We start from the raw sequence: 113,293 nt of genomic DNA, 5'->3' as shown, positions 1-113,293 counted from the left end.
GGTGACCCGTCCGCGCGGGTCCAGGCTGTCGATCACCCGCGCCAGGGCCTCCGGCAGCGGCAACCGGTCGCGCCAGGCGGCCAGGGCACCAAGGTCGAACTCGCTGGTGTTGAGCCACCAGCCATCGTCGCGGCTGCGGGCATGCCAGTAATGTGGCACGGCCGGTCCCGTGGCCACCTCACCATTCCCTTCCGGACGGGCCCAGTCGGCACTGCGCGCATCGCCCTCGAGCCAGGCCTGCCAGCCCGATGCCTCGCGCAGCCACTGGCCGCGGGCCGTCACCCGGTTGAGCACGATGGCCGGGGATGACGCCTCGTCGGCGGCCGACTCGGGCTCGGCAAGGGCCAGCAGAGGCGCGTCGAGGTCGAGGCGCAGGTCGGCGAGGCGGCCAGCATGCCAGCGGCCCCAGAGGCGCGCCTCGCCACTGGCGGCCTCCAGGCGCAGGGCGTCGCCATAGCCCAGCACCTCGGAGAGTCCCAGCAGGCTGTCGAGCTGCATCTCGGCCTGCAGGGCCGCACTGAAGTCGCTCAGCCCGGAGGGCCCGGGGACCAGCTCCATCACCGCCCGGATGGCCTGCTCCCGCTGCCCCTCCACCAGCACCTCGCCCTCCAGGTGGGTGCGGCGCGCATCCCCCGTCATCACCAGGCGGGGCGCCTTGAGCACGGCGCGTGTCTTCTGGCCATGCAGCACCAGGCTGACCTCCTCGACCCAGGCGCTCTGGCGCAGCAGCATGCCGACCCAGAAGTCGAGGCGGTCGAGGTCGAAGGCGGTCTCGGGAACCAACTCGGGGGGAAGCTCCGCAGGGGCCGGCCAGTGCCAGCGCCCGGCATCGTCCTGGTAAAGGTGCACGGTCACGCCCGTCACCCGGGCGTCGGCCACCAGGGGTACGCCGGCGGCCAGGCTGGCGAGGCTGTCCAGGCGTAGCTGCGCCTGCTCCACCTCGAGCAGCAGAATATGCCCCAGCCCCTCTCGCGAACGGATCTGCAGGCCGTCGATCGCCAGGTGGGGGTCATAGCGCTGCAGGCCGGCCGTCAGGTCGTCCAGCTCCACCACCGCATTGAAGCGCGCCGAGAGCAGGCGCTCGAGTCGCGGGCCCTGCTCCTCGAGCAGCACCGGCAGCAGGCGTAGCACCAGGGTCAGCACTGCCAGCAGCGCCAGCAGCAGCGCCACCAGGGTCAACAGCCAGCGAGAGACCAGGCGGGTCGGGGACATGGGCTCACATCAGCACGATATCGTACTGCTCCTGGGAGTAGTGGGTCTCCACCTGGAAGCGGATCGGCTTGCCGATGAACTCCTCCAGGTCGGCCACCGCGGCGGACTCTTCGTCGAGCAGGCGATCCACCACCGCCTGGGAGGCCAGCACAGCATAAGTCTCAGCGCTGTAGGCCCGGTCCTCGCGCAGGATCTCGCGGAAGATCTCGTAGCAGACCGACTCCGGGGTCTTGAGGGTACCGCGACCCGTGCAGGTCGGACAGGGCTCGCACAGCGTCTGCTCCAGGCTCTCCCGGGTGCGCTTGCGGGTCAGCTGGACGAGGCCCAGTTCGGTGACACCGGTGCACTTGGTCTTGGCGTGGTCGCGCTCCAGCGACTTCTCGAGCATGCGCAGCACCTGGCGCTGGTGCTCCGGGTCGTCCATGTCGATGAAGTCGATGATGATGATGCCGCCGAGGTTACGCAGCCGCAGCTGGCGGGCGATGGCGGTGGCGGCCTCGAGGTTGGTCTTGAAGATCGTCTCCTCGAGGTTGCGATGGCCCACGTAGCCGCCGGTGTTAACATCGATGGTGGTCATCGCCTCGGTGGGGTCGATGACCAGATACCCCCCCGACTTGAGCTGCACCTTGCGCCCCAGCGCCTTGTGGATCTCGTCCTCGACGCTGAACAGGTCGAAGATCGGCCGCTCGCCGGCATAGTGCTCGATGCGCTCCACCGCCGCGGGCATGAACTCCTGGGCGAACTCGATCAGCTTGACGTAGTTCTCCCGGGAGTCGATGCGCACCTTCTCGATGTCGTCGCGCATCACGTCGCGCAGGGTACGCATGAACAGCGGGAGGTCGTCATAGACCACGCTGGGGGCCGGCGCGGTCACCTTGCGCTCGCTGACCCGTCGCCACAGGCGCAGCAGGAAGTGCATGTCGGCGGCGAGCTCCTCGACGCCGACGCCCTCGGCGGCGGTACGCACGATGAAGCCGCCGCTCACTTCCAGCTGCTGCTCGGAGCCGGCCGCCTCAACCAGGCCGCGCAGGCGCTCGCGCTCCATCTCGTCCTCGATGCGCTGGGAGACCCCGTGGTGAGGCGAATCGGGCATGTAGACCAGGTAGCGCGAGGGCACCGAGAGGTGGGTGGTCAGCCGCGCGCCCTTGGAACCGATCGGGTCCTTGGTCACCTGCACCACCAGGGCCTGGCCCTCATGGAGCAGCTGCGAGATGGAGACCTGTTCGTCGGCCGGCGTGCCGGGGGCCATCACCTCGTGGGCGTGAATGAAGGCGGCACGGTCCAGGCCGATGTCGACGAAGGCGGCCTGCATGCCCGGCAGTACGCGCACCACCTTGCCCTTGTAGATGTTGCCGACGATGCCGCGGCGCCGGGCCCGCTCGATGAAGGCCTCCTGCAGCACGCCGTTCTCCACCACGGCGACACGGGTTTCCATAGGCGTCAGGTTGATGAGTACTTCACCGCTCATGCGGAAATCCTTGTCCAGAAAAGTCTGCGGCCATTATGACATAGGCCCGCTCTGGAGCGCCCCGTTCCAGAGCGGCACGCCCTGCCGGGCCAGCAGCTCGGCGGTCTCGAAGAGCGGCAGCCCCACCACGGCCGAGTAGCTGCCCTCGATATGCTCGACAAACACCGCCGCCAGGCCCTGGATGGCATAGCCCCCGGCCTTGTCCGCCGGCTCCCCGGTGGCCCAGTAGGCGGCGAGCTCCGCGTTGCTGATCTCGCGCAAGAAGACGCGGGTGGTCACGCAGGCCGTCAGCAGCCCGGCGGGGCCGGTGACCGCCACCCCGGTGAGCACCTCGTGGGCACGGCCGGCAAGCCGGCGCAGCATGGCCGCGGCCTGCTCTCGCCCCGCCGGCTTGCCGAGGATCGCGCCGTCGCTGACCACGGCGGTATCCGACCCCAGGGCGGGGAGCGCGGAGAGACGGGCACCGGCCAGCGCCTTCTCCCGGGCCAGGCGAACCACATAGTCGGGTGCGGCCTCGCCGGCTCTCGGCGTCTCGTCGATGTCCACGGGGCGCACCTCCGCCGCCACGCCGATGGCGGCGAGCAGGTCGCGGCGGCGCGGCGAAGCCGAGGCCAGGCACAGCACGGGATCGGGGGTCATGGCAGCTCCGGGGCAGGGGGCATGCGGGTCAGTCGCGGGCGAGGCGGCGTCTCAGCGCCTCGAACAGCGTGGTCAGCCAGGGCCAGAGCACCGCCCCGATCAGCGCGGAGAGCAAGAAGGAGAGGTGCATCGAGACGGGCCCGAACAGGGCCCTGAGCCACTGTTCGGCGAGCTGGACCATGCCCAGCAGCACGAAGATCAGCACCGCCTGCTGGACCAGCGAATAGGCCCGGAAGCGCGCATAGACCAGGGCGCAGAGGAAGGCCAGCAGCGACAGCAGCAGGGCATTCTGTCCCAGCGGCGCGCCCTCGATGAGATCCAACAGAAGACCCAGCACGAAGCCGTGGAAGACGCCGACCCGCAGCGGCTCGCGCATGCACCAGTAGATCAGCATCAGGCCCAGCCAGTCGGGGCGCCAGACCTGCCAGCCATCCGCCAGCGGCATCACCTGCAGGCACAGGGAAAGCAGCAGGGTCACCCAGATCCACAGCAGGTTGGCAGGCGGGGATGTGGCCATCAGGGCGTCTCCTCGTCGGCTGCGGCCGAGCCGACCCGGCGGGCCGCCTCGAGGGCCGGGGCCGCCAGTTGCCCCTCGGGCGGCGCGGCGGGCGGCGCGGCGGGCGGCGCGGGCGGAAAGAGCAGCAGGAAGTGCCGCGAACGCTGCAGCTGGGCCACGGGCGCGGCGGTGACCCGAGCGAAGGGCTGGCCCGGGTCATGGACCACCGCCGAGACCCTGGCCACCGGGTAGCCCGGCGGGAAGCGCCCGCCCAGCCCCGAGGTGGTCAGCAGGTCGCCCTCGCGGATGTCGGCCGTGTCGGGGACATGCATGACGTCGAGGGCGTCGTAGCTGCCCGCCCCCTGGAGGACGAAGCGCAGCCCGTTGCGATTGACCTGGACCGGCAGGGCATGGCTCGCATCCGCCAGCAGCAGCACCCGGCTGGAATAGGCGGAGGTGGCGGTGATCTGGCCGACCAGCCCCGAGGCGTCCAGCACCGGCTGGCCGACGTAGACGCCATCCCGGCGACCGCGGTCGATGACCATCTGATGGGTGAAGGGGTCGGGGTCCAGCGACAGCAGCTCGGCGGTGATGTAGGGCATGTCGCGCTGGCGGGTGGCCGCAAGCAGCTCTCGCAGCCGCACGTTCTCGGCGGTCAGGCTCGCCATGCGCTGCACACGGTGGGACAGCGTCAGGATCTGCTCGCGCAGGCGGCGGTTCTCGTCCACCAGGGCCCGCTGGTCGGAGAGCGCCAGCGAGCCCCAGTTGAGGACGTCGCTGGGCAGGCTGACCAGCCACTGAATGGGCGCCACCAAGGTGGAGAGCTGGGCCCGCACGGGCTCCATACGGGTAAAGCGCGTATCGGCGAACATCAGCGCCGACGCCAGGATCACGCACAGCAGGATGCGATAGCCCGGCAGCGGTCCATGCGAGAACAGCGGCTTGATAGGGCACCCCCCGAGTCAGTCGCTGGACAGCAGCTCGAAGGTGTGCTGGTCGATCATCTCCAGGGCCTTGCCGCCACCGCGGGCCACGCAGGTCAGCGGGTCCTCGGCGACGATCACCGGCAGCCCGGTCTCCTCGGCGATCAACTTGTCGAGGTCGCGCAGCAGCGCCCCGCCACCGGTCAGCACCAGACCACGCTCGGCGATATCCGAGGCGAGCTCCGGCGGCGACTGCTCCAGCGCGCTCTTCACCGCGGCGACGATGGAGCCGAGGGTCTCCTGGAGGGCATCGAGGATCTCGTGGGAGTTGAGGGTAAAGCTGCGCGGGATGCCCTCGGCCAGGTTGCGGCCGCGCACGTCGATCTCGCGCAGCTCGCCCCCCGGATAGGCGCAACCGATCTCCTCCTTGATGCGCTCTGCGGTGGCCTCGCCGATCAGGCTGCCATAGTGGCGGCGCACGTAGGCGGTGATCGCCTCGTCGAAGCGGTCGCCGCCGACGCGGATGGACTCCGAATAGACCACGCCGTTGAGCGAGATGATGGCGATCTCGCTGGTGCCGCCGCCGATGTCGACGACCATCGACCCCTGGGCCTCCTCCACTGGCAGGCCGGCGCCGATGGCGGCCGCCATGGGCTCCTCGATCAGGAACACCTCGCGGGCCCCGGCACCCTCGGCAGACTCCTTGATGGCGCGGCGCTCGACCTGGGTCGACATGCAGGGCACGCAGACCAGCACGCGAGGGCTCGGCGTCAGGAAGGTGCTCTGGTGCACCTTGCGGATGAAGTACTGCAGCATCTGCTCGGTGACGGTGAAGTCGGCGATCACGCCGTCCTTCATCGGGCGGATGGCGGTGATGTTGCCGGGAGTCCGACCCAGCATGCGCTTGGCATCGGCCCCCACCGCGGCCACGCTGCGCATGTTGCCGGACTGGCGAATCGCCACGACCGACGGCTCGTTAAGCACGATGCCGCGACCGCGGACATAGATCAGCGTATTGGCCGTCCCCAGATCGATCGATAGATCGCTGGAAAACAGCCCCCTCAAGCGTTTGAACATGGAGTCGTTACCTAGTGCAGTCCGGGAACCCTGTGCGGACGCAAACGGTATCACCGCGGCCCCCCAGCAGCAAGCAGAGTCCCGCGGCGTGCGGCATTCCCGGACCTGCCAGCGAGGCGATGGATGTGGTACCTTCTGCGGTCATTTCCATGACCCCACTGCCTGTCGAGGACATCCGATCATGGCGCTTGAACACGCAGACGTTCTCAGGGCCGCCCACCTGGCCCGGCTCGGCCTGGACGACGACGAGGCCGCCCACTACCTGGACGACCTGGGCCGCATCCTGGCAATGGTCGACCAGCTCCAGACCCTGGACACCGAAGGGGTCGCGCCGTTGGCCCACCCCCTGGAGACCACCCAGCGGCTGCGCGCCGACGAGGTCACCGAGACCGACCAGCGCAGCCGCTTCCAGCGCTGCGCCCCGGCGGTGGAACAGGGCCTCTACCTGGTCCCGCGGGTCGTCGAATGAGCCGAATGCCCCATGCCACTCCCATCCGTTTCCGGCAAGCCATCACGGAGCCCAGGGCCCATGCATGACAAGACTCTGACGGAACTCGCCGCCGGCCTCGCCGCCGGCGAGTTCTCCAGCCGCGAGCTCACCCAGGCGCTGCTCGCGCGTGTCGAGCGCCTCGACGGTGACCTCAACAGCTTTATCACCGTGACCGCCGAACAGGCCCTCGATGCCGCCGACCGGGCCGATGCCGCCCGCGCCGCCGGCAACGCCGGCCCGCTGACCGGCGTGCCCCTGGCGCTGAAGGACATCTTCTGCACCGAGGGCGTCAAGACCAGTGCCGGCTCGAAGATGCTCGACACCTTCGTCGCCCCCTATGACGCCACCGTGGTCGAGAAGCTCAGGGCCGCCGGCACCGTGAGCCTGGGCAAGACCAACATGGACGAGTTCGCCATGGGCTCCTCCAACGAGAACAGCTTCTTCGGGCCGGTACAGAACCCCTGGGACCCGAATGCCGTACCGGGCGGCAGCTCCGGCGGCAGTGCCGCCGCCGTGGCCGCCGGCCTGGTGCCCGCCGCCATGGGCACCGACACCGGCGGCTCGATCCGCCAGCCGGCCGCCTTCTGCGGCATCACCGGCCTCAAGCCCACCTACGGGCGGGTCTCGCGCTACGGCATCATCGCCTACGCCTCGAGCCTCGACCAGGCCGGCCCCCTGGCCCGCACCGCCGAGGACTGCGCCCGCCTGCTCACCGCCATCGCCGGCCATGACCCGCGCGACTCCACCAGCGTGGCCCGCGGGGTGCCCGACTACACCGAAGAACTCGATGCGCCCCTGGCCGGGCTCAAGATCGGCCTGCCCCGGGAGTACTTCGGCGAGGGCCTCGATCCCGCGGTGGAGGGCGCCGTGCGCGAGGCGATCGGCGTCTACGAGTCGCTGGGGGCCACGGTGCGCGAGGTGAGCCTGCCGCATACCCACTACGCCATCCCGGCCTACTACGTCATCGCCCCGGCGGAGGCCTCGTCCAACCTGGCGCGCTACGACGGGGTGCGCTTCGGCCACCGCTGCGAGAATCCCGCCGACCTGACCGACCTCTACAAGCGCTCACGGGCCGAGGGCTTCGGCGAGGAGGTCAAGCGGCGCATCCTGATGGGCACCCACACCCTCTCCGAGGGCTTCTTCGATGCCTACTACAAGAAGGCCCAGCGGGTCCGCCGGCTGATCCGCCAGGACTTCCTGGATGCCTTCGACGAGGTCGACGTGCTGATGGGCCCCGCCTCGCCGACCCCGGCCTTCGACCTGGGCGCCAGGAAGGACCCGGTCTCGATGTACCTGCAGGACATCTACACCATCGCCATCAACCTGGCGGGCATCCCCGGCATCAGCGTGCCGGCCGGCTTCGTGGGCAACCGCCCCGTGGGGCTCCAGATACTGGGCACCCACTTCGCCGAGGCGCGGCTGCTCAACGTCGCCCACCAGTTCCAGCAGGCCACCGATTGGCACCTGCGTCGTCCCGCGCTTGCCGAGGAGACCCTCTGATGCAATGGGAAACCGTGATCGGGCTGGAGGTCCACGTCCAGCTCGACACCCGATCGAAGATCTTCTCCGGCGCCTCCACCGCCTTCGGCGCCGAACCCAACAGCCAGGCCTGCGCCGTGGACCTCGGCCTCCCCGGCGTGCTGCCGGTGCTCAACGAGGCCGCGGTGGCCATGGCCGTGCAGTTCGGGCTGGGGATCCACGCCGAGATCCCCGAGGTCTCGGTCTTCGACCGCAAGAACTACTTCTACCCGGACCTGCCCAAGGGCTACCAGACCAGCCAGATGTATCACCCCATCGTCGGTCCCGGCGAGGTGGAGATCACCCTGGAGGATGGCGCGACCAAGCGCATCCGCGTGCATCACGCCCACCTAGAGGAGGATGCCGGCAAGTCGCTCCACGAGGACTTCCACGGCATGACCGGGATCGACCTCAACCGCGCCGGCACCCCGCTGCTGGAGATCGTCTCCGAGCCGGACATGCGCTCGGCGAAGGAGGCCGCGGCCTACCTCAAGGCGATCCACTCCATCGTCACCTACCTGGGCATCTCGGACGGCAACATGGCCGAAGGCTCGATGCGCTGCGACGTCAACGTCTCGGTCCGCCCCCGGGGCCAGGCAAGCTTCGGTACCCGCGCCGAGATCAAGAACGTCAACTCCTTCCGCTTCGTCGAGCGCGCCATCGCCTTCGAGGTGGAGCGCCAGGTCGAGCTGCTCGAGGATGGCGGCGAGGTAGTCCAGGAGACACGCCTGTTCGACCCGGAGCGCAACGAGACGCGCAGCATGCGCACCAAGGAGCAGGCCAACGACTACCGCTACTTCCCCTGCCCCGACCTGCTGCCGGTGGTGCTCGACCGGGCCTATGTCGACCACCTGCGCGACAACCTGCCGGAGCTGCCCGCCGACAAGCGTGCCCGCTTCCAGGATGCGCTGGGGCTCTCCGCGTACGACGCCGGCGTGCTCTCGGCGAGCCGCGAGATGGCCGAGTACTTCGAGGCGGTCAAGGAGGTCTGTGGCGATGCCAAGCTGGCCGCCAACTGGGTCCAGGGCGAGCTCTCCGGGGCCCTGAACCGCGAGGGCCTGCCGATCCAGGACAGCCCGGTCTCGGCGACCCAGCTCGGCGAGCTGGTCAGTCGGGTGATGGATGACACCATCAACGGCAAGGCTGCCAAGCAGGTCTTCCAGGCGCTGTGGAACGGCGAGGGCCAGTCCGCCGACGAGGTGATCGAGGCCAAGGGGCTCAAGCAGGTCACCGACACCGGCGCCATCGAGGCGATGATCGACCGGGTCATCGCCGACAGCCCCGCCCAGGTGGCGCAATATCGGGATGCCGAGGCCGACAAGCGCGGCAAGATGATCGGCTACTTCGTCGGCCAGGTGATGAAGGCCTCGCGGGGCACCGCCAACCCCCAGCAGGTGAATGCGCTGCTGAAAGAGAAGCTCGACGCGCTGTGCTGAACCCGCGCTGAGGGAAGGAGAACCGGATGTCGGATGATGTCGGCGCACGACTGCGCGCCCTGCGCACCCTGAAGGGCATCTCCCAGCGCGAGCTGGCCAAGCGCTGCGGGGTCACCCACTCCAGCCTGTCGCTGATCGAGCAGGGCAAGGTAAGCCCCTCGGTCAGCTCGCTGAAGAAGATCCTCGATGCCATTCCCATGAGCGTCGGGGACTTCTTCACCATGGACCTGGAGAACGGCCGGCGGGTGTTCTACTCGGCCGAGGAACTGGCCGACGTGGGCTCGGGCGACGTCATCTACAAGCTGGTGGGCGCCGATCGCCGCGATCGCGCCCTGGGCTTCATGATCGAGACCTATCCGCCCGGGGCCGACACCGGCCGCGAGATGATTGCCCACCAGGGCGAGGAGGCCGGCGTGGTGCTGGAGGGCGAGATCGAGATCACCATCGGCGCCGACGCCCGCGTGCTTGGCCCTGGCGAAGCCTACTACTTCGAGACCAACGTCCCCCACCGCTTCCGCAACCCCGGCAGCGAGCCCTGCCGCCTGGTCAGCTGCGCGACCCCGGCGCGGACCTTCTGACCCGTCCCTCAGGACGACTTCAGCTTCTCGATCTCCTCGCGCAGCGCCTCCGCCTCCTCGGTCAGGGAGGCGTTGGCGCGCATGTCGCCATTGCGGGCGGCCAGCATGGCTTGCTCGAGCTTCTGCTCGTAGGTCTTCTGCAGCTTCTTCGACGGGTCGCTCTTGAGGAAATCGAACATGGCGGTGGCTCCTGCGGGGAATGTCCCTTCAGGCTACTCCTCCGGACGGCAAAAAGCTATGCAATAGCTTTACAACTAGATATATCAGTACATGAAAGCGGCGAGGCCGGCACCCCGGGGGGCCGGCCTCGCCGCTTTCATGCAGAGGAGCGCGGGTCAGGTACTGAGCGACATCCAGACGCTCTTGAGGTCGGAGTACTCCTCCAGGGAGTGATGGGACTTGTCGCGTCCGTTGCCGGACTGCTTGACCCCGCCGAAGGGCATGGTCTGGTCGCCGCCGGCCCAGTTGTTGACGAACACCTGGCCGGAGGCCAGCCGACGCGTCACGCGCATGATGCGGTCGATATCCTGGCTCCACAGGCCGGCGGCCAGACCGAAGTCGCTGTCGTTGGCCATGGCGATGGCCTCCTCCTCGCTGTCGAAGCCGAACACCGCGAGCACCGGGCCGAAGACCTCCTCGCGGCCGATGGCCATCGCCGGGGTCACGCCGTCGAACACCGTGGGCGGGATGAAAAGCCCCTTGCCCTCCAGCGCCTCGCCACCGCAACGCAACCTGGCCCCCTCCTCGACGCCCTGGCGGACATAATCGAGGATGCGGCGGTACTGGGCGTCATCGACGATCGCTCCCATGAAGCTCTCGGGGTCGAGCGGGTCGCCGGGCTGCATCGCCTCGGCGGCAGCCAGCACCTTCTCGACGAAGGTCTCGCGGATGGCGTTCTCCACCAGCAGGCGGGAACCGGCGATACACACCTCGCCCTGGTTGTGGAAGATCGCCTCGGCGGCATGGCAGGCGACCCTGTCCAGGTCCTTGCAGTCGGCGAAGACCAGATTGGGGCTCTTGCCGCCGCACTCCAGGTAGAGCCGCTTGAGGTTGGACTGGCCGGCATACTGCATCAGCTGCTTGCCCACCCCGGTGGAGCCGGTGAAGGCCAGGCAGTCGACCTGCATGGAGAGCGCCAGCGCCTTGCCCACGGTGTGGCCGAAGCCCGGCAGCACCTGGAAGACGCCACGCGGCAGGCCCGCCTCTCGGGCCAGCTGGGCCAGGCGCAGCGCGGAGAGCGGCGACTTCTCCGAGGGCTTGAGGATGACGCTGTTGCCGGCGGCCAGCGCCGGGGCGATCTTCCAGGCGGTCATCATCAGCGGGAAGTTCCAGGGCACGATGGAGGCCACCACGCCCAGCGGCTCACGCAGCACCAGCGCCAGGGTCTCCTCGCCGGTGGGGGCCACCTCGCCATAGAGCTTGTCGATGCACTCCGCCTGGTAGCGGATGCAGCCGATGGCCCCGGCCATGTCGCCCAGCGAGCTATTCACCGGTTTGCCCATGTCCAGGGTATCGAGCAGCGCCAGCTCGTACTTGTTGGCCTCCATCAGGTCGGCCAGGCGCAGCAGCACCTTCTTGCGCCGCCCCGGCGCCAGGCGCGACCAGTCGCCCCGGTCGAAGGCTGCCCGGGCGTGCCCCACCGCCAGCTCGGCGTCGGGGCCGTCGCAGCTGGCAACCCGAGCCAGCAACTCGCCGGTGGCCGGGTTCGTTGTCTCGAAGGTCTCGCCGCTGGCGGCCTCGACGAAGGCGTCGTCGATGAAGGCGCGCGACTCGAGGGTCAGGCCGGCGGCCAGGGCCTGCCAGTCGGCCAGCGTCTTGGGGGGTGCGGGGTGGCTCATGCGGGTCTCTCCTCGGTATGCGGTTCGTCGGCAACCCTCGGCGACAGGCGCCGGGCGGTCTCGTCCAGCGCCTCTCGGGCCAGGGTCACCAGTTCATCGATCTGCTCGCGGGTGATCACCAGGGGCGGGGCGATGATCATCGTATCACCCACCGAGCGCATCACCAGGCCACGGCGGAAGCTGATGTCGCGGCACAGGTTGCCGGCGGCGAGGGCCTTGTCGAAGCGCTCGCCGCTGGCCGGGTCGATGAGCTCCAGGGCGCCCATCAGTCCCAGCGAGCGGGCCTCGCCGACCAGCGGATGGTCGGCGAGCGTGGCCCAGCGCTGGGCCAGGTAGGGGCCCAGTTCGTCGCGCACCCGCTCGACCACCCCCTCGGCCTCCAGGATCTCCAGGTTCTTCAGCGCCACCGCGGCACACACCGGGTGGCCCGAGTAGGTGAAGCCGTGGAAGAACTCGCCGCCCGCCTCGATCAGGGTGTCGGCGACCCGGTCGCCGACCAGCACCCCGCCGATCGGCAGGTAGCCGGAGGAAAGCCCCTTGGCGATGGGCATCAGGTCGGGGGCGAGATCAAAGTGGACGCTGCCGAACCATTCGCCCAGGCGACCGAAGCCGCAGATCACCTCGTCCACCACCAGCAGGATGTCGTACTTCGCCAGCACCGCCTTGACCGCCGGCCAGTAGCTTTCCGGTGGCATGATGGCGCCACCGGCGCCCTGCACCGGCTCGGCGATAAAGGCCGCGACGTTCTCCTCGCCCAGTTCCAAGATCTTCTCCTCGATGGCCGCCGCGCATTCCCGCCCGAAGGCCTCGGGATCCTGGCCCTCGGGACGCCCCTCTCCAAACCGCCCTTCGCCAAACCAGTAGGGCTGACGCACATGGGTGATACCCGGTACGCAGGGCCCGCCCTGGTCGTGCATCGGCGCCATGCCGCCCAGGCTCATGCCGGCCACGGTGGAGCCGTGGTAGCCGTTCTCGCGGCCGATGATCCACTGCTTCTCCGGCCTGCCCTCGAGCGCCCAGTAGCGGCGCACCATGCGCAGCACGGTGTCGTTGGCCTCGGAACCGGAGCCGGTGAAGAAGACGTGGTTGAGGTGCGCCGGCGCCAGCGCGCAGAGCCTCTCGGCGAGCTTCACCGCCGGCGGGTGCGTGGTCTTGAAGAAGTTGTTGTAGTAGGGCAGCCGGCGCATCTGCTCGGCGGCGGCCGCGACCAACTCCTCGCGCCCGTAGCCCAGGTTGACGCACCACAGGCCCGCCATGCCGTCGAGGATACGCTGGCCCTCGGCGTCGTAGATGTAGATCCCCTCGGCGCGCTCGATGATGCGGCTGCCCTCCTCGCCCAGCGCCTTGAAGTCGGTGAAGGGGTGCAGGTGGTGGGCACGGTCCAGTGCCTGAAGCGAATGCGACATGATGGCTCTCCGGGATCGGGGTGACGGCCTCAGGCGTCGACGGCGGGTACCGGCATGCGGGCGCTGCGATGGGCCTGGCAAGCCGCGGCGAAGGCCCCGAACAGGGCGTCGTAGAGCGGGTGCTCACGGGGCTTCCATTCGGGGTGCCACTGCACCGCCAGGGCGAAGCCAGGCGCACCGGCGACCGAGATCGCCTCGATCTGGCCGTCCGGGGCCAAGGCCTCGGCGACGAGCCCCGGACCCAGCTCGGCGATGCCCTGCTGGTGCAGCGAGTTGACCCGGGACGCCGACTCGGGATGGAGCGCGGCGAGCCGTCCCCCGGGCAGGATGGACAGGTCGTGGGAGGGCGCATACTTGGCGTCGCGATCGCCCTCGGGCTCGCGGTGGTCGAGGCGCCCGGGGACCTGCTGCAGGGCCTGGTGAAGGGTGCCGCCGAAGGCCACGTTGAGCTCCTGGAAGCCGCGACAGATGCCCAGCAGCGGCAGCCCCAGGTCCAGGGCGGCGGGAATCCAGCCGAGCGCCGCGGCATCGCGGTGGGTATCGTCCCGGGTGTTCTCCGGCGCACGTTCGGCACCGTAACGCTGCGGCTCGACGTTGGTGTAGCTGCCGGTGAGCAGCAGGCCATCCAGCGATGCCAGCAGCTCGCCCTCGACCGCGTCCTCCCACACCGGCAGGATCACCGGCGCCAGGCCATAGTCGCGCAGGGCAGAGAGGTACTTGTCGGTGACCATGTGCGCGGGGTGGCCTTCCACCTCGCGCCGGCAGGCAATCACGCCTACCAGGGGTCGAGTGCGCATGGCGGTCTCCTCGAAACACGCGTAGTGATTGTTATGCTTTGCTCAACATATCGCCGTTGATTAACCTTGCCAACCCCTGTCGACACCCTGTCGCTACCTATACGGCTTAAATAGCTGTAATAATTAGATATAATTGAAACCACAATGTCCGAAAGGCCGCCAGATCCTGGTGAGATACGTAAAAGATTTGACAACATGGGTGTGTGCTTTAAAGATGACAGCCATCGAACAATGAACCTAAGCCGATAGGTGGCCCCATGTCCTCCCCAGCCGATGAAGCCCGCGACTTCCTCGACCGCCATCCCGACGTGGACAGCGTCGACCTGCTGATCAGCGACCTGAACGGCGTGCTGCGCGGCAAGCGCATCCCCCGCGACAACCTCGAGAAGGCCTTCCGTGACGGGGTCAACCTGCCGGCCTCGGTGTTCGCCCTGGATATCCTGGGCAACACCATCGAGGCCACGGGCCTTGGCCTCTCGATCGGCGACAGTGACCGGGTCTGCCGCCCGGTGGCGGGCAGCCTGATGCCGAGCCCCTGGCTGCGTGACGCCCGCCAGGCGCAGCTGCTGATGACCATGACCGAGGCCGACGGGGCGCCCTTCTTCGCGGACCCCCGCCAGGTGCTCGCCCGGGTGCTGGAACGCTTGCGTCGCGCCGGGCTGACGCCGGTGGTGGCCGTGGAGATGGAGTTCAGTCTCGTCGACCGCCGCCGGGACGCCCTGGGCATGGTCCAGCCGCCCTGCTCGCCGGCGACCGGCGAGCGCGCCGCGCAGAGCCAGCTCTACTCGATCAACGAGCTCGACGAGTATGCCGAGTTGCTCGAGGAGATCCATGCCGCCGCCCGGACCCAGCAGCTGCCGCTGGACACCGCCCTCAAGGAGTGCGCACCGGGACAGTTCGAGATCAACCTGATCCACTGCGATGATGCCCTCGCGGCCTGCGACAGCGCGGTGCTGCTCAAGCGCCTGATCAAGGGCGTGGCCCTGCACCATGGCTTCGAGGCCACCTTCATGGCCAAGCCCTATGGCCAGGAGGCCGGCAATGGCACCCACGTCCATATCAGCCTGCTCGACGAGGCCGGGAACAACGTCTTCGCGGCCGAGGACGGCGCCCCGCTCGGCACGCCGCAGATGCAGCACGCCGTGGCCGGGCTGCTCGAGCTGATGCCGGCCTCGATGGCGCTCTTCGCCCCCAACCTCAACTCCTTCCGCCGCTTCCAGCCCGGGCTCTATGTGCCCATGGCCCCGACCTGGGGCTACGATAACCGTTCGGTGGCGCTGCGCATCCCCTCGGGGCCCAACGCGGCGCGGCGCATCGAGCACCGGGTGGCCGGCGCCGACGTCAATCCCTACCTGCTGCTGGCCACCCTGCTCGGCGCCATCGACCACGGGCTTAAGCAGCGCCTGACGCCACCGCCGGCCATCACCGGCAACGCCTATGACCAGGTTGCGCCCAGCCTGACCAACAGCTGGCGACAGGCCCTGGACCTGCTGGAGCAGAGCGAGCCCCTGGCCGAGGCGCTGGGCGCGGACTTCCTCGCGGTCTTCCTGGCCAACCGCCGTGCCGAGCGGGACCTGGCCATGCAGGCGGTCAGCAAGCTCGAGTACGACTGGTACCTGCGCCATGTGTGACCTGCGGTATCGCTCGCCATGACCGCCGAGGGACCCTCCTCGAGCCGTCGAATGACCGCTACGCCGGCCTGGCAAGCCTACTCGTCGAGGAGGCGCATTCCCTGTTCGATATCGGCGGCAATGGCGTTGCAGAAGCCCTCCCTGTCTCCACGGGACAGGGCCTGGGTCACGTCACGATGATGGTCATCGGCGATGCTTGATGCGCCCCAGCGAGTCCCGATCTGTCGCATGCTGGGCCCGTACTGCAGCCAGAGGAGCTCGACCAGGGGCAGCAGCACACAGGAGTGGCTGCGTCGATAGATCAGGAAGTGGAAGCGATGATTGCCCCGCATGTACGCCTGCATATCGCCGGCCTCGATGGCCGCATTGATCCGAGCATCGATGCCCTCGAGCTCAGCCAGATCCTCGGCGGCCAGCCGGGGGAAGGCCTGGCGGGAGACTTCGGTCTCGAGGCTCTTGCGCGCAAACAGCACCTCGTGAAAGCGCTCGCGGCTCAGTTCGGGGACCCGGATCTTGCGGCTGTCGGAGAAGACCAGTGCCCCCTCCGTCACCAGCCAGCGCACGGCCTCACGGGCGGGCATCGCGCTGGTACCGTACTCGGTGGCGATACGGCGTATCGAGATCACGTCTCCCGGCGCAAAATCCCCCTCGCAGAGCCTCGTCCGCAGTTCCCGATGCAGTCGGGTGGCGGCGGTATCCGGCGAGAACCCTTCGCCCTGTATCTGTTGCTCCATCGGCCTGCCATGTCGTCGTCATACACCCCGCCAGCATACCCCAAACAGGCGCCACTGCGGCTCCGTCCCGCACCGGGTTGCCACTATCATGAGCCCCTGCTAGTGTGATCACACATATGTGATCACACCTTACAGCGAGCATCGTCATGGCCCAATCGCGCCCCCCGTCCTACTACTCCGCGTCCATCTTCAGCGAATCCGATTACCCTGTCCTCGAGGGCAATCACCGGGTCGACGTCGCCATCGTGGGTGGCGGCTTCACGGGCATGGCCACGGCCGTCGAGCTGAGCGAACGGGGCTATCGGGTGGCGGTGGTCGAGGCGAACAAGATCGGCTGGGGAGCCAGTGGACGCAACGGCGGCCAGGTCACCGGCAGCCTGTCCGGCGAAGATGCCATGCGCCGCCAGATGCGTCGCACCCTGGGCAATGAAGCTGCCGATTTCGTCTGGGATCTCCGCTGGCGCGGCCAGCGCATTATTCGCGAACGTGTCGAGAAATACGCCATTCCCTGCGACCTCAAGCACGGCCATCTCCAGGCGGCCTACCAGCCGAGCCATCTGAAGGCACTGCAACGGGACTACGAGGCCTCTCAGTCCCACTGGATCGGCGAACATGTCCATTGGCTGGACAAGGCAGGGGTCGAAGACGTGCTCGGCACGCGGCTCTACCATGGCGCCCTGCGCAACGACTACAACATGCATCTCCACCCGCTGAACCTCTGCCTGGGCGAGGCCCGGGCAGCGGCAAGCCTGGGGGCCAGGATCTTCGAAGCGTCACCCGTGGTGGAGGTTGTGCACGGTGAATCCCCGGCCGTCATCGGCGAGCATGGCCGCGTTCAGGCCGATAGCGTGATCCTTGCCGGCAACGCCTACCACCACCTCGAGCGCCGGCGGCTCGGTGGCAAGCTCTTCCCCGCCTCACTCGGCATCGTCACGACCGCCCCGCTGGACGAGGCCACCGCCAACGCGATCAACCCCCAGGACCTGGCCGTCTACGATACCCGCTTCGTGCTGGACTATTACCGCCTAACCGCCGACCGGCGGCTGCTCTTCGGGGGCGGCGCCAACTACTCGGGAAGGACGTCAGACGACATCGCCGCCGAGCTGCGCCCGCGGCTGGAGCATACCTTCCCACAGCTCGAGGGCGTGGCGCTCGACTTCCAGTGGCAAGGACTCGCCGGGATCGTGATCAACCGCGTGCCGATGCTCGGCAAGCTCTCCCCCCACGTCTACTACGCCCAGGGCTACTCCGGGCACGGCATCGCCACCTCGCACCTCGTCGGCGAGATCCTCGCCGAGGCGGTCGACGGCAACATGCGGGAGTTCGATGCCTTCGCCAATGTCCGTCACTGGCGTGTCCCGTTCAGCGACCGTCTCGGCAACACCCTGCTGGCCGCCGGCATGTGGTACTACCAGCTGCTGGAACGCCTGCGCTGACCCACCCCACCACCCTCACACAATGACAAGATCGAGGAGGTCTCCATGGAAGCCAACGACAAGGTGATCAAGCAGGGTGCCCGCCCGTGGCACCGCTGGATGGTCATGATATTGCTCGCTGTCGCATTGGCCGCCGTCGTCAGTGCCGTGGTCGGCACCAGCGGTGCCGAATCCATCGACGGGCCGTTGATCCTGGTCCCGACGGGGCTCGTTCTGCTGCTTGCACTGTTGTCCAGGCGCGCGCTTGAACCACTGGTTTTCGGTGCCTTCGCCGGCACCCTGATGATGGATCCCACGAATGCGCTGAGCAGCCTCTCCGAGAGCCTGATGAGCGTGATGACCGACGAGGATGTCGCCTGGGTCATCATGGTCTGCGGCCTGATGGGCAGCATCATCGCCCTCCTGCTGAAATCGGGCTCGTCCCAGGCCTTCGCCCGGGCCATGATGCGCTATACGACCGACAAGCCCCGTGCCTTGATGGGCTGCTGGTGCATGGGGATCGTGCTGTTCGTCGACGACTACCTCAACTCGCTGGCCGTAGGAACCTCGATGCGCAGGATCACGGACCACTTCAAGACATCGCGCGAGATGCTGGCCTACGTCATCGACTCCACCGCAGCACCGATCAGCGTCCTTATCCCCATTTCCACCTGGGCGGTATTCTTCGGCGCCCTGATCGAGAAGAACGGCGTCGCCGCGGACGGCCAAGGCGTGATTACCTATATCCAGGCCATCCCCTTCATGTTCTACCCGTGGATTGCCGTGGCCATGGTGCCGCTGGTCATCTACGGCAAGATCCCGCTGATCGGGCCGATGAAGATCGCGGAACGCCGCGCCGAGCGACAGGGTCAATGCGTGCCCCCGGGGGCCGAGCACATCGACGAGGACATTGCCCACCTCGAGGCGGATGCCAGGCACAAAGGCAGCGTCTGGTCCTTCCTGCTGCCCATGGCTTCCCTGGCCTTCTTCACCTGGTGGTTCGACCTGGATTTCCTGATGGGCATCTTCATCACCCTGGCCGGGATGATCGTGACCTTCATCGCCCTGAAGAAGCTGTCCGCCAGCGAGACCTTCGACAATATCGTCGAGGGCTTCAAGTCGATGATCGATGCCCTGGCCGTGCTGGTGGCGGCCTTCCTGTTCAATGAGGTCAATACGGCGCTGGGGCTCAACGAGTACATCATCACCACCGTAGAACCGCTGATCTCCGCCGAGCTGTTGCCCTTCATCATCTTCAGCATCATGGGCTTCGTGTCCTTCGCCACCGGCTCGAACTGGGGCGTGTTCGTGATCATCCTGCCCATCGTCGCTACCCTGGGACACAACCTGGGCGCCGACATGACGCTGGTGATCGGGGCCACCCTGTCGGCCAGCACCTTCGGTAGCCATGCCTGTTTCTATTCGGATGCCACGGTGCTGACCTCCCAGGCCAGCGGCTGCACCCCCTTCCAGCACGCCTTCACCCAGCTGCCCTACGCGGCACTGGCGGGGATCCTGGCCGCCGGCGCCTACCTGGTGCTCGGCTACCTGTGAACGAGGAGGTCTCGCCTTGAACGATGCCCTCCTGAGCAACTTCTGGGCCGACAGCGCTCCCGGCGACGCCGGCCCACGCCCCGGATGCCTGAGGCGCCTTGCCCCCGACAACGACAGCGCCCCGGCTATCACTGGCCGGGGCGCTCTCATTCGCGATGCATCAAGGTTCGTTCAGCCCTCCTGCGAGGCAACGGCATCCCACTGCGGACGCCCCTTCTCGAGCAGTACCCGGTCGCCCTGGGGCGGGCTGTCCAGACGGCTGGTCTCGACCGACTCGCCGTGGCGCCAGGTGACCTCGTAGCCCTCGGTCTCCTGACGGGTGTCGACCACGGTGCGGCACTCCTGACGGGTGGTGGTGCGCGGCTGGGACTGCGCCGCCTGGGCATGCTGGCGCGCCTCCACCCGCTCCTGGACCTCGCGTCCGGCCAGGCCGCCGCCGATGGCGCCGGCCACCGTGGCGATCTTCTTGCCGCTGCCGCCGCCGATCTGGTTGCCGAGCAGGCCGCCGACGATGGCCCCGGCCGCGGTGCCCACCACGCGATGGGGATCACGACTGGCGCCCTGCCCCGTCGGGGCGTCCGGCGGCAGCTGCACGACCACCTCCTCGCACACCTCGCGAGGGGTCTCCACGGTGCGCGTCAGGGTCTCCACATTGGTAATCTCGGCGTACTCGGGGCCACGCTGCTGCTCCTGGATCTGCCAGGCCCCGAAGGCCAACCCGCCCAGCCCCAGTACGGCCAGGGTGGAACCTATCACGATCGACTTGCTCATCTTTCACCTCCTGGAGGACGCTGCCGCGCCTCTTCATGATCACGAGGCTCCGGGAGATGCGTGACGGAAAAGGGGGCGATGGTGGGGCGCGTCCTGCGCCCCTCGAGAATCGCCCTCAGTATAAGCCCCGCGATGCAGGACTTCAGTGGGGTGCCATGGGTTTCACATTTCCTGACCTGCCGTCACCGAATGGCGACAACTGCGGCGATCAGGCCGGCGGCTCACCGGCTGGGGTGGCGGCCTGCGCATCGGCCTCCTGCATGCCGACGATGGGCAGCAGTTCAAAGCGGGTCGCCACCATCTTCCTCACCCCTTGGGAATCGCCTTGGCGGGGTCATGGAAGGGCTTCTCCACCACCCGGGCCTCCTGCAGGCCGGTATTGGCCTCGATGCGCAGCGCCGTGCCAAGCTCGGCATGCTCGACCGGCAGCATGGCATAGCCGATATTGCGCTCCTGGCGTGGCGAGCGGGTGGCCGAAGTCACCTTGCCGATGCGCGCGCCCCCCTCGTCGAACACCGGGAAGACATCGATCATCGCGCCATCGGTGAAGTAGCCGACGCTGGGGCCGTCGATCTCCACCCCCACCAGCTTGCGCGTCACGCCCTCGGCCTTGATGCGCTCCAGGGCGGCGCGGCCGATGAAGTCGTCGTCGCCGCGCAGGTCGACCATCCAGTCGTAACCCATGCCCACCTCGAAGGGGTTGGTGTCGTACCAGATGTCGCAGCCGAAGGCGAGGATGCCCCCCTCGATGCGGCGGATGTGGCAGGGGCCGATCACCTGCATGTCGTGGGGCCGGCCGGCCTCGAAGACCCGCTGCCACAGCGCCTCGCCGAAGCGGCTGGCCTCGCGCAGGTAGATCTCGTAGCCGATCTCCCCGGAGTAGCCGGTGCGCGAGATCACCACCGACATGCCGTCGAGCTCGGCTTCCATCAGGTGGTAGTAGGGCATGCTCAGCACCGCCTCGCCGAACAGGTCGACCATCACCGCCTTGGCCCTGGGGCCCTGGACCTGCACCGGCGCCACGTCGACCTCCTGGAGGGTGACGTCGAGGCCCGAGTTGACCGCCAGCCCCTGGCACCACAGCAGGATGTCGCTGTCGGCCAGCGACAACCAGAAGCGGTTCTCCTCGATGCGCAGCAGCACCGGGTCGTTGAGGATACCGCCGTCGGGGGCGGTGACGAAGACGTACTTGCACTGCCCCACCTGGCAGTGGCGCATGTCGCGGGGGACCAGCCGCTGGGTAAAGGCGAAGGCGTCGGGGCCGCTGATCTCGATCTGACGCTCGACGCCGACATCCCACAGGGTCACGCCCTCTACCAAGGCCCAGTACTCGTCCACCGGGTCGGTGTAGAGGCGCGGATGGTAGTGGTGGTTGTAGACGCTGTACTTGCGCACCCCGTGCCGGCGCGAGGCGTAGAAGAAGGGTGACTTGCGGATGCGCGGGTAGAGCAGGATCTCCGGCGCCGATGGGGTGTTCTGAGTGCTCTGGATGCTCTCGATGGCCTGGGTCATGACCGCCTCCTCGAGTGTCGCTGTGGCGGGGGCCGACGCCCGCCGGCCGCCCTTGCCTTCGACACTAGTCCCGGTGCCGATCGCCCATCTCGCTGTGGGCGTCGAGCTCTTAGGCGTGGGCGACAGGGCCGCCCGCGGCCTGTCGCCGCCAGGCAAGGGGGCGTCGCCGCGGGACAGCGTGACTCCCGGGGCCTGCCTTATCCTGCGGGAAAACCCTCGCAGTGAGGAGAACGCTCATGGCGGCACTACCCTCGCAGGCAGACGCGGTGATCATCGGCCTGGGCGGCATCGTCGGCGCCTCGGTGGCCCATCACCTGATCGAGCTGGGCTGGACGAACCTGGTGGGCCTCGAGACATCCGCCCTCCCCTCGGACATCGGCTCCACCGCCCACGCCTCCGACTTCTGCTTCATGACCTCCCACGACCGGCTCTCCTGCTACACGACCACCTACAGCCAGCGCTTCTATGAGGCCCTGGGGCACTACCACAAGATCGGCGGGCTGGAGATCGCCCGGGTCGGGGACGAGCCGCGCCTGGCCGAGCTGCAGCGCAAGGTTGCCTCGGGCAAGGCCTTCGGTACCCGGGTGCGCATGGTCGATGCCGACGAGGTGGTGGCGCGCTTCCCGCTGCTGGATCGCGCCCAGGTATTGGGCGGCATGTGGGACCCCGACGCCGGCCTGGTGATCCCGCGCTCCCAGCGGGTAGCCGGCGAGCTGATCGAGCGCGCCGTGGCGGGCGGCCAGCTGCACGCCTTCGCCGAGACCCCGGCACTGGACATCGACGTCCGAGACGGCCGGGTGTGCGGCGTCGAGACGCCCAGGGGCTATGTCGCCACCCCGCGGGTGATCGTCACCTCGGGCATCTGGGGCCCGATCCCCGCGGCCATGGGCGGTGCGGCCCTGCCGCTGATGCCGGTGGAGCATCCGCTGCTGTTCTTCGGCCCCTTCGAGACCTTCGCCGGCAGCGGCAAGGAGATCGGTTACCCACTGCTGCGCGACCAGGGCAACTCCGCCTACATGCGCGATACCGGCGACCCGACCAGCACCGAGGGCGGCCAGCTGGAGTGGGGCTACTACGAGTCCCGCGAGCCGCGGCTGGTGGATCCTCGCGCCATCCTTGAACGCGACCGGGCGCGCCTCTCGCCCTCCATGCGCGACCTGGAGCTGGAGCAGGTGGCCGAGGCCTTCGAACGGGCCATCGAACTCGCCCCCGTGCTCGGCGAGCTGGGCTGGGACGAGAAGCACTCCTTCAACGGCCTGCTCTCGGTCACCTCGGACGGCGGCCCCCTGGTGGGCGAGTCGCCGGAGACCCGCGGCCTGTGGTTCTGCGAGGCCGTCTGGGTCAAGGACGGCCCCGGCATGGGCAAGCTGCTCGCCGACTGGCTGACCCAGGGCCGCCCCGAGCTCGACCCCTGCGGCATCGACATCGCGCGCTTCTACCCGGTGCAGAAGACCCCTCACCACGTCGAGGGCCGCTGCCGGGAGATCGCGCGCAAGATCTACGACCCGCCGGTGCACCCCCGCGAGCCCTTCGAGAGCGGCCGCGACCTGCGCCGCGGCCCCTTCTGGCACCGCGAGCGCGAGCTCGGCGGCATCTTCATGGAGGCCGCCGGCTGGGAGCGCGCCCATGGCTACGCCGCCAACGAGAGGCTGCTGGAGCGCTATGCCGAGCGGGTACCCGAGCGTCCGGCCGAGTGGGACGCCCGCCACTTCTGGCGGGTCTCCAACGCCGAGCACCTGGCGCTTTCCGACGACGTGGGCATGATCAACCTCTCCCACTTCGCCATCTACGATATTTCGGGCCGCGATGCCGAGGCGCTGCTGGAGTGGCTCTCGGTGGCCCGGGTGGGCGGCGACACCCCCATCGGCAAGGGGGTCTATACCCACTTCCTGGACGCCGCCGGCGGCGTCCACTCGGACCTCACCATCGTGCGCCTGGGCCTGGATAGCTGGCGGGTGATCTGCGGCGGCGACACCGGCCACCGCGACCTGGTGTGGATCACCCGCCGCGCCGAGGCGGCCGGCCTGACCCGCTGGCAGCTGGAGGATCGCAGCGACGGCCTGGCCACCCTGGGCCTGTGGGGCCCCAACGCCCGTCGCACGCTGCAGGCCCTGGCGGACGAGCCCGAGGGGCTCGACGACGCCCGCTTCCCCTTCGCCACCGCCCGCGAGATCCGCCTCCAGGGGCTGCCGGTATGGGCCTTTCGCATCTCCTATGTGGGCGAGCAGGGCTGGGAGCTCTATGTACCCTTCAGCTACGGCCTGGCGCTCTGGGACCGGCTGTTCGACGCCGGGGTGACGCCGGTGGGCATCGAGACCTATGCCAGCAGTCGCCGCCTGGAGAAGAGCCTGCGGCTGCAGAACGTCGACCTGCTCACCGACTACAACCTCGTCGAGGCGGGCCTGGCACGGCCCAAGGTGAAGGCCGCGGACTTCCACGGCAAGGCCGCCTACCTGGAACAGCGCAGCCGCGAGCGGCAGCCCGCCACGCTCTGCACCCTGGTGATGGAGGCCCACCATGACGCCAGCGGTGCCCCGCGCTTCCCGGTCGGCCAGTCACCGCTGCTCGACCCGGAGAGCGGCGAGGTGCCGGTGGACGCCCTGGGCCGGCGCTCCTACGTGACCAGCATCGCTTATGGCCCCTCGCTTGGGCGCAACATCGCCCTGGCCTATCTGCCCGCTGACTACGCCGAGGAGGGGAAGGCCCTGCTGCTGGAGTACTTCGCCGAACACTACCCGATGCGGGTGGCGGCGGTAGGCTACCGGGCCCTCTATGATCCGGAGAACGCCCGGCCACGAGGCTGAGGCCTCAGTCGCCCGGCAGCGAGTCGACCGGCACCGGGTCGTCTGGAAGAGCCAGTTCGGCCTGGCGCTGCTGACGGCGCTTGCGCTCGCCGCTCGGCGAGTGGCCGAAGTGGTCGTGGTAGCACTTGGTGAAGTGGGGCGGCGAGACGAAGCCGCAGGCCAGCGCCACCTCGGTGATCGGCATGTGGGTCTGCTGCAGCAGCAGCCGCGACCGGGCCAGGCGCAGCTCCAGGTAGTACTTGAGTGGCGAGCAACCCACGTAGCGCTGGAAGAGACGCTCCAGCTGGCGACGCGACAGCCCGGCATAGCGGGCCAGCTCGTCCAGCGCCAGTGGCTCCTGGAGGTTGGCCTCCATCAGGGTGGCCACTTCCTCCAGCTTGGGATGGCTGTGCCCCAGGCGCACCCGCAGCGGGCTGCGCTGGCGGTCACCCACGCCGCGGATGCGCTCGTGGATGAACTCCTCGGCGATCGCCTCGGCCAGCGCCAGCCCCTGCTGGCGGCCGATCAGGTTGAGCATCATGTCCAGGGGCGCGATGCCGCCCGAGCAGGTATAGCGGTCGCGATCCATGACGAACAGCTGCGAGGTGAAGGTCACCTCGGGGAAGCGCCGCGCCTCGTGGAGGCTGCCGATATGCTCCCAGTGCAGGGTGCAGCGATAGCCGTCGAGCAGTCCCGCCCGGGCCAGCACATAGCCCCCGGTGCACACGGCGCCCAGGGGGATGCGTCGCTCGGCCAGGCGCCTGAGCCAGGCAAGCGTCGCGCGATCGCAGTGCGCCTGCACCTCCACCCCACCGCACACCAGCAGCAGGTCCAGTTGCGGCATGGGCTCCAAGGCCTGGTCTACCGCCGTGGGCAGGCCGCTGCTGGCCGTCACCGCGGTGCCATCGCGGCTCACCAGGTGCCAGGTGTAGAGGGTACGGTCGGCCAGGTGGTTGGCCATGCGCAGCGGCTCAAGCGCCGCAGAGAAGGCGAGCTGCGAGAACCCGGACAGCAGCAGGAAGCCGATGTCATGGTGGTCCTTGGCCGGGACTGGAGCCTCCATCACCCCTCCTTCCCCTCGCCGGCGCAGGGTCGCGCGACGTTGTCATCAGGGATAGTCCATTCTTTCGACTCTCGACAAGGACCGACGCTCCCCGCGGCGTGTCGCTGCGCCCAAGGCCGCGGACGTCGACAGGCAAAAACGCCGCGCCAGGCGCACGATACTGAACGGAACGCGACGCATGACCCGCCGACCTCCAGGAGGAGAGACCGATGGCACCTCAAGCGACCGAACAGGCCACGTCCCGGCCCGCCGACAACCTGAGCATCGCCCGCGCGGTGCGCCTCTGGCCCATCGAGGAGATCGCCCATCGCCTGGGCCTGTCCGGCGAGGCAGTTGAACCCTACGGCCGAGGCATCGCCAAGCTCGACCTCTCGGCCATGGCGGCCCTGGCCGAACGGCCGCGAGGGCGCTACGTGGTGGTGACCTCGATGACCCCCACCCCGCCCGGCGAGGGCAAGACCACCACCGCCATCGGCCTGGTGCAGGGCCTGCAGCGCCTCGGCCATACCGCCAGCGTGGCCCTGCGCCAGCCCTCCATGGGACCCACCCTGGGGCTCAAGGGCGGCGCCACCGGCGGCGGCTACAGCCAGGTGCTGCCCATGGAGCGCATCAACCTGCACCTGACCGGCGACCTCCATGCGGTGGGAGCTGCGCACAACCTGCTGGCGGCCATGGTCGACAACCACCTGCACCACCGCCTGGCGCCCGAACTGGATCCCCGCGAGGTGCGCTGGCAGCGCGTCATCGACCTCAACGACCGCGCCCTGCGCCACCTGGTAATGGGCCTCGGCGGGCGCGGCGACGGGATCCCCCGTCAGGGCGGCTTCGAGATCACCGCCGCCTCGGAGGTGATGGCGGTGCTGGCGCTGGCCGACTCCCTGGTCGACCTGCGCCGACGCCTGGGACGGCTGATCGTGGGGCTGGACCGCGACGGCGAGCCGGTCACCGCCGAGCAGGTCGGCGCCGCCGGCGCCATGACGGTGCTGCTCAAGGAGGCGCTCAAGCCCAACCTGCTGCAGACCCTGGAGCACGCCCCGGCGCTGATCCACGCCGGCCCCTTCGGCAACATCGCCCATGGCAACTCCTCGATCGTCGCCGACCGCATCGGCCTGCACGCCGCCGACTTCCTGGTCACCGAGGCGGGCTTCGGGGCCGACATGGGCGCCGAGCGCTTCTTCAACATCAAGTGCCGCGCCTCGGGCCTCGTCCCCGACGCCGCGGTGCTGGTGGTCACGGTACGCGCCCTCAAGTACCACAGCGGCCGCCACCGGGTGGTGCCCGGCCAGCCGCTGCCCGCCTCGCTGCTGCTGGAATCCCCCGACGAGGTGCGGGAGGGCGGCGCCAACCTGCTCAAGCAGATCGACAACGTGCGTGCCCACGGCCTCGACCCGGTGGTGGCGATCAATGCCTTCCCCGGCGACCACGAGAGCGAGGTTGCCGCCATCCGCGAACTGTGTGCCTCGGCGGGGGTGCGTGCCGAGGTCTCCAGCCATGTGCGCGACGGCGGCGAGGGGGCCCTGGCCCTGGCGGAGGCCGTCGCCGAAGCAGCCGAGGCCGGCGGCGACTTTCAGTACCTCTACCCCGCCGACCTGCCGCTGGCGGAGAAGATCGAGCGCATTGCCACCCGCCTCTACGGCGCCGAGGGGGTCGACTTCGCCCCCGGCACGCGCGAGCGGCTCGAGGCCTGGCAGCGCCAGGGCTACGGGGCGTTTCCGGTGTGCATCGCCAAGACGCACATGTCGCTGTCCTCCGACCCGGGACGGCTCGGCGCCCCCACGGGCTGGCGACTGCCGGTGCGCGAGGTGCGCCTCTCCGCCGGTGCCGGCTTCGTCTACGCCCTGGCCGGCGATATCCGCACAATGCCCGGATTCAGCGCCTCACCGGCCGCCACGCGGCTGGATATTGACGAGAAGGGCAATACCGTCGGGCTCTACTGAGCTCAGATCCCGAGGCGGTCGCGGGTGGAGTAGTACCAGGCGCCGATGGCCGAGAGCGGCACCCGCAGCAGGCGCCCGCCGGGAAACGGCAGGTGGGGCAGGCCGGCGAAGGCGTCGAAGCGCTCCTCGCGGCCCGTCATCACCTCGGCGATGAGCCGCCCGGCCAGGTGGGTACAGGTGACGCCATGCCCCGAGTAGCCCTGGGCATAGTAGACGTTGTCGTTGATCACCCCGAACTGGGGCAGGCGGTTGAGGGTCATCAGGAAGGTGCCGCTCCAGGCATAGTCCACCCTGACGTCGGCGAGCGACGGGAAGGTCGTGAGCATCTTGGGGCGAATGACCCCCGCGATGTCCGCCGGATCGCTGCCGCCGTAGTTGACGCCGCCGCCATAGAGCAGCCGGTTGTCACGGGTCAGCCGGAAGTAGTCCAGCAGGTAGTTGCAGTCCTCCACCGCCAGGCCATTGGGAATCAGTGAGCGCGCGCGCGCCTCGCCCAGCGGCTCGGTGGTGATGATCTGGGTGCCGCAGGGCATCGACTTGCCCTCGATCTCGGGCAGCACGCCCTTGAGGTAGGCGTTGCCGGCCATCACGACCCGCTCGGCCCGCACGCGGCCGCCAGCGGTGCGCACCACCACCGGCGCGCCGTGCTCCAGGCCGGTGACCGGTGAATATTCGAAGATGCGCCCGCCCAGCGACTCGAGGGCGGCGGCCTGGCCCAGCACCAGGTTGAGCGGGTGCAGGTGGCCGCCGCCGTGGTCCACCAGGGCACCGGTGTAGCGTTCGGTCTCGACCTCGCGCTTCACCGCCTCCCCTTCCAGCAGTTCGAGCTCCCGGTAGCCATAGCGCTCCCACAGCGCCTGGTGCTCGCGCAGCCCCTGCATCTGCCTGGCGTTGCAGGCGGCGAAGAGGTTGCCATCCCGCAGGTCGCAGTCGATGGCGTAGCGCTCGACCCGCTCGCGGATGATGCGATTGCCCTCGAAGGCCATGTCGCCCAGGGCGCGAGCGGTATCGGCGCCGTACTTCGACTCGATGACGTCCATATCACGGCTGTAGCTGTTGACGATCTGGCCACCGTTGCGACCCGAGGCGCCATAGCCGACCCTCACCGCCTCCAGCACCACCACCGAGAGACCGTGCTCGGCCAGGTGCAGGGCGGCGGAGATGCCGGTAAAGCCCGCCCCCACCACGCAGACGTCACAGCTCACCTCGCCCTCGAGGGCGGCACGCTCGGGGGCGTCGTTGGCGGTGGCGGCGTACCAGGACGCGGCGTGGTCGCGCTCGAATGAGACAGACATGGGACCCCCTTGATGGCAATTTTATTCAACATTAATTCCCCATGGTAGGCGCAATATCCTGGAAATGGCAATGAACCGCCATGGGATAATCACCAAAAAAAGACCGCCGGAGGGGAACCCCTCCGGCGGCGCCGGGGCACGGGGTGCCGGGATCAGCGGCTGCGCGCCTCGCTCCACAGCTCCTGGAGCAGCTCGAGCTCCTCACCGCTCACCGAGGGGGTGAAGTGCAGCCGCTGGCGGGCGGCGGCATCCGGCATCACCGGCGGTTCGCGCAGGGCATCATCCACCAGCGGCAGGGCCGCCTCGTTGGGGGTGGTGTAGAAGTTGTAGTTCGCCAGCCGCGCGGCCACCTCGGGACGCAGCAGGTACTCGATGAAGGCGCGCGCGGCCTCCGGGTTGGGCGCGCGCGCCGGGATCGCCAGCACGTCGACCCAGCGCTGGGAGCCTTCCTCGGGGATGAAGAAGCCCAGCTTGCCATAGGTCTCGGGGTCCTCGGCGCGCTTGCCGGCCAGGTCGCCGTTGTAGGCGATGCCGGCGTGGATCACCCCGTTGGCCACCTGCTCGATGGCCGCCGTAGCATCCACGAAGCCGACGAAGTTGTCGCGCTGGCGGGTCTCGATCACGCCCCGGGCCGCCTCGACCCAGGGAGCCTCGCCCACGCAGTCAAAGCCCTGGCCCTGGAAGGCACAGAGGGTGCCGAAGGTGAACTGAGCATCGCCCTTGAGCAGCGCGAAGGGGTAGTCGGCATTGACCTCGGGATCGTAGAGCAGCCCCCAGCTGGGCTCGGGCTCCGGCCAGGTCTCGCGGTTGTAGACCACGCCGGTCACCCCCCACAGGTAGGGCACCGTGTAGGCCCCCTCGGGGTCATAGCTCGGCGCGCGGAACTCGTCGAGGATAGCGTCATGGCCCTCGAGCCCCTCGCCCTCTTCTGCGAGCGGCCGGATCAGGCCGGCGTCGATCAGTCGCGGCACGAAGTAGTCCGAGGGCACGATCAGGTCGTACTGGGCATCGCCCCCGGCGGTGAGCTTGGAGAAGAGCTCGGCGTTCGAGTTGTAGTAGTTCTGCACCACCTCGATGCCCGTCTCCGCTTCGAAGGCGTCGATGATCGCCGGGTCCATGTAGTCCGACCAGTTGAACAGCCTCAGCTTGCCCTCCTCGGCCGTCGCCGCCAGGCTCACGGCCAGCAGGCCCAGGCCCGCCAACCGGGCACAGTGTCGCAGCAGCATCTCGTCCCCTCCCTGATGATGGTTAACCTCGATACGGGGCCGGACCCCGTCCCCGCACTATACCCGCAACAGCAGGTGCTCGCGTTCCCAGGAGCTGATCACCTGGAAGTAGGCGCGATGCTCGGCACGCTTGACCGCCAGGTAGCTGTGGGTGAAGCGCTCGCCGAGGATGTCGGCCAAGGGCTGGCAGTCGTGCAGCATGTCCAGCGCCGGGCCGATGTCGTCGGGCAGCTTGTTGCCGCCGGACCAGGCGGAGCCGACCATCGGCGGGCGCGGCTCGAGGCGGCCCAGCAAACCCAGGTAGCCGCAGGCCAGCGACGCCGCCATCACCAGGTAGGGGTTGGCATCGGCGCCCGCCAGGCGGTTCTCGACCCGGGTCGCCTCGGGGGGGGAGACCGGCACGCGCAGTCCCACGGTGCGGTTGTCCATGCCCCACTCCACGTTGATCGGTGCCGAGCCGCTGGTCTCGGTGCGCATCAGCCGGCGATAGGAGTTGACGTTGGGCGCCAGCAGCGGCATCACCGAGGGCAGGTAGCGCTGCAGGCCGCCGATGAAGTGGTGGAACAGCTTGCTGGGCTGGCCGTCCGCGTCGGCGAAGACGTTGTGCCCGTCCTTGGTGTCGAGCAGGCTCTGGTGGATGTGCATGGAGCTGCCCGGCTCATTGGCCATGGGCTTGGCCATGAAGGTGGCATAGATGCCGTGGCGCAGCGCGGTCTCGCGCAGGGTGCGCTTGAACATCACCACCTGGTCGGCGAGGGTCAAGGGGTCGCCATGCTGGAAGTTGACCTCCATCTGGCCGGCCCCCTCCTCGTGGATCAGGGTGTCCAGGTCCAGGTTCATGGCCTCGCAGTAGTCGTACATCTCCTCGAACAGCGGGTCGAACTCGTTGACCGCGTCGATGGAGAAGGACTGGCGGCTGCTCTCCTGGCGGCCAGTACGGCCGATCGGCGGCTCCAGGGGGTAGTCGGAATCGGTATTGGTCTTGACCAGGTAGAACTCCACCTCCGGGGCGATCACCGGGGTCCAGCCGCGGGCGGCGTAGAGCTCCAGCACCCGCTTTAGCACGTAGCGTGGCGCCAGCTCCACCGGCTCGCCGGTGAGGTAGAAACAGTCATGGATGATCTGCGCCGTGGGGTCCTCGGCCCAGGGCACCAGGTAGATGGCATTCGCGTCCGGCACCAGTTCCATGTCCCGCTCGGCGGGATTCCAGAAGCGGATGTCCTCGTCGTCGGGATAGCCGCCGGTGACGGTCTGGATGAAGATCGAGTCGGGCAGCCGCGGGCGACCGCCGTTGAGGTACTTGCCGGCGGGCATGATCTTGCCCTTGAGGATGCCGGTCAGGTCGCTGACCAGGCACTCGACCTCGGTGATGCCGTGATTCTGGAACCAGTCGTTGAGGAGCGGCTGTTCCTGTCGGTTACTCATGGGGAATTTCCTTGCTCGGAATGGCGAGCCCCCGGCCCGATGCCGGGGGCTCTGCGCTCAGCGAGACTGGACCTCGGACCAGAGCTGCTGGAAGGTCTGCAGGGCATCGCCTTCGAGGCTCGGGGTGAAGCGCAGTCGCTCCATGTCCGCCTCGCTGGGCTGGACGGGCGGCTCGGTCAGCACCGCGTCCAGGTGGGGCTCGGCGGCCGCATTGGGGCTGGCGTAGTAGTTGTAGTTGGAGAGCTGGGCGCCGACCTCGGCATCGAGGATGAAGTCGATGAACTTGTGGGCCATGTCCGGGTTGGGGGCCTCGGAGGGGATCAGCATCGCATCCACCCACATCTCGGCGCCCTCGTCGGGGATCATGAAGTCCAGGGTCGCGAAGGTCTCCGGGTCCTCGTCCTTGAAGAAGAGGTAGTCGCCGTTGTAGGAGAGTCCCACGTGGGTGACGCCGCGGGCCAGCTGCTGCAGCGCCGGCGTGCCATCGGTGAAGCCACTGAAGGTATCGCGATTCTTGGTCTCGATCAGCAGCCGGGCGGCTTCCTTCCAGGCGTTCATGTCGGTGCAGTCATAGCCGTGGCCCAGGAAGGCGCAGGCGCCCCCCATGCTGACCTGGCCGTCGCCCATCAGGGCGAAGGGATGGTCGGGATTGACCTCGGGATCGAACAGCAGCGACCAGCTCTTGGGCGCCTCCGGAAAGGTCTCGGTGTTGTAGACGATGCCGGTGGTGCCCCACTGGTAGGGCGCGCTGTACTCGGCCCCCGGGTCGTAGGCCGGATCCTGGAACTGCGCCATGACGTTGTCGAGGTTCTCGAGCTTCGACTTGTCGAGCTTCTGCACCAGGCCGGTCTTGATCAGCCGCGGCACATAATAGTTGGACGGCACGATGATGTCGTACTGCGAGACCCCGCCGGCATTGAGCTTGGCGAACATCTCGGGCAGCGAGTTGAAGTAGTTCTGCACGACGTCGACGTCGTACTTCTCCTCGAAGGCCTCGATGATCTCGGGGTCCATGTACTCGGTCCAGTTGAACAGGTAGAGCTTGTTCTCCTGGGCCTGGACGCTGCCGGCCAGCAGCGCGGCGCCGACGGACAGGGCAAGTGCGGTCTTGTTGATTGTCATCTCGGACTCTCCTCGTTTCCCCTAGGGAAGGCTTGGCCGGCTCATGCCTGCCGGCGACGGCTGAACACCAGGCTGATGATGGCGGCGAGGGCCACCGCGCCGATCATCAGCGTGGCGATGGCATTGATCTCGGGCGACACCCCCTTCTTGATGGCCCCCCAGATGTAGATCGGCAGGGTCGCGCTCTCCGGCCCCGCGGTGAAGAAGCTGATCACGAAGTCATCCACCGAGAGTGTAAAGGAGAGGAAGAAGGCCGAGATCAACGCCGGCTTGATGGTCGGCAGCATGAAGTGCACCACCCGCTTGGTCGGCGTGGCATAGAGGTCCTTGGCGGCCTCGAAGAGCGTCGGGTCCAGGCCCACGAAGCGCGAGTAGACGATCAGAGCCACGAAGGGGATCTGGAAGGTGACATGGGCGATGATCATGGTCACCAGGCCCGGCTGCAGCAGCCCGGTGAGGCGATGGATCTGCACGAAGAAGGCCATCTCCGAGATGCCGAAGACGATGTCCGGCAGCACGATGGGCAGGTAGATCAGCACGATCAGCCAGCCCAGCTTGCGGTGGCGATGGCGGTACATGCCGTAGCCGATCAAACAGCCGATCCCCAGCGCGATCACCGAGGAGGTGATGGCCAGTATCATGCTGTTGGCGAAGGCCGAGAGGATCTCCTCGTTGCCCATCAGGCGGCCATACCAGCGCAGCGAGATGCCGGTGAAGGTGGCCGCACTATTGGAGGCATTGAAGGAGAACAGCACCACCACGGCCAGCGGCAGGTAGAGGAAGGCCAGGGTGAACCACCAGAAGCCGGTCAGGCTGCGCTTGAGCGTGCGCTTTCTCATATCACCACCTCCTCGCCGCCACCCAGGCGCTTGCCGATGCGACGCATGGCGAACAGCCCGATGAAGGTGGCGATCAGCATCAGGATCGCGCCGGCGGCACCCAGCGGCCAGTTGGACCCGCCGGCGAACTGGTTGGCCACCAGGTTGCCGAGCATCATGCCCTTGCCGCCGCCGAGCAGCTCGGGGATCACGTACATGCCGAAGGCGGGAATGGCCACCAGCACGATGCCGGCCAGCAGCCCCGGCAGGGTCTGGGGGAAGACCGCGTGCCAGAAGGCGCGCACCGGCGAGGCGAAGAGGTCCTGGGCGGCCTCCACCTGGGCGGTATCGAGCTTCTCGAAGGCGGCATAGAGCGGCAGCACCATGAACGGCAGGAAGTTGTAGACCAGGCCCAGGGTAACCGCGAAGTTCGAGGGATAGAGCCCCATGTTGGCGCTGATCAGGCCCAGCGCCTCGGCGAGCTCGGAGAGCGGAGTGCCCGGCGCCAGCAGGTTCATCCAGCCGAAGGTGCGGATCACCTGGTTGGTCCAGCTCGGCACCACCACCAGCAGCAGCATGATCGGCCGCCATCTGGCGCGGCAGGTGCTGATGTAATAGGCGATGGGATAGGCCACGATCACCACCAGGCCGGTGGAGACCAGCGTCTGCCACAGCGAGCGCAGTAGGGTGTAGAGGTTGCCGGGGCTCCAGCCCAGGAAGCCGAAGCCGGCCAGGCGCCGGAACGACTCCAGCGACAGCGGCATCTCCGGCAGACCATAGGGGCCGTTGGTCATGAAGGCCACGCCCATCAGGTAGGCGCTGGGCAGCACCAGGAAGATCACGATCCAGGTGGCCCCGGGGGCCACGGTGGCCAGCAGGTGCCGTGCTTCGCGCACCATGCCGCGGCTGCGGGCGGAGGGCGTTACGCCGGTGTATGCCATGTGCGTCTCCTCACTCGCTCAGGGTGACCAGGTCTTCGGGCGCCACCGTCACGGTGACTCGGTCCCCCACCTCGGGCAGGCGCCGGCCGCGGTTGTTGAGGGTCGCCTGCAGGGTGCTCGACCCGACCTCGAGGCGATACTCGGCATGGCTGCCGCGGTAGAGTCGCTCGCTCACCACGGCCGGCAGGTGGTTGTCGCCCGCCACCTCGCCGGGCAACAGGTCCAGGGTCTCGGGGCGGATCAGCAACAGCTCGCCCTCCCCGGCCCCCTCGGCGGTGAGCTCGCCAAGCGGCGTGGTCAGGCGATCGCCATCGCGGACGGTGACCGGATAGAGGTTGTCATGGCCCATGAAGCGGGCGACGAAGGCGTTGACCGGGTGCTCGTAGACCTCGCGGGGCGGTCCCACCTGCTGGATGACCCCGCCATTGAGCACGGCGATGCGGTCGGACATCACCATGGCCTCCTGCTGGTCATGGGTGACGAAGACGAAGGTCATGCCCAGGCGCTTCTGGACCCGCAGCAGCTCCACCTGCAGCTGGCTGCGCAGGCCGGCGTCCAGCGCAGAGAGCGGCTCGTCGAGCAGCAGCACGTCGGGCTCGTTGACCAGCGCGCGGGCCAGGGCGATGCGCTGGCGCTGGCCACCGGAGAGCTGGTCGACGCGGCGGTCCACCAGGTCGCCGAGCTTGATGAACTCGGCGATCTTCGCCACCCGGGCCTCGCGCTCCTCGGGGGGCAGGCCGCGCATCTTGAGCCCGAAGGCCAGGTTCTCGCGCACCGAGAGGTGCGGGAAGAGCGCATAGGACTGGAAGACGGTATTGACGCTGCGCTTGTGGGGCGGCACCTCGGTGATGTCCTTGCCGCCGATGGCCAGGCGGCCGGCGTCGGCCTCCTCGAGGCCGGCGAGGATGCGCAGCAGGGTGGTCTTGCCGCAGCCCGAGGGGCCGAGCAGGGTGAAGAACTCGCCGGCCTCGATGGTCAGATCGACCCCGTCCAGCGCCACGGTGTCGCGGCCGAAGCGCTTGTGCAGGCCCTGCAGCTCGATGGCGGAAGCCTCGCGGGCCACCTCGCCCTGTGCCGCCTCCCCGTCCGGTCGCGCGCCCGGTGATTCGATGGCTTCCGCCGTGATGGTGTCGCTCATGGGGGTGCCCTCTCGGTTCTCGATGGCCCGGTTCACAGCCGGTCCCGCAGTTTGTAGAAGTTGGTGGCCAGCACCAGCAGCGGCTTGCGCAGCAGGGCGCCGCCCGGGAAGTGGCGATGGGGCATGGCGGCGAAGACGTCGAAGCGTTCGCTCTGGCCGGCGATGGCCTCGGCCAGCAGCTTGCCGGCCAGGCCCGACAGGGCCATGCCATGCCCGGAGTAGCCCTGGGCGTAGTAGACGTTGCGGCCCAGCCGGCCGAAGTCCGGGGCCCGGTCGAGGGTGATGGCCACGTCCCCGCCCCAGCGGTAGTCGATGCGTACCCCCTCGAGCACCGGGAAGATCCGCGCGATCTTGGCATCCATGCGCGCCTCGAGGCCCCGCGGCTCCCGGCCATCGTAGCTGACCTCGCCGCCATAGATCAGGCGACGGTCGGCGGAGAGCCGATAGTAGTCGAGCACGAAGTTGGCATCGGACAGGGCATCGTTGCGCGGCAGCACCCGGGCCGCCCGCTCGGCCGAGAGCGGCTCGGTGGCGATCATGTAGTTGGCGGCACGCATGATGCGACCGGAGAGTTCGGGCACCAGGCCCGCCTGGTAGGCGTTGGTGCCCAGCACCACGAAGTCGGCGGTGACCCGGCCAGCGGCGGTGAGCACGCTGGCCGGCTGGCCGTGGCGGACCTCCACGGCGGCGCTCTGCTCGTGGATCGCCACCCCGGCGTGGCGCGCCGCCCGGGCCAGGCCCAGGGTATAGTTGAGGGGGTGCAGGTGACCGCCCTCGGCATCATGCAGGGCCGCCGGATAGGCATCGGTCACCACGTGCTCGCGCAGGGCCTCCCCCTGAAGCATGGTGAGCGCCGGGTAGCCGTAGTCGCGCGCCATGCGCTCGCGGAAGGCCTCGAGCTCGCGTACGTGGCGCCGCTTGACCGCGGCATGCAGGTAGCCCCAGGCCAGCTCGCAGGGGATCGCGTGGCGCTCGACCAGCTCGGCGGTCAGGCGCACCGCCTCGCGGCTCATCTCCCAGATGTCCCGGGCCCGCTCCCGGCCCAGGGCCTTCTCCACGGTGCCGATATCGGTGCCCAGTCCCGGAAGGATCTGCCCCCCGCTGCGCCCGGAGGCGCCATGCCCGATCTGCCCGGCCTCCAGCAGCACCACCGAGTAGCCCCGCTCGGCCAGGTGCAGTGCCGCCGAGCAACCGGTGATGCCACCGCCGACCACGCAGACATCGGCCCGCACCTCGCCCTCGAGCGGGGGACAGTCGCCGAGCTCGACGGCGATGGAGTCGCGATACCAGGAGGCGGGCGGGGCCAGCGGCGGCGGGGTCGTCATGCGAGACACCTGTTGTGTGATGCGCGGTGCGCTGATTGTTGTTGGTTCGCTCGCCCGGTGAAACCGCCCGGGCAGGCCACCTCAGTTTGACACCAGCACCGCAACGCCTGTCAAGTATTTAATACCTTGATGGTAGCAGGGACTCATCAAGCCCCAGAGAACCTCCCTCCTGACCTTATCCAACAAACTGTTTTTTAAAGAATGATGCGAAAGATCCGGCAAGGAGGCGGTCGGGCTTAGCCCCGGAAGACCGGGCTGGCGTCGTCAAGTAATCACCATCACCCAGCCGGACGCCCAAGCGATAGAAGGTGACGGCGGCCCCGCCGTCACGTCAGGGTTCACTCACGCAAGGGTCAGCAGGAGAGCCTTTTATCGACCCGAGACACCCCCCATGCTCCAGGAAGGACCACACCCCGACCGAGGAGACCCCCATGACGGCGTCGACTGCCCCTGCCCCCCATGCCGTCGAGAACGGCAGCGGCCCCACCCCGCTCAACCACCACTACTGGATGCCGTTCAGCGCCAATCGCGACTTTCATGCCCACCCGCGGGTGATCACGGCTGCCGAGGGACGCTACTTCATCGACGACCGCGGTCGGCGACTGTTCGACTCCCTCTCCGGCCTCTGGACGTGCGGCGCCGGCCACAACCGCGCCGAGATCCAGCAGGCGGTGGCGGCCCAGTTGGGCCGGCTGGACTATGCCCCGGGCTTCCAGGTCGCCCACCCGCTGGCCTTCGAGCTGGCCGAAAGGGTGGCGGCGCTCACTCCGCCCGGGCTGGACCACGTCTTCTTCACCGACTCCGGCTCCGAATCCGCCGACACCGCGGTGAAGATGGCGCGTGCCTACTGGCGCCTCCAGGGGCGTCCCGAGAAGACCCGGCTGATCGGCCGCGCAAAGGGCTATCACGGGGTCAATGTGGGCGGCACCAGCCTCGGCGGGATCGGCGGCAACCGCAAGCACTACGGCCAGCTGATGGACGTCACCCACCTGCCCCACACCCTCCAGCCGGCACTGGCCTTCACCCGCGGCCAGGCCGACAGCGGGGCGGAACTCGCCGACGCCCTGCTCGACCAGATCGCCCTGCACGACGCCTCCAGCATCGCCGCGGTGATCGTCGAACCGATGTCCGGTTCGGCCGGGGTCATCGTCCCGCCGCGGGGCTACCTGGAGCGGCTGCACGAGGTCTGCTCCGCCCACGACATCCTGCTGATCTTCGACGAGGTGATCACCGCCTTCGGCCGCGCCGGGGCACGCACCGGTGCCGAGGCCTTCGGGGTCACCCCGGACATCATGAACGTGGCCAAGCAGCTCACCAACGGCGCGGTGCCCATGGGAGCCGTGATCGCCTCCCGGGAGATCTTCGACACCTTCATGGCGGGGGGCGGGCCGACGCATGCCATCGAGTTTCCCCACGGCTATACCTACAGCGCCCATCCCGTGGCCTGCGCAGCGGGGCTGGCGACGCTGGACCTCTTCGAGCGCGAGGACTTCCCCGGCCAGGTGCGGGCCATCGCCCCGGCGTTCGAGGCGAAGCTCCACGCGCTCAGGGGTCACCCGCACGTGGTGGATATCCGCAACCACGGCCTGGCCGGGGCCCTGCAGCTCGCCCCCCGCGACGGCGACCCGACCATCCGCCCCCGGGATGCCCACCTCGCGCTCTGGGAAGCGGGCTTCTACGTGCGCTACGGCGGCGACACCCTGCAGTTCGGTCCTCCGTTCGGCAGCACGGAAATGGAGCTCGAGCGGCTCTTCGATGCCGTGGCCACGACCCTGGACCGACTGGCGTGACGGGCTCGGCGCCTAACCGAGCGCGGCCAGGAAGGCCTCCAGCACGCGATGGGGGCGCCGGTCGCGCTGGGTGATCGCCACCAGCGGGATGCGGTAGCAACAGGTCTCGGGACACAGCGCCCGCAACCGGCCGGCCGCCACCCAGGGGGCGGCCAGGTGGTCGGGCAGGTAGCCGATGTAGCAGCCGGTAAGGATCAGGAAGGCCGCGCCCTCGCGATCCGATGCCGTGGCGGCCCCATGCAACCGCGCATGGGCCGCCCGGGCGGCCTCCGGCAGGGGGTAAGCGGGCACCACCGCCTCGTGGGCAGCGAGAAGCGCCGGATTCGTCACCGCCTCGGCGTGCAGGGGATGAGTGTCGGCACAGTAGAGCAGGGAGCGCTCGTCGTAGAGCGCCTCGCTCGCCAGGCTCGACGGCAGGTTGACCTCGGGCACGACCCCCACGTGCAGCCGGCCGTCCACCACACCGCGGGCGATGCTGTCGGGCGCCTCCATGGCGATGTTGACTCGCACCTCCGGGCCCCGCGCCTTGAGCTCAGCCAGGGCGTGGGTGATGTGCATCTCGGGCATGCTCACCAGGTTGTCGGTGATGCCGATATTGAGCTCGCCACGCAGGCTCTCGTGCAGCCCGTTCACCTCGGTACGGAAGGTCTCCAGGGAGGCCAGCAGGGTGAGCCCCGCCTCGTACACCTGGCGCCCCTCCTCGGTGAGCGAGAAGCCGCCGCGGCCTCGCTGGCAGAGGCGCAGCCCCAGGCGGCGTTCCAGGTCGTTCATGTGCAGGCTGATGGCCGAGCGGCCGACGCCGAGCACCCCCTCGGCGGCGGAGAAGCCGCCGCACTCCACCACCGCCTTGAAGACGCGGATCAGGCGGATGTCGAAGTCGCTGACCTGGCCCAGGGGGGCCACCGGGTGGTCGCTCATGGGCGCCTCCTCAGGCCGGCCCGCAGACCGGACAGGCAGGGTCGCGCGGCACCCGGAAGTGGCGCCACTGGCCACTGAGGCCGTCGAAGGTGGAGAGTCCGCGATGGGGCGTGCCGGCGCCACTGACCAGCTTGATCGCCTCCAGGGCCTGGAAGCTGCCGATCAGCCCCACCAGGGGTGCCACCACGCCGCTCTCGGCGCAGCTGAGCGCCTCGTCGCCGCTGCCGTCCGGCGGGTAGAGGCAGGCATAGCAAGGAGCGTCGGGGTCGCGGGCATCGAAGACGGCGAGCTGGCCGGAGAAGCGGATCGCCGCCCCGGAGACCAGCGGCACCCGGGCCGTGCGGCAGGCGGCGTTGATGGCATAGCGGCTGGAGAAGCGGTCGGTGCAGTCGAGCACCACGTCCGCCGCGGCGACCGCCCGCGCCAGCACCTCGCCGTCGAGATGCTCGCTGATCGCGCGGATCGTGCAGCCGGGGTTGAGGGCGAGCGCCGCCTCCCGGGCCGACTCGGCCTTGTTGCGGCCGAGATCGGCGGTGGCATGGGCGATCTGGCGCTGCAGGTTGGAGAGCTCGACCCGGTCGGCATCGGCCAGGGTCAGCCGGCCGAGGCCCGCGGCCGCCAGGTAGAGAGCCACCGGCGAGCCCAGCCCGCCGGCGCCGACCACCAGGACGTGGCCGGCCAGCAGCCGCTCCTGGCCGTCGATGTCGACCTGGTCGAGCATGATCTGGCGGCTGTAGCGCAGCAGGGCCTGGTCATCCATCGGCGGGCTCACTTCTCATCGAACTCCTCGATGTCGGGCACGTGGAGGCTGAAGTCCTCCTTGACCTCCTCCATCACCACGTAGCTCTTGGACTCCTTCACCCCGGGCAGGGTCAGCACCACGTCGCCGAGCAGCTGGCGGTAGGCCGACATCTCGGGAATCCGGCACTTGAGGATGTAGTCGAACTGCCCCGAGACCAGATGGCACTCCTGGATCTGCGGCAGCTTGGCCACGGCGCGACGGAACTCGTCGAACACCGCCGGCGACTGGGTCTCCAGGCTGATCTCGACGAACACCAGCAGGTTGGCCTTGAGCGCCCGGGGGTCGAGCAGCGCCTTGTAGCCGCGGATGATGCCGGAACGCTCCAGGCGCTTGACGCGCTCCAGGCATGGCGTGGTGGAGAGCCCGACCCGGGAGGCCAGGTCGACATAGGAGATGCGGGCGTTCTCCTGCAGGCAGCGCAGAATCTTGAGGTCGATGCGGTCGAGCGAGCGGGTCTTGGCTTTCATGGTCGTGGGCGTGCCGGTAGTTATGGGCAGTTCACGTCGTCGCGACAGCACGATCACCTGAAAATCACCCCACCGATGGCACCCCGGTGGGTTTCACGAATGCAAAGGCGACGAGACGTGGCGTTTTTTGCTGACCAAGATGTACCACATCACGACCGCCCCCCTCCAGTCCCGCCCTCAGCGTGACGTCCCAGGCTGACCCTGTCGTGGCCGCCGAGGTCGCGAAGGGTCGCGACCTCCCCATAGCCGGCCGCGGCGAGGGCGTCGCGCACCGCCTCCCCCTGGCCATGGCCATGCTCGAGCAGCAGCCAGCCGCCGGGCACCAGGTAGGCACGGGCCTCGACCACCAGGTGGCGCAGCTCGGCCAGCCCCTGCTCGGCGGCCACCAGGGCGCCGTGCGGCTCGAAGCGCAGATCCCCCCGCGCCAGGTGCGGGTCGTCCGCGGCGATATAGGGCGGATTCGAGACGATGAGCGCAAAGCGCTCGGCGCCATCCTCCAGGGCGGCGAACCAGTCCCCCGCGCGGAACTCGACGTTGCCGATGGCGAGCCGCTCGGCATTGTGCCGAGCCAGGGCCACCGCTTCCGGGCTAAGGTCGATGCCGACTACCCGCCAGCCGGGCCGCTCGCTGGCGAAGGCCAGGGCGATGGCCCCGGTGCCGGTGCCGAGGTCCAGCAGCCGGCCCCGCGGGGACGCGCCAAGCGCCAGGGCCGCCTCCACCAGCCGCTCGGTATCGGGGCGCGGAATCAGGGTATGCGGCGAGGTGGAAAGCCGCAGCCCCCAGAACTCCCGCTCGCCGGTCAGGTAGGCCACCGGCTGGCCGGCGGCGCGCGCCGCCAGGAGCGCCTCGAAGCGGGCCCGCTCGAGGAGCGGCGCCTCGCGGTCGCCCCAGGTGTAGAGCCAGGTGCGATCGACGCCCAGCGCGTGGCAGAGCAGCACCTCGGCATCGAGGCGCGCGCTCGGCGAGCCGGCCTCGAGGAGGCGCCGGGCGGCCCGGGCCAGCAGGGCGTCGAGGGTCATCCGGCGTCCTGCTGGAGGGCCGCCAGCTGTTCGGCCTGGTACTCGTGGATCAGCGGCTCGATCACGTCGTCGAGCTGCTCGCCGCTGACCACCTCGGGGAGCTTGTAGAGCGTCAGATTAATGCGGTGGTCGGTGACCCGGCCCTGGGGGAAGTTGTAGGTGCGGATGCGCTCGCTGCGATCGCCCGAGCCCACCAGGGAGCGCCGGGCATCGGCCTGCTGCTGCCGCTGGCTGGCCACGGCCGACTGCTTGAGCCTTGCGGCGAGCAGCGACATCGCCTTGGCGCGATTCTTGTGCTGACTGCGCTCCTCCTGGCACTCCACCACCACGCCGCTTGGCAGGTGGGTGATGCGGATCGCGGAGTCGGTGGTATTGACGTGCTGGCCGCCGGCCCCGCTGGAGCGGAAGGTGTCCACCCGCAGGTCGTTGGGGTCGATGTCGATGTCGCCCACCTCGTCGGCCTCGGGCATCACCGCCACCGTGCAGGCGGAAGTATGGATGCGCCCCTGGGACTCGGTGGCCGGCACGCGCTGCACCCGGTGGGCGCCGGACTCGAACTTGAGCCGCGCGTAGACCCCCTCGCCCTTGACCCGCGAGATGATCTCCTTGTAGCCGCCCTGCTCGCCATGGCTGGCACTCACCACCTCCACCTTCCAGCCGTGCTGCTCGGCGTAGCGGGCGTACATGCGAAAGAGGTCCCCGGCGAACAGCGCCGCCTCGTCGCCGCCGGTGCCGGCGCGGATCTCGAGGAAGACGTTGCGCCGGTCGTCGGGGTCCCGGGGCACCAGCAGCTGCTTGAGCCGGACCTCGAGGGCCTCGAGCCTCTCGCGCCCCTCATCCCGCTCCAGTTCGGCCAGCTCGCGCATCTCGGCGTCGGCATCGCCGAGGAGCTGCTCGGCGGAGGCGATGTCGGCCTCCACGGCGCGGTATCCGCGCCAGGCCTCCACCAGGGGCTCGAGCTCGGCATACTCCCGCGAGTAGTCGCGGAAGCGGGTCTGGTCGCTGATCACCTCGGGCTCCGCCAGCAGGGCGGAAAGCTCCTCGAAGCGCTCGACGAAGGCATCGAGGCGCTGGCGCAGGGTGGCTTTCATCGGCGCATCCTATCGGGAGTGGTCGGTGGATTCATCCAGCAGCAGTGCGGTGGCGGCCTCCAGCAGGTCGCGGCGCTCCCGGGAGGCCGCCTCGCGCATCGCCACGGTGGGACGGTGCATCAGCCGGTTGGTCAGCTGGTGGGCCAGGCGGCGGATCACCAGCTCGGGGTCCTCGCCACGGGCCAGGCGCGCCAGGGCCTGCTGCTCGGAGAGGTCGCGCATGGCCTCGCCGCGGGCACGCACGTCGCGGATCAGCTCGCCGCCGCTGCGGATACGCCGCTCATGCTGCCAGTTGCCTACGCCGTGCTCGATCAGCGACTCGGCCTGGTCGGCGGCCACCTGGCGATGCCGGCGATTCTCCTCGATGACCTCCTGGAGGTCATCGACGGTATAGAGGAAGACATCACTGAGCTCGCCCACCTCGGGCTCGATATCCCGGGGCACGGCGATGTCGACCATGAAGACGGGGCGGTGGCGACGCTTCTTCAGCGCCCGCTCGACCATGCCCTTGCCGAGGATCGGCAGCGGTGCGGCGGTGGAGGAGATCACGATATCGGCCTCGACCAGGGCCTCGGGGATCGCATCGAGGGTGATCGCCTCGCCGCCCAGCGGCCCGGACAGTGCCTCGGCCCGCTCGCGGGTGCGGTTGGCCACGGTGAGCCGGCGCACCCCCGCCTCGTGGAGGTGACGCGCCACCAGCTCGATGGTCTCGCCGGCGCCGATCAGCAGCGCCCGCGAGCGGGTGAAGTCGTCGAAGATGCGGCTGGCCAGGCTCACCGCCGCATAGGCCACCGACACCGGGTTGCGACCGATGCCCGTCTCGGTGCGTACCTGCTTGGCCACGGCGAAGGTATTCTGGAACAGGCACTCCAGCTCACCGCCCAGGCCCCGGGCCCGGCGGGCCGCCTGGTAGGCATCCTTGAGCTGGCCAAGGATCTGCGGCTCGCCGAGCACCATGGAGTCCAGCCCCACCGCCACCCGCATCAGATGCCGGGCCGCGTCGTTCTCGAGAAAGTGGTAGGCACAGCGCGAGAGATCCTCCACCCGCAGCCCGTGGAAACGACCCAGCCAGTCGAGGATCTCGCGCTCGCCTACGGCCTCGGTGACGCAGTAGAGCTCGGTGCGGTTGCAGGTGGAGAGGACCGCCGCCTCGTGCACCTCGGGGAGGGCACGCAACTCGGCCAGCGCCGCCTCGAGCTGCGTCGGCGAAAAGGCGACCTGCTCGCGCACCTCGATGGTGGCGGTCCGGTGGTTGATTCCCAGGGCAAGAAGCGTCATGCGTTCGGCGTCTTCACGAGTCGTGGTTCCGGCAGGGGCGCTGTGGTGATATCCGTCGACGCGGACCGCCCATCCTCGAAGCGCAGCATTCTACCACAGGCCGCCCGCCCGAGGCGCCATGACATGCCGTGACCGGGATCATGCTTTGCCCGGGGGAGTCGAGCCGTTATGCTGACGCCTCGTCCTTTGGCACGAGACGCGCATGCCCCGCGGAACCCTCCCCCGATTCACTCGCTCCCCCCTGGCGCCGCTGGTGCTGGCGACCCTGCTCGCCGGCTGCCAGGGCCTGCCGGGGGCCTCCTCGGCCGCCGCACCCGCCGAGGACCCGATGGCGGGTGCGCCGCCGGTCACCCGCGGCCTGGATGCGGAGAGCCTCTCCGGCCTGCTGGTGGCCGAACTGGCCGGGCAGCGTGGCGACTATCCGCGGGCCACCCGCGGCTTTCTCGACATCGCCGAACGCTATGGCTCCGCGCCCCTCGCCGAGCGCGCCACCCTGGCTGCCCGCTTCAGCGAGGATCCGCGGCTGCTCGAGGAGGCCGCACGGCGCTGGCAGTCCCTCGCTCCCCAGAGCGACTCCCCGGCACGCCTGCTTTCCAGCCTCGCCATCCAGCGCGGCGACTGGGACGCCGCCCTGGAGCAGCGCCTGGCCGCCATCTCGCGCGGCGCCCAGGAGGAGCTGAGCGGCTTCGTGGAGAGCGCTCTCGAGGCCGGTGCCGACCCGGCGCCGCTGCTGGCCAGGATGCGCGAGCACCTGGACGAGCAGCTGGAGGCGTCCGGCGAGACAGGCCACGACAGCGAGCTGGCCACCGCCCTGCTGGAGGCCGCCGCCGGTGAGCGCGCGACCGCCGAGCAGCGCCTGTCGCGACTGGCCCGGGCGGCCCCGGAGCTTCCCGAACTGTGGCAGGTCCGCGCCCGCCTGGCCCTCGAGGCCGACGACCCGGCGAGCGCTCGCTCGGCGGCGCGACGCGGCCTGGAGGTGGCGCCGGGCGACCCGCGCCTGATGCTGCTGCTGGCCCGCGCCGAGATCCGGCTGGGCGGCATCGAGGCCGCCGAGGCCACCACCAATGCCCTGCTCGACGACCACGGCGACGACCCCGAGCTGCGCCTCGGCCTGGCGCGGCTGTTCCTGGAGGAGGAGCACCTGCCCCCGGCGCGAAGGCTGCTGCTGCCCCTGGTCGGCGACGACCAGGCCCCGCCGCTGGCCTTCCTGCTGCTGGGGGCCATCGCCGAGGAGGAGGGCGAGGTAGACAACGCCCTGCTTTATTACCGCCAGGTGCCGAAAGGCGAGCAGTTCCTGGCCGCCCGCCTGAGTGCGGCCCGGATGCTGATCGAGGATGACCGGCTGCTCGACGCACGGGCCTTCCTGCGCCTCGAGCGGCTGCGCCATGAGGCCTACCACAGTGAACTGGTCTCCCTGGAGGTCGAGCTGCTCGACGAGGCCGGCCTCGTCGAGCAGGCCGATGCCCTGCTCGACAGCGAGCTCTCTCGCCGTCCCGACGACGAGCGGCTGCGCTACCAGCGGGCCATGCGCGCCTTCGCCGATGACGACCTCGCCGCCATGGAGGCGGACCTCCGCCACATCATCGAGAACGACCCGGACAATGCCAATGCCCTCAACGCCCTGGGCTATACCCTCGCCGATGCCGACCTCGAGGGCCGCCTGGAGGAGGCACGCGCGCTGATCGAGCGGGCCCACTCACTGGAGCCCGGCAATCCGGCGATCCTCGACAGCCTCGGCTGGGTCCGCTATCGCCAAGGCGACCCCGAGGGCGCCCTGCCCTGGCTGGAGCGCGCCTGGTCGGCGATGCCCGACCAGGAGATCGCCGCCCACCTCATCGAGGTGCTCTGGGCGCTGGGCGAGGAGCAGCGTGCCCGCGAGCTGCTCGAGGAGGCCCGGCATCGCTTCGAGGAACGCCCGCTGATCGACGACCTGCTGCAACGCTACCCCGAGCTCGACGCGCCCGGGCGTGACGACTGACCCCTGACGAACGGACCTCGCCATGATGACACTGCCGCGACTGCTGATTCCCCTGCTCGCCCTGGCCCTGCTGGCCGGCTGCGCCGGCCGGGCGCCCGCCCCCGAGGGCGAGCGCGCCGCTGGCCAGTGGCAGGCCCAGGCCGAGCGCCTCGCCGAGCTCGACACCTGGGTACTGGCCGGCAAGGCCGGCCTGCGCACCCCCGAGGACTCCACCAGCGCCAACCTGGACTGGAGCCAGCACCCGCACTACTACCGGCTGCTGATCAGCGGGCCCTTCGGCAGCGGACGCAGCACCCTGGAGGGACGCGAGGGGCGCTTCTCGCTGACCACCGCCGAGGGCCGCTTCGAGGCCGAGACCCCGGAGGCGCTAATGGAAGAGCAGCTGGGCTGGTCGCTGCCGGTCAGCGCGCTCTCCGACTGGATCCGCGGCCTGCCGGCGGACGACAGTGCCCATCGCCTGGAAGAGGACGAGCTGGGCTTCCCCCAGCGCCTCGAGCAGGATGGCTGGGAGATCGCCTACCGCGACTGGACGCACGTCGCCGAGCTCTGGCTGCCCCGGCGCCTGGTGATGACCTATGACGAGCTGCGGGTCACCCTGGTGGTCACCGACTGGCGCCCGGCCCTCGACGACTGACATGCCAAGGACCAGCCCCCCTTCCGACACGCTGGTGCTGCCGGCACCGGCCAAGCTCAACCGCCTGCTGCACATCACCGGCCGCCGGCCGGATGGCTACCACGAGCTGCAGACACTGTTCCAGTTCCTCGACTTTGGCGACACCCTCACCCTGCGCGGCCGAAAGGACGGCGAGATCCACCTCGCGCCCCGCCTGCCCGGGGTGGCGGCCGAGGACAACCTGGTCGTGCGTGCCGCCCGCCTGCTCCAGGCCGAGAGCGGCTGCCGCCTGGGGGCGGATATTCACCTCGAGAAGCGCCTGCCCCTGGGCGGAGGGCTCGGTGGCGGCAGCTCGGATGCCGCCACCGCCCTGCTCGGCCTTGATGCCCTATGGGAAGTGGGCCTGTCGCTGGAACGCCTGGCCGAACTGGGCCTGCGCCTCGGCGCCGACGTCCCGGTGTTCGTGCACGGCCATGCCGCCTGGGCCGAGGGGGTCGGCGAACGCCTCACCCCGGTCAAGCTCGACACCCCCTGGTTCGTGGTGCTCCACCCCGGCGTGACGGTTTCCACCCCGGCGGTGTTCGGGGCACCGCAATTGACACGCCACACCCCCCCGATTACCATGGCGCGCGCACTGCAGGGGGGAGCGGAGAGCTGGCGCAACGACTGCGAGCCCACCGTCCGGGCACTGTATCCCAAAGTGGCGCATGCTCTCGACTGGCTGGCGAGCCGAGCGCCGAGCATGCTGACCGGCACCGGCGCCTGCGTCTTTGCCCGGCTCGACAGCGAGGCCCGGGCCGACCGACTCCTGGCCGAGGTTCCCGAGGGCTGGCAGGCCTTCAAGGCGCGCGGCCTGAACCGCTCACCTCTCCATGCTGCGCTGGGTCGATGATCCTCCCCGCCCAAGGGCACCGAGGCATCCCTGATCGCCCTGGAACAACCATCGACCCGAATCCCTGAAGACCCAACACAGCAAAGGTGGCTGCGCGTGTCAAAATTGATGGTTTTCGCCGGGAATGCCAATCCCGAACTCGCCCGAAAGGTCGCCGAGAGTCTGGACACCCACCTGGGCAATGCCACGGTCGGCCAGTTCAGCGACGGCGAGGTCGCGGTCGAGATCAACGAGAACGTGCGCGGCAAGGATGTGTTCATCCTGCAGTCCACCTGTGCACCGACCAATGACAACCTGATGGAGCTGATCCTGATGGTGGACGCCCTGCGCAGGGCCTCCGCCACCCGGATCACGGCCGTAGTCCCCTACTTCGGCTACGCCCGTCAGGACCGCCGCGTGCGTTCCGCGCGCGTGCCGATCTCGGCCAAGATCGTCGCCGACATGATGGTTAAGGCCGGCGTCGACCGGGTCATGACCATGGACCTGCACGCCGACCAGATCCAGGGCTTCTTCGACGTGCCGGTGGACAACGTCTATGGTTCGCCAATCCTGCTCGACGACATCGAGCGCCAGAACTACGACGACCTGGTGGTGGTATCGCCGGACGTCGGCGGCGTGGTGCGGGCCCGCGCCATCGCCAAGCAGCTCAACGCCGACCTCGCCATCATCGACAAGCGTCGCCCCTCGGCCAACCAGGCCCAGGTGATGCATATCATCGGCGAGATCGAGAACCGCACCTGCGTGGTGGTGGACGACATGATCGATACCGCCGGCACCCTGTGCAAGGCCGGCGAGGCCCTCAAGGCCCATGGCGCTCGTCGTGTCGTCGCCTACGCCACCCACCCGATCCTGTCGGGGCCGGCGGTGGACAACATCACCGGCTCGGTGCTCGACGAGGTGGTGGTGACCGACACCATCCCTCTCTCCGAGACCGCACGGCGCAGCGGCAAGATCCGCCAGCTCAGCGTCGCCGGGCTGATCGCCGAGGCGATCCGCCGGGTCAGCAACGAGGAATCCGTCAGCGCCATGTTCCACTGAACGCGGGTCCACCGGGACTCGCTCGGCGGGACGAGGCGCGGGACACAGGCCCTGCGGGGCTCCCGGAAACGCCGTGGTCTGGTCGCGGGCCACGACGCTTTCCTTACTTCCAGAAAGAGGCAACTCCATGTCCGATTACACACTCAATGCCAGCGTTCGCAACGACCTGGGGAAAGGTGCGAGCCGCCGCCTGCGTCGTGCGAACGAACAGGTGCCAGCCATCATCTATGGTGGCGAGCAGGCGCCGCAGCCCATCGCCGTCGACAAGACCAGCTTCTACAAGGCGCTGGAAGACGAGGCCTTCTTCTCCTCGGTGATCAACCTGCAGGTGGATGGCAAGGCCCAGCAGGTGGTGGTGCGTGACCTGCAGCGCCACCCCTTCAAGCCGCTGATCACCCATGCCGACTTCCTGCGGGTGGATGCCACCCACGAGATCACCCTGCGCGTGCCGCTGCACGTGGTGGGCGAGGAGAAGTGCAAGGGCATCAAGGACGAGGGTGGCGAGCTCCACGTGCTCTCCAACGAGGTGGAAGTCAGCTGCCTGCCGAAGGACCTGCCCGACTACCTGGAGATCGACATCGCCGAAGTCGAACTGGGCACCACCCTGCACCTCTCCGACCTGGCCGTACCGGCCGGCGTGACCCTGGTCGCGCTCACCCATGGTGAGGATCACGACAACGCCGTGCTGAGCATTACCAAGCCCAAGGTCCGCGGCACGGACGAGGACGAGGACGAGGAAGGCGGTGAAGCCGCCGAGGGCGAAGAAGGCGAAGGCAGCGCCGAGTAATCGTGCCTGCCAGGGCCATGCGCGGCATGGCCCTCCCTTCACCGATCAAGCGCCCCGGCGCTTGATTTTTTTTGTGGCCGTCCATCCCTGGCGGCCATCCTACGGACCGCCGCTAACGCGACGTCAAAAATCATTCCAGATGATTTTTTGGAGAGACGACATGAGCCAGGTCAAGGCGATCATTGGACTGGGCAATCCCGGCGCCGACTACGCGGCCACCCGCCACAATGCCGGCGCCTGGCTGGTGCAGGCCGTGGCCCGCGAGGCGGGTGTCGAGCTGCGTCCGGACAGGAAGTTCCTGGGCCTGCACGCCAGGGTCCACCTGGACGGCCAGGACGTGCACCTGCTTGAGCCCACCACCTTCATGAACCGCAGCGGCGGCGCCGTGGCGGCCCTCTGCCAGTTCTTCAAGCTGGCACCGGGCGAGCTGCTGGTGGCCCACGACGAGCTGGACATGCCGCCGGGCACTGCACGCTACAAGACGGGCGGCGGTCACGGCGGGCACAACGGCCTGCGCGACATCAGCCGCGCGCTGGGCAACGACAAGGGGTTCCACCGCCTGCGCATAGGTATCGGCCACCCCGGCGACAGCCGCCAGGTGACGAACTACGTGCTGGGCCGCCCCGGCAAGGCCGAGCGCAGCGCCATCGACGCTGCTATCGACGAATGCCTGGCCACCCTGCCCCAGGCCGTGGCCGGTGACTGGGCGAAGGCCATGAATCGGCTGCACAGCTTTTCAGCGCCGAGCTGAAAGCGCCGAGCTGAAAGCGCCGAGCGACAAGAGGGGGCGGACGATGGGCAGCCATGCCCGGAACGACGCTGCCCTGGGCCGAATCCAGTCGACATCATCGAAGGCCCGTCGCTTCACGGCTTGGCCGCTCGGCGCTTGTAGCTTGGCGCTCCGCGCTTCCGTAGAATACTCGCCACTTTCCACTCGCGAACACGCTTTCCAGGACACTCCCATGGGTTTCAACTGCGGTATCGTCGGCCTGCCCAACGTCGGCAAGTCCACGCTGTTCAATGCGCTGACCAAGTCTGGCATCGACGCCGAGAACTTCCCCTTCTGCACCATCGAGCCCAACGTGGGCATCGTGCCGATGCCCGACCCGCGCCTCGACCGGCTGGCGGCGATCGTGGGTCCGCAGAAGGTGATCCCCACCACCATGGAGTTCGTCGACATCGCCGGCCTGGTGGCCGGCGCCTCCAAGGGCGAGGGGCTGGGCAACAAGTTCCTGGCCAATATCCGCGAGACCCAGGCCATCGCCCATGTGGTGCGCTGCTTCGACAACGACAACGTGATCCACGTCGCCAACCAGGTCGACCCGCGGGCCGATATCGAGATCATCAACATGGAACTGGCGCTTGCCGACCTCGACACCGTCGAGCGCGCCATCCAGCGCCTGGTGCGCGTGGCCAAGGGCGGCGACAAGGAGGCCATCGCCACCAAGGGGATCCTAGAGCGCATTCAGCCCCACCTGGCCGAGGGCCTGCCGCTGCGAAGCTTCGGCCTCGGCGACGAGGAGCAGCACCAGCTCAAGGGCTTCGGCTTCCTGACCCTCAAGCCCACCATGTACATCGCCAACGTCAACGAGGATGGCTTCGAGGACAATCCCTACCTCGAGGTGGTCAACGAGATCGCCGCCGAGGAGGGCGCCGTGGTGGTGCCGGTATGCAACCAGATCGAGGCCGAGATCGCCGAGCTGGATGACGAGGAGCGCGCCATGTTCCTCGACGAGATGGGCATGCAGGAGCCGGGGCTCGACCGGGTGATCCGCGCCGGCTATGCCCTGCTCGGGCTGCAGACCTACTTCACTGCCGGGGTCAAGGAGGTGCGCGCCTGGACGGTGAAGGTGGGCGCCACTGCCCCCGAGGCCGCCGGGGTGATCCACACCGACTTCCAGAAGGGCTTCATCCGTGCCGAGGTCATCGCCTACGACGACTTCGTCTCGCTGGGTGGCGAGCAGGGCGCCAAGGATGCCGGCAAGTGGCGCCTGGAGGGCAAGGAGTACATCGTCCAGGACGGCGACGTGATCCACTTCCGCTTCAATGTGTGAGGCACGCAGGCCTTGACCCGAGGGGGCAAACTCCGTAGACTTCGCCCCCGTTGTTCGGCTACGTAGCTCAGCTGGTTAGAGCACATCACTCATAATGATGGGGTCCCCTGTTCAAATCAGGGCGTAGCCACCAGACATGGAAAACCCGGCGCCCCTGGCGCCGGGTTTTTTCGTCTTCTGCCCCCTGTCCTAGGCCAGTTCGGGGCGATCGAAGAAGGCGGTGAGCACCCGCGTCAGGTACTCCACATCCCGGGCGCCGGCGGTCTCGCGGATCGAGTGCATGGCCCACTGGGGCACGCCGACGTCCAGGGTCGGCACGCCGAGCTCGCTGGCGGTGATCGGGCCGATGGTGCTGCCGCAGCCCATGTCGGCCCGGGTCACGAAGCTCTGCACCGGCACCTCGGCCGCGCGGCAGAGGTCACGGAACAGCGCCGCCGTGGCGCTGCTGGTGGCATAGCGCTGGCTGGCATTGACCTTGATCACCGGCCCGCCGTTGAGCACCGGACCGTGGGCGGCATCGTGCTTGTCCGGGAAGTTGGGGTGCAGGGCATGGGCATTGTCGCAGGAGATCAGCCGGGAGGCCTGGATCAGGCGGATGAAGCCCTCCTCCCCCGCCTCTCCGAGCTGATCACTGACCCGCCGCAGCACGTCACCGAGGAAGGGCCCCTGGGCGCCGCAGGCGCTGGCACTGCCCACCTCCTCGTGGTCGTTGGCCACCAGCACCGCTCCCTGACGACCGTCGCTCTCCAGCAGCGCCTCCAGGCCGATGAAGCAGGAGAGCAGGTTGTCGAGCCGGGCGCTGGCGATCAGCTCACCGTCGACACCGACCCGTGACGGCGGCTGCATGTCGCGGAAGGCCAGCTCGAAGTCGAGGAGTTCGAAGCCCTCGAGATCGTGCTGCTCGGCGACCCAGCGCTCGAGCAGGCGCTCGAGGTCGGGCCGCCCCCCGCCCTGCAGGAAGACCGGGGCCATCTCGGTCTGGGCATTGATGGCACGGCCGTTGTTGGCCTCGCGGTCGAGATGGATGGCCAGGCTCGGGATGATCGCCAGCGGCTGCTCCACATCGAGCAGCACGCCCTCGATGCGGCCGTCGGCATGACGCAGATGCACCCGTCCGGCCAGTCCCAGGTCGCGATCGAACCAGGGCGCCAGCAGGGCCCCGCCGTAGACCTCGACGCCGAGCTGGAGCCAGCCCGCCGCACTCTGCGCGGGGTTGGGCTTGAGGCGCAAACCGGGGCTGTCGGTATGGGCACCGACCAGGCGCAGCGCCGCGAGTCGCTCGCTGGGCAGCTGCAGGGCGACCAGCGAGGAGTCGTTGCGGGTGACGAAGACACGCTCACCCGGCGACAGTCGCCAGGCCTCGGTCTCCTCGAGACGCCGGTAGCCGGCCTCCTCCAGGCGCCTGGCGATGTTGGCCGTGGCATGCCAGGGCGTGGGGGATCGACGCAGGAAGTCGAGCAGGCGCTCGAGTCGGGCATCCTGGGACATGGAATTCCTCTATCGCGGGGCATTTCAGGGGTCTTGGCGGCACGACCAAGCTGGTACAATGAACGTTCGGTCCATGCAACTCGTCGGCCGGGTCGGAGTCTGGATAGAGAGTCAGTGTACACGAATCGGGGAGTGCTTCATCGATGAGCCTGTTTGTCACCCTTGGGCGTTCAGCGGCCCTGGCCCTGCTGCTGGCCACCACGCCGTTACTGGCCGCCGTCGAGCCGAACGACGCTCAGCGCCAGGTGGCCGCGGAAGTGGCCGAGTCGCTGCGCTACGGCCACTACGCGGATGTCAGTCTCGACGACGACTGGTCACGGCGCGCCTACTCGCGCTACCTGGACATCCTCGATGGCCAGCGCGCCTACCTGCTCGACCGCGACGTGGCCGCCTTCGGCGACCTGGCAACGGGCATGGACGAGGCGCTGCTCGACGGCGACCTGACGCGCCCCTTCGCCCTCTATCAGCGCTATCACGAGCGCGCCGAGGCACGCTTCGAGTGGCTGCTCGACCGCCTCGACGAGGGCGTCGACTTCGCCTTCGACAGCGACAAGCGCCTGGAGCTGGAGCGTGAAGATGCGCCCTGGGCCGGCCGGGAGGCGGCCCTGGACGAGCTGTGGATGAAACGGCTCAAGAACGCCGCCCTGACCCTGGCCATCAGCGACCAGGACGCCGAGCAGGTGGAAGCCAACCTGCGTCAGCGCTACGAGGGGCAGCTGTCGCGCCTGCGCCAGACCAACGAGGAGGACGTCTTCGGCCTCTTCATGGCGGCGGTGACCGGCAGCATCGACCCGCACAGCGAGTACCTCTCGCCGCGTCAGGGCGAGTCCTTCGACATTCAGATGCGCCTGTCGCTTGAGGGCATCGGCGCCCTGCTCCAGGCCGACGGGGAGTACGTGAAGGTCTCGAGCCTGGTACCGGGCGGCCCCGCCGAGCGGGCCGGTGCCCTGCAGCCGGCCGACCGCATCGTCGGCGTGGGCCAGGAGGGCGAGGAGATCGTCAACGTGGTGGGCATGCGCCTTGACGACGTGGTCGACATGATTCGCGGCCCCAAGGGCTCGGTGGTGCGCCTCGACGTGGTGCCCGCCCAGGCCGTCGACATGACGCGCTCCAAGGTCATCGAGATCACCCGCGACACCGTGGACCTGGAGGACCAGGCCGCCCAGGGCGAAGTGATCGAGATCGAGCGTGACGATGGCACCCACCGCCTCGGCGTGATCAAGATCCCCACCTTCTACGTGGACTTCGATGCCTGGCAGGCCGGCGAGGAGGACTACCGCAGCACCACCCGTGACGTGGCCAAGGAGGTGGAGCGGCTCCAGGCCGAGGGCGTCGAGGGCATCGTGCTCGACCTGCGCAACAACGGCGGCGGAGCCCTGCAGGAAGCCAACTCGCTGATCGGCCTGTTCATCGACCGCGGCCCCACCGTGCAGGTCCGCGATGCCCGCGGCCGCATCAGCCTCTACGGCGACACCGAGAGCGGCACCCTCTACGACGGCCCCCTGGCCGTGCTGGTCAACCGCCTCTCCGCCTCGGCCTCCGAGATCTTCGCCGGCGCCATCCAGGACTACGGCCGCGGCCTGGTGGTAGGCACCGACACCTTCGGCAAGGGCACGGTCCAGACCCTCAACGAGCTCAGCCATGGCGAGATCAAGCTGACCCGCGCCAAGTTCTATCGCATCTCCGGGGAAAGCACCCAGCACCGCGGCGTGGAGCCGGACATCCGCTTCCCGAGCCTGATCGACCCCGAGCTGATCGGCGAGAGCAGCCTCGACAACGCCCTGGAGTGGGACACGGTGCGCGAGGTGCAGTACCGCACCTACGGCGAGCCCCGCCAGTACCTGGAGACGCTGCGCAGCCGCCATCGCGAGCGGGCCGACCAGCACCCCAACTTCCACTACCTCGAGCAGCAGTCCGCGCTGGCGAGCCGTCTTCGCGAGCAGCATACCAGCGTCAGCCTCAATCGCGAGCAGCGCCAGCGCGAGGTGGAAGCCCAGGAGGCCGAACAGCTCGCCCTGGAGAACGAGCGCCGCCGCGCCCTTGGCCTGGAGCCGCTGGAGGAGTGGGTCGATGCCCGCGACGAGGAGGAGGGCGACGAGGAGCCGGTCGATCGCGCCCAGATCCTGGAGGCGGCCCAGATCCTGCTCGACTACACCCAACTCGAGAGCACCTGGCACTACGCGAAAGGCAGCTGAACGCGGGACGCCACCGACCCGCCTTCTCGGTCAGCAGGAGCAGCATGCAGCGCCGGGCCTTCGGGCCCGGCGCCTTGCGTCGGGTGATCGCCTCGCCATCGGGAGGCGTTACGACCGGCCATGGCGAACGACCGTCGTGCGCAGGGGGGACCCGAATACCAGGGGCGCTCCGGCCGACGAGCGACGAAGAGGCACAGGAATGGAAGACGCTACCCGGCGAGGCGAGGGGCGACAGCTCAGACGAAAAAGGATGACGGCCAGACAGGACTGGCTCCCCGAACAGGACTCGAACCTGTGACCCAGTGATTAACAGTCACTTGCTCTACCAACTGAGCTATCGGGGAACAACAAGATGATGCGAGGGGATGCGGCTGGCAGCTAGGAGCGGTTGGCTCCCCGAGCAGGACTCGAACCTGCGACCCAATGATTAACAGTCATTTGCTCTACCAACTGAGCTATCGGGGAATGACCGCATGCCGCACTGTGCCTTTCATATTGACGAGATCCATCGCTGCATGAGCGACGCTGGCTCCCCGAGCAGGACTCGAACCTGCGACCCAATGATTAACAGTCATTTGCTCTACCAACTGAGCTATCGGGGAATGACCTCGAGCACGGGGCGTAGTATACGGATCGGGCCCGCAAGGTCAAGCGGGGATTGGTACACCTCCCCCTCGCGTGGCACAGCGGAGCCCAATCGAAAACGCCCGCCAGGGCGAGGCCTGGCGGGCGTTTTCGTGCATCCTGGTGGCTACGCCCTGATTCGAACAGGGGACCCCATCATTATGAGTGATGTGCTCTAACCAGCTGAGCTACGTAGCCTTATCAACGGCTTGCCCGGCCGCAGCCGGGCAACGGAGAGGGATTATGCACGCGGGCTCACCGCATGGCAAGCCCGCGCGGCCCTCACGCCTCGATGTCGAGGGCGCGCTTGACCGCCGGCAGCGCCGGCTCGCCCTCGCGGGTCTCGACGCCCTCGAGCCACTCCTCCAGGAGCTCGGGATTTGCCTGCAGGTAGGCCCGGGCGGCATCACGGGGATCCTCGCCATCGTCCATGATCTCGCCCATCAGCTGGTTCTCCATCTCGAGGGTGAACTCGAGGTTTTCCAGCAGCGCACCGACGTTGGCGCACTCCTCGACGTAGCCGCTACGGGTGTTGGTGTAGACGGTGGCGCCGCCGAGGTCGGGGCCGAAGTAGTCATCGGCACCCTCCAGGTAGGCCATGTCGAAGTTGGTGTTCATCGGATGCGGCTCCCAGCCAAGGAACACCATCCACTCCTCCTCCGGCACCCGAGCGCTCAGCTCGGCGAGCATGCCGGCCTCGCTGGAATCGACCAGCTGCCAGTCACCCAGGCCGAAGGCGTCATCATCGATCATCTGCTGGATCAGCTGGTTGCCGTCGTTGCCTGCCTCGATGCCGTGGATATCGCTGTCGAACTGATCGGCATGCTCGGCGAGGTCGGCCACCGAGGTGACGCCCGCATCGTGGACATACTGCGGCACGGCGAGGGTGTACTTGGCACCCTCGAGGTTGGCCCCCAGGCGATCGATATCGCCATCCTCGACGTAGGGGTCGCTGATCGATGCCATGGAGGGCATCCAGTTGCCCAGGAAGACGTCGAAGTCGCCGTTCTTCATGCCCTGGTAGGCGATGGGCACGGAGACGGTGTCGATGCGAGTGTCATAGCCCAGTGCCTCGAGCACCTCGGTGGTGAGCGCGGTGGTGGCGGTGATGTCGGTCCAGCCGACCTCGGCGAAGCGTACGGTCTCGCAGCTCTCGGGCTCGGCGGCCTGCAGCGGAGAGACGGAGAAACCGAGGGCGGCGGCGCCGAGCCCCAGGGTCAGGCGACGGTTCAGGTTGCGGGTGTGCATGGAGACATTCCTCTTGTGGGACGTGAAGTATAGCCGCGGTGACAGCACCACGAGCCAGCGGTATCCTGTGCCAGGCTCTTTATTGATTGAACGTTCAATAAAGAAATGGCAAGCTGTGCACATGGTAACCATGCTTCACGTGGTGGTTGCAAGATCAATTCCCCGGGAAAGGAGCCAGCAACGGTGCCCAAGGTTGGAATGGAACCCATCCGCCGCCAGCAGCTGATCAAGGCCACCATGGCGGCGATCGACAAGGTCGGCCTGGCCGATGCCACGGTGATGCGCATCGCTCGTCATGCTGGCGTCTCCGCCGGCATCATCAGCCACTACTTCGGCGGCAAGGACGGCCTGCTGGAGGCCACCATGCGCCAGATCCTCAGCGACCTGGGCGAGGCAGTAGCGGCACGACGCAGAGAGCTCACCACCTCGAGCCCCAGGGACCACATCGCTGCCATCATCGACGGCAACTTCGACCGCAGCCAGGTCACCGGGCCGGTAGCCAAGACCTGGCTGGCCTTCTGGGCCAGCAGCATGCACAAGCCCGAGCTGGCGCGCCTGCAGCAGGTCAATGACCGGCGCCTCTACGCCAACCTCTGCCACCAGTTCCGCCGCCTGATGCCCCGTGACGAGGCCCGCGCCTGCGCCCGCGCACTGGCCGCGCTGATCGACGGCCTGTGGCTGCGCGGCGCCCTGACACTCGAGGGCCTGGACAGCGACGAGGCGCGTCGCCTGGCCCGGGACTACCTCGATCGCCTGCTCGACACCCGAGATACCCTTTCCCCTTCCTGAATGGAGGTCACCATGCCATCCCTCGAGACCCAGACCCTCTACATCGACGGCCGTCACACGGCCGCCACCTCCGGCGAGACCTTTGCCGTGGTCAATCCCTTCGACGGCTCGCGGCTCGCCGAGGTGCAGCAGGCCGCCGAGGCCGACGTGGACGCCGCCGTGGCCGCGGCCCGCAAGGGCCAGCGGGCCTGGGCGGCCATGACCGGCATGGAGCGCGGCAGGATCCTCAACCGCGCGGTGGCGCTGCTGAGGGAGCGCAATGACGAGCTCGCCGAGCTGGAGACCCGCAACACCGGCAAGCCGATCAGCGAGACGGCCGCGGTGGACATCGTCACCGGCGCCGACGTCCTCGAATACTACGCCGGCCTGGCACCGGCCATCGAGGGCAGCCAGATCCCGCTGCGCGAGGACTCCTTCGTCTACACCCGTCGCGAGCCGCTAGGGGTGATCGGCGCCATCGGTGCCTGGAACTACCCCATCCAGATCGCCTGCTGGAAGAGTGCCCCGGCGCTGGCTGCCGGCAACGCCGTGGTCTTCAAGCCCAGCGAGGTCACCCCGCTGACCACCATGCGGCTGGCCGAGATCTTCACCGAGGCCGGGCTGCCCGATGGCGTCTTCAACGTGATCCATGGCGACGGCAGCGTCGGCGCCCTGATGACCGGGCACCCCGGCATCGACAAGGTCTCCTTCACCGGAGAGGTGGGAACCGGCAAGAAGGTGATGGCCGCCGCCGGGGGCTCCACCCTCAAGGACGTGACCATGGAGCTGGGTGGCAAGTCACCGCTGATCGTGTTCAGCGATGCCGACCTCGACCGCGCCGCCGACGCCGCCATGATGGCCAACTTCTACTCCAGCGGGCAGATCTGCACCAACGGCACCCGGGTCTTCGTCGAGCGCTCAGTGAAGGAGGCCTTCGAGGCAAGGCTCAAGGAGCGCGTGGCGCGCATCCGTGCCGGCGACCCGCTGGACCCGAACGTCAACTTCGGCCCCCTGGTGAGCTTCGAGCACCAGGAGAAGGTGCTCTCCTACATCGCCCTGGGTCAGCAGGAGGGCGCCACGCTCCTGACCGGTGGCGAGGCCTGGAACTCGGATTTTCAGGGCGGGGGCGAGCAGGGCGATATCGACTGGATTCAGGGCGCCTGGGCGGCCCCCACGGTGTTCACCGACTGCACCGACGGGATGCGCATCGTGCGCGAGGAGATCTTCGGCCCGGTGATGGCGATACTCGCCTTCGATGACGAGGAGGAGGTGATCCGCCGCGCCAACGATACCCACTACGGGCTGGCCGCCGGCGTCTTCACCGAGCACCTCAACCGTGCCCACCGGGTGATCCATCGCCTGGAGGCGGGCATCTGCTGGATCAACACCTGGGGCGAGTCCCCCGCCGAGATGCCGGTGGGTGGCTACAAGCAGTCCGGCGTGGGCCGCGAGAACGGCCTCGAGACCCTGGCCCACTACACCCAGACCAAGTCGGTACAGATCGAGATGGGCCCCTTCGAGTCGGTGTTTTAAGGAGATCCCATGTCACAGATCCGTGAATTCGACTACATCATCATCGGTGCGGGGTCGGCCGGCAACGTGCTGGCCACCCGCCTCACCGAGGATCCTGACGTCTCGGTGCTGCTGCTCGAGGCCGGCGGCCCCGACCATCGCCTTGACTTCCGCACCCAGATGCCCGCGGCCCTGGCCTATCCGCTGCAGGGCAAGCGCTACAACTGGGCCTTCGAGACCGACCCCGAGCCGCACATGGACAGCCGACGCATGGAGTGCGGGCGCGGCAAGGGGCTGGGGGGCTCCTCGCTGATCAACGGCATGTGCTACATCCGCGGCAACGCCCTTGACTACGACCACTGGGCCAAGGCGCCGGGCCTTGCGGACTGGAGCTACGCCGACTGCCTGCCCTACTTCAGGAAGTCCGAGAGCCGCGATATCGGCGAAAATGCCTACCATGGCGGCGACGGGCCGGTGAGTGTCACGACGCCGAAAGAGGGCAACAACCCGCTTTACCGGACCTTCATCGAGGCGGGCAAGCAGGCCGGCTACCCGGAGACCGAGGACGTCAACGGCTACCAGCAGGAGGGCTTCGGCCCCATGGATCGTTTCGTCACCCCCAACGGCCGTCGCGCCTCCACGGCCCGCGGCTACCTCGACCAGGCCAGGGGGCGGGCGAACCTGACCATCGAGACCCACGCCCTCACCGACGTCATCGAGTTCGAGGGCAAGCGCGCCGTGGGCGTGCGCTACGCGCGCAAGGGCGAGGCGCGCCAGGCCCGTGCCCGCCGCGAGGTGCTGCTGTGCGGCGGGGCCATCGCCTCGCCGCAGATCCTACAGCGCTCCGGCGTGGGGCCGAAGGAGCTCCTGGACGAGTTCGGCATCGAACCGGTGCAGGTCAACGACAACGTCGGTGCCCACCTCCAGGACCATCTGGAGATGTATATCCAGTACGAGTGCACCCAGCCGATCTCGCTCTACCCGGCGCTGAAGTGGTACAACCAGCCGAAGATCGGTGCCGAGTGGCTCTTCCTGGGCAAGGGCGTGGGGGCCAGCAACCAGTTCGAGGCGGCGGGCTTCATCCGCTCCAATGACCAGGAAGCGTGGCCCAACCTGCAGTACCACTTCCTGCCCATCGCCATCAGCTACAACGGCAAGAGCGCGGTCCAGGCCCACGGCTTCCAGGCCCACGTGGGCTCCATGCGCTCCGAGAGCCGCGGGCGCATCCGCCTGACCTCCCGGGCCCCCGAGGCGGCACCGTCGATCCTGTTCAACTACATGTCCAGGGAGAAGGACTGGCAGGAGTTCCGCGATGCCATCCGGCTGACCCGCGAGATCATAAACCAGCCCGCCTTCGACCCCTACCGCGGTCGGGAGATCTCCCCGGGGCCGGACGTGCAATCCGACGCCGAGCTGGATGCCTTCGTCAAGGCCCATGCCGAGACCGCCTACCACCCCTGCGGCAGTTGCCGGATGGGCGAAGGCGACGATGCCGTGGTGGACGGCCAGGGCAGAGTGCACGGCCTCGAAGGGCTGCGGGTAGTGGACGCCTCGCTGTTCCCGGTGATTCCCACCGGGAATCTCAACGCGCCGACCATCATGCTCGCCGAGAAGATCGCCGACCGCATCCGCGGCCGCGAGCCGCTGCCGAGAAGCGACGCCCCCTACTACGTGGCGAACGGCGCTCCGGCCCGGGACGAGCCCCAGCGCCGCCTCGAGGCATAGCGCCGCCCCTGCGGCACCACTGCGCCCCGCCTGCCCTGCAGCGCGGGGCGTTTTTTGGATGCCAGACAGTCGCAGATGACTACCACGCTCGAGGCTTTTCCGGCGACAGGCCTACGAGGGGGGCCGGCCCTCCGGGGGCGCTGTGAACCCCTCCCTGGGCGCTACCGACGCCCTGCTTCGCTCTCGCGTCCCGCTCCGCTTGCAGGTCCGGTGCTGGCCATCCATGGTCAGCCCGTTCGGAGCAGTGCTCCTCACCCCTGGCGTAGGACCCCCTCTACGGCCTGTCCCCGGCGCCTCTCGCTCTTGCTGAAACCTTGACTACGAATCATGCCGCTGGCCGGTTGCAACAAAGTGGGCTAGTCTGCAAGAATTCAAACATCTGTTCGAATTCTTGCAGTCGACAACAACCGGAGTCACTCCATGCTCACCCTGATCCTGCTGATCGTGGCCATCGTCGGCCTGCTGGCGGTGATGCGCCGCGAGGCGGGTGCCCTGCCCGCCCTGACCGTGCTCGCCGTCACCGGCCTGGCCAGCCTGCTCTTCGCCTCCTCCCTGCTGGGCGTGCTGCTGCTGGCCGGCGCCGCCGGGGTGGCGGTAGCCGGCCTGCCATCAATGCGCGTCCGTTGGCTTTCGCCACGCCTCTTCGCCCTGTTCAAGAAGGTCGCGCCCCGGGTCTCGGAGACCGAGCGCACCGCGCTGGAAGCCGGCACCGTGGCCTGGGACGGCGAGCTCTTCACCGGGCGTCCCGACTGGAAGCGACTGCTCGACTACCGCGACGAGGGGCTCACGGCGCAGGAGCAGGCCTTCCTCGACCACCAGTGCAGCGTGGCCGCCGGCATGTGCAACGCCTGGGAGATCGCCCGGGAGCGCGCCGACCTGCCCCAGGAACTCTGGGACTACCTCAAGCGGGAAGGCTTCTTCGGCATGATCATCCCCCAAGCGTACGGCGGCCTCGGCTTCTCCGCCAAGGCGCAGTCGCTGGTGCTGCAGAAGCTCTCGGTCAGCGAGACACTGATGGTCACGGTGGGCGTGCCCAACTCCCTGGGCCCAGGCGAGTTGCTGCTCAAGTACGGCACCGAGACCCAGAAGGACCATTACCTGCCGCGGCTGGCCGACGGGCGCGAGATCCCCTGCTTCGGCCTTACCGGCCCCCGCGCGGGCAGTGACGCCACGGCCATCCCCGATACCGGCGTGGTCTGCCGGCAGGAAATCGACGGCGAGGAGGTGCTGGGCCTGCGCCTGAACTTCGAGAAGCGCTGGATCACCCTGGCGCCCATCGCCAGCGTGGTGGGCCTCGCCTTCCGGCTCTTCGACCCCGACCACCTGCTGGGTGACGAGAGCGATCGCGGCATCACCCTGGCGCTGATCCCGCGCGACACCGCTGGCATGGAGATCGGTCGCCGCCACCACCCCATCGGCAGCCCCTTCCTCAACGGGCCGATCCGGGGCAAGGACGTCTTCGTGCCGCTCGACACCATCATCGGCGGGCCCGAGATGATCGGCCAGGGCTGGCGGATGCTGGTGGAGTGCCTCTCCATCGGCCGCTGCATCACCCTGCCCTCCGGCGCCACCGGGACCGCCCGCTATGCCCTGGGCTGGAGCGGCGGCTTCGCCCGCATACGTCGCCAGTTCAACGTGCCGGTGGCCGAGATGGAGGGGGTCCAGGAGCCCCTGGCGCGCATGGCCGCGCTGGCCTACATCTCCCGGGCCGCGGTCTACCAGACGGCCAACACCATCGACCACGGCGAGAAGCCGGCGGTGCCCTCGGCGATCCTCAAGAGCCAGCTCACCGAGTTCCAGCGCCAGATCCTCGGCGACGCCATGGACATCCACGGCGGCAAGGCGGTGACCCTGGGGCCGCGCAACTACCTCGGCATCGGCTACAGCGCCAACCCGGTGGCAATCACCGTGGAAGGCGCCAACATCATGACCCGCAACCTGATGATCTTCGGCCAGGGGGCAATCCGCTGCCATCCCTACGTGCTCGAGGAGCTGGCCGCCAAGGATGCCGATGACCTGGGGGCCTTCGACAAGGCGTTCTTCGGCCACGCCGGGCTGATCTTCGGCAACGCCGCCCGTGCCCTCACCCAGGGCCTGGGAGTCGGCCGGGCGGAGGTGCCCTTCGACGAGGTCGCCGCCCCCTATGCCAAGGACGTCGCTCGCCTCTCCGCCGGCTTCGGGCTGTGCGCCGATGCCGCCATGGCGAGCCTCGGCTCGACCCTCAAGCAGCGCGAGATGCTCTCGGCGCGCCTGGGCGACGTGCTCTCCAACCTCTATCTCGCCTCGATGACGCTCAAGCAGTGGCACGAAGGCGACAAGGTCGAGGGCGAGGCCGCCCTGCTGCACTATGGCTGCCGCTTCCTGCTGGGTCGCGCCGAGCAGGCCCTGGACGAGCTCTTCGACAACCTGCCGAGCCGTGCCCTGGGCCGGCTGTTGCGCATCGTAGTGATGCCCGCCGGCCGCCACTGGAAGCGCCCCCAGGATGCCCTGACCCGCGAGATCGCCCAGGCCGTCTCTCGCGACACGGCGCTGCGCCACTACCTGCTGGAAACCACTTGGCAGGAGAACGACGGCAGCCGGGACAATCCCCTCGCCCACTACAACGCCCTGCTGGCCAGCCAGGAGCGCGCCGAAGAGCTCTACCGCCGGGTCCAGAAGGCCCATGCCAAGGGCGAGCTGCCGGCGGACGCCCTGCACCCCGAGCAGAAGGTGGAGGCCGCCCTCGAGGCGGGCCTCATCGCGGCAGAGGATGCCACCTTCATGCGCGAGCGCGAGGCAGAGGTGCTGGAGCTACTGACCGTTGACGACTTTGCCTATGACGCCTTCGTCACCGACAAGTCGAAGGTGCTGCGCCACCAGGCCGCCTGAGCCCAGGCCAACCACGCAGTCCCTCAATGCCCCGGCCATGTGCCGGGGCGTTCAATTCTTATGTAGACACCTTGCTCGAGGCTATTCCGGCAAAAGGGCTACGAGGGGGCGCTGTGAATACCTCCCTGTACGCTACCGATGCCCTGCTTCGCTCTCGCGTCCCGCTCCGCTCGCAGGTCCGGTGCAAGCCATCCATGGCCAGCCCGTTCGGAGCAGTGCTCCTCACCCCTGGCATAGCCCCCCTCTACACCCTTTCCCCGGCGCCTCTCGCAATCTGGCTCCGCTCTAAAGCGGCCACACCAGCAGGATCATGGGAATGGCCACCGCCAGCACCACCATCTCCAGCGGCAGGCCCATGCGCCAGTAGTCCCCGAAGCGATAGCCCCCGGGGCCCATTACCAGGGTGTTGGACTGGTGGCCGATGGGCGTGAGGAAGGCACAGGAGGCACTGACGGCCACCGCCATCAGGAAGGGGTCCAACGACACCTCGAAGCCACGCGCCAGGCTCGCGGCGATGGGGGCCATCAGCACCGCTGCCGCGGCGTTGTTGATGATGTCGGAGAGCATCATGGTGATCACGAAGAGGCCCACCAGGGTGACCACCACGGGCCACTGCCCGCCCCAGCCGAGCATGGCGTCGGCGATCAGCGCCGCCCCGCCGCTGGTCTCCAGCGCCTCGCCCACCGGAATCATTGCCGCAAGAAGTACGATCACCGGCCCGTCGATCGCCTGGTAGCCCTCACGCAGCGGTAGCACCCCCACCAGCAGCGAGACCAGGGCGGCCGTGGCGAGCGCCACCGCCGCGGGCAGCACACCCAGCAGGATAGCCAGGATGGCCGCGGCGAAAATGGCCAGGGAGACCAGCAGCAGGCGCGGCTGACCCAGGGCAAGGTTGCGGCTGGCCAGCGGCAGGCAGCCCAGGGTCGCCAGGCTCTCGGAGAGCTCGCTCTCACCGCCCTGCAGCAGCAGGACATCGCCGGCCCTGAATCGGATATCACGCAGGCGCTGCTTGAGGCGTCCCCCGTCGCGGGCCACGGCCACCAGGTGCAGGCCGAACTGGTTGTGCAGGCGCAACTGGCCGACGGTGCGATTGACCATCATGGAGTCGTTGCGCACCACCGCCTCCACCAGCTGCAGCCCCTCGGTATCCACGCCCTTCTTTTCCTTCTCCTTTTTGCTCTCCTTTTCGTTCTCCTCATCACGCGCCATTTCCTGCGCCGCGTTTTCCGCTTCCCGCGCGTTGTCGTCGGCCTCATCCTGATGCGCCGTCTCGTCCTCCTCCTCGGGTTCCTTGCCTACGCGAAGCCCTGCCTTGTCCTCCAGCAGCTTCATCTCCTCGGGGCCCGCCTCCAGCAGCAGGATATCGCCGGCCCGCAGCTCACCGTGGAAGGCATGGCCGGCGCGGCGCCTGTCGTCACGCACCACGGCCAGCACCGGGACGGTCTCCTCCAGGGCCTCGTGCAGGTCACGCAGCGTCCAGCCGTTGGCCTTGGCCTCCTCGTCCACCTCGAGCTCGACCAGGTAGTTGGCGGTGTCGAACATCTCCTCGGTAGAGGCCTTGCCGGCCCGCTGGGGTACCAGCCGCCAGCCGATCAACAGGATGAAGGCGAGCCCGGCCAGGGCCACCGCCACGCCCACGGGAGAGAAGGAGAAGAGCCCGAAGGACTCGCCGGTGACCGAGCCCCGGTAGCTGGCGATGATGATGTTGGGCGGTGTGCCGATCAGGGTGGTCAACCCGCCCAGCAGCGAGCCGAAGGCCAGCGGCATCAGCAGCAGTGACGGCGAGGTGTCATGCTCGCGGGCCAGGCGCATGGCCACCGGCAGCAGCAGCGCCAGGGCCCCGACGTTGTTCATGAAGCCGGAGAGCACCACCACGGTACCGGTCAGCGCGGCCAGCTGGAAGAAGAGCCGTTCTCCCGCCCTGAGCACCTGCTGGGCGATCACGTCCACCACGCCGGAGCGCTCGAAGCCACGGCTGAGCACCAGCACCGCCGCCACGGTGATCACCGCCGGGTGGCCGAAGCCGAGGAAGGCCTCGCCGGCCGGGACCAGGCCCAGCAGCACCGACCCCAGCAGCGCCGAAAGGGCCACTAGGTCGTAACGGAAGCGCCCCCAGACGAAGGCGGCAAGCGTCAGCCCCAGGACAATGAAGACCAGCGTGCTGTCGGCCATGACACCTCCCTGTGCAGTCGTGGAGACTCAAGCACACCAGCCACAGGAGAGAAAAGCCAGACCTTTCGCCTCACCCGGAGGCGCAGAACCCGGCCTCGGCCGGGTTCCATGGGTTGCGCTGTCGCAACGCCTACTTCCTGGCCATCTTCTCCAGCATGGCATTGACGGCATCGAGGTGTTCGGGCTCGTTATGGCACATGCCCTGGAAGGTCGCACAGAGGTCGAGGAAGTCGGGCAGCTCCATGCGGCTGCCCATCTTCATCAGCCGCTTGGTCAGGCGCGTCGCCTTAGGCGGCTGGGCCGCCATCTGTGCGGCCATCTCGCCGACCCGTTCCATCAGTGCCTCGGGCTCGGTGACCTCCAGCACGATGCCATAGGCCTTCGCCTCCTCGGCATCGATCACCCGGCCTGAGAGCGTGAGCTCGAAGGCGCGCTGGTAGCCGATCAGGCGCTGCATGAACCAGGCGCCGCCATCCCCGGGAATGATGCCCAGGTTGAGGAAGGTCTCGCCGAACTTCGCCTTGCGGGAGGCAATGCGAACATCGGCCATGTTGGCCAGGTCGAAGCCGGCGCCGATGGCCGGGCCGTTGACCGCGGCGATGATCGGCACCTCCACGCCCTGCAGGGCCAGCGGGATACGCTGGATGCCCCGCCGGTAGCGGCTGGCGACCTCGGCCACATCACCGGCAAAGTCGCCGCCGCGCTCTGCCATGTCCTTGACGTTGCCGCCCGCGGAAAAGGCCGAGCCCTCTCCGGTGATGACCAGCACGGAGACCTCGTCGCAGGCATTGACCCAGTCGGCCACGGCCACGATGTCATCCACCAGGGCGGTGCCGGTCAGGGCGTTGCGTACGTCATGGCGATCCAGGGTCAGGGTGGCCACCCGACCCTCCAGGCGCAGGCGGGCGTCGGTCAGTTGCGGTTGGGTCAGGCTCATGCGTGAGTGTCCTTGTCGGTGGCAGCGCTGTCACGGTCGACGATAACCCGGGCATCCACCACCGCATAGCCGTCGGCGTTGACGATGACCGGGTTTAGATCGAGTTCCTTGAGGTCCGGGTAGGCGGCGACGATGCTCGACACCTTGAGCAGCAGGTCGACCAGCGCCTCCTTGTCGACGGCGGACTCGCCGCGCACCCCCTCGAGGATCCGCTTCGCCTTGATCTGCTCCACCATGGAGCGGGCATCATGGCGCGACAACGGGATAGCGCGGAAGGCCACATCCTCGAGGATCTCGACGAAGATCCCGCCGAGGCCGAACATCAGCACCGGGCCGAAGATCGGGTCGCGGATCACCCCGACGATCACCTCCACGCCCTTCTTGGCCATGGGCGTCACCAGCACGCCCTCGATCTCGGCGTCGGCGTCGTAGGCCATGCAGGCGTCGAGGATCGCCCGGCGAGCATCATGCATGGCGGCTTCGCCCACCACGTTGAGCTTCACGCCGCCGGCGTCGGACTTGTGCAGGATGTCCTTCGAGACGACCTTCATGGCCAGCGGCGTCTCGCCCAGCGCTGCCGCTGCCGCGGCAAGCTCGGCCTCGTCCCTGACGACCCGCTCCACCGGGACCTCGACGCCGTGGTCGCGCAGCAGTTGCTTGGCCTCGTACTCGAAGAGGTCACGCCCCTCGGCCCGGGCCTGGTGGAACATGGCGGTAAGCTCGGGACGGGCATCCACCGGCGTCTCGCGGGAGTAGTCATGGGTCTGCGCCAGGTACTGGCCGCGCTCGCCCAGCGCCGCGAGTACCCTGACCGACTGCTCGATGGAGGCGTAGACCGGCAGGCCCGCCTCGTGCAGGCGCCGCAGCGCCGGCGGCTTGATCGGCGTATAGAGGCTGTAGATCACCAGCGGCTTCTCGGTGACGTTGGAGAGGTCCACCATCGCCTCGGCGCCGCGCATCTCGTCGCCTAGCAGCGACTCGGCGAAGCGGGTGCTGTAACCGCCGAACATGCCGACCAGGAAGACGCTGTCGACGTTGTCGTCGGCGGCGACGATCTCCATGCAGGTGGCGAGCAGCGAGGGATTGGTGTCCGTGGAGCCTGCCACGTCCACCGGGTTGACGGTAGACGCCTGGGGGAAAAGTACCTCGCGAAGCTTCGCCCGGGTGGCCTCGGAGAGCTCGGCGAGCTCCAGGCCCGCCTCGGCCAGGCGGTCGGAGGCGATGGTGGCCTGGCCGCCGCCATCGGAGATCACCGCCACCCGCTTGCCGCGGGACTTCTGCAGCAGCCCCAGGCCCTCGGCCACCGGGAGAATCTCGTCGGAGTACTGCACCACGCTGACCCCGGACTGCCGGAGCAGGTCCACGGTCATGGCGTAGCTGCCGGCCAGTGCACCGGTATGGGAGCTGGCGGCCTTCTGGCCCTGCTCGGTGGAGCCGGACTTGTAGACCACCACCGGCTTCATGGCCGTGACGTCACGGGCCACCTCGAGGAACTTGCGCCCGTCCCGGAAGCCTTCCACATAGAGGGTGGCCACCCGGGTGTTCTCATCCTCGCCCAGGTAGCGCAGGTAGTCGTTGAAGCCGATATCACTCTGGTTGCCGGGGCCGACGTAGGTGGAGAAACCCACCTGGCCATTGTGCTGGGCCTCCAGGGCCAGCGACAGCAGCATGTTGCCGGACTGGGAGATGATGCCCACGTCACCCGGCTTGACGTTGTCCAGCGCCAGCAGGTTGATGTGGTGGTGCAGGTTGAAGACGCCCGAGGTATTGGGGCCGATGATCCGCACCCCGTGCGCCTCGGCCTTGGCCATCATCTCGCGCTCGAGGTCGGCGCCCTCACCGCCGACCTCGGCGAAACCGCTGGCGAGTATCACCGCCCCCTTGATGCCGCGACGGCCACACTCGGCGATCAGCCCCGGTACGCTGGCCGCCGGCGTGCAGATCAGCGCCAGCTGGGGGTTGCCGGGGATCGCCGTGACCGAGGGCCAGGCCTTGACCCCGAGGATCATGTCGGCCTTGGGGTTCACCGGATAGATGTCACCGCGATAGCCGTCCTTGATCAGGCCGACCATCGCCTTGTAGCCCCGCTTGGTGGGGTCGGCGGAGGCGCCGACCACCGCGATGCCGGTTGGCGCCAGGATGTCGTGCAGGGGGCTGCGGGTCGGGAGGTGTCCTTCGATGGGATTCATGTGCTGCTGACCTTGACCGCAAGGGTCGTTGAATGGTGACAACGGGCCCGGCAACTGGCCGGGCGCGAGAGAGGAATTATTTGCCCTGGAAGCGGGGCGTGCGCTTCTCGGCGAAGGCGTCGACACCCTCCTGCCAGTCCTCGGTGGTCGAGCAGGTGAAGACCGCATCGAGTTCCTGCTGCAGCTGGCTCTCCAGGTTCGTGTCGCTGCCCTGGTTGACCAGCCGCTTGAGCATGGCGATGGAGACCGGGGCCTGCTTCGCCAGCTCGCCGGCCAGTGCGCGGGCCTCGTCGAGCAGGGAGTCGGCGGTCCAGCTGGAGGTCGCCAGGCCGATGCGGGCGGCTTCCTCGCCGTCGATGCGCCGGCCGGTGAAGAGCAGCCGGCGCGCCTGGGCCAGGCCCACCAGCTCGGGCAGGAGCTTGGAGACGCCGCCACCCACGCAGGTGCCGATGCTAGTCTCGGGGAAACCGACCTGGGCATCCTCCGCCATCAGGATGAAGTCGCAGGAGACCGCCATCTCGGCGCCGGCACCCAGGGCATAGCCGTTGACGGCGGCAATCACGGGCTTCCTGAGGCGCAGGATCGCCTCGCAGACGTCGTTGCCCAGCTGCAGGTACTGGCGGCGCTGGAACAGCGACCGCTTGGCACTGCCATGCTCCTTCATGTCGGCGCCGACGCAGAAGGCGCGGCCCTCGCCGGTGAGGATCACGGCACGGATATCGACCTCGGCCTCTGCTTGGGCGAGGGCATCGAGCAGTTCGGTATACAGCGCCTCGACCACGGCATTGAGGCGATGGGGCCGGTTGAAGCGAATCTCCATCACCTGGCCGTGGCGCTGGGTGATCAGGGTCTCGTAGGCGGGATGCTTGGCGGAGTGGCTCATGTCGGGTTCGGTCGTTCCTGGGAGTGGCTGACGATAAATGAAACAAACGTATCAATCATGATGACAATGAGGCACGTCTGTTTTGCAGGCATCCTAGACGAAGGTCCTGAGGAACGTCAATACAGATGTGTCATTGTTTTTTTAATCAGACACACTTGTTTCATTCATGCCGCCCCGCATGCGTTACAATGCGCGCTTGCGTGATGGGCCGATGCCAACAACATGATCAGGTGAGGAGAACCGCGTGCTGGAACCGCAGACCCCGACCCCGGATTCGCCGCCGGAGGCCCCGGCGGGACTGGATGCCGTCAACCAGCAGCTGGCCGAGGCCTATCCGGAGCTGAGCCCGCAGCTCAAGCTGGCCGCCGGCTACGTGCTGGAACACCCGGTAGAGATCGCCTTCCAGTCGATCCGCAAGTCGGCCGCTGCCGCCAAGGTCACCCCCTCGACGCTGATGCGGCTGGCCAAGCGGCTCGAGTTCGAGAGCTATGAGCAGTTCCGCGAGGTGTTCCAGTCGGCGGTACAGGCCGGACCGGTAGAGCTCTCGGGGCGAGCCAGCCAACTGCGCAGCCTGGCCAGCCAGACCGACGACCAGGTGTTCCTGGACGTCGGAGACGCGGCCTTCGACAACATCGGCCGGCTGTTCACCGCCGACAACCAGAAGAAGGTCCGCGAGGCGGCAAAGCTGCTGCTGGGCGCCAGAAAGGTGGCGGTGGTCGGCTTTCGCGACACCTTCGCCTGCGCCTACCACTTCGCCTACGTGGGGCGCATCGCCATGCCCGACGTCCACCTGATTCGCGGGCTGGAGGGTGGCCTGCTTACCGAGCTGGCCCCCTTCGGCGAGGGCGACGTGGTGATCGCCTTCGGCTTCGAGCCGTACTGTGCCGAGACCATGCGAGCCCTGGAGATCACCCGTGCCAACGGCGTGAGTGCCATCGTGGTTACCGACACCATGCGTTCGCCGCTGGTGCCCGGCGCCAGCATCACCTTCCCGGTGGCCAACGCCACGCCGCACTTCTTCCCCTCGATCCTCTCGGCGATCACCCTGATCGAGGTGCTGCTGGCCGAGTGCGTGGCCTTCGGCCCCGACGACCTAGTCGACAACGTGGCACGTTTCGAGTCGCGGATGCGGGAGATGGGGGCTTATGTGGAGCAGGCATAGCGCCGAGGGACGAGGGACGAGGGACGAGGGACGAGGGACGAGGGACGAGGGACGAGGAGCAGAGTGGTGGTTCAGAACGCCGAGGGCAAGCCGCCAGGCGTTCATTGCCCCTCGCCCCTGCCCGAAGGGCCTAGGGCAGCAGAATGGTGGACCCGGTAGTCTGGCGCCCCTGGAGGGCCTCCTGGGCCTTGCCGGCTTCTGCCAGCGGGTAGCGTTGGGCGATATCGACCGTCACCTTGCCGCTCTCCAGCATCGCGAAGAGCTCACCGGCCATCCATTCCAGACGCTCGCGGGTGTCGGCATAGCCGTTGAGGCTCGGCCGGGTAACAAACAGTGATCCCTTCTGGTTGAGGATACCGATGTTGACGCCCTCGACGGCACCGGAGGCGTTGCCGAAGCTGACCATCAGCGAACGGGGCTTGAGGCAGTCCAGCGAGGTCTCCCAGGTGTCCTTGCCCACCGAGTCATAGACCACGTCGCACATCGCCCCATCGGTCAGCTCACGGACCCGCTCGACCACGTCCTCTCGCGTGTAGTCGATGGTCGCCCAGGCACCGTTCTTCTCGGCCAGGGCCGCCTTCTCCGGCGAACTGACGGTACCGATCAGCTTCACGCCCAGCGCCTTGGCCCATTGGCAGGCAATGGAGCCCACGCCCCCGGCGGCGGCGTGCCAGAGGATCGTCTCGCCGCCCTCCAGCGGGCAGGTCTGGCGCAGCAGGTACTGCACGGTCAGGCCCTTGAGCATGCTGGCGGCGGCGGTCTCGACGTCGATGCCGGCGGGTAGCGCCACCACCTTGGCCGCCGGCAGCACATGCTGTTCGGCATAGGCGCCCAGCGGCCCCTGGGCATAGGCAACACGGTCACCCACCTCGAGGTGGGTGACGTCCTCGCCCACCGCATCGACCACGCCGGCCCCTTCGGTGCCCAGGCCGGAGGGCAGCGAGGGCGCCGGATAGAGGCCGGTGCGAAAGTAGATGTCGATGAAGTTGAGGCCGACGGCCTGGTTCCTGACACGGACCTCGCCGGGCGCCGGCTCGGCCGGGGTGACGTCGACGAGTTCGAGGACCTCGGGCCCACCGGTGCGAGCGAACTGGATACGCTTGGCCATGGGGGTGCTTTCCTTGTGCTGCCTGCGGGATGGGCCCACCAGTCAAGCGCCGTGGCTACGCGGGGTCAAGTCGTGCCGCCGTCAGAGCGTGGCGGGAAAGGTTTCCAGCCCACGGATGAAGCGCGCCTTGTAGTCATCGAACTGCTGGCGGTCGCGCTTGAAGGACTGGATCACCGCCGCCTCGTCGAAGGTCAGTGCCCGGGGCAGCTCCTCGAGGGAGGTGGCGGGATGCTTGGGGCCCAGGCCGATCCGCACCCCGGCCATGCCATCCAGCCAGCGGGTGATGCCGGCGTCGCGAAAGCGTGCCTCCTGCTCGGCATCTCGGGCATCGACACGCAGGGGGGCCTTGAGCGCCAGCTCGGCGACCAGGCGCTCGGCCGGCCGTGCCACGCTCTCCTGCTCCTGTTCCTGGTCAAGCTCAGCCAGCAGCATGACGGTCATGCTGCTGCCGACCTCGTCGAGCACGAGCAGGGCCAGCGCCACCGGCCGCGACTGGTCATCCACCAGGGCCAGCACCCTGGCCGCCTCCTGCTTGACCAGCACGCCCAGGGTGCCGGCGAAGGTCGCCAGCGGCCTGAGGCCCGCCTCCTGGCCATAGGCCTCGGCGCACAGCCGGGCCAGGCAGGCCTCGCGCTGCCGGGGATTCTTGATATGCACGACTCTCATCTCACTCTCCTCGTCTCGTCGGGTCCGGCACCATCACCAGGGCGCGAAATCGCGCAGCCTACCATATCCACGTCATGGCGGATGACGATACGCTGTAGAGCGCTTCCTCGCCGCCAGTGGACGGCGCCTCGCTGACCAGGACGACTGTGCATGCCCCACCCCGACCTCCCCCTGCCCCGCCTGATTGCCCACCGCGGCCTCTCCGCGCATGCCCCGGAGAATACCCTCTCCGCCGTGCGCGCCGCCCACGCCGCAGGCATCGGCTGGGTGGAGCTGGACGTGCAGCTGCTCGGCGACGGCACCCCAGTGATCTGGCACGACGCCAATATCCGGCGCTGCTCCGATGGCCGCGGGCGACTGACCGACCTGAACCTGGCCGCTGCCCGCCGGCTCGATGCGGGCAGCTGGTTCGGCGACGCCTTCCTGGGCGAGCGCATCGCCACCCTCGGGGAGATGCTGGCCCTGCTCGACGAGCTGGAGATGGGGGTGAACCTGGAGCTCAAGGTGAATCGCGGCCGCGACCCGCTGGCCCTGGTGAAGGCCGTCCTGCCCCCGGTGATGGAGGCGCTGCCGCCGACGCGCTGCCTGGTCTCCTCCTTCAACGACACCGCCCTGGCCCAGGCACGCGCCCTGGCCGGGCCCGAATCACTGGCACTGGGCGTGCTCTTCGAGGCGATCGGCCGGGACTGGCGCCGGCATTGCGAGCCGGTGCAGGCCTTCAGCGTGCATGCCGACTGGCGGCGCCTCAAGCAGGCGCGCGTTCGCGAGGTCGTCGAGGCGGGCTACCGGCTGCTCTGCTACACGGCCAACGACCCCGCCGCCTTCGCCCCGCGCTGGCAATGGGGCGTCACGGCGGTGATCAGCGACGACCCGTCGCGCTTCAACGGCCACCTGCCCGACGCCTGACGCTCTCCCCCAACGGCCTCCCCAACAACGCTGCGGGCCGCCCCGAGAGGCGGCCCGCATCAACTGCTGCACTAGCACCCAGGATCAGCGCGTGACAGGCTCCGGCTCGGGGCCATCCTCTGCCTCCACCGCCATGTCGTCTTCCACCGCGATCGGCTCCTCGGGTTCGGCAGCGCGCGCACGGCGTGAGCGGTGCTCGACCATGAAGTAGAGTACCAGGCCGACACCCAGCCCCCAGGCGGCGCCGTGGGTCGCCAGCACCACCCCCATGATGCCGGCCACGCCCATGGCCGTCGCATTGCGGATCTGCTCCACCGCCACGGCGATGCACAGGTAACCGGTGATCAGCAGGGTGATCGATAGCGCGATCGGCAGCACCGGCCGGAACAGGGTGATCAGCGGCAGCATGAACAGCGCCAGGAAGCCGACGATCCAGAACACCGAGGCGCCCGAGTAGATGGTGTCCATGGCCTTGCGCCCGTAGCGGTAGCGCTCGGCGATGGTCGCCATGGCACCGGTGAACAGCGGGCCGGCGAGCCCCGGATAGGGGGCAAGGAAGGCGTGCATCAGGTTGCGCAGGCCGGTGATCAGGTGGACACGATCGACATTGACCTCGATCTTCTCGTCGGGCCGCAGGTGGTCGACCCGCTTGATCAGGCTCTGGCCGACGATGATGTCACCGAAGGCGATGATATAGGCGATGATCGCCGTGGGGATCGCGGCCAGCAGCAGCTCCACGCCCGGCAGCCCGACCGCGAAGGGCAGGTAGCCCCAGATACCGGCGAAGTCGGGCATCGCCATGCCCCACTCGATCTCGGGCAGCGGGTACTCGCCCACGCCCCAGCCGATGGCCATGGTCACCAGCATGCCCGGCACCATGCCGTATGAAGCGATGTTGCGTGCCCAGCGGTGCCTCTCGGCGAGGTCGCGGAAGGAGAGCGAGAAGAGCACGTAGAGGGTCACCAGGCCACCGATGCCCAGCGAGATCGGCGTGTTGTAGAGGCGGCCGCCGGCACTGATCTCGCCGCTGATCGCCGCGATGCCCGCCCCCAGCAGGATGCCCGCCTTGATCGAGTCGGGAATGTTGTTGACCAGCTTGGAACCCAGCCGGGTCACCGCCATGAACAGGAAGATGGCCGTCACCACCAGCTGCAGGGCTACCATGGCGCGGATCGCCTCGGGGCCGGGCGTGAAGTCACTCAGGAACAGCAGCACCACCGGGATCGCGGGGGTGATCCAGCCGGCGATGAAGGGCACGCCGAGCAGCGGTGGCAGGATGAAGCCGATGCCGCAGACCACCACGAAGGCCAGCGCCACCTCGTAGGGTACCCCCAGGTACTGCTCGAGCAATGGGATCATGCCCATGGCGATGACAAACATCACCAGCGCCTGGACGGTCTCGGGAATCTCCCAGCGGAAGTGGATAAAGGGCAAGCGCAGCTTGAAGGGGCCGAGGGGCCAGTAGGGATGTTCTTCACCGTATTCGCGTTTGAGCAGCACGTCGGTTCCTCATCGGTTCTGATTGGGCATGAGCGGTCCTTGTCGTCGTTTGTTGTTGTTGGCCCCGATCGTTTTACGCGGGTGCAGCAAGGGAGCACATTCGACCTTCTATCGAACGGAGGGACGGTACGGCCACCCTTCGCTGTCGACAATCATCCCTTCAACTACCGCCTGCCAGCAGCGGTAATGGCGTTAAGGCCATCAGGTTCTGGAAGGTTGTCGACACTTTACCGGGCGGTTTGGCGACGTTTACGTCAACGGCATCCATGTGGATAAAGCTGCGGCCAACACCGGGGCGGCAGGAGAACGGACAGCGAAGATGCCAGCGCCCGGCGGCGGGCACGACCAAAGTGCAAGGCTCAGGGAACGGCGACAAACACCCTCGAGCCCTCCACCTCGGCACTGGCCAGCCGCTGGCCATAGAGTCGCTCGAGGACCTCGGGTACCAGCATGCTCTCCGCCGGGCCCCAGCAGGTCTCACCGTTCGGATAGAGCAGCAACAGGTGATCGCACCAGCGAGCAGCCAGGTTGAGGTCATGCAGGCAGATCATCACGCCACGGCCCCTGGCTCCCTGCTCGGCCAGCAGCCGCATCACCGCCACCTGGTGGTGCAGGTCCAGATGATTGGTGGGCTCGTCGGCGAGCCAGACGCCCGGATCCTGGGCCAGCAGGGTGGCGATCGCCAGCCGCTGGCGTTCGCCGCCGGAGAGCGTGGACACTTGGCGCCCGCCCAGCGCGGCCAAATCGAGTCGCGCCAGGGCGCGATGGGCCAGCGCAAGGTCCTCGGCGGTTTCCATCTGCCAGGGGGAAAGCCAGGGGTGGCGACCGATCAGGGCGGTCTCCTCGACGGTGGCGGGAAAGCCGTCGTGATGCTCCTGGAAGACCAGGCCCAGGCACTGGGCCAACCGGCGACGGCGCAGGCGCGTCAATGGCAAGCCATCCACCTCTACCGAGCCGGCGCGCGCAGAGCGCAGGCCGGCCAGGGTATGCAGCAGGGTGGTCTTGCCCGCGCCGTTGGGTCCCAGCACTCCCCAGATCTGGCCCGGCAGCACCGCGAGGTCCAGCGGGTCGCCGCCGTTGCGGCCCGGCACGTCGATGACCAGCCCACGGGTCTCCAGGCGACTCATCAGCGGCTCCGGTGCAGCAGGTAGAGGAAGGTCGGCACGCCGAGCAGGGCGGTGATCACCCCCACCGGGAGTTGCTCGGGGGCAATGACCGTCCGCGCCAGGGTATCGGCGAGCACCAGCAGGGTGCCGCCGGCCAGGGCACAAGCGGGCAGGATCAGCCGCTGGTCGTTGCCCAGCGCCAGGCGCAGCAGGTGCGGCACCACCAGCCCCACGAAGCCGATGCTCCCGGCCGTGGTCACGGCGACGGCGGTGACCAGGCTCGCCAGCAGGTAAACCAGCCACTCCAGGCGCCGGACCGCTACGCCCAGGGCCGCGGCCTGCAGCCCGCCCCGCGCCAGCACGTTGAGGCTTCGCCCGAGCGGCACCACCAGCAGGCAGACCAGTCCCAGCAGGCCGAGCGCGGCGCCGGGCGCCCGCGCATGGGCCAGGTCGCCCATCAGCCAGTAGAGCATGCCCGGCAGCTGCCGGGACGGGGTGAGCGACAGGATCAGGGTAATCACCGCCCCCCAGCCGGAGGCGACGACCACGCCGGTGAGCAGCAGCCGCGAGGGGGTCCAGCTGCCGGTACCGTGGGCCAGGCCGAACACCAGCAGGGTCGCCGTCAGGGCGCCGGCAAAGGCCGACCCCGAGACCAGGGCACTGCCCAGCCCCGCCAGCATCGCCAGCAGGGCACCCACGGCCGCACCGCCGGAAAGCCCCAGCACATAGGGGTCCGCCAGCGGGTTGCGCAGCAGCACCTGCATCAGGGCGCCGGCCACCGCCAGCAGGCCGCCGGTGGCGAAGGCGGCCAAGGCACGTGGCAGGCGCAGCTCCAGGATCAGCGTGCGTGACAGGGCGTCGCCCCCGCCGCCCAGCGCGGCCAGGCTCTTCCCCAGTGGCAGGGTCACGCTACCCAGGGAAACGGCGAGCCCCAGGGCGGCCAAGGCGGCGGCAGCCAGTACCCCCAGGGTCAACGCCAGCTGGCCCAGGGTAAGGTGCCCCCGTGATGCGCGCGGGCTAGCGCCGCCCACGGGCTACCTCCAGCCTGTCGCAGAGGAGCCGGCTGCCCTCCAGCAGGCGCGGCGTGGGCCGCTGGAGCAGCGACGGGGGCACGAAGAAGAGGTTATCGCGAGCCACCGCTGTCAGCTCGGGAAAGCGCTGCCAGTCTTCCAGCCAACTGCGATTCTCCTCCCCCCGCCCTCCGGCGAGGATCACCTCGGGGTCGGCCGCCAGCAGGGCCTCCTCGTCGATACGCGGCACCAGCCGCGACAGGCCACCGAAGACGTTCACGCCCCCGCAGAGCGTGACCACCTTGCCGATCAGGTGCTCGTCGTTGACGGTCATCAGTGGCGAATCCCACACCTGGTAGAACACCGGCACCGGTGAGGCAGCTTCATGGCGCGCCGACAGTTCGGCAAGGCCCTGGCGAAAGCGCTCGGCGGCCAGGCGTCCCTGCGCCTTGCTGCCGGCCAGACGCGACAGGCGCTCGAGGGCCGTCGCGATGCCCTCGAACTCCCGTGGCTCGATGCGGAACACGGGTACCCCCAGCCGCTCGAGGCGCTCGACCTGCTCGGCGGGATTGCCGGTGACCCAGCCGATCACCAGGTCGGGCTGCAGGGCCACCAGTCGCTCCAGGTCCAGGCGGTCATGGCTGCCCACCGAGGGCAGCTCGCCGGCCTCGGGCGGGTAGTCGCTGTGATCCACCACCGCCACCAGCCTCTCCCCTGCCCCGGCCGCGAAGAGCAGCTCGGTCGCCCCGGGAGAGAGCGCGACGATGCGCTCAGCCGGCGCCGCCAGGCAGACCTCACGGCCGGTATCGTCGATGGCGCAGACCTCATCGGCGCTGGCCTGCCCGACAAGGCCGGCCAGCAGCACGAGCAAGAGCCCGACCACGCCCGACAGACGGTGAATCACTGGCGGCTCCCTACGGGCCAAAGTGGACGCTTACAAAGGCCGCCCGGCCGGCGTTGATGTAGTCATCGCCGTCAAAGAATTTTGCCGTAGCGTACTGCTTGTCCAGAACATTCTCGACGTTCAATCTGGCTGACCACATCGGCGCAAACTCCCAGCCGGCTCGCAGGTTGACGATGCCATAGCCCGGGAGTCGCTCTTGATTGTCAGGATCACTGTAACGTTGGTTCTGGGCGATCCATGACGCCCCCAGCGACCAGTCGCCCAGTTCACGATCGACATCGACACGCAAGCTCTGGGTAGCACGGTTCGGCAAGCGGTTACCCTCGTAAATCCCAGAGCGGTTTTCCGGGTTGGTATAAGTCAAAGCAGTTGCAACTATCCAAGTGTCGAGATTATAGCCTGCGGAAAGCTCGATACCACGAATTCGTGAGGTCGGCACATTATCTCTCAGAGTTTGCCCAGCAATCAGATTTTCTATATCGGTTTGATAAGCCGCTGCATCCCAAAACCACGACTCAAATTGACCACGAACTCCCAACTCCAGTGTTTCAGATGTCTCTGCCTCCAAATCAGGATTTCCAAATCCTGGATAGTAAAGATCATCAAAAGTCGGCGCCTTGAAGGCCGTACCATAATTCGCTCGTAATGTATGGTTGGCATTCAAATCGTAGCCCAGTGCCAGGCTACCGGTAACCTCTTCGCCATAAGCCTCGTTGTCATCGTGGCGCAAACTGGCCTGCAGCGAGACGGGGGAGAAGTCCAATAGTCCTTGTGCAAACACGGCAGTATTATGTCGACTCTCAACGTCATAAGAGCCCAAAAAACCGGTATCACTTCCTTCTACACTGTCTTCCACATGCTCTGCCCCAAGAATCAACTCGTGAGGGCCGAGATGAAGGGTGTTTTTCCACCTCGCTGTGTCTGTCTTGGTGTTAAAGTTTGAATTATAAGCGTAGTTGACACTCTCATCACGTGCCTCGCTCAGTGTCAACCTGCTGAGCCAAGTATCTGTTATTGGCAGCTCACCATAGACCCCAGCCACCTGCTGGACATAGTCAGTATCAGCTGGAAATCCACCTGCATCAAACTCGGTATTCCCGGTAGCTCGAAGCGCCAGCATGCCCACCTCCGCGCCACCGTCTAAGGTGTGCGAAAGCCTGACCAAGCCGGAAGTGTTGTCGTAGCTTTTCTCATCACCACCGCGACGCACCGGCACGCCCTCGGTATCGAAGCGGCTGGCTGCGAAATGGTAGCGGGTGCCGCCCTCGGCGCCGGAGAGACTGGCGGAGTAGCGTTGAGTCTCGAAGGAACCTCCGCCGACGGAAATGCTCGGTTGAGGATCACCCTCTTTCCCTTCGGGAGTGAACAGTTGGATCACGCCACCCACCGCATCGGCGCCGTAAAGGCTGCCGCGGGGGCCGCGCACGATTTCGGCACGTTCGAACATTCTTGGGTCGAGGTAGTGCCAGGAGGCGCCGCCAAGGGATGCCGAACGCAAGCGGATGCCATCAATCAACAGTAAGCTTTGATTATTGGAAGTACCGCGGATATAGACGTTACTGACCTTGCCAAAGCTGCCATTAGTGCTGACATCCACCCCGGGCTGACCGCGCAGCACATCCGTGATGCTGACGGGATCCTGGCGACGCAGGGCGGCCTCGTCGATCACGGTGACGGAGGAGAGGCTCTGGTCGGCGGTGCGGGGCGCCAGGGCAGCGGTCACGACCATCGGGTTGAGCTCGACGGAGGTGGACGCCGGGGCGGCGGTGTTCGACTGGGCGTGGACGGCCAGCGGAAGCGCGGCGAGGCCAAAGGCGGCCAGGCCCCGGGCAGAGTGATTTCTGGTTTTCATGATGTGTCCCTTGCTCACCGTGCTCACCCGCACGGCGTGATGGCGTGTTGTGCGCCGAGGCGGCAAGGGGTCGAGGATAAAGGACGAACGGAAAAAAGCGGCGCCGGCCCTGCCTCGAGGTCGCCCACCGCAACTCGGCATGAACTCTCGGGCCGGTCTCCGGGCTGACGAGAGAACGCCGGGCATGAAGCAGGCCCGACCTTCCGAACGACCGCCTTCCCGTGCAGCAGCACAGTGGCGTGATGGCCGTTCTTTCCTCGATCACCGTTGCGGGGGCAGCGTCGGAATGAGATCACCGACTTCCCGTTTCACTGGCAGACGCATCCACCAGCACCTGAGAGTGCGCGTAAGCTAGCAACCCCCCGGTGAAGCGTCAACGCGCATCGCCCAGCAGTTTGACCTGGCTCAGGCGACCTGCCATGGGCTGACAGATCCGCGTCGCACACTTATACTGATTATAAATACAGTAAAAAGGCATCCCCGATGGTCCACCAGCCGAACCGCGATGGGGTGGCTCGCAAGGGTCGCGGCGCCACCTATGCCCCCCACAACCGCTTCGCCCCGACCACCAGCGAGCCGGTCGACGACGGCTGGTGGCAGGAGGAGGCGCCGACGAGCCTGGCCACCGAGGTGCGCGAGGAGCACACCCGCAGCGCCCTGGCCTGGAACAGCTCTCCCGACCTGCCCTTTGACCGCTCGATCAACCCCTATCGAGGCTGCGAGCATGGCTGCATCTACTGCTACGCCCGGCCGAGCCACGCCTACTGGGACCTCTCCCCGGGGCTCGACTTCGAGACGAAGCTGATCGCCCGCACCGGCCTGCTGGAGCGCCTGCGGGACGAGCTGTGCCGGCCCGGTTACCAATGCCGGCCCATCAATCTCGCCGGCAACACCGATGCCTACCAGCCCCTGGAGGCCCGCTACGCCACCACCCGCGCCATCCTGGAACTGTTGCTCGAGTGCCGCCACCCGGTGACCCTGGTCACCAAGGGCGGGCTGATCCTGCGCGACCTCGACCTGCTCCGGGCCCTGGCCAAGCAGCGCCTGGTGCGGGTAATGGTCAGCCTGACCAGCCTCGATACCGAGCTGAAGCGCACCCTGGAGCCGCGGGCCGCCTCCCCGTCGGCAAGGCTGAGAGTGATCCGCACCCTGGCCGAGGCCGGTATCCCGGTGGGTGCCCTGGTCTCGCCGGTGATTCCGGGGCTGACCGACCATGAGCTCGAGCGCCTGCTCAAGGCCGCCGCCGACGCCGGAGCCACTACAGCCGGCTGGATGCTGCTGCGCCTGCCCCGGGAGGTCGCCCCGCTGTTCGAGGCGTGGTTAGTCGAGCACTACCCCGAACGGGCCGGCAAGGTGATGAGCCTGATCCGCCAGTGCCGCGGCGGCGCCGACTACGACCCGCGATTCGGCACGCGCATGCGGGGCGAGGGGGTGTTTGCGGAACTCCTGGAGCAGCGCTTCCACAAGGCCTGCCGCCGCGTTGGTTTGAATGATCCAGCGGCCATGGCGAGCCAGCCACTGGATACCTCGGCCTTCCGTCCACCCCGCGCCCAGGGCGATCTCTTCGAGTAGCGGGCCGAGCTTACCCCCGACGATTCCCTGCTATGCTGGAATATTGTAAGACATGGAGTGAGGGAACACTCCGGCACGACAATCACAACACCGGCCCGGCACGCGCACAGGACGACCCGACCAGCGCCAGCCAGAGCCTGCCAGGAGTCCCGCCATGACACGACTACCCCCCGATGCCAAGACACGCGGCATCCATGAGCTCTATGCCGAGGATCCCGAGGCCGCGGATCTCAAGCTCTGGGGCCGCGAGGTGGATCCCGTGAGCCGCCGGGGCTTTTTGAAACGCTCCAGCCTGCTCGCCATGGCGGCCGCCGTGGGGGGCTCCATCCCCTTCGCCGACCGCATGCCGGGCGGGCTCATCCCCGCCGCCCTGGCCCAGAGCGACGAGCCCTTCACCCTCGAGGGCAAGGAGGGGCTGACCGTCCTCAACGACAGGCCCATCAACGCCGAGACCCCCGCTCACCTGCTGGACGACGACATTACCCCGGCCAAGCACATGTTCGTACGTAACAACGGCATTCCCCCGGCGGTGGAGAACATCGACGTCGATGCCTGGCAGCTGGAGATCGGCGGGGAGTCCTGCGAGAACCCCCAGAACTTCTCCATCGCCGACCTCAAGGAGAGGTTCGAGCACCACACCTACCAGCTCCAGGTGGAGTGTGGCGGCAATGGCCGCAGCGAGTACGTGCCCTCGGCCAGCGGCAACCAGTGGACCACCGGCGCGGTAGCCTGCCCCACCTTTACCGGGGTGCGCCTGCGCGACGTGCTCGAGGCCTGCGGAATCAAGGACGATGCCGTCTACATCGGCTACTACGGCGCCGATGCCCATGCCAGCGGCGACCCCAACAAGGATCCGATCTCGCGCGGGGTCCCCATGGAGAAGGCCCTGGAGGACGAGTCGCTGATCGCCTGGGCGATGAACGGCGAGGACATCCCCTATCTCAATGGCCACCCGCTGCGCGTGGTGTGTGGCGGCTGGCCGGGGTCGGTCTCCGGCAAGTGGTTGCAGCGTATCGTGATCCGCAACCAGAAGCATGACGGCACCAAGATGGGCGCCCCCTCCTACAGCGTGCCCAAGCACCCGGTGGCGCCGGGCAGCAACGTGCCCAACGAGGACTTCGTCACCATCCAGTCAATGCCGGTGAAGTCGCTGGTCACCTTCCCGAAGTCAGGCATCGACCATGCCCTCGGCGAGGCCATGACGGTGCGCGGCCATGCCTGGGCCGGCGACCTGGCCGTGAAGGAGGTGCAGGTTTCCATCGACTTCGGCGCCACCTGGCAGAAGGCCGAGTTGAAGGAAGCCCCCAACCGTCTGGCCTGGCAACGCTGGACCACCACGGTGGAGTTCCCCGAGCCCGGCTACTACGAGGTGTGGGCCAAGGCCACCGACGAGGAAGGCCGCGCTCAACCCATGGTCGTCCCGGGCTGGAACCCCAAGGGCTATCTCAACAACGCCTGCCATCGCATCGCGGTCCAGGTGGCCTAGGAGGTAGCCATGAAACGCTTGCATGTGCTGGCCATGCCGACGCTGGGGGCGGCCCTGCTGTGTCTTCCCCTGGTGGCGGGGGCTCAGGAAACGGACCCGGACACCGGCCTGGTCAAGGCCGAAGGCTGGGATACGGTGCGCAGCAACTGCACCGCCTGCCATTCGGCCAAGCTGGTGACCCAGAACAGCGGCACTCGCAACCACTGGGAGAACCTGATCCGCTGGATGCAGGATACCCAGGGGCTCTGGGAGTTCCAGGCCGAGACCGAGGAGACCCTCCTCGACTATCTGGCCGAGTACTACGGTCCCAAGGAGGACACACGCCGCCCGGCACTGCCGCGCACGCTGATGCCGGACAACCCCTATCCCACGGTCGCCGACTCCGGCTGATCTGCGACGTGGTTACCCACGAACAACAGGCCCCTCGCGAGGGCCTGTTCTCGTTCGGGTCAGGGAACCGACAAGGGAAGGGATCAGGGAATCAGCAGCGCAGCACCGGAAAGCCGTCCGGCGCGCTGGTCCTCCAGCGCCTGATTGGCCTGCTCCATTTCGAGTGGCCTGCCCGGGGCATGGCACGCATGGACTCACTCATCGGCTCTCCTCCTGCTGGTGCATACAGTCGCTGCCCGCAGGATAGCTTAGGAGCCTGTCGGATTTGACCGATCGTCGCGAGAGATTCGCGATTTCGAGACAAGTTTATCGATCTGATGAGGCGAATAGCGCGCTATTTAACGAATCAGATCGAATAAAATTGGCCGAAAGACCGGATCTCGCAGTAGATCAGCGTTAAGTCCGACAGGCTCCTGGGGCTCAGGCGGAGACCTTGACCTCGTACCCGGTGAACTTGCGCAGGTTGATCACACCGCTGTCGAGGATCAGGTACTGCCCCTTGATGCCCAGCAGGGTGCCGGCCACCAGGGGATTCTTGTCGAGATTGTGGGAGACCACCTTGGCGGGAAACTCCAGCACCGGGTAGTCGAAGCTCAGCGGCGACTCGTCCAGGGGGCGAATGGCGTCGGCCCCGAAGCGTTCGCGCAGATTGGCCAGACCGGCCTCGAGGCGAGCCAGCAGGCGGTCCCGCTCGGCCACCAGGTCAAGGGGTTCGGTTTCGCCCTTGAGCATGGCCCGCCAGTTGGTGCGATCCGAGACCTCCTCCTTGAACAGCACCTCGACGAAGCCCGACTGCTGTCGGGTATCCACCTCCAGGATCGGCAGGGCCTGCACGGCCCCCTGGTCGAGCCAGCGGGTCGGCATCTGGCTTGAGCGGGTGATCCCCACCTTGAGGCCGGAGGCGTTGGCCAGGTAGACCACATGGGGCTGGAAACAGTGGCGCTCGGCCCAGCCGGGCTCGCGGCAGGTCCCTTCGAAGAAGTGGCAGAGCTCCGGCTTCATGATACAGGTGTCGCACTGGGCGAGCCGCTTGAAGCACGGATAGCAGTAACCCTGGGCAAAGCTCTTCCGGGTGGCCCGGCCACAGTGGGTGCAGGCGATGGCGCCGGTCCACTCCAGCCGCAAGGGCTTGCCGAGCCGAGCGTTGAGGTCGAGCCGGGCCTCCCCGGCCCGCAGCACGTAGCGAGCCGGGGATCCCGGCTCGACGGCCATCTTGCTCAGGCAGCCCTGCAGCGCCGTGGCGGCCTCGATCGACTCAGTCACGGCTGGCATCCCGGGCCAGGCCGGCCCGTTCGGGGGGCACGTCGGTCCCGCTGCTGGCGCTGCCGCAGGTGCGTCGCTGCAGGTAGCCGACCCGCTGCTCATCGGGCACCTGGTTCTCCACCTCGTAGCGCATCACCGCCTCGAGGCAGAGCTCGGTCTGCTCGGCCGTCAGCATCCGGCCATCCGGCCACTTGCGCAGTGACACGGCCCGCTTGAGGCTCTCGTAGATGGACGGGGTCATCTGCTGGATCATGCGATCGAAGGTCATCTCGCTCATGACGGGGTCTCTCAGGATTGACGGCGGGCACGGCCTGAATGATACCAGCCCAGCGCCAGGCCCACGACCAGCCCGCCCAGGTGCGCCTCGTTGGCTACGTTGCCGAACCCCACCATGGCGGCCATGTCGGTCATCGCGAAGACCAGCCAGCCGAGCATGAAGACCACCAGCATCTGGGGCACGAAGAAGCCGCTGCGCGGTGCGCGCCGCGACATCAGCCAGACATAGGCCAGCAGCGCGAAGTCGACGCCGGACATGCCGCCGAACAGCACGGTCCCGGTGGCATACTGGGCCAGGTTGGCGCCGATGCCGGCGACGAGCAGCAGCGTCAGCATCCGCATGCTGCCCTGCAATGCCTCCACCTGGCGGCCGAAGTACCATAGCCACAGCATATTGAAGATCAGGTGCATCCAGCCGAAGTGCAGGAAGGCCGGTGACAGCAGCCGCCACACCTGGCCCGAGGCGAGCGCCTCGCCGAGGTTGCCGAAGGCCAGGCCGCCATTGGCCACGACCACCGGCACGACGGTCAGCGCCGCGACCACGCGGTCACCAAGCACCCCCATCGCGGCGAAGACCCCCAGGCACAGCGCCAACGCGAGAGAGGTTACCGGCACCTGACGAAAGGGGCCGAGCAGCTCACCGGGCGAACGCCTGGCCGCCGGCGCCTGCTCGGGCATCAGCGGCTCGCCCTGCCGCCAGCGCTCAAGCAGCCTGAGCATCGCGTCATGCTGCTCGGGGTCGACCAGCCACAGCACCTGCCCCTCGCTCTCCTCGGTGACGCGATGGCCGATGCGATGGGCCCACAGGGCGCGGCGCAGCTCACGGGTATCGACATCGTGGGGCAGCAGGATTACCCGATACATGGCCTCTCCAGCTGGTGACGAGCACGCCGTGACGGCGGGTGCAGGCCACGCAAAGAAAAAGTCCGGCGGAGGGGACCGCCGGACAAGAGCAAGGGATCATTCAAGGGAACACCTACTCTGATGGCGTGAATGGGCGAGAGTTCAATCCGATGACCCGCCTTTATTGTGACAAATTGTATCAATCGAAATCGATCTCCCAGGGCTGTGGCCGGGCCTCTTCCTCGCGTGGCACGCGGACCCACACGAAGTGGTTGGCATCGAGCGTAGGCTCGCCGCTCCAGCGGTAGGCCACCAGACGGCCGAACTTGACGGCGCTGTAGTCCAGGCAGGCGACGTTGGCGGCGGGCAGGGCCGGGATCCCCTCGCACCAGTAGTGGCCGATGAACAGCGGCGGCTGCTCGGGCCCATAGTAGCTCAGTCGCGAGCGCTGCTCGGCGGAGAGCTCGCGACGCTCCAGGTCGCCGGGCAGGTTATCCGGCTGGAAGATGACGTCGCCCCAGGTCTGAGGGTGCCGGGCCCAGAAGTGGGCACGGAAGCTGCGCCGGGTGAAGCCGTCGCCCGAGTGGATCTCCACGCCCTCCGGCAGGGGCAGGTGGGTACCCCGCGTCAGGCGGTCGAGGATACGGAATTCCAGGGTCCCCGGCACCATCGAGGCGGCCAGGAAGGCCTCATCGATGCGTCCATCGGGATACTCGCGGCGCAGCGCGTCCACGAGCGGCTGGTCCCAGCAGGCATGCACCACCCGCAGGCCGTCAAGTTCCAGGCACAGCGGAATCTCCAGGAACCAGGCGAGCGCCTCCTCCCACTCCTGGGGGTGGTCGTGGTACTGCTCCAGGGTCTCCTTGATGATGCGATTGTGGCGCGGCGTGTGCTCGCGCAGCCACTCGCGCCCCAGGGTGCCGGGGGCGCGATGGCAGTAGGCCAGGGCATTGTACTCGTGGTTGCCCATGACGATATGGGCCTCGCCCTCCTCCACCATCCGCCGGGCGATGCTGACCGCCAGGCGGATGCGCGGCCCGCGGTCGATCAGGTCGCCGAGGAAGATCACCTTGCGGCGCGGATGGCGATAGACACCGCCACGCTGGTGGTAGCCGAGACGTTCGAGCAGTGAACCCAGGGTCGCACCACAGCCGTGGACATCGCCGATCAGGTCGTAGCCTTCGAGGCCGCCTTGCATGTTCACGTCGCTCCTCACCTCAGTCACCCAGGCGGTTGCTCCAGCCCAGCTTGCTGCGCAGGACCTCGTAGAAGTTGTGGCCCAGCGGGTGGACCAGCTGCACCCGCCGGGGCTTGCGCCGGATCACCAGCACATCGTCGGGCTTGGCCACCGCGCGGGTCTGGCCATCGCAGCTGATATGCGGATAGGTCTGGTTGGTCTCGCCGATATGGATGCGGATCTCGCTGGCACCATCGATGGCGATGGGACGACTCGACAGGGTGTGCGGGAACATCGGCACCAGGGTGATGACATCGAGCTTGGGATGCATGATCGGTCCGCCACCGGAGAGGGCATAGGCCGTGGAGCCGGTGGGCGTGGCGATGATCAGGCCGTCGCTGCGCTGGCTGTAGACAAACTGGTCGTCGATGAACAGCTCGAACTCGATCATGCGCACCGCCTTCCCCGGGTGCAGCACCACCTCGTTCAGGGCATCGCCATTGCCGACCTGGACATCGCCCCGGTAGAGCTCGGCATCCAGCAGAAAGCGCTCCTCGAGCTCAAAGCGGCCCTCGAGCACCTCGCCGACGCGCGCCTCGATCTCGTCGGGCGAGATGTCGGTGAGAAAGCCCAGGCGCCCGCGGTTGACGCCCAGCACCAGGGTCCCGCTGTGGCAGAGGGTACGGGCGGCGCCGAGCAGGCTGCCATCGCCGCCGACCACGATCACCAGGTCACAGAGCTCGCCGAGCAGGCGGCGGCTGGCCTCGGGATGGCCATGGTCGAGCAGCACGGTGGCGGTCCTGTCCTCGATGATGACGTGGTAGCCACCGGCATCGAGGAAGCGGATCAGGCGCTTGAGGGTATCAACCACCTTGGCGCTGCCCAGGCGGCCGATCAGACCGATGTTCTTGAAGGTTGGCATGCGCGGGCCTCTCGCTTCGCGGCCGGTCATTATGGCGACTGGCCACGAGGCGGGCAAACGCGCTCAGGCGGCCTGGAGGCTGCGGCGCTTCAGCCACCACTCATTGAGCGCCAGCGAACCGACGATGATGGCGCCGCCCAGGCCCAGGCGTACGAGGTCGGCATCGCGGTTCCAGATCACCAGGTTGACCAGCAGGCCCGCGGGAATCAGGGCATTGTTCATGATTGCCAGGGCACCGGCATCGACCCGGGTAGCCCCCAGGTTCCACAGGAAGTAGCCCAGGCCCGAAGCCACCAGCCCCAGCCACAGCAGCACGCCCCACTGGACTCCGGTGGAGGGCAGGCCGGCCGCATTGCCCAGCAGCGCGAAGGCGGGCACGGCAACCGCCAGGGCGCCGAGGTAGAACCAGCCGAATACGCTGTGACGGGGCAGCGAGGCGGGCAGGCCCGCCGAGAGGCGCCGATAGCCCACCTGCCCCAGGGCAAAGCAGAGGTTGGCCCCCTGGACCACCAGGAAACCCGTCCAGAAACCGCTGTCTAGCCCCTGGTAGCGAATCACGGCCGCGCCCAGCACGGCCAGCGACGCGGTGACCAGGTAGAAGGGCGTGAAGCGCCCAAAGAGCGCATCGTCGAGCAGGGCGATATAGATCGGCGTGAAGATGGTGAACAGCAGCACCTCCGGCACCGAGAGCAGCAGGAAGGACTGGTAGAAGAAGATGTACATCACGCCCAGCTGAACGGCCCCCAGCCCCATCAGGGCGAGCCGTTGACGGCCGCGCAGCAGCGAGGGCCGCAGGAAGGGCAGGAAGACCAGCGCCGCCAGGCCGATCCGCATCAGGACCGCGAAGTAGCTGTCCACCTGGCCAGCCAGGTAGACGCCGATAAGCGAGAACGAGAACGCCCAGAGGACGGTGACACCGACGAGAAGGCCCAAGGTCAACTCCTGATGGCAAAGAGGGTTGACGCCGATTATACCCGTCGTGCGCGCCGAGCAAAGCCCGCCTGCGTGATCCGCCCCCTCAGCGCGAGGCGTGTCGCAGCCACCAGAGCGCGTGCAGGACCCCGGGCAACCAGCCCAGCAGGGTCAGCGCCAGGCTGGCCACCACTCGCCCGCCGCCGCCCCGCGAGAGACCGACAGCCAGCGGCGGCAGCAGCACCGCCAGGACATGCAGGGCAAAGCGTGGATCGGCAGCCGTTGTCCGGCGCTGCCCTTGGCTTTCATCCTGCTCGGGCGCTGCCAGTGTCCGATCGACACGGGCGCGGTCGCCCGCCGCCGGGGTGAAGTGCTGAACGGCCTCGCGGGACTTGTGCTCGAGTGCCTGGCGATGGGCCTCGTGGTCGATCTTCTGTTCGAGTGACTCGGCCCCTTTGGCCAGGGTCTCATGATAGCGCTCCCACTCCTCCCAGTCGAAGGGCGTCCCCGCCCGGGGACCGTGCTCTCCGGCTTCCCGCGCCCGCGACCAGGCCTTCTCCTCCAGGGTATTGGGGCGCTCCTGGTCTCGCTTGACGTCCAGCCCCTTTCTCGCCATGTACTCCCGAGCATCCATCAGGCGACTCCCTTGGTCGTTGTACGCCGGCGCCGCGGCCGGCCCATGTTCCAGAGTGTGCCATATTGGAGCCGGGAACCGGGGCCAGGTTCCTGAGCCCTGGCCGGCGTGGAGAAGCGTTGGCGGCGCGCGTACCGAGGATTCCCGCGAGTCGGCTATGCTGGAGACGAGACACGGCTGCGGCCCGTGCCAAGCATCGCGAACGCTGGCTGCAGCCCAGGCCATTATTGTCCGGCACAAGGAGACACGCCATGCCCAACAAGGCCCCCACCACCGTGCGCGAGATCATGTCCCGCGACTGCTACCGGGTCACCGGCAAGACCTCGGTCTCCACCCTGGCCGAGGGCCTGGCGCTGCATCGCCTGCCCGGGGTGCCCGTGGTCGACGAGCGAGATCACCTGATCGGCTTCATCTCCGAGCAGGACGTGATGGGCAAGGTGCTGGAAAGCTCCTACCTCAACGAAGAACCGCCGCTGGTTCGGGAACTGATGCGCGACGAGGTGCTCTCGGTGCCGCCCAACAAGAGCATCACCGACCTGGCCCAGGAGATGCTCGGCGCCAAGCCCAAGGTCTACCCGGTGGTCGAGCAGGGCCGACTGGTGGGCATCGTCACCCGTCGCGACGTGCTCAGCGCGCTGCTGCGCATGCGTCACTCCTGACCCGGCCTGCCCTCGCCCCCTGGACACCCGGCCCGGCGCCGGGTGTCGTCGTCTACCGGAATGCGACAAGTAGTGGCGACAAAGAAAAGCCGCCCCATGAGGCATGGGGCGGCAAGATCGAAAGTGCAAGCGGAGGCAACAGTGTTAGCGACTGCTATCGCGTTGCTGCCTACGCCCATTCAGACAGCGCCACGCAGAAAAGTTCGTCGGAGAGGAAAAAAATTCGGTGCCGGAACGTTTCCCGAGCTCGCCACCTTCCGTCGAAAGCGCCGGCAAGGCAGAGAAAAACAGCGACTTAGCGGGAAGAGTGCAAAAAAGACCCGGGACGGCTTGCAAAAGCTAACCGATTGGTTTTACTATCGAAATCGCCTCGCGGGTGTAGCTCAATGGTAGAGCAGAAGCTTCCCAAGCTTAAGACGAGGGTTCGATTCCCTTCACCCGCTCCAACACGGCGTTATCAAGCGACCGCCCTCCCTCGCAAGCACCTGATTCTCCTCGAAACCCTGTCACACAGCGTCACTGCACGTCATCGCGGATGGCTGGGATTCGTGTACGGCATCATGTATGTTTCGAGCACGCTCTGGCCTTCTCGACAGGGATGCAGAGAATTCCCATCAGCGCCGACCGCGTCTCGTTATCGGCCGTTAGCCGAGAGCATCTCGGGCCTGTTGGCGCCGATGGCCGCCACACCACCATCAGCCCTGGGCTCTGACATATCCTGCACCACCGGGCCTCGTGGCGACCGGGCCCGGCCATCCGGAGTCGCGAAACATGGCCCTCTTCCTACTGGTTCTCGTTGTCTGCCTGGCCATCTTCGGCGGCATGATCGCCCTGCTGATGCTCTCCGGCACCCCGCGCTACCGCACCGAGCCCGAGCACCTGCTGGAGCTGTTCGACAAGGCGCTGGAGAGTCGCGTCGGCGAAACCGAATGGAACGCCATCATCGGCTACCCGATCCGCCATGACGACTACCTGGACGGGATCCGGCGCCGCGCCCAGCGCTTGATGGACGAGCACGGGCGCCATGGCCGCGTGACCCGCGGCAAGCCACTGCTCGATGCCACCGGCCAGGAGGAGCTCGCGGCTCTTCGCGACCACCTGGCGGCGCATACCTCGCTGCAGCGCCGCCAGGACTGAGCCCGGGACGGAGCCCGGGACGGAGCCCAGCGTTGATGCGCCATCCGGCAGAGTGTGGTGTCATTATCTCGACATGCCCAGCCGGAGGCCGTCCATGACCAGTGCCATCCGCCAGATCCCGCTCGACACCGCGATCCACCACCATGCCCACGATTTCCACCAGATCGTGATCGGCCTGCGCGGCGAGGCGGAGTTCGAGATCGAGGGGCTGGGAGGCTCCATCTCGGCCTTCTCGGGCTGCATCGTGCCGGCCAACCACATGCACTACTACGCCGGGACCGGCGACAACCGCCAGCTGATCCTCGACCTGCCCTGCGATACCTTCGCGGTCACCGGGCATCACCACGAACTGGTGCGCCTGTTCGATGCCCCGCGCTTCTTCGCGCTGGACACCTCGCTGCGCCACTACCTGGACTTCCTGCTCCATGAGCTCAGCCTGCTCTCCCGCCAGGCGCCCATCGACCCCCTCCACAACGAGCGCCTGGCCGGCACCCTGCTGGGCTCCCTGCATGCCCGTCTGGCCACCGAGCCGCCGGCACCTGGCCGCCCCCTCGACCTGGCCGCCCTCGACCGCTTCATCGACCGCCACCTGGGCAACCGACTGCGCGTGGCCGACCTGGCCGCCGAGGCCTGCCTGAGCGAGGCGCACTTCAGCGAACGCTTCCGTCAACGCACGGGGCTCTCCCCCTGGCAGTACGTGATGCGCCGCCGGCTCGACTGCGCCAGGCAGATGCTGCAGCAGAGCCACCTGCCGCTCTCCGAGATTGCCGCCCTGACCGGCTTCACCAGCCAGAGCGCCCTGTCCCGGGCCTGCCGGCAGGCCTTCGGTCACCCTCCCAGCCAGCTGCGCCGCGCCGGGGGCCAACGGCTCGCCTCGCCCGCCCCATGCCGTTAGACGAAGGTCGAAAATTCAACCCTCCTGCGGCCAAAAACCGTGGAAACGTGAAATCGGGCCGGCAAATCGACAAGCAAGACCCCGCCTGCCGCCCTAACCTCTGGGAATGCCCCGCGACCGCCTGCGACCCTTCGCCGCAGCGGCCGGGTCCTGCCCTCTGACGACGGGTTACAACCGGGGGACCTAGATGCTCAACGCCCACACCATGCTCGACGCCAGCACCTGGCGCCAGGAACTCGACACCCTCTTCGCCCGCATCAGTGACCACTACGTGGTCGACGAGAACGCCTTCGTCGGCGAGCTGGTCAAGGTCCTCGATGCCGATAGCGAGGACTTCCGGCGCATCGCCGGCAAGACCGCCGAGCTGGTGCGCGAGGTCCGCGAGATGGATACCGCCGTCGATACCATCGACGAGCTGCTTCAGCAGTACAGCCTGGACACCCATGAGGGGCTGATGCTGATGTGCCTGGCCGAGGCCATGTTGCGCATTCCCGACAAGGCCACCGCCGATGCCCTGATCGAGGACAAGCTGGGCCCGGCCGACTGGAAGGCCCACGTCGGCAAGAGCGAGTCCTGGATGGTCAACGCCTCCACCTGGGGGCTGCTGATGACCGGGCGCGTGGTGACCATGGACAAGCCGCGCGAGGGAAGGCCCTCGACCTTCATCAACAAGATGGTCAACCGCATGGGCGAGCCGGTGATCCGCCGCGCCATGTATGAGGCCATGAAGATCATGGGCAGGCAGTTCGTGCTCGGCCGTGACATCGACGAGGCGCTGAAGCGCTCGAAGCCGCTGTTCGACAAGGGCTACACCTACTCCTACGACATGCTCGGCGAGGCCGCCCGCACCCGGGCCGATGCCAGGCGCTATTTCGACGACTATGCCCGCGCCATCGAGCAGGTCGGCAAGACCAGCAGGGCGCTGTCGTCGAAGACCCCTTCGCCCTCGATCTCCATCAAGCTCTCGGCCCTACACCCACGCTACGAGTTCGGCCGCCGCAAGCAGGTGCTGCGCGAGCTGGTCGGCAGCGTGCGCGAGCTCGCCGCCATGGCCCGCGAGCGTGACGTCGCGATAACCATCGATGCCGAGGAAGTCGACCGCCTGGAGATCTCCCTGGAGGTGTTCCGCGCCGTCTACGAGAGCGAGACCTGCAAGGGCTGGGGCCACTTCGGCCTGGTGGTCCAGGCCTATTCCAAGCGCGCCCTGCCGGTGCTGCACTACCTCAACCGCCTGGCCGAGTCCCAGGGCGACGAGATCCCGCTGCGCCTGGTCAAGGGCGCCTACTGGGACACCGAGATCAAGGAGTCCCAGCAGCTCGGCGTCGACGGCTACCCGGTCTTCACCCGCAAGGCCGCCACCGACGTCGCCTACCTGGTGTGCGCGCGCTTCCTGCTCTCCGAGGCGACTCGCGGGCACATCTTCCCGCAGTTCGCTACCCACAACGCGCATACCATCAGCACCATCCTCGAGCAGGCCAACGAGGCCACCCGGGCCTTCGAGTTCCAGCGCCTGCACGGCATGGGCGAGGCGCTCTATGATGCCGCCCTGAAGCGTGCCCCCGAGGGTACCTACTGCCGCATCTATGCGCCGGTGGGGGCCCACAAGGACCTGCTGCCCTACCTGGTGCGCCGCCTGCTGGAGAACGGCGCCAACTCCTCCTTCGTGCACCAGCTGGTGGATCCCAAGGTGCCGGTGGAGTCGCTCTGCGCGCACCCGGTGGATACCCTGCGCCAGTACGGCCGCTACGCCAACCCGCAGATTCCGCTGCCGGCCGACATCTATGGCCCCAGGCGTCGCAACTCCCGCGGCTTTGACCTCAACATCCGCAGCCAGTATCAGCCGCTGATGGACGCCATGGCGAAGACCATGGACAAGACCTGGCAGGCCGGTCCGCTGCTGGCCTTCGAGGTCAAGGCCGACCCGGCCAATACCCATGAGGTGACCTGCCCCTACGACCGCCGTCGCCAGGTCGGCACCATCCAGTGGACCACCCAGGAGCAGGCCGGCAAGGCCCTGGACGCCGCCTGGGCGGCCTTCCCGCGCTGGGAGGCCACGCCGGTGGCCGAGCGCGCCGCCATCGTGCGTCGCCTCGGCGACCTGATGGAAGCGCACATGGCCGAGCTGATGACGCTCTGCTCCCGGGAGGGCGGCAAGCTGCTCACCGACGGCATCGACGAGGTGCGCGAGGCGGTGGACTTCTGCCGCTACTACGCCATGAAGGCCGAGGAGCTCTTCGCCAAACCGACCCGTCTGCCGGGGCCGACCGGCGAATCCAACGACCTGATGATGGGTGGCAAGGGCGTGTTCGCCGCCATCAGCCCCTGGAACTTCCCGGTGGCGATCTTCTGCGGCCAGCTGGTCGCCGCCGCCGTGGCCGGCAACACCGTGCTCGCCAAGCCCGCCGAGCAGACCTCACTGATCGCCCACCGGGTGATCGAGCTGCTTTACGAGGCCGGCATGCCCCGAGACGTGGTGCAGCTACTGCCCGGCGACGGCCCCACCGTGGGCAGCGTGCTGACCAGCGACCCGCGCATCACCGGGGTCGTGTTCACCGGTGGCACCGACACCGCCCAGATCATCAACCGCGCCCTGGCCGCGCGCGACAATGCCCCGCTGCCCACGCTGATCGCCGAGACCGGTGGCATGAACGCCATGATCGTCGATTCCACCGCCCTGCCCGAGCAGGTGGTGGTGGACGCGGTCCGTTCGGCCTTCCAGAGTGCCGGCCAACGCTGCTCGGCCTTGCGGGTGCTCTACCTTCAGGAGGACGTGGCCGACCGGGTCATCGAGATCCTCAAGGGGGCCATGGACGAGTTGCAGGTCGGCGACCCCCGCGACCTGGGGACGGACGTGGGCCCGGTGATCGACGAGGACGCCCGCCAGGGCCTTACCGCCCATATCGAGAGGCTGAAGGGCGAGGGTCGCCTGGTGGCCGAGACACGCCTCGATCCGGCACAGACGGCCGACGGCACCTTCGTCGCGCCGGTGGCCTTCGAGATCGACGGCATCGAGGCGCTCGAGCGCGAGCAGTTCGGCCCTGTACTGCACATCGTGCGCTACAAGGCCAGCGAGATCGACCGGGTGGTCGACGCCATCAACGGGCGAGGCTATGGCCTGACCTTCGGCGTGCACAGCCGCAACGAATCTTTCGCCGAGGAGATCGCGAAGAAGATGCGCGTTGGCAATATCTACGTCAACCGCAATATCATCGGTGCCGTGGTCGGCGTTCAGCCATTCGGCGGCCAGGGGCTCTCCGGCACCGGACCCAAGGCCGGCGGACCGCACTACCTGCTGCGCTTCGCCACCGAGAAGACGGTGACCGTGAATACAGCCGCCCTGGGTGGCAATGCGTCACTACTCGCGCTGGGAGACGAGTGAACCTCACTCATCAATACAACAACATGGAGGGACCCCCTATGGTTGAAAACGATGCCACCATCGGCCTCACGTTCGCGCTCGACCTGATCGTGATGCTCGCCATCAGTGTTCTGGCCTGCAGACCTACCAACAAGATGCCGGAGCTACGTCCGGCCTAATAATCGGGAGAAGTTTTTATGGCTATTGGTGTATGGATCAGTCTTTTTGCATACTTTGCGCTCATGATCGCCATCGGCTTTTATGCGATGCGCAAGGCCACGTCCACCTCTGAGGATTACATGCTGGGTGGCCGACAGCTCAGTCCACAAGTGGCGGCACTCTCGGCCGGGGCTTCCGACATGAGTGGCTGGTTGCTGCTGGGCTTGCCCGGTGCGCTCTTTGTATCGGGTTTAGGTCAGGCCTGGATCGGCATCGGCCTGCTCGTGGGGGCGTTTTTCAACTGGACGCTGGTCGCACCACGCCTTCGCGAACAGACGGTGCACTATGGCAATGCGATCACCATTCCGGAATTCCTGGCGAACCGGTTCCCGACCCGCGCCATGTCGTTGAGGACGGTATCCGCTATCGTCATCGTGGTCTTCTTCGCGGTGTACACGGCGTCAGGCCTGGTGGCAGGCGGCAAGCTGTTCGAAAGCGCATTTTCCGACGTCATCAACATCGGAGGCATGAGCGACTACGCGGCGGGCGTCTACATCACACTGGGCGTGGTACTTGCCTATACCGTCGTCGGCGGCTTCCTGGCCGTGAGCCTGACGGACTTCGTGCAAGGCTGCATCATGATGCTGGCCCTGGTGATCATGCCGGCGGTGGTGCTCTTTGGCGAAGGTGGCGGGGGTTTCTCCCAGGCGTCACAGACCCTGAATGAGGTCGATCCCACGCTGCTGACCTGGACGGAGGGACTGACCTTTATCGGCTGGCTGTCTGCGGTGACCTGGGGGCTGGGGTACTTCGGGCAGCCGCACATCATCGTGCGCTTCATGGCCATCCGGACGCTGAAGGATGTTCCCATTGCCCGTAACATCGGCATGAGCTGGATGCTCATCTCCCTGATTGGTGCGATCTCTCTGGGTGTGTTCGGCCGGGCCTATGCAATCCGCAACGGCCTGGATGTCCAGGATCCGGAGACCATTTTCATCATCCTGGCAAACCTGCTGTTCCATCCGCTGGTCACCGGCTTCCTCTATGCGGCACTGCTGGCGGCGATCATGAGCACCATTTCCAGCCAGCTTCTGGTGTCGTCTTCATCACTGACCGAGGATTTCTATCGCCTGTTCCTGCGTAAAGAAGCTACCGACAAGGAGACCGTCCTCGTAGGTCGGATCAGTGTGATACTGGTTGGTCTGGTGGCAGCCGTCATTGCCTCTAACCCGGACTCTCAGGTTCTGGGGCTGGTCAGTAATGCCTGGGCCGGCTTCGGTGCGGCGTTCGGCCCGCTGATCATCCTGTCGCTGATGTGGTCGCGCACCAACGGGACCGGCGCCATCGCGGGCATGGTCATAGGTGCCGCCACCGTCATGATCTGGATTTCACTGGGCTGGAACGGCTCGTTCATGGGCGGTCCCGGCGTGTACGAGATCATTCCCGGCTTCATCGCGTCCTTCATTGCCATCCTGGTAGTGAGCAACGTGACTGCCGACGCCGGTGAATATCAGCAGATCACTCGCTAACGGAGCGCGCCTGACTGGCGCATAAGCAGAGTAGAAAGCCGCCCTCGGGCGGCTTTTCTCGTTTGCGGCTGGTCTTGTGCTTGCCGACGTTGCACGGCCCGTCACGGCGGATCAGGCCATGACCACCCGCACCAGCAGCACCAGGGTGAAGGCGCCGAGCGCCACCAGGCTCCAGGGGGGCGTGGTCATCCGCCGCAGCCAGGGCCGACGCGCCTCCAGCCCCATCGCCGCCATGAAGGCTGCCCCCAGCGCCCAGACCCCCAGCCCGATCAGCGGCAGGCGCACGCCCATCGGCAACGTGCTGATCAGGGCGGGCTGCCACAGCAGCCACAGCGCCAGTACCGCCGCCAGCAGCATCGCCCCCAGGGTCACGCCGGGCAGGCGTCGACGTGTCTCGGTCTCCATCTCGGCTCTCCTTGTCGCCTGCCCCCAGTCAAGCCGATTCACGGCCAGGACGCGAGCCCCGAGCACCACATGCCGACATTTTCTTGTACAAGTGTTGCATGTCGGCGACGGCCTCGTCGCCCAGCCGCGACAGGGTTATGCCGTTAAAGCCATATCTTATCGGCTATCACGGCCATGACAATTTTTTACAAGACTTATAGAAACGCCGTTTCCTATAATCGACTCAGAGATAAGCCATCCGGCACTGCGCCCCAGCGCAAAACGTCAGGAAAGAGAGGATTCATCCCATGCGCAAGACACGTCTGATCTCCGCCATCGCCCTCGCCGCCGGCTGCACCTTCGCCAGCCAAGTAGCCCTGGCCTATGGCGCCGGCGACATCTTCGTCCGCGGCGGCATCGCCAAGACGGAACCCGAAGGCTCCGACAACGGCAACCTCGGTGGCAGCGAGCTGACCATCGAGAGTGAGCGTGGCTACACCTACGGGTTCGGCTACCTGTTCAGCGACAAGCTCGGCGTCGAGCTCAACGGCAGCGAGAAGTTCGAGCATGGTCTGACCCTGGACGGCGCGTCCTCGGGCCTCAGCGTCGATCGCATGCCCGTCAACCTGATGGCCAACTACTACCCGCTGGGCGGCCTCGACTCCCGCGTCCAGCCCTATGCCGGGGTGGGCGTCAACTATACCCGCTTCTCCGCTGAGCCCAGCGGCGTCGACGTCGAGAGCACCTATGGCGCCGTCGGCCAGCTCGGCGTCGACCTCGCCGTGACCCGCAACCTGATGCTCAACGGCTTCGCCAACTATGCCGACGTCAGTGCCGACATCGAGTCGGGGGGCGCACAGATCGGCGAGGCCGACGTCGACCCGGTGACCGTCGGGGGCGGCGTGACCTACCGCTTCTGATCGAGGCAACCACCGCAAGACGCGGGGCCTTGGGCCCGGCGTCTTGCCTTCAGCCCCTTCATGCCATTGACCACTGACCCTTGCGCTGGATCAATAATTCCGTCGCGCCGGCGCGATAGACTGCTGGCATCTTCCGTTGCGGCAAGCGGCCGCACCCCCGAAACCAGGAGTCGACCCATGCGCAAGATCGCCCTCCCCACCCTGCTCGCCGCCGGCATCGCCGCCGCCGCCTTCACCGCCAGCACCCAGGCCTTCGCCTATGGCGCCGGCGACTTCTTCACCCGCGTGGGCGTGGCCAAGGTCGAGCCCAAGAGCGACAACGGTTCGCTGGCCGATGGAGCCTTTGATGTAGATGTTCAGGACGATAGCGCCTTTGCCTTTACCCTGGGCTATCGGTTTACCGACAAACTGGGCGTCGAGCTGCTGGCCGCCGAGCCCTTCGACCATGACATCGAACTCAACGATGCCAACTTGGCATCCACAGATCATCTGCCGCCGACCCTGACCCTGCAGTACTATCCGCTGGGCGGCACCGAGGCTTGCGTCCAGCCCTATGCCGGCATCGGCGTCAACTACACCCGCTTCTCCGATGAAAAGATCGCCACTGGTGCAGATTTCGAATTGGATGATTCCTGGGGTGCTGCCGGCCAGCTCGGCGTCGACCTGCTGATCGACGATAACTGGGCGCTCAATGCCGCCGCCTGGTACCTGGATATCGATACAGACGCCAGTCTGGACGGGAACGATATCGGCAAGGTCGAGATCGACCCGGTGGTGGTGATGGCGGGCCTCAGCTTCCGCTTCTGATCGCCGTCCGACACCACGAGGCCCGCCATTCGGCGGGCCTCGTTGCGTTCGGCATTGGCAGGCGGCTAGCGCGGCGAGTGGCGCGAGAGCCCCAGTGCGGCGAGGGTCGTCTCGTCGAGCCCGGCGACGGCCTCCACCGCCGAGAGCCGAGCATGGTAGGCGGAACTCAGGAAGGGCGCCCCGGCCAGCAAGTGCTCGAGATACTCCCGCGCCGGACGCAGCGCCTCGGCGGTGGTGCCCGGCGCGGCGATATAGACCCAGGCCTCGATGCTCCCCTCGCGGGTCACCACCGGCAGGCGGTGACGGTCGTACTCCCGGGGATAGCCCTCGAAGGGATCCATGTCCCGGATCTGTGCGGGCTGTTCCAGCTCGAACAGCGCGCCCTCCACGCGCTCGCCCGGCCGGGGTACCACGTTGGCGTGGGCGATGCCCGCCACCCGGGAGGCCTTGTCGAAGCGCAGCGCATGGTCATGCAGCACGCCGGCCAGCACCCGGCGGGTAGGACCGATGCGCGCCGCGACCCGGGCAGGGTTCATATTGCTGCCATAGGCAAAGTAGTAAGGCATGTCAGGGGTCCGGCGGTATCAGTTCTCGGTGACCAGGCGGTCGATCTCCTCGACCACCTTGCACATCAGCAGACGGTCGCTGGCCCGCGCGCCCTCCTGCTGCAGCCAGGCGTCCACCGCGGGGGCGACGTCGCAGGTCACCGGCATCGGCGAGCGCGACTCGACCAGGGCTTCCAGCCGAACGATGAACACGAAGCGCAGCCACTGGGGCAGCGTCATCGTGTCGATGCAAAACGGCTGGACGCTGCGGTAGGCCTCCGGCTCGGGTCGCTCCATGCGCCACAGGCTGGCGGCCTTCATGGTGGCCTCGAGCTCGCGCAGGGCGGTGCCGAGTTCGTCGTGAACGGTCATGGGCAGTCTCTTCGGTGCATGTGGGGCCATTATCCCCGTTCGGCCCCGCCGCTGGCCACCCCGCGGCCCCTTCCACCGCCTCGCCAGCCCTCTTGTGCACAGTGCACAGATATCCTGAACGGGCCTGTGGATAAACACTGGAAAGATTTCCCCTGGCCGCTTCCCATGGGCCATGGGGCAAACTGGTCAACAACTGATCAATGACGGATCGCGATGCGCACCCTCCAGGCGGCTGACAGCACCCCGACACCGCGGTAGAGTGCACGGTTCCTGACCCGGAGACAGCATGCAACCGATCCACAGCCTTCACGACTTCTTCCTGCGCAGCGGTGCCGAGGTGAGGCTCTACCACCTGGGGCGCCGGGTCGAGCCCTGCTCGCTCGACACCCTGGCCGCCTTCGAGGCCGGCGAGCTGGCGTGGCCGGCGCCCTGGCAGGGCACGGCACGCCTGGCCATGGTCTTCCGCCTGGGCGACCTGGAGGACCCGCTGATCTGGTTCCTGGCCCTGCCGCTCGACGAGCAGGGGCATCTGGACCCGGCCCCGCGGGACGCCTTCGTGCAGCGCCTGCTGGAGACCCTGGGCCACGGCGTGCAGGGCCTGGGGCGCACGGAGAGCGCCGGGATCGACAACCTGATGACGAACAACCCCCTGGCCTTCACCCCCGCGCTGCCCTTCCAGGCCGTGCTGCATGCGCGCGCCAGCCGGGATGCAGGCCTGCCCGCCAGCCAGCACCTCGAGCCGGTCGAGGCCTACCTGACCGGGCAGCAGGCGATCGACTGGCGCGCCCTGGGCCTGCAGGGGCTGGCCGACTTCGCGGTGCGCCTGGATGCGGAATCGAGCCGGACGCTGGCCGCACGCCTCGACACCCTGCCCGGCGAGGTGCTGACCTCGCTGTGCTACTGTCTGGAGCATGTGGCGATTGCCGACGACCTGGCCCAGGCCCTGCGCCGTCGCGGGGAGGCGGCGGGCCGCGCCGGGGACATCGAGACCTTCTGCGCCTGCGTGCGGGCCATGGGGGGCGCCTCGCGCGAGCTCGCCGGCGCCTGGTTCGACGTGCTGCTCGATGACCCGGACGCCTGCGGCCCCGACCTGCTGGCGGCCATCGCCGGACGCGGCTGGTACCATCTGGAAGACGGCAAGCGCCTGCCCCGCTTCCTCGCCCGCCTGGCCGAGACCCCCGGGGCCGACTTCACGGCCGTGGCCCGTGACCTGGCGCTGGTCCCGCGACTGCGCCTGCCGCTGCTGATGACGTTGCGCGAGGCCGGGCCAGACTCCGCCATCGGCCGCCGCCTGGCCGGCCTGTCACGCTGAGTGCAGAGACCTGGGAGCGAAGATGATGTTGAAAGAACTGCCCTACACGCCCAAGGCGGTGATCGGCCGCCGCGAGATGGTCGGCCTGCCGGAACTGCACCTGACGCTCTGCGCCAAGGCCGATACCGGCGCCCGGACCTCGGCCCTGCATGCCGAGGACATCGAGTCCTATGAAGAGGACGGCCATCTCTGGGTCAGCTTCACGACCCGCAGCGGCGGCCCCGGCACGCCGGCCCACGTCCACCGCATGCACCTGCACGACCGCCGGCGGGTGACCAGCTCCAACGGCCAGGCTGAGTGGCGCTACGTGATCCGCACGACGATGCAGCTGGGCAGCCTGGAGTTTCCGGTGGAGCTGAGCCTGACCGACCGCCGCGACATGCGCCACCCCATGCTGCTGGGCCGCCGCGCCCTGCGCCGCCTGCTGGTGGCGCCCGGCGTGGCCTTCCTGCATGGCGAACCCTGACCCTACCCGGCCATCGACCCTGGAGCCCCGAATGCATATCGCGCTGCTATCCCGCAATCGCAACCTCTACTCCACGCGGCGCCTGATCGAGGCAGCCGAGCTGCGCGGCCATACCGCACGGGTGGTCGACACCCTGCGCTGCTACATGAGCATCGCCTCGCACCACCCCTCGATCCACTACAAGGGCGAGGAGCTCGAGCCCTTCGACGCGGTGATCCCGCGCATCGGCTCCTCGATCACCTTCTACGGCTGTGCGGTCCTGCGCCAGTTCGAGATGATGGGCACCTATGTGCTCAACGACAACGTCTCCATCACCCGCTCCCGGGACAAGCTGCGCTCGCTGCAGCTGCTGTCGCGCAAGGGGCTCGGGCTGCCGATCACCGGCTTCGCCCACTCCCCCGACGACATTCCCGACCTGATCACCATGGTCAGGGGTGCCCCGCTGGTCATCAAGCTGCTGGAGGGCACCCAGGGCATCGGCGTGGTGCTCGCCGAGACCAACCAGGCCGCCGAGAGCGTGATCCAGGCCTTCATGGGCATGAAGGCCAACATCATGGCGCAGGAGTACATCAAGGAGGCGAAAGGCGCCGACATCCGCTGCTTCGTGATCGGCGACAAGGTGGTGGCCTCGATGAAGCGCCAGGCCGCCGAGGGCGAGTTCCGCTCCAACCTGCATCGCGGTGGCAGCGCCAGCGTGATCCGCATCACGCCGGAGGAGCGCTCCACGGCGATCCGAGCCGCCAAGGCCATGGGCCTGCGGGTGGCCGGCGTCGACCTGCTGCGCTCCAACCATGGCCCGGTGATCATGGAGGTCAACTCCTCGCCGGGGCTGCAGGGCATCGAGACCGCCACCGGCAAGGACATCGCCGGGCTGGTCATCGAGCACCTGGAGAAGAATGCCGCCCCGCGGCACAAGGTCCCGCCTCGCCCCAAGGGCTGAATCCTCAGCCCAAAGGCTAACGGGGAAGCGGCAAATTATTGATCCCCGGGGGTGGCAAATGGGCGACGACAGCCCCACAATCTGCGTCACCGGAGGAGGTGACCGCTCATGTTTCTCGACAATCGCCAGGTGGCGATGGACAGTGCCCTCGAGGCGATGGCCGACAGCATCGACTACTTTCAGGACAACCTGGAGCGCCTGCGTCCTTCGCTGCGCGACAGCCTGAAGCCCCACTACGAGGCGCGGGCGAAGTCGATGCACGAGCTCCAGGAGCTGTCGCGCAAGCACCTCAACCTCCTCCCGCGCGATGCCGATGTCGAGCGTGACGACTACATGTGGCTGTGGAGCCGACTGAAGAGCTTCGTCGGCAACGAGAGCCAGGTGGTGATCGGCGAGCTGCTGGAACAGGAGCGGGTGCTGATGCAGGCGCTCTCGACGCTGTTCACCCACCCCCTGCCCGAGCCGATGGAACCGGTCATCGAGGAGTGCTGGAAGGGCTGCCGGGCGCTGATTCGCGAGCTGTATCGTCTCCAGAAGCAGCGTCCGAAGCGTTGAACATCCCCGGCGGGAGCAGCAGGCGGTCACGCTCCCGCGGCATGATCTGCAGCGGCTCGAGCGGCCCCAAGAAGTGCGGCTCGCGCTGCCACAGGTAGAGATCCCCCAGGGTCGCCACCCGCGCCACCCATTCGCGCAGCTTGAGTCGCCAGAGGCCGTCCGTGGCGCGCTCGGGCGCCGCGCAGCCGCTCACCTCGAGCCCCAGTGCCTCGCCGATGAACAGCGCCCGCGGCAGGTGCCAGTCCTGGGTGATCAGCAGCGCCCGCTCCACGCCGAACACGTCTCGCGCCCGCGCCAGGGTGTCGAAGGTACTGAAGCCGGCGTAGTCCAGGGTCATGTCCTCGTCGCGCACGTCGCGGCCCCGCAGGTCACGCCACATGGTCACCGGCTCGTTGTAGTAGCGGGTGCTGTTGTCGCCGGAGATCAGCAGGTGGTCGACCCGCCCGAGATGGATCAGGTGGGCCGCGGCGCCCATGCGCCCCTCGAAGTGCGGATTGCGCGCCCCGCTGCGGGTCCAGTGGGAGGTGCCGAAGACGATGCCCACGGGCTCGCTGCCGCAGCTCGCCAGCTCGGCCTCGATCTTCCCCTGGGTACGGCCCAGCACATAGAGGTTGGCCAGCGCGAACAGCAACGCCGCCAGGAGCGCAAGCGCTCCCAGCGACATCAGTACCGCCTTGAAGACCTTCCAGAATGGCCGGTGCATCGCTATCCCCGGAGGAGGCGCTAGAACATCCCGAGTTCCAGCTTGGCCTCATCGCTCATCATCTCACGACTCCAGGGGGGATCGAAGACGATCTCGGTATGCACCTTACTGATCTGCGGGGCACCGAGGATCTTGTTGCGGGCATCGGCGGCGATCACGTCGCCCATGCCGCAGCCCGGTGCGGTCAGGGTCATGCGGATGGTGACGATGCGCTCGCCGGTGATCAGCCGCTCGATGCGACAGCCATAGACCAGCCCCAGGTCGACGATATTCACCGGGATCTCGGGGTCGAAGCAGGTGCGCAGCTGATCCCAGACGAACTGCTCGATCTCCTCCTCCGAGGCATCCTCGGGCAGGGTCGGCCTCGGCAGCGCCTCGAGGCCCAGGGCATCCAGGTTGGCCCCCTCGATCAGGTAGAGGCGCCCCTCGAAGCCCACGCTGACCGTGCTGCCCTTGGCCTGCATCACGCTGACGATGCTGTCCTCCGGCAGGGTCACGGTCTTGCCGAAGGGGATGGAGATCGCCGCCACGTCCCGCTGCAGGGGCAGCTCCTGGCCCTTGTGGAGAGTGGCAATCTGTTCGATATCGCTCATGTCGCTCCTTGATAGGCCTTCAGCGCAGCATGCCGACGACGCGCTCGAGCCCCTCGACGAAGACGTCGATCTCCTCGGGCGTGTTGTAGGCGGCGAAGGATGCCCGGCAGGTGGCATCCACCCCGAATTGCGCCAGCAGCGGCTGGGCGCAGTGATGGCCGGTGCGGATCGCCACCCCGAGCTGGTCGATCAGCAGCCCGATGTCCTGGGCGTGCGCCCCGTCGACCACGAACGACAGCACGCCCGCCTTGTCCGGCGCGGTCCCTAGGATGCGCAACCCCTCGATACCCCGCACGCCCTCGGTGGCGTGCTCGAGCAGCCTGGCCTCCCAGGCGCCGATCAGCGGCAGGCCGATCTGCTGGACCCACTGCAGGGCACGCCCCAGGGCGATCACCTCGGCGATGGCCGGGGTGCCGGCCTCGAACTTGTGGGGGATCTCGGCGAAGGTGGTGGGCACCTCGAAGGAGACCGTGCGGATCATCTCGCCACCCCCCTGCCAGGGCGGCATCGCCTCGAGCAGGTCGGCCTTGCCGTAGAGCACGCCCACGCCGGTGGGCCCATACACCTTGTGGCCGGAGAAGGCATAGAAATCGGCATCGATATCGCGCACGTCAATGGCCTGGTGGGGTGCGGCCTGGGCGCCGTCGACCAGGATTCGGGCGCCGTGCTCGTGGGCCACCCGCGCCATCTCACGCACCGGGTTGACGGTGCCGAAGGCGTTGGAGACATGGTTCACCGCCACCAGCCGAGTGCGCTCGGTGACGAGGTCGCGATAGGCCGCCATGTCCAGCACGCCGCGCTCGTCCACCGGGATCACCTTGATGGCGAATCCCAGTTCCCTGGCCAGCAGCTGCCAGGGCACGATGTTGGAGTGGTGCTCGAGGCGCGAGATCAGCACCTCGTCACCGGGGCCGAGGTTGGCACGCCCCCAGCTGTAGGCCACCAGGTTGATCGCCTCGGTGGTGCCGCGGGTGAAGACGATCTCGCGGGTCTCGCCCGCGTTCAGGAAGGCACGCACCGTCTCGCGGGTCCCCTCGAAGGCCGCCGTGGCCTCGTCGGCCAGGGTATGCAGCCCGCGATGGATGTTAGCGTTGTAGCGACCGTAGTAATCGTCGAACATCGCGATCACCTGGCGCGGGGTCTGGCTGGTGGCGGCATTGTCCAGGTAGACCAGCGGCTTGCCGTGGACCTCCCGGTCGAGGATCGGGAAGTCGCGTCGCACCTTCACCACGTCCAGCGTCAGGTCGCTGAAGTCGGCCATGGCTCACTCCTCGTTCAGGGCGGCGGCGGTTTCCACCAGGCCGGCCAGGTTGAAGCGCTCGGGGAGCTTGCCCGCCACGGCCAGCTCGACCCGCTCGGCGATGGCGTCGAGGTTGACCTGCTCCAGCACCTCGCCGGCGAACGCCAGGGTCAGCAGGCCGCGGGCCGTCTGCTCATCGATGCCGCGGGTACGCAGGGCGAACACCGCTTCCTCGTCGAGCTGGCCGGTGGTGGCGCCGTGGGCGCACTTGACGTCATCGGCGTAGATCTCGAGCTCGGGCTTGGTGTCGATCTCGGCGCGGTCGGAGAGCAGCAGGTTGGCATTGCTCTGCTCGGCCTCGATCTTCTGGCTGTCGCGCTTGACGATCACCTTGCCGTTGAACACGCCATGGGCGCGGTCGTCGAGGATGCCCTTGTAGTTCTCGTGGGAGAAGGTGTGGGGCGCGTTGTGGTTGACCAGGGTGTGGTTGTCCACGTGCTGGCGCCCCTGGCCATAGAAGAGGCCATTGAAGTTGGCCTCGGCCCCCTGGCCGTTGAGCTCGGCCACCAGGTCGTTACGCACCAAGCCGCCCCCCAGGTTCAGGTTGAAGGAGGTATAGCGGCTGTCGCGGGCCTGCTCGATGTGGATGCTGGCCACGTGCAGGTCGGCCAGCGGCGCCTCCTGCAGCTTATAGTGGGTGAGGTGCGCGCCGCGATCGAGGATGATCTCCTCCACCAGGTTGGTGAAGTTGGCGGCCTGCTCCTCGCCCACGTGATGCTCGATGACCGTGGCCTGGCTGCGCCCGGCCATCTCGAGCAGGATACGCGGATGGCTCATCACCGGCGCCTCGTTGGCGCGGGAGAGGAACTGCAGGATGATCGGCTTCTCCACCACGGTGCCCGGTGCCAGGCGCAGCACGGCGCCCTCTTCCATGAAGGCGGTATTGAGCGCCGCGAAGGGTGAGAATTCGACCCCGGTAAGCCGGCCCAGCGGGCCACCCACCGCCTCGTGGTTCTCCTCGAGCGCGCGGGAGAGCGGCACCAGCTGCACGCCAGCGGGCAGGTCGTCGAGCCTCGACAGGGCCGGGGCGAAGACGCCGTCGACGAAGGTCAGGCGGTGGGCCTCCACGGGCAGGGTCAGCCGCGCCGCCGTGGTCGGTGAGAAGTCGGCATCGGTGGCCAGGTGGAAGTCGCCGCGGGCGATGGCCCGCACGTCGGTGTACTTCCACTCTTCGACGCGCCGGTGGGGAAAGCCCAACGCCTCGAAGCGCGCGGCCCCCGCCTGGCGCCGGGCGGCGATCCAGGTCGGCTCGGCGCCGCGGGCGTTGCTGCGCTCGCTCAGCCGATCGAGGAAGCGTTGCACATCGCTCTGCACTGCGTCATTCATGCGGCGGTCTCCTCCTGCACCCAGTCATAGCCACGGCTCTCGAGTTCGCGGGCCAGATCAGCGTCGCCGCTCTTGACGATGCGGCCATCGACCAGCACGTGCACGCGATCCGGCACGATGTAGTCGAGCAGGCGCTGGTAGTGGGTCACCAGCAGGATGGCCCGGTCCTCGGCGCGCAGGGAGTTGACGCCATCGGCGACCACCTTCATGGCGTCGATGTCCAGGCCCGAGTCGATCTCGTCGAGCATCGCCAGCCTGGGCTGCAGCACCAGCATCTGCAGGATCTCGTTGCGCTTCTTCTCGCCGCCGGAGAAGCCCTCGTTGACGGCACGCTGCAGGAAGCTGGTGTCCATCTTCATGGAAGCGACCTTCTCCTTGATCAGCTTCATGAATTCCGGCGCCGGGATCTCGCCCAGCCCCTGCGCCTCACGCTGGGCGTTGAGTGCCGCCTTGAGCAGGTAGATATTCTTGACCCCCGGGATCTCAACCGGATACTGGAAGCCCAGCAGCAGGCCGGCACGGGCCCGCTCCTCGATCTCCATCTCCAGCACGTCCTGGCCCTCGAAGGTGATCGAGCCCTGGGTGACCTCGTAGCCGTCCTTGCCGGCGATCACCGCCGAGAGGGTCGACTTGCCGGCCCCGTTGGGGCCCATGATGGCGTGGACTTCACCGGCGTTGATGGTCAGGGTGAGGCCCTTGAGGATCTCGGAACCCTCGACCGTGACGTGCAGATCCTTGACTTCGAGCATGTTGACTACCTTTGATTCGGTTCGCGCCGCCCGGCGGCGTCGGAAAATTCGTGGAACGGTTCCGGCAGCCGTGGCCTAGCCGACGGCTCCTTCCAGGGTGACATTCAGCAGCGCCTCGGCCTCCACGGCGAACTCCATGGGCAGCTCCTGGAAGACGTCCTTGCAGAAGCCGTTGACGATCATGCTCACCGCATCCTCCTCGGAGATGCCCCGGCTCTTGCAGTAGAACAGCTGGTCCTCGCCGATCTTAGAGGTGGTCGCCTCGTGCTCGACGGTCGCCGTGCTGTTGCCGATCTCCTGATAGGGGAAGGTGTGGGCGCCGCACTGGTCGCCGATCAGCAGCGAGTCGCACTGGGTGAAGTTGCGCGCGCCCTTGGCCCGCGGGCCCACTTTCACCAGGCCGCGGTATGACTGGTTGCTGCGCCCGGCGGAGATCCCCTTGGAGATGATGCTCGAGCGGGTGCCCTCGCCGATGTGGATCATCTTGGTACCGGTATCGGCCTGCTGGCGGCCGTTGGTCACCGCCACGGAGTAGAACTCGCCGATGCTGTGCTTGCCGCGCAGCACGCAGGAGGGATACTTCCAGGTGATCGCCGAGCCGGTCTCGACCTGGGTCCAGCTGATGCGCGAGCGGTCGCCGCGGCAGTCACCGCGCTTGGTGACGAAGTTGTAGATGCCGCCCTTGCCATCCTCGTCGCCGGGGTACCAGTTCTGCACCGTGGAGTACTTGATGTAGGCATCCTCGAGCGCCACCAGCTCCACCACCGCCGCATGCAGCTGGTTCTCGTCGCGCTGGGGTGCCGTGCAGCCCTCCAGGTAGGAGACCTGGGCACGGCTCTCGCAGACGATCAGGGTGCGCTCGAACTGGCCGGTATTGGCGGCGTTGATGCGGAAGTAGGTGGAGAGCTCCATGGGGCAGGTCACGCCTTCCGGAACGAAGACGAAGGAGCCGTCGGTGAACACCGCCGAGTTCAGCGCCGCGAAGTAGTTGTCCCCCTGGGGCACCACGCTGCCCAGGTACTGCTTGACCAGCTCCGGGTAGTCGCGGATCGCCTCGGAGATCGAGCAGAAGATCACGCCCGCCTCGTGCAGCTTCTCCTTGAAGGTGGTGGTCACCGATACGGAGTCGAAGACGGCATCCACCGCCACGCCGGCCAGCGCCGCGCGCTCGTGCAGGGGAATACCCAGCTTCTCGTAGGTCTCGAGCAGCTTGGGGTCCACCTCGTCGAGGCTCTGCGGCTTGTCCTCGTCACGCTTGGGGGCGCTATAGTAGGAGATCGCCTGGTAGTCGATGGGCGGATAGTTCAGATGTGCCCAGGAGGGCGGCGTCATCTTCAGCCACTGGTGGTAGGCCTTGAGGCGCCACTCCAGCATCCACTCCGGCTCGCCCTTCTTGTTCGAGATGAAGGCGATAGTGCTCTCGTCCAGGCCGGGCGGTACCGTGTCGCTCTCGATGTCGGTCACGAAGCCTTCCTTGTACTCGCGACGGACAAGCTGTTCCATTTCCTGACTTGCCATGATGTATCCCCTCCCGGGCGGTTGGGTCGGCGAGCGAGGCTCGCCTCGGGTAGTGAAATGCTCGGGTGCGTCAGGCCTCGGCGGCCAGACTCACGCTCTGAATGGGCAGCTGCACCGGCAGCTTGATCGGGCTGGTGTCGGCCAGGTGGGCCAGGGTCACGCTGTCGAGCAGGGTGCGGATGGCCAGCGAGACACGCTGCCAGTTGTCCGCGACGCCGCAGGTGGCGGCCAGGTCGCAGTCGCCGCCGGCCTGGCTGCACTCGGTCATCGCCACCGGCCCCTCGATGGCGGAGATGATGTCGCTGGCGGTGATGCGGGACGCGGGACGCGCCAGGGAATACCCCCCCTGGGCGCCGCGGCGTGACTCGAGGAGCCCCGCCTTGACCAGCATCTTCAGGGTCTTGCTGACCGTGGGATGGGGCAGCTGAACCGCCTCGGCGAGCTCCGCGGCGGCCTGGGGATGGTCCGGGTGACGGGCAATCTGCGCCATCACCACGGCGGCGTAGTCGGTCAGCCGAGAAAGCTTGAGCAAGGCCTGGCTCCCCGGGGGCAAGCCCCCTCAGATTCGATTGAGGACCATTTTAGTCCTGTATCATTTTGATGTGAAGACCTCACACACAATCGGGCGGATCGCGACACGTTCACGGACGTTACCGACAATAACGATAATCAATCTCATTAAACCCGCTAATCGAATACCCCCGACACCCTGGGAGGCATCAGCAGTACCAATTCTTACCATTGCGCATCCTCATTCTCAGAAAAACAAATAGATAGGTCGCTCTGCTAAGCTGTGGCGTCTCGCATGGGGCGATTCGTCGCCCCTCGCCCCTTCCCGCGACATCATAAAACCCGGGCACCGCAGGGTCGTTATTCGACGGCTATGCTTGCCAAGGGACAGGGCTCGCAAGGAGAAACGACTTGGAACTGATTCAGTACGCACTGGACAACATCGACCTGTTGGTCACGCGCACCCTGGAGCACATCTCTCTGGTTGGCGTGGCCGTCGGCATCGCCACCCTGACCGGTGTGCCGATCGGTATCGCCATCACCAAGAACGAGCGTGCCGCCAAGAGCGTGCTCTACGCCGCCTCGATCATCGTCACCATTCCGTCGATTGCGCTGTTTGGCATCATGATCCCGGTGCTCTCGCTCATCGGCCAGGGCATCGGCTACCTGCCCGCGGTGATCGCCGTGCTGCTCTACTCCCAGCTGCCGATCATCCGCAACACCTACACCGCCATCAACAACGTCGACCCGGCGCTGCGCGAAGCGGCCCGGGGGATCGGCATGAGCCCCAACCAGCGCCTGCGCTTCGTGGAGATTCCGCTGGCGGTGCCGGTGATCATGGCCGGCGTGCGCATCGCCGTGGTGCTCAACATCGGGGTGATGGCGATCGCCGCCTACATCGGCGCCGGGGGCCTGGGCACCTTCATCAGCCGCGGCATCTCGCAGTCCGACCCCCGCCAGCTGATCGTCGGCGCCGTGGCGGTGAGCCTGCTGGCGATCATCGTCGACTACACCCTGCTCTTCGTGCAGAAGCGCCTGACGCCCCGCGGCATGGAGCTCGACGCCTCCACCGCCTGATCGCGAGCCTCTGACGACCGAGACGACAAGGACACCCGAATGATCCAACTCGATAACCTGACCAAGGTCTTCGACACACCCGAGGGCGCCGTGGTCGCCGCCGACCACATCAGCCTGGAGGTGCCCAGCGGCGAGATCTGCATCCTGCTCGGCCCCTCGGGCTGCGGCAAGACCACCACCCTGAAGATGATCAACCGCATCGTGACGCCGACCTCCGGCAAGGTGTTCATCAGCGGGGAGGACACCACCGACATGAATACCCAGGATCTGCGCCGCAATATCGGCTATGTGATCCAGCAGATCGGCCTGTTCCCCAACATGACCATCGAGGAGAACATCACGATCGTGCCCAAGCTGCTGGGCTGGGACAAGGCCAAGTACAAGGCGCGGGCCCGGGAGATGATGGCGATGATCTCCATGGAGCCCGACGCCTTCCTCAAGCGCTTCCCCAGTGAGCTCTCCGGCGGCCAACAGCAGCGCATCGGGGTGGCCCGCGCGCTCGCCGCCGACCCCCCGGTGATGCTGATGGACGAGCCCTTCGGGGCCATCGACCCCATCAACCGGGCGGTGATCCAGGACGAGTTCCTCAAGATGCAGCAGGAACTCAACAAGACCATCATGTTCGTCAGCCACGACATCGACGAGGCGATCAAGATGGGCGATCGGGTGGCGATATTCCGCGAGGGCAAGCTGGTGCAGCACTCCTCGCCCGACGACCTGCTGGCCGCGCCGAAGAACGCCTTCGTCGAATCCTTCCTGGGCGAGGACCGCGCGCTCAAGCGCCTCAACCTGGTCAAGGTCCAGGAGGTGGTCTCCGACGAGATCGCCACCGTTTCGCCCGGCGACACCCTGGAGACGGCGCTGGCCCGCATCGAGGATTACGGCTACCAGAACGCCATCCTGATGGTGAACGACCGGCGCCAGCCGGTGGGCCTGATCACCCGGGCCAAGGCGCGCACCACCAAGGGCTACTGCCGCGACCACTTCGAGAGCGTGCCGGGGACCGTGACCCTGGATGACGACCTGCGCAAGGTCGCCTCGCTGATGTTTTCACAGGACGCCACCTGGCTGCCCTGCGTGGATGATCAGGGACGGGTCTGCGGCCAGATCACCCAGCGCGCCATGACGCACCACCTGGGGTCGCGCTTCCGCGCCCGCGAGGCCGCCCCCCGGAAACCCGACAGCGCCGTCAAGGAGTGAGCCGATGCCGATCCAGAGCCTGAACGGGGCCCTGCGCGCACTCCTGCTGGTGGCGATCTTCTTCGCCGGGGTATGGAGCCAATCGAGCGGGGTCATCGAAGACTTCCTGTGGTACCTGCCCGATGTGCAGTACCTGGCCATCCAGCACCTGTGGCTGACGGCGATCTCCGGCAGCTTGGCGATCCTGGTGGCCATCCCGCTGGGCATCGTGCTGTCGCGCCCCAGCATGGCACGCTGGGCGGAATCGCTGATGCAGGTGCTCAACGTCGGCACCACCATCCCCACGCTGGCGGTGCTGGCCCTCTCCATGAGTTTCCTGGGCATCGGCGCGGTACCGGCGGTCTTCGGGCTGTTCGTCGCCACCCTGCTGCCCATCACCCGCAACACCTATGCCGGACTCAAGGGCGTGGACCCCGCGCTGATGGAGGCCGCCGCCGGCATCGGCATGTCGTCGACCCAGCGCCTGATGCGGGTGGAGCTGCCCAATGCCCTCTACGTGATCTTCGCCGGCATGCGCACCGCCCTGACCATCAACGTGGGCACCGTGCCGCTGGCCTTCCTGATCGGCGCCGGGGGCTTGGGTGAACTGATCTTCACCGGCATCGACCTGTACGACCCGGTGATGATGCTGTCCGGCGCCATTCCCACCGCGCTGCTGGCGATCGTCGTCGATGCCCTGATCGCCA

99 protein-coding genes, 6 tRNA genes and 1 riboswitch (2 of these 106 running past the window's edge) are annotated in these 113,293 nt (G+C 67.8%); of the genes, 43 read left to right on the top strand and 62 right to left on the bottom strand.

All coding sequences use genetic code 11. The features are described 5' to 3' along the window. The 6 genes in view from M8009_RS12260 to M8009_RS12235 are tightly spaced (at most 57 nt apart) and all read right to left on the bottom strand, a layout consistent with a single transcriptional unit that may run on beyond the window. Positions 1–1,212, bottom strand: partial view of a YhdP family phospholipid transporter gene (locus M8009_RS12260; RefSeq protein ID WP_250061506.1) — the beginning only. Its footprint begins 2,640 nt before the window's first position; only the first 1,212 of its 3,852 coding nucleotides appear in the window; its start codon is at positions 1,210–1,212; its stop codon lies off the left edge, out of view. 4 nt (positions 1,213–1,216) lie between these two features. Then, positions 1,217–2,680, bottom strand: coding sequence for a ribonuclease G (gene rng / locus M8009_RS12255; RefSeq protein ID WP_250061504.1), 1,464 nt, complete (start codon positions 2,678–2,680; stop codon positions 1,217–1,219). Positions 2,681–2,713: 33 nt separating this feature from the next. Continuing rightward, on the bottom strand, positions 2,714–3,319 hold the full coding sequence (locus M8009_RS12250) for a Maf family protein (RefSeq protein WP_250061502.1): 606 nt from the start codon (positions 3,317–3,319) through the stop codon (positions 2,714–2,716). Between the two features lie 28 nt (positions 3,320–3,347). Continuing rightward, positions 3,348–3,836 carry a rod shape-determining protein MreD gene (mreD, locus tag M8009_RS12245; RefSeq protein WP_250061500.1) on the bottom strand — a complete coding sequence of 163 codons (489 nt, stop codon included), beginning with the start codon at positions 3,834–3,836 and terminating at the stop codon, positions 3,348–3,350. Next, on the bottom strand, positions 3,836–4,720 hold the full coding sequence (gene mreC / locus M8009_RS12240) for a rod shape-determining protein MreC (protein ID WP_250061923.1): 885 nt from the start codon (positions 4,718–4,720) through the stop codon (positions 3,836–3,838). The genes mreD and mreC overlap by 1 nt, the downstream gene beginning before the upstream one ends. 57 nt (positions 4,721–4,777) lie before the next feature. After that, positions 4,778–5,815 carry a rod shape-determining protein gene (locus tag M8009_RS12235; protein WP_250061499.1) on the bottom strand — a complete coding sequence of 346 codons (1,038 nt, stop codon included), beginning with the start codon at positions 5,813–5,815 and terminating at the stop codon, positions 4,778–4,780. 181 nt (positions 5,816–5,996) lie between these two features. Between M8009_RS12235 and gatC the strand changes: the two genes are divergently transcribed. The 4 genes from gatC to M8009_RS12215 are packed head-to-tail and all read left to right on the top strand — an operon-like array spanning position 5,997 to position 9,837. After that, complete coding sequence (gatC, locus tag M8009_RS12230) at positions 5,997–6,284, top strand: Asp-tRNA(Asn)/Glu-tRNA(Gln) amidotransferase subunit GatC (RefSeq protein WP_089710449.1); 288 nt, start codon at positions 5,997–5,999, stop codon at positions 6,282–6,284. A 60-nt stretch (positions 6,285–6,344) separates the two neighbouring features. After that, entirely contained in the window at positions 6,345–7,805 is a 1,461-nt protein-coding gene (gene gatA, locus M8009_RS12225; protein WP_250061497.1) for an Asp-tRNA(Asn)/Glu-tRNA(Gln) amidotransferase subunit GatA, read from the top strand. Further along, on the top strand, positions 7,805–9,259 hold the full coding sequence (gene gatB / locus M8009_RS12220; RefSeq protein ID WP_250061495.1) for an Asp-tRNA(Asn)/Glu-tRNA(Gln) amidotransferase subunit GatB: 1,455 nt from the start codon (positions 7,805–7,807) through the stop codon (positions 9,257–9,259). Before gatA ends, gatB begins: the two co-directional genes overlap by 1 nt. Positions 9,260–9,285: 26 nt before the next feature. Continuing rightward, entirely contained in the window at positions 9,286–9,837 is a 552-nt protein-coding gene (locus M8009_RS12215; RefSeq protein ID WP_250061493.1) for a cupin domain-containing protein, read from the top strand. Positions 9,838–9,845: 8 nt separating this feature from the next. Here M8009_RS12215 and M8009_RS12210 read toward each other — a convergent pair whose 3' ends face one another. The 4 genes from M8009_RS12210 to M8009_RS12195 form a co-directional block, all read right to left on the bottom strand. Continuing rightward, complete coding sequence (locus tag M8009_RS12210) at positions 9,846–10,016, bottom strand: DUF6435 family protein (RefSeq protein ID WP_250061491.1); 171 nt, start codon at positions 10,014–10,016, stop codon at positions 9,846–9,848. 156 nt (positions 10,017–10,172) lie between these two features. After that, positions 10,173–11,675: an aldehyde dehydrogenase gene (locus tag M8009_RS12205; protein ID WP_250061482.1), complete on the bottom strand. Its 1,503-nt coding sequence runs from the start codon at positions 11,673–11,675 to the stop codon at positions 10,173–10,175. Beyond that, the gene (locus tag M8009_RS12200; protein WP_250061480.1) at positions 11,672–13,081 is read right to left on the bottom strand and encodes an aspartate aminotransferase family protein; all 1,410 of its coding nucleotides are present in this window, start codon (positions 13,079–13,081) and stop codon (positions 11,672–11,674) included. Before M8009_RS12200 ends, M8009_RS12205 begins: the two co-directional genes overlap by 4 nt. 29 nt (positions 13,082–13,110) lie before the next feature. Continuing rightward, positions 13,111–13,878 carry a gamma-glutamyl-gamma-aminobutyrate hydrolase family protein gene (locus M8009_RS12195; RefSeq protein WP_250061478.1) on the bottom strand — a complete coding sequence of 256 codons (768 nt, stop codon included), beginning with the start codon at positions 13,876–13,878 and terminating at the stop codon, positions 13,111–13,113. A 257-nt stretch (positions 13,879–14,135) separates the two neighbouring features. Here M8009_RS12195 and M8009_RS12190 point away from each other — a divergent pair, with 257 nt between their 5' ends. Further along, positions 14,136–15,509, top strand: a complete 1,374-nt coding sequence (locus M8009_RS12190; RefSeq protein WP_250061476.1) for a glutamine synthetase family protein — start codon at positions 14,136–14,138, stop codon at positions 15,507–15,509. Between the two features lie 77 nt (positions 15,510–15,586). Here M8009_RS12190 and M8009_RS12185 read toward each other — a convergent pair whose 3' ends face one another. Then, positions 15,587–16,243, bottom strand: coding sequence for a GntR family transcriptional regulator (locus tag M8009_RS12185; RefSeq protein WP_250061474.1), 657 nt, complete (start codon positions 16,241–16,243; stop codon positions 15,587–15,589). 146 nt (positions 16,244–16,389) lie between these two features. On the opposite strand from M8009_RS12185, the gene M8009_RS12180 reads away from it, so the two are divergent. Together M8009_RS12180 and M8009_RS12175 are read left to right on the top strand one after the other, a co-directional pair. Further along, positions 16,390–17,679, top strand: coding sequence for an NAD(P)/FAD-dependent oxidoreductase (locus tag M8009_RS12180; protein WP_250061473.1), 1,290 nt, complete (start codon positions 16,390–16,392; stop codon positions 17,677–17,679). A gap of 45 nt (positions 17,680–17,724) precedes the next feature. After that, positions 17,725–19,212 carry a Na+/H+ antiporter NhaC family protein gene (locus M8009_RS12175; protein ID WP_250061471.1) on the top strand — a complete coding sequence of 496 codons (1,488 nt, stop codon included), beginning with the start codon at positions 17,725–17,727 and terminating at the stop codon, positions 19,210–19,212. Positions 19,213–19,383: 171 nt separating this feature from the next. Here M8009_RS12175 and M8009_RS12170 read toward each other — a convergent pair whose 3' ends face one another. Together M8009_RS12170 and M8009_RS12165 are read right to left on the bottom strand one after the other, a co-directional pair. Then, positions 19,384–19,983, bottom strand: coding sequence for a glycine zipper 2TM domain-containing protein (locus M8009_RS12170; protein ID WP_250061469.1), 600 nt, complete (start codon positions 19,981–19,983; stop codon positions 19,384–19,386). 306 nt (positions 19,984–20,289) lie between these two features. Further along, positions 20,290–21,495 carry a glycine cleavage T C-terminal barrel domain-containing protein gene (locus tag M8009_RS12165; protein ID WP_250061467.1) on the bottom strand — a complete coding sequence of 402 codons (1,206 nt, stop codon included), beginning with the start codon at positions 21,493–21,495 and terminating at the stop codon, positions 20,290–20,292. Positions 21,496–21,731: 236 nt separating this feature from the next. Between M8009_RS12165 and M8009_RS12160 the strand changes: the two genes are divergently transcribed. After that, the gene (locus M8009_RS12160; RefSeq protein ID WP_250061465.1) at positions 21,732–24,299 is read left to right on the top strand and encodes a GcvT family protein; all 2,568 of its coding nucleotides are present in this window, start codon (positions 21,732–21,734) and stop codon (positions 24,297–24,299) included. A gap of 4 nt (positions 24,300–24,303) precedes the next feature. Here M8009_RS12160 and M8009_RS12155 read toward each other — a convergent pair whose 3' ends face one another. Further along, on the bottom strand, positions 24,304–25,341 hold the full coding sequence (locus tag M8009_RS12155) for a GlxA family transcriptional regulator (protein WP_250061463.1): 1,038 nt from the start codon (positions 25,339–25,341) through the stop codon (positions 24,304–24,306). A gap of 209 nt (positions 25,342–25,550) precedes the next feature. Here M8009_RS12155 and M8009_RS12150 point away from each other — a divergent pair, with 209 nt between their 5' ends. Then, positions 25,551–27,278: a formate--tetrahydrofolate ligase gene (locus tag M8009_RS12150; protein WP_250061461.1), complete on the top strand. Its 1,728-nt coding sequence runs from the start codon at positions 25,551–25,553 to the stop codon at positions 27,276–27,278. A gap of 2 nt (positions 27,279–27,280) precedes the next feature. On the opposite strand, the gene M8009_RS12145 is transcribed toward M8009_RS12150, so the two are convergent. The 8 genes from M8009_RS12145 to M8009_RS12110 all read right to left on the bottom strand — a co-directional run bounded on the left by M8009_RS12145 (position 27,281) and on the right by M8009_RS12110 (position 36,568). Continuing rightward, positions 27,281–28,573, bottom strand: a complete 1,293-nt coding sequence (locus M8009_RS12145; RefSeq protein ID WP_250061459.1) for an NAD(P)/FAD-dependent oxidoreductase — start codon at positions 28,571–28,573, stop codon at positions 27,281–27,283. 152 nt (positions 28,574–28,725) lie between these two features. After that, complete coding sequence (locus M8009_RS12140; protein ID WP_250061457.1) at positions 28,726–29,799, bottom strand: ABC transporter substrate-binding protein; 1,074 nt, start codon at positions 29,797–29,799, stop codon at positions 28,726–28,728. A 57-nt stretch (positions 29,800–29,856) separates the two neighbouring features. After that, positions 29,857–31,224 carry a glutamine synthetase family protein gene (locus M8009_RS12135; protein WP_250061455.1) on the bottom strand — a complete coding sequence of 456 codons (1,368 nt, stop codon included), beginning with the start codon at positions 31,222–31,224 and terminating at the stop codon, positions 29,857–29,859. A gap of 57 nt (positions 31,225–31,281) precedes the next feature. Beyond that, complete coding sequence (locus M8009_RS12130) at positions 31,282–32,346, bottom strand: ABC transporter substrate-binding protein (RefSeq protein ID WP_250061453.1); 1,065 nt, start codon at positions 32,344–32,346, stop codon at positions 31,282–31,284. A 41-nt stretch (positions 32,347–32,387) separates the two neighbouring features. After that, the gene (locus M8009_RS12125) at positions 32,388–33,185 is read right to left on the bottom strand and encodes an ABC transporter permease (protein ID WP_250061451.1); all 798 of its coding nucleotides are present in this window, start codon (positions 33,183–33,185) and stop codon (positions 32,388–32,390) included. Continuing rightward, the gene (locus tag M8009_RS12120) at positions 33,182–34,105 is read right to left on the bottom strand and encodes an ABC transporter permease (protein ID WP_250061449.1); all 924 of its coding nucleotides are present in this window, start codon (positions 34,103–34,105) and stop codon (positions 33,182–33,184) included. The genes M8009_RS12125 and M8009_RS12120 overlap by 4 nt, the downstream gene beginning before the upstream one ends. A 10-nt stretch (positions 34,106–34,115) precedes the next feature. Then, complete coding sequence (locus M8009_RS12115) at positions 34,116–35,243, bottom strand: ABC transporter ATP-binding protein (protein ID WP_250061447.1); 1,128 nt, start codon at positions 35,241–35,243, stop codon at positions 34,116–34,118. Positions 35,244–35,275: 32 nt separating this feature from the next. After that, entirely contained in the window at positions 35,276–36,568 is a 1,293-nt protein-coding gene (locus M8009_RS12110) for an NAD(P)/FAD-dependent oxidoreductase (protein ID WP_250061445.1), read from the bottom strand. 431 nt (positions 36,569–36,999) lie between these two features. Between M8009_RS12110 and aptA the strand changes: the two genes are divergently transcribed. Beyond that, positions 37,000–38,358: an omega-aminotransferase AptA gene (aptA, locus tag M8009_RS12105; protein ID WP_284047811.1), complete on the top strand. Its 1,359-nt coding sequence runs from the start codon at positions 37,000–37,002 to the stop codon at positions 38,356–38,358. Positions 38,359–38,370: 12 nt separating this feature from the next. Here aptA and M8009_RS12100 read toward each other — a convergent pair whose 3' ends face one another. From M8009_RS12100 to hemA, 6 genes are all read right to left on the bottom strand, one after another. Further along, entirely contained in the window at positions 38,371–39,276 is a 906-nt protein-coding gene (locus M8009_RS12100; protein WP_250061443.1) for a LysR family transcriptional regulator, read from the bottom strand. A gap of 10 nt (positions 39,277–39,286) precedes the next feature. After that, complete coding sequence (locus M8009_RS12095; protein ID WP_250061920.1) at positions 39,287–40,036, bottom strand: HesA/MoeB/ThiF family protein; 750 nt, start codon at positions 40,034–40,036, stop codon at positions 39,287–39,289. 8 nt (positions 40,037–40,044) lie between these two features. Next, positions 40,045–40,545 carry an Lrp/AsnC ligand binding domain-containing protein gene (locus M8009_RS12090; RefSeq protein WP_250061441.1) on the bottom strand — a complete coding sequence of 167 codons (501 nt, stop codon included), beginning with the start codon at positions 40,543–40,545 and terminating at the stop codon, positions 40,045–40,047. Positions 40,546–40,694: 149 nt separating this feature from the next. Continuing rightward, the gene (gene prmC / locus M8009_RS12085; RefSeq protein WP_250061439.1) at positions 40,695–41,564 is read right to left on the bottom strand and encodes a peptide chain release factor N(5)-glutamine methyltransferase; all 870 of its coding nucleotides are present in this window, start codon (positions 41,562–41,564) and stop codon (positions 40,695–40,697) included. Continuing rightward, positions 41,561–42,655, bottom strand: a complete 1,095-nt coding sequence (prfA, locus tag M8009_RS12080) for a peptide chain release factor 1 (protein ID WP_250061437.1) — start codon at positions 42,653–42,655, stop codon at positions 41,561–41,563. Before prfA ends, prmC begins: the two co-directional genes overlap by 4 nt. 9 nt (positions 42,656–42,664) lie before the next feature. Beyond that, entirely contained in the window at positions 42,665–43,933 is a 1,269-nt protein-coding gene (gene hemA / locus M8009_RS12075) for a glutamyl-tRNA reductase (protein WP_250061435.1), read from the bottom strand. 202 nt (positions 43,934–44,135) lie between these two features. On the opposite strand from hemA, the gene M8009_RS12070 reads away from it, so the two are divergent. The 8 genes from M8009_RS12070 (at position 44,136) to M8009_RS12035 (ending at position 51,428) form a co-directional block, all read left to right on the top strand. Beyond that, a complete protein-coding gene (locus M8009_RS12070) occupies positions 44,136–45,911 on the top strand; it encodes a tetratricopeptide repeat protein (RefSeq protein WP_250061433.1) in 1,776 nt (591 codons plus the stop codon). A 22-nt stretch (positions 45,912–45,933) separates the two neighbouring features. Further along, positions 45,934–46,545, top strand: coding sequence for a lipoprotein insertase outer membrane protein LolB (gene lolB / locus M8009_RS12065; RefSeq protein ID WP_430886914.1), 612 nt, complete (start codon positions 45,934–45,936; stop codon positions 46,543–46,545). A gap of 1 nt (position 46,546) precedes the next feature. Continuing rightward, positions 46,547–47,416, top strand: coding sequence for a 4-(cytidine 5'-diphospho)-2-C-methyl-D-erythritol kinase (gene ispE, locus M8009_RS12060; RefSeq protein ID WP_250061431.1), 870 nt, complete (start codon positions 46,547–46,549; stop codon positions 47,414–47,416). 96 nt (positions 47,417–47,512) lie between these two features. Next, positions 47,513–48,454 carry a ribose-phosphate pyrophosphokinase gene (locus M8009_RS12055; protein WP_250061429.1) on the top strand — a complete coding sequence of 314 codons (942 nt, stop codon included), beginning with the start codon at positions 47,513–47,515 and terminating at the stop codon, positions 48,452–48,454. Between the two features lie 127 nt (positions 48,455–48,581). After that, entirely contained in the window at positions 48,582–49,241 is a 660-nt protein-coding gene (locus M8009_RS12050; protein WP_250061421.1) for a 50S ribosomal protein L25/general stress protein Ctc, read from the top strand. Between the two features lie 160 nt (positions 49,242–49,401). Beyond that, positions 49,402–49,992, top strand: coding sequence for an aminoacyl-tRNA hydrolase (gene pth, locus M8009_RS12045; RefSeq protein WP_250061419.1), 591 nt, complete (start codon positions 49,402–49,404; stop codon positions 49,990–49,992). A gap of 211 nt (positions 49,993–50,203) precedes the next feature. Continuing rightward, positions 50,204–51,295: a redox-regulated ATPase YchF gene (ychF, locus tag M8009_RS12040; RefSeq protein WP_250061417.1), complete on the top strand. Its 1,092-nt coding sequence runs from the start codon at positions 50,204–50,206 to the stop codon at positions 51,293–51,295. A gap of 56 nt (positions 51,296–51,351) precedes the next feature. Beyond that, positions 51,352–51,428: transfer RNA gene (locus M8009_RS12035), tRNA-Met, on the top strand. A gap of 56 nt (positions 51,429–51,484) precedes the next feature. Here the strand turns inward: M8009_RS12035 and M8009_RS12030 are convergent. Then, positions 51,485–52,783 (bottom strand): M18 family aminopeptidase, encoded by a 1,299-nt coding sequence (locus M8009_RS12030; protein WP_250061415.1) that lies wholly within the window; start codon positions 52,781–52,783, stop codon positions 51,485–51,487. Between the two features lie 143 nt (positions 52,784–52,926). Between M8009_RS12030 and M8009_RS12025 the strand changes: the two genes are divergently transcribed. Then, positions 52,927–54,978, top strand: a complete 2,052-nt coding sequence (locus tag M8009_RS12025) for a carboxy terminal-processing peptidase (RefSeq protein ID WP_250061413.1) — start codon at positions 52,927–52,929, stop codon at positions 54,976–54,978. Between the two features lie 268 nt (positions 54,979–55,246). Here the strand turns inward: M8009_RS12025 and M8009_RS12020 are convergent. From M8009_RS12020 to M8009_RS12000, 5 genes are all read right to left on the bottom strand, one after another. Next, a tRNA-Asn gene (locus tag M8009_RS12020) sits at positions 55,247–55,322 on the bottom strand. Positions 55,323–55,367: 45 nt separating this feature from the next. Then, a tRNA-Asn gene (locus M8009_RS12015) sits at positions 55,368–55,443 on the bottom strand. A gap of 61 nt (positions 55,444–55,504) precedes the next feature. After that, positions 55,505–55,580, bottom strand: a tRNA-Asn gene (locus M8009_RS12010). 143 nt (positions 55,581–55,723) lie between these two features. After that, a tRNA-Met gene (locus M8009_RS12005) sits at positions 55,724–55,800 on the bottom strand. A gap of 84 nt (positions 55,801–55,884) precedes the next feature. After that, positions 55,885–56,850: a choline ABC transporter substrate-binding protein gene (locus M8009_RS12000; RefSeq protein ID WP_250061411.1), complete on the bottom strand. Its 966-nt coding sequence runs from the start codon at positions 56,848–56,850 to the stop codon at positions 55,885–55,887. A 183-nt stretch (positions 56,851–57,033) separates the two neighbouring features. Here M8009_RS12000 and betI point away from each other — a divergent pair, with 183 nt between their 5' ends. The 4 genes from betI to M8009_RS11980 all read left to right on the top strand — a co-directional run bounded on the left by betI (position 57,034) and on the right by M8009_RS11980 (position 63,723). Continuing rightward, on the top strand, positions 57,034–57,639 hold the full coding sequence (gene betI / locus M8009_RS11995) for a transcriptional regulator BetI (protein WP_250061409.1): 606 nt from the start codon (positions 57,034–57,036) through the stop codon (positions 57,637–57,639). Positions 57,640–57,651: 12 nt separating this feature from the next. Further along, positions 57,652–59,151 carry a betaine-aldehyde dehydrogenase gene (betB, locus tag M8009_RS11990; RefSeq protein ID WP_250061407.1) on the top strand — a complete coding sequence of 500 codons (1,500 nt, stop codon included), beginning with the start codon at positions 57,652–57,654 and terminating at the stop codon, positions 59,149–59,151. 9 nt (positions 59,152–59,160) lie between these two features. Continuing rightward, positions 59,161–60,855: a choline dehydrogenase gene (betA, locus tag M8009_RS11985; RefSeq protein ID WP_250061405.1), complete on the top strand. Its 1,695-nt coding sequence runs from the start codon at positions 59,161–59,163 to the stop codon at positions 60,853–60,855. Positions 60,856–61,275: 420 nt separating this feature from the next. Beyond that, complete coding sequence (locus M8009_RS11980) at positions 61,276–63,723, top strand: acyl-CoA dehydrogenase (RefSeq protein WP_250061397.1); 2,448 nt, start codon at positions 61,276–61,278, stop codon at positions 63,721–63,723. A gap of 285 nt (positions 63,724–64,008) precedes the next feature. Here M8009_RS11980 and M8009_RS11975 read toward each other — a convergent pair whose 3' ends face one another. The 4 genes from M8009_RS11975 to M8009_RS11960 all read right to left on the bottom strand — a co-directional run bounded on the left by M8009_RS11975 (position 64,009) and on the right by M8009_RS11960 (position 69,904). After that, positions 64,009–65,895, bottom strand: coding sequence for an SLC13 family permease (locus M8009_RS11975; RefSeq protein ID WP_250061395.1), 1,887 nt, complete (start codon positions 65,893–65,895; stop codon positions 64,009–64,011). A 130-nt stretch (positions 65,896–66,025) separates the two neighbouring features. Beyond that, on the bottom strand, positions 66,026–66,832 hold the full coding sequence (locus tag M8009_RS11970; RefSeq protein ID WP_250061393.1) for an enoyl-CoA hydratase-related protein: 807 nt from the start codon (positions 66,830–66,832) through the stop codon (positions 66,026–66,028). After that, positions 66,829–69,021: an acetate--CoA ligase family protein gene (locus tag M8009_RS11965; RefSeq protein ID WP_250061391.1), complete on the bottom strand. Its 2,193-nt coding sequence runs from the start codon at positions 69,019–69,021 to the stop codon at positions 66,829–66,831. The genes M8009_RS11970 and M8009_RS11965 overlap by 4 nt, the downstream gene beginning before the upstream one ends. A 76-nt stretch (positions 69,022–69,097) precedes the next feature. After that, positions 69,098–69,904, bottom strand: coding sequence for an enoyl-CoA hydratase/isomerase family protein (locus M8009_RS11960; protein WP_250061383.1), 807 nt, complete (start codon positions 69,902–69,904; stop codon positions 69,098–69,100). A gap of 244 nt (positions 69,905–70,148) precedes the next feature. Between M8009_RS11960 and M8009_RS11955 the strand changes: the two genes are divergently transcribed. After that, the gene (locus M8009_RS11955) at positions 70,149–71,066 is read left to right on the top strand and encodes a MurR/RpiR family transcriptional regulator (protein ID WP_250061381.1); all 918 of its coding nucleotides are present in this window, start codon (positions 70,149–70,151) and stop codon (positions 71,064–71,066) included. 130 nt (positions 71,067–71,196) lie between these two features. On the opposite strand, the gene M8009_RS11950 is transcribed toward M8009_RS11955, so the two are convergent. Together M8009_RS11950 and M8009_RS11945 are read right to left on the bottom strand one after the other, a co-directional pair. Beyond that, positions 71,197–72,174: an NADPH:quinone reductase gene (locus M8009_RS11950; RefSeq protein WP_250061380.1), complete on the bottom strand. Its 978-nt coding sequence runs from the start codon at positions 72,172–72,174 to the stop codon at positions 71,197–71,199. An 81-nt stretch (positions 72,175–72,255) separates the two neighbouring features. Then, entirely contained in the window at positions 72,256–72,840 is a 585-nt protein-coding gene (locus M8009_RS11945; protein ID WP_250061378.1) for a hypothetical protein, read from the bottom strand. Between the two features lie 150 nt (positions 72,841–72,990). Between M8009_RS11945 and M8009_RS11940 the strand changes: the two genes are divergently transcribed. After that, the gene (locus tag M8009_RS11940; RefSeq protein WP_250061376.1) at positions 72,991–73,746 is read left to right on the top strand and encodes a glycerophosphodiester phosphodiesterase family protein; all 756 of its coding nucleotides are present in this window, start codon (positions 72,991–72,993) and stop codon (positions 73,744–73,746) included. 84 nt (positions 73,747–73,830) lie between these two features. On the opposite strand, the gene M8009_RS11935 is transcribed toward M8009_RS11940, so the two are convergent. From M8009_RS11935 to M8009_RS11915, 5 genes are all read right to left on the bottom strand, one after another. Then, on the bottom strand, positions 73,831–75,246 hold the full coding sequence (locus M8009_RS11935) for a xanthine/uracil/vitamin C permease (RefSeq protein ID WP_250061374.1): 1,416 nt from the start codon (positions 75,244–75,246) through the stop codon (positions 73,831–73,833). A gap of 359 nt (positions 75,247–75,605) precedes the next feature. After that, entirely contained in the window at positions 75,606–76,373 is a 768-nt protein-coding gene (locus tag M8009_RS11930) for an ABC transporter ATP-binding protein (protein WP_250061372.1), read from the bottom strand. Continuing rightward, the gene (locus M8009_RS11925) at positions 76,373–77,341 is read right to left on the bottom strand and encodes a FecCD family ABC transporter permease (protein WP_430886916.1); all 969 of its coding nucleotides are present in this window, start codon (positions 77,339–77,341) and stop codon (positions 76,373–76,375) included. The genes M8009_RS11930 and M8009_RS11925 overlap by 1 nt, the downstream gene beginning before the upstream one ends. Before the next feature lie 28 nt (positions 77,342–77,369). Further along, on the bottom strand, positions 77,370–78,266 hold the full coding sequence (locus M8009_RS11920) for a cobalamin-binding protein (protein ID WP_250061364.1): 897 nt from the start codon (positions 78,264–78,266) through the stop codon (positions 77,370–77,372). A 10-nt stretch (positions 78,267–78,276) separates the two neighbouring features. Then, a complete protein-coding gene (locus M8009_RS11915; protein WP_250061362.1) occupies positions 78,277–80,118 on the bottom strand; it encodes a TonB-dependent receptor domain-containing protein in 1,842 nt (613 codons plus the stop codon). 133 nt (positions 80,119–80,251) lie between these two features. After that, positions 80,252–80,471: riboswitch (cobalamin riboswitch) on the bottom strand. Between the two features lie 130 nt (positions 80,472–80,601). Here M8009_RS11915 and M8009_RS11910 point away from each other — a divergent pair. The 3 genes from M8009_RS11910 to M8009_RS11900 all read left to right on the top strand — a co-directional run bounded on the left by M8009_RS11910 (position 80,602) and on the right by M8009_RS11900 (position 83,566). Next, on the top strand, positions 80,602–81,690 hold the full coding sequence (locus tag M8009_RS11910; protein ID WP_250061359.1) for a PA0069 family radical SAM protein: 1,089 nt from the start codon (positions 80,602–80,604) through the stop codon (positions 81,688–81,690). Between the two features lie 154 nt (positions 81,691–81,844). After that, positions 81,845–83,176 carry a sulfite oxidase gene (locus M8009_RS11905; protein ID WP_250061358.1) on the top strand — a complete coding sequence of 444 codons (1,332 nt, stop codon included), beginning with the start codon at positions 81,845–81,847 and terminating at the stop codon, positions 83,174–83,176. Positions 83,177–83,185: 9 nt separating this feature from the next. Further along, entirely contained in the window at positions 83,186–83,566 is a 381-nt protein-coding gene (locus M8009_RS11900; protein WP_250061356.1) for a hypothetical protein, read from the top strand. Between the two features lie 420 nt (positions 83,567–83,986). Here M8009_RS11900 and M8009_RS11895 read toward each other — a convergent pair whose 3' ends face one another. The 7 genes from M8009_RS11895 to M8009_RS11865 all read right to left on the bottom strand — a co-directional run bounded on the left by M8009_RS11895 (position 83,987) and on the right by M8009_RS11865 (position 89,593). Further along, positions 83,987–84,838, bottom strand: coding sequence for a DUF2797 domain-containing protein (locus M8009_RS11895; RefSeq protein ID WP_250061354.1), 852 nt, complete (start codon positions 84,836–84,838; stop codon positions 83,987–83,989). Then, positions 84,822–85,106, bottom strand: coding sequence for a YeaC family protein (locus M8009_RS11890; protein ID WP_250061353.1), 285 nt, complete (start codon positions 85,104–85,106; stop codon positions 84,822–84,824). The genes M8009_RS11895 and M8009_RS11890 overlap by 17 nt, the downstream gene beginning before the upstream one ends. Before the next feature lie 11 nt (positions 85,107–85,117). Further along, entirely contained in the window at positions 85,118–85,969 is an 852-nt protein-coding gene (locus M8009_RS11885; protein WP_250061351.1) for a rhomboid family intramembrane serine protease, read from the bottom strand. A 178-nt stretch (positions 85,970–86,147) separates the two neighbouring features. Then, positions 86,148–87,146 carry a metallophosphoesterase gene (locus M8009_RS11880; protein WP_250061349.1) on the bottom strand — a complete coding sequence of 333 codons (999 nt, stop codon included), beginning with the start codon at positions 87,144–87,146 and terminating at the stop codon, positions 86,148–86,150. Positions 87,147–87,165: 19 nt separating this feature from the next. Next, a complete protein-coding gene (locus tag M8009_RS11875; protein ID WP_250061347.1) occupies positions 87,166–88,047 on the bottom strand; it encodes an NAD(+) kinase in 882 nt (293 codons plus the stop codon). A gap of 63 nt (positions 88,048–88,110) precedes the next feature. Beyond that, positions 88,111–88,980: a DMT family transporter gene (locus M8009_RS11870; protein WP_250061345.1), complete on the bottom strand. Its 870-nt coding sequence runs from the start codon at positions 88,978–88,980 to the stop codon at positions 88,111–88,113. Between the two features lie 85 nt (positions 88,981–89,065). Then, on the bottom strand, positions 89,066–89,593 hold the full coding sequence (locus M8009_RS11865) for a YqaE/Pmp3 family membrane protein (RefSeq protein WP_250061343.1): 528 nt from the start codon (positions 89,591–89,593) through the stop codon (positions 89,066–89,068). A 251-nt stretch (positions 89,594–89,844) separates the two neighbouring features. On the opposite strand from M8009_RS11865, the gene M8009_RS11860 reads away from it, so the two are divergent. From M8009_RS11860 to putP, 6 genes are all read left to right on the top strand, one after another. Beyond that, a complete protein-coding gene (locus M8009_RS11860; protein WP_250061342.1) occupies positions 89,845–90,252 on the top strand; it encodes a CBS domain-containing protein in 408 nt (135 codons plus the stop codon). Positions 90,253–90,624: 372 nt separating this feature from the next. After that, positions 90,625–90,698: transfer RNA gene (locus tag M8009_RS11855), tRNA-Gly, on the top strand. A gap of 325 nt (positions 90,699–91,023) precedes the next feature. Continuing rightward, positions 91,024–91,389, top strand: a complete 366-nt coding sequence (locus M8009_RS11850; protein ID WP_250061340.1) for a hypothetical protein — start codon at positions 91,024–91,026, stop codon at positions 91,387–91,389. Between the two features lie 94 nt (positions 91,390–91,483). Continuing rightward, positions 91,484–92,284 carry an AraC family transcriptional regulator gene (locus tag M8009_RS11845; protein ID WP_250061339.1) on the top strand — a complete coding sequence of 267 codons (801 nt, stop codon included), beginning with the start codon at positions 91,484–91,486 and terminating at the stop codon, positions 92,282–92,284. A gap of 187 nt (positions 92,285–92,471) precedes the next feature. Then, positions 92,472–95,663, top strand: a complete 3,192-nt coding sequence (putA, locus tag M8009_RS11840; protein WP_250061337.1) for a bifunctional proline dehydrogenase/L-glutamate gamma-semialdehyde dehydrogenase PutA — start codon at positions 92,472–92,474, stop codon at positions 95,661–95,663. 176 nt (positions 95,664–95,839) lie between these two features. Beyond that, positions 95,840–97,330 (top strand): sodium/proline symporter PutP, encoded by a 1,491-nt coding sequence (gene putP, locus M8009_RS11835; protein ID WP_250061335.1) that lies wholly within the window; start codon positions 95,840–95,842, stop codon positions 97,328–97,330. Between the two features lie 111 nt (positions 97,331–97,441). Here the strand turns inward: putP and M8009_RS11830 are convergent, their stop codons facing one another. Further along, entirely contained in the window at positions 97,442–97,735 is a 294-nt protein-coding gene (locus tag M8009_RS11830) for a hypothetical protein (RefSeq protein ID WP_250061333.1), read from the bottom strand. Between the two features lie 287 nt (positions 97,736–98,022). Here M8009_RS11830 and M8009_RS11825 point away from each other — a divergent pair, with 287 nt between their 5' ends. Then, positions 98,023–98,634, top strand: coding sequence for an OmpW/AlkL family protein (locus M8009_RS11825; RefSeq protein ID WP_250061331.1), 612 nt, complete (start codon positions 98,023–98,025; stop codon positions 98,632–98,634). Between the two features lie 177 nt (positions 98,635–98,811). Further along, a complete protein-coding gene (locus M8009_RS11820; protein ID WP_250061329.1) occupies positions 98,812–99,441 on the top strand; it encodes an OmpW/AlkL family protein in 630 nt (209 codons plus the stop codon). A gap of 65 nt (positions 99,442–99,506) precedes the next feature. Here M8009_RS11820 and M8009_RS11815 read toward each other — a convergent pair whose 3' ends face one another. Continuing rightward, positions 99,507–100,007: a gamma-glutamylcyclotransferase family protein gene (locus M8009_RS11815; RefSeq protein WP_250061327.1), complete on the bottom strand. Its 501-nt coding sequence runs from the start codon at positions 100,005–100,007 to the stop codon at positions 99,507–99,509. 18 nt (positions 100,008–100,025) lie between these two features. Then, positions 100,026–100,358, bottom strand: coding sequence for a YqcC family protein (locus tag M8009_RS11810; protein ID WP_250061325.1), 333 nt, complete (start codon positions 100,356–100,358; stop codon positions 100,026–100,028). A 286-nt stretch (positions 100,359–100,644) separates the two neighbouring features. Here M8009_RS11810 and M8009_RS11805 point away from each other — a divergent pair, with 286 nt between their 5' ends. From M8009_RS11805 to M8009_RS11790, 4 genes are all read left to right on the top strand, one after another. Next, on the top strand, positions 100,645–101,670 hold the full coding sequence (locus M8009_RS11805) for a DUF3549 family protein (protein WP_250061323.1): 1,026 nt from the start codon (positions 100,645–100,647) through the stop codon (positions 101,668–101,670). A 28-nt stretch (positions 101,671–101,698) separates the two neighbouring features. Further along, positions 101,699–102,136: an ATP-dependent zinc protease family protein gene (locus M8009_RS11800; RefSeq protein ID WP_250061913.1), complete on the top strand. Its 438-nt coding sequence runs from the start codon at positions 101,699–101,701 to the stop codon at positions 102,134–102,136. 31 nt (positions 102,137–102,167) lie between these two features. Then, entirely contained in the window at positions 102,168–103,076 is a 909-nt protein-coding gene (gene rimK, locus M8009_RS11795) for a 30S ribosomal protein S6--L-glutamate ligase (protein WP_250061321.1), read from the top strand. Between the two features lie 108 nt (positions 103,077–103,184). Then, positions 103,185–103,631 (top strand): hypothetical protein, encoded by a 447-nt coding sequence (locus M8009_RS11790; protein ID WP_133636164.1) that lies wholly within the window; start codon positions 103,185–103,187, stop codon positions 103,629–103,631. On the opposite strand, the gene M8009_RS11785 is transcribed toward M8009_RS11790, so the two are convergent. The 7 genes from M8009_RS11785 to M8009_RS11755 form a co-directional block, all read right to left on the bottom strand. Then, positions 103,552–104,334, bottom strand: a complete 783-nt coding sequence (locus M8009_RS11785) for a SanA/YdcF family protein (RefSeq protein ID WP_250061319.1) — start codon at positions 104,332–104,334, stop codon at positions 103,552–103,554. The two genes, M8009_RS11790 and M8009_RS11785, sit on opposite strands and share 80 nt — an antisense overlap. A gap of 20 nt (positions 104,335–104,354) precedes the next feature. After that, the gene (gene sufT / locus M8009_RS11780) at positions 104,355–104,927 is read right to left on the bottom strand and encodes a putative Fe-S cluster assembly protein SufT (RefSeq protein WP_250061317.1); all 573 of its coding nucleotides are present in this window, start codon (positions 104,925–104,927) and stop codon (positions 104,355–104,357) included. A 19-nt stretch (positions 104,928–104,946) separates the two neighbouring features. Beyond that, positions 104,947–106,188 carry an aminotransferase class V-fold PLP-dependent enzyme gene (locus tag M8009_RS11775; RefSeq protein ID WP_284047810.1) on the bottom strand — a complete coding sequence of 414 codons (1,242 nt, stop codon included), beginning with the start codon at positions 106,186–106,188 and terminating at the stop codon, positions 104,947–104,949. 3 nt (positions 106,189–106,191) lie between these two features. Continuing rightward, entirely contained in the window at positions 106,192–107,553 is a 1,362-nt protein-coding gene (sufD, locus tag M8009_RS11770; protein ID WP_250061315.1) for a Fe-S cluster assembly protein SufD, read from the bottom strand. Beyond that, on the bottom strand, positions 107,550–108,302 hold the full coding sequence (gene sufC, locus M8009_RS11765) for a Fe-S cluster assembly ATPase SufC (protein WP_250061313.1): 753 nt from the start codon (positions 108,300–108,302) through the stop codon (positions 107,550–107,552). The genes sufD and sufC overlap by 4 nt, the downstream gene beginning before the upstream one ends. Positions 108,303–108,377: 75 nt before the next feature. Next, the gene (sufB, locus tag M8009_RS11760; RefSeq protein WP_250061311.1) at positions 108,378–109,820 is read right to left on the bottom strand and encodes a Fe-S cluster assembly protein SufB; all 1,443 of its coding nucleotides are present in this window, start codon (positions 109,818–109,820) and stop codon (positions 108,378–108,380) included. 70 nt (positions 109,821–109,890) lie between these two features. Next, positions 109,891–110,352 carry an SUF system Fe-S cluster assembly regulator gene (locus M8009_RS11755; protein WP_250061309.1) on the bottom strand — a complete coding sequence of 154 codons (462 nt, stop codon included), beginning with the start codon at positions 110,350–110,352 and terminating at the stop codon, positions 109,891–109,893. 389 nt (positions 110,353–110,741) lie between these two features. On the opposite strand from M8009_RS11755, the gene M8009_RS11750 reads away from it, so the two are divergent. The 3 genes in view from M8009_RS11750 to M8009_RS11740 are tightly spaced (at most 39 nt apart) and all read left to right on the top strand, a layout consistent with a single transcriptional unit that may run on beyond the window. After that, entirely contained in the window at positions 110,742–111,407 is a 666-nt protein-coding gene (locus M8009_RS11750; protein ID WP_250061308.1) for an ABC transporter permease, read from the top strand. 39 nt (positions 111,408–111,446) lie between these two features. Further along, entirely contained in the window at positions 111,447–112,607 is a 1,161-nt protein-coding gene (locus M8009_RS11745) for an ABC transporter ATP-binding protein (RefSeq protein WP_250061305.1), read from the top strand. Positions 112,608–112,611: 4 nt separating this feature from the next. Further along, positions 112,612–113,293 carry the 5' portion of an ABC transporter permease gene (locus M8009_RS11740; protein ID WP_250061303.1) on the top strand. It continues 50 nt past the right edge of the window, so only the first 682 of its 732 coding nucleotides appear in the window; it begins with the start codon at positions 112,612–112,614; its stop codon lies beyond the right edge, outside the window.

This window comes from Halomonas gemina (assembly GCF_023554995.1).
GTDB classification, from domain to species: Bacteria; Pseudomonadota; Gammaproteobacteria; order Pseudomonadales; family Halomonadaceae; genus Halomonas; species Halomonas gemina.
The sequence above is the reverse complement of the archived record's forward strand: the minus strand, read 5'-3'. Positions and strand labels throughout refer to the sequence as shown.

What these genes read in the sequence shown, in the direction of transcription:
- M8009_RS11965 (WP_250061391.1), bottom strand. Translation starts at nt 69,021, where the DNA reads ATGAATCCCATCGAAGGACACCTCCCGACCCGCAGCCCCCTGCACGAC.
- M8009_RS12090 (WP_250061441.1), bottom strand. Translation starts at nt 40,545, where the DNA reads ATGAAAGCCAAGACCCGCTCGCTCGACCGCATCGACCTCAAGATTCTG.
- M8009_RS12115 (WP_250061447.1), bottom strand. Translation starts at nt 35,243, where the DNA reads ATGAGCGACACCATCACGGCGGAAGCCATCGAATCACCGGGCGCGCGA.
- M8009_RS12120 (WP_250061449.1), bottom strand. Translation starts at nt 34,105, where the DNA reads ATGGCATACACCGGCGTAACGCCCTCCGCCCGCAGCCGCGGCATGGTG.
- M8009_RS12150 (WP_250061461.1), top strand. Translation starts at nt 25,551, where the DNA reads ATGGCACCTCAAGCGACCGAACAGGCCACGTCCCGGCCCGCCGACAAC.
- prmC (WP_250061439.1), bottom strand. Translation starts at nt 41,564, where the DNA reads ATGACCCTCGACGCCCTGCTGGCCCGGGCCGCCCGGCGCCTCCTCGAG.
- M8009_RS12175 (WP_250061471.1), top strand. Translation starts at nt 17,725, where the DNA reads ATGGAAGCCAACGACAAGGTGATCAAGCAGGGTGCCCGCCCGTGGCAC.
- M8009_RS12135 (WP_250061455.1), bottom strand. Translation starts at nt 31,224, where the DNA reads ATGAGTAACCGACAGGAACAGCCGCTCCTCAACGACTGGTTCCAGAAT.
- sufC (WP_250061313.1), bottom strand. Translation starts at nt 108,302, where the DNA reads ATGCTCGAAGTCAAGGATCTGCACGTCACGGTCGAGGGTTCCGAGATC.
- mreD (WP_250061500.1), bottom strand. Translation starts at nt 3,836, where the DNA reads ATGGCCACATCCCCGCCTGCCAACCTGCTGTGGATCTGGGTGACCCTG.
- M8009_RS11875 (WP_250061347.1), bottom strand. Translation starts at nt 88,047, where the DNA reads ATGCCAACCTTCAAGAACATCGGTCTGATCGGCCGCCTGGGCAGCGCC.
- M8009_RS11940 (WP_250061376.1), top strand. Translation starts at nt 72,991, where the DNA reads ATGCCCCACCCCGACCTCCCCCTGCCCCGCCTGATTGCCCACCGCGGC.
- prfA (WP_250061437.1), bottom strand. Translation starts at nt 42,655, where the DNA reads ATGAAAGCCACCCTGCGCCAGCGCCTCGATGCCTTCGTCGAGCGCTTC.
- gatB (WP_250061495.1), top strand. Translation starts at nt 7,805, where the DNA reads ATGCAATGGGAAACCGTGATCGGGCTGGAGGTCCACGTCCAGCTCGAC.
- betB (WP_250061407.1), top strand. Translation starts at nt 57,652, where the DNA reads ATGCCATCCCTCGAGACCCAGACCCTCTACATCGACGGCCGTCACACG.
- M8009_RS12125 (WP_250061451.1), bottom strand. Translation starts at nt 33,185, where the DNA reads ATGAGAAAGCGCACGCTCAAGCGCAGCCTGACCGGCTTCTGGTGGTTC.
- M8009_RS12000 (WP_250061411.1), bottom strand. Translation starts at nt 56,850, where the DNA reads ATGCACACCCGCAACCTGAACCGTCGCCTGACCCTGGGGCTCGGCGCC.
- rimK (WP_250061321.1), top strand. Translation starts at nt 102,168, where the DNA reads ATGCATATCGCGCTGCTATCCCGCAATCGCAACCTCTACTCCACGCGG.
- M8009_RS11960 (WP_250061383.1), bottom strand. Translation starts at nt 69,904, where the DNA reads ATGAGCCACTCCGCCAAGCATCCCGCCTACGAGACCCTGATCACCCAG.
- M8009_RS12170 (WP_250061469.1), bottom strand. Translation starts at nt 19,983, where the DNA reads ATGAGCAAGTCGATCGTGATAGGTTCCACCCTGGCCGTACTGGGGCTG.
- M8009_RS12025 (WP_250061413.1), top strand. Translation starts at nt 52,927, where the DNA reads ATGAGCCTGTTTGTCACCCTTGGGCGTTCAGCGGCCCTGGCCCTGCTG.
- M8009_RS11950 (WP_250061380.1), bottom strand. Translation starts at nt 72,174, where the DNA reads ATGGCCAAGCGTATCCAGTTCGCTCGCACCGGTGGGCCCGAGGTCCTC.
- M8009_RS11915 (WP_250061362.1), bottom strand. Translation starts at nt 80,118, where the DNA reads ATGAAAACCAGAAATCACTCTGCCCGGGGCCTGGCCGCCTTTGGCCTC.
- M8009_RS12250 (WP_250061502.1), bottom strand. Translation starts at nt 3,319, where the DNA reads ATGACCCCCGATCCCGTGCTGTGCCTGGCCTCGGCTTCGCCGCGCCGC.
- M8009_RS12190 (WP_250061476.1), top strand. Translation starts at nt 14,136, where the DNA reads ATGTCCTCCCCAGCCGATGAAGCCCGCGACTTCCTCGACCGCCATCCC.
- M8009_RS11805 (WP_250061323.1), top strand. Translation starts at nt 100,645, where the DNA reads ATGCAACCGATCCACAGCCTTCACGACTTCTTCCTGCGCAGCGGTGCC.
- M8009_RS11900 (WP_250061356.1), top strand. Translation starts at nt 83,186, where the DNA reads ATGAAACGCTTGCATGTGCTGGCCATGCCGACGCTGGGGGCGGCCCTG.
- pth (WP_250061419.1), top strand. Translation starts at nt 49,402, where the DNA reads ATGAGCCAGGTCAAGGCGATCATTGGACTGGGCAATCCCGGCGCCGAC.
- M8009_RS12160 (WP_250061465.1), top strand. Translation starts at nt 21,732, where the DNA reads ATGGCGGCACTACCCTCGCAGGCAGACGCGGTGATCATCGGCCTGGGC.
- M8009_RS11905 (WP_250061358.1), top strand. Translation starts at nt 81,845, where the DNA reads ATGACACGACTACCCCCCGATGCCAAGACACGCGGCATCCATGAGCTC.
- M8009_RS11945 (WP_250061378.1), bottom strand. Translation starts at nt 72,840, where the DNA reads ATGAGAGTCGTGCATATCAAGAATCCCCGGCAGCGCGAGGCCTGCCTG.
- M8009_RS11885 (WP_250061351.1), bottom strand. Translation starts at nt 85,969, where the DNA reads ATGTATCGGGTAATCCTGCTGCCCCACGATGTCGATACCCGTGAGCTG.
- M8009_RS12050 (WP_250061421.1), top strand. Translation starts at nt 48,582, where the DNA reads ATGTCCGATTACACACTCAATGCCAGCGTTCGCAACGACCTGGGGAAA.
- M8009_RS12200 (WP_250061480.1), bottom strand. Translation starts at nt 13,081, where the DNA reads ATGTCGCATTCGCTTCAGGCACTGGACCGTGCCCACCACCTGCACCCC.
- betA (WP_250061405.1), top strand. Translation starts at nt 59,161, where the DNA reads ATGTCACAGATCCGTGAATTCGACTACATCATCATCGGTGCGGGGTCG.
- M8009_RS11860 (WP_250061342.1), top strand. Translation starts at nt 89,845, where the DNA reads ATGCCCAACAAGGCCCCCACCACCGTGCGCGAGATCATGTCCCGCGAC.
- M8009_RS11785 (WP_250061319.1), bottom strand. Translation starts at nt 104,334, where the DNA reads ATGCACCGGCCATTCTGGAAGGTCTTCAAGGCGGTACTGATGTCGCTG.
- M8009_RS12180 (WP_250061473.1), top strand. Translation starts at nt 16,390, where the DNA reads ATGGCCCAATCGCGCCCCCCGTCCTACTACTCCGCGTCCATCTTCAGC.
- M8009_RS11810 (WP_250061325.1), bottom strand. Translation starts at nt 100,358, where the DNA reads ATGACCGTTCACGACGAACTCGGCACCGCCCTGCGCGAGCTCGAGGCC.
- hemA (WP_250061435.1), bottom strand. Translation starts at nt 43,933, where the DNA reads ATGACGCTTCTTGCCCTGGGAATCAACCACCGGACCGCCACCATCGAG.
- rng (WP_250061504.1), bottom strand. Translation starts at nt 2,680, where the DNA reads ATGAGCGGTGAAGTACTCATCAACCTGACGCCTATGGAAACCCGTGTC.
- sufT (WP_250061317.1), bottom strand. Translation starts at nt 104,927, where the DNA reads ATGAGCGATATCGAACAGATTGCCACTCTCCACAAGGGCCAGGAGCTG.
- ispE (WP_250061431.1), top strand. Translation starts at nt 46,547, where the DNA reads ATGCCAAGGACCAGCCCCCCTTCCGACACGCTGGTGCTGCCGGCACCG.
- M8009_RS11865 (WP_250061343.1), bottom strand. Translation starts at nt 89,593, where the DNA reads ATGGATGCTCGGGAGTACATGGCGAGAAAGGGGCTGGACGTCAAGCGA.
- M8009_RS12165 (WP_250061467.1), bottom strand. Translation starts at nt 21,495, where the DNA reads ATGACCCAGGCCATCGAGAGCATCCAGAGCACTCAGAACACCCCATCG.
- M8009_RS12205 (WP_250061482.1), bottom strand. Translation starts at nt 11,675, where the DNA reads ATGAGCCACCCCGCACCCCCCAAGACGCTGGCCGACTGGCAGGCCCTG.
- M8009_RS12195 (WP_250061478.1), bottom strand. Translation starts at nt 13,878, where the DNA reads ATGCGCACTCGACCCCTGGTAGGCGTGATTGCCTGCCGGCGCGAGGTG.
- M8009_RS12235 (WP_250061499.1), bottom strand. Translation starts at nt 5,815, where the DNA reads ATGTTCAAACGCTTGAGGGGGCTGTTTTCCAGCGATCTATCGATCGAT.
- M8009_RS12100 (WP_250061443.1), bottom strand. Translation starts at nt 39,276, where the DNA reads ATGAGCGACCACCCGGTGGCCCCCCTGGGCCAGGTCAGCGACTTCGAC.
- M8009_RS11980 (WP_250061397.1), top strand. Translation starts at nt 61,276, where the DNA reads ATGCTCACCCTGATCCTGCTGATCGTGGCCATCGTCGGCCTGCTGGCG.
- M8009_RS11880 (WP_250061349.1), bottom strand. Translation starts at nt 87,146, where the DNA reads ATGCAAGGCGGCCTCGAAGGCTACGACCTGATCGGCGATGTCCACGGC.
- M8009_RS11890 (WP_250061353.1), bottom strand. Translation starts at nt 85,106, where the DNA reads ATGAGCGAGATGACCTTCGATCGCATGATCCAGCAGATGACCCCGTCC.
- M8009_RS12130 (WP_250061453.1), bottom strand. Translation starts at nt 32,346, where the DNA reads ATGACAATCAACAAGACCGCACTTGCCCTGTCCGTCGGCGCCGCGCTG.
- M8009_RS12095 (WP_250061920.1), bottom strand. Translation starts at nt 40,036, where the DNA reads ATGGATGACCAGGCCCTGCTGCGCTACAGCCGCCAGATCATGCTCGAC.
- M8009_RS11850 (WP_250061340.1), top strand. Translation starts at nt 91,024, where the DNA reads ATGGCCCTCTTCCTACTGGTTCTCGTTGTCTGCCTGGCCATCTTCGGC.
- lolB (WP_430886914.1), top strand. Translation starts at nt 45,934, where the DNA reads ATGATGACACTGCCGCGACTGCTGATTCCCCTGCTCGCCCTGGCCCTG.
- M8009_RS11820 (WP_250061329.1), top strand. Translation starts at nt 98,812, where the DNA reads ATGCGCAAGATCGCCCTCCCCACCCTGCTCGCCGCCGGCATCGCCGCC.
- gatA (WP_250061497.1), top strand. Translation starts at nt 6,345, where the DNA reads ATGCATGACAAGACTCTGACGGAACTCGCCGCCGGCCTCGCCGCCGGC.
- M8009_RS12155 (WP_250061463.1), bottom strand. Translation starts at nt 25,341, where the DNA reads ATGGAGGCTCCAGTCCCGGCCAAGGACCACCATGACATCGGCTTCCTG.
- M8009_RS11910 (WP_250061359.1), top strand. Translation starts at nt 80,602, where the DNA reads ATGGTCCACCAGCCGAACCGCGATGGGGTGGCTCGCAAGGGTCGCGGC.
- M8009_RS12145 (WP_250061459.1), bottom strand. Translation starts at nt 28,573, where the DNA reads ATGTCTGTCTCATTCGAGCGCGACCACGCCGCGTCCTGGTACGCCGCC.
- M8009_RS12215 (WP_250061493.1), top strand. Translation starts at nt 9,286, where the DNA reads ATGTCGGATGATGTCGGCGCACGACTGCGCGCCCTGCGCACCCTGAAG.
- M8009_RS11745 (WP_250061305.1), top strand. Translation starts at nt 111,447, where the DNA reads ATGATCCAACTCGATAACCTGACCAAGGTCTTCGACACACCCGAGGGC.
- M8009_RS11895 (WP_250061354.1), bottom strand. Translation starts at nt 84,838, where the DNA reads ATGCCAGCCGTGACTGAGTCGATCGAGGCCGCCACGGCGCTGCAGGGC.
- gatC (WP_089710449.1), top strand. Translation starts at nt 5,997, where the DNA reads ATGGCGCTTGAACACGCAGACGTTCTCAGGGCCGCCCACCTGGCCCGG.
- M8009_RS12070 (WP_250061433.1), top strand. Translation starts at nt 44,136, where the DNA reads ATGCCCCGCGGAACCCTCCCCCGATTCACTCGCTCCCCCCTGGCGCCG.
- M8009_RS11970 (WP_250061393.1), bottom strand. Translation starts at nt 66,832, where the DNA reads ATGAGCCTGACCCAACCGCAACTGACCGACGCCCGCCTGCGCCTGGAG.
- M8009_RS11790 (WP_133636164.1), top strand. Translation starts at nt 103,185, where the DNA reads ATGTTTCTCGACAATCGCCAGGTGGCGATGGACAGTGCCCTCGAGGCG.
- putP (WP_250061335.1), top strand. Translation starts at nt 95,840, where the DNA reads ATGGCTATTGGTGTATGGATCAGTCTTTTTGCATACTTTGCGCTCATG.
- sufD (WP_250061315.1), bottom strand. Translation starts at nt 107,553, where the DNA reads ATGAATGACGCAGTGCAGAGCGATGTGCAACGCTTCCTCGATCGGCTG.
- M8009_RS11930 (WP_250061372.1), bottom strand. Translation starts at nt 76,373, where the DNA reads ATGAGTCGCCTGGAGACCCGTGGGCTGGTCATCGACGTGCCGGGCCGC.
- M8009_RS12110 (WP_250061445.1), bottom strand. Translation starts at nt 36,568, where the DNA reads ATGACGACCCCGCCGCCGCTGGCCCCGCCCGCCTCCTGGTATCGCGAC.
- M8009_RS12140 (WP_250061457.1), bottom strand. Translation starts at nt 29,799, where the DNA reads ATGCTGCTGCGACACTGTGCCCGGTTGGCGGGCCTGGGCCTGCTGGCC.
- aptA (WP_284047811.1), top strand. Translation starts at nt 37,000, where the DNA reads ATGACGGCGTCGACTGCCCCTGCCCCCCATGCCGTCGAGAACGGCAGC.
- ychF (WP_250061417.1), top strand. Translation starts at nt 50,204, where the DNA reads ATGGGTTTCAACTGCGGTATCGTCGGCCTGCCCAACGTCGGCAAGTCC.
- M8009_RS11825 (WP_250061331.1), top strand. Translation starts at nt 98,023, where the DNA reads ATGCGCAAGACACGTCTGATCTCCGCCATCGCCCTCGCCGCCGGCTGC.
- M8009_RS12210 (WP_250061491.1), bottom strand. Translation starts at nt 10,016, where the DNA reads ATGTTCGATTTCCTCAAGAGCGACCCGTCGAAGAAGCTGCAGAAGACC.
- M8009_RS12030 (WP_250061415.1), bottom strand. Translation starts at nt 52,783, where the DNA reads ATGTCCCAGGATGCCCGACTCGAGCGCCTGCTCGACTTCCTGCGTCGA.
- sufB (WP_250061311.1), bottom strand. Translation starts at nt 109,820, where the DNA reads ATGGCAAGTCAGGAAATGGAACAGCTTGTCCGTCGCGAGTACAAGGAA.
- M8009_RS11815 (WP_250061327.1), bottom strand. Translation starts at nt 100,007, where the DNA reads ATGCCTTACTACTTTGCCTATGGCAGCAATATGAACCCTGCCCGGGTC.
- M8009_RS11845 (WP_250061339.1), top strand. Translation starts at nt 91,484, where the DNA reads ATGACCAGTGCCATCCGCCAGATCCCGCTCGACACCGCGATCCACCAC.
- M8009_RS11975 (WP_250061395.1), bottom strand. Translation starts at nt 65,895, where the DNA reads ATGGCCGACAGCACGCTGGTCTTCATTGTCCTGGGGCTGACGCTTGCC.
- putA (WP_250061337.1), top strand. Translation starts at nt 92,472, where the DNA reads ATGCTCAACGCCCACACCATGCTCGACGCCAGCACCTGGCGCCAGGAA.
- M8009_RS11830 (WP_250061333.1), bottom strand. Translation starts at nt 97,735, where the DNA reads ATGGAGACCGAGACACGTCGACGCCTGCCCGGCGTGACCCTGGGGGCG.
- M8009_RS11775 (WP_284047810.1), bottom strand. Translation starts at nt 106,188, where the DNA reads ATGGCCGACTTCAGCGACCTGACGCTGGACGTGGTGAAGGTGCGACGC.
- M8009_RS12185 (WP_250061474.1), bottom strand. Translation starts at nt 16,243, where the DNA reads ATGGAGCAACAGATACAGGGCGAAGGGTTCTCGCCGGATACCGCCGCC.